The organism is Paractinoplanes pyxinae (assembly GCF_026626335.1).
In the GTDB taxonomy this organism is placed as follows: domain Bacteria; phylum Actinomycetota; class Actinomycetes; order Mycobacteriales; family Micromonosporaceae; genus Actinoplanes; species Actinoplanes pyxinae.
The window spans coordinates 1-81,495 of the sequence record NZ_JAPNTZ010000027.1 but is presented as its reverse complement, the minus strand read 5'-3'; the positions used below and the strand labels follow the sequence as shown (position 1 = coordinate 81,495).

72 protein-coding genes and 1 pseudogene are annotated in these 81,495 nt (G+C 69.9%); 28 read left to right on the top strand and 45 right to left on the bottom strand.

Annotated elements, in window-relative coordinates; all coding sequences use genetic code 11:
• Positions 1–370: DUF1990 family protein (locus OWR29_RS46735; RefSeq protein ID WP_267570166.1), on the top strand; the 370-nt coding region annotated here is incomplete at its 5' end.
• Here the strand turns inward: OWR29_RS46735 and OWR29_RS46730 are convergent.
• The gene (locus OWR29_RS46730; protein ID WP_267570165.1) at positions 350–1,660 is read right to left on the bottom strand and encodes a sensor histidine kinase; all 1,311 of its coding nucleotides are present in this window, start codon (positions 1,658–1,660) and stop codon (positions 350–352) included. The two genes, OWR29_RS46735 and OWR29_RS46730, sit on opposite strands and share 21 nt — an antisense overlap.
• A gap of 65 nt (positions 1,661–1,725) precedes the next feature.
• Between OWR29_RS46730 and OWR29_RS46725 the strand changes: the two genes are divergently transcribed.
• Positions 1,726–2,700, top strand: a complete 975-nt coding sequence (locus OWR29_RS46725) for a toll/interleukin-1 receptor domain-containing protein (protein WP_267570164.1) — start codon at positions 1,726–1,728, stop codon at positions 2,698–2,700.
• Here OWR29_RS46725 and OWR29_RS46720 read toward each other — a convergent pair whose 3' ends face one another.
• Together OWR29_RS46720 and OWR29_RS46715 are read right to left on the bottom strand one after the other, a co-directional pair.
• Positions 2,701–3,000 (bottom strand): hypothetical protein, encoded by a 300-nt coding sequence (locus tag OWR29_RS46720; protein ID WP_267570163.1) that lies wholly within the window; start codon positions 2,998–3,000, stop codon positions 2,701–2,703. It lies immediately after the preceding gene.
• A 2-nt stretch (positions 3,001–3,002) separates the two neighbouring features.
• A complete protein-coding gene (locus tag OWR29_RS46715) occupies positions 3,003–3,179 on the bottom strand; it encodes a hypothetical protein (protein WP_267570162.1) in 177 nt (58 codons plus the stop codon).
• 52 nt (positions 3,180–3,231) lie between these two features.
• On the opposite strand from OWR29_RS46715, the gene OWR29_RS46710 reads away from it, so the two are divergent.
• From OWR29_RS46710 to OWR29_RS46695, 4 genes are all read left to right on the top strand, one after another.
• A complete protein-coding gene (locus OWR29_RS46710; protein ID WP_267570161.1) occupies positions 3,232–4,053 on the top strand; it encodes an enoyl-CoA hydratase/isomerase family protein in 822 nt (273 codons plus the stop codon).
• A gap of 16 nt (positions 4,054–4,069) precedes the next feature.
• A complete protein-coding gene (locus tag OWR29_RS46705) occupies positions 4,070–4,684 on the top strand; it encodes a tyrosine-protein phosphatase (RefSeq protein WP_267570160.1) in 615 nt (204 codons plus the stop codon).
• A 62-nt stretch (positions 4,685–4,746) separates the two neighbouring features.
• On the top strand, positions 4,747–5,328 hold the full coding sequence (locus tag OWR29_RS46700; protein ID WP_267570159.1) for a dihydrofolate reductase family protein: 582 nt from the start codon (positions 4,747–4,749) through the stop codon (positions 5,326–5,328).
• A gap of 43 nt (positions 5,329–5,371) precedes the next feature.
• Positions 5,372–6,205 carry an alpha/beta fold hydrolase gene (locus OWR29_RS46695; RefSeq protein ID WP_267570158.1) on the top strand — a complete coding sequence of 278 codons (834 nt, stop codon included), beginning with the start codon at positions 5,372–5,374 and terminating at the stop codon, positions 6,203–6,205.
• On the opposite strand, the gene OWR29_RS46690 is transcribed toward OWR29_RS46695, so the two are convergent.
• The 7 genes from OWR29_RS46690 to OWR29_RS46660 all read right to left on the bottom strand — a co-directional run bounded on the left by OWR29_RS46690 (position 6,170) and on the right by OWR29_RS46660 (position 13,170).
• The gene (locus OWR29_RS46690) at positions 6,170–6,985 is read right to left on the bottom strand and encodes an alpha/beta fold hydrolase (RefSeq protein ID WP_267570157.1); all 816 of its coding nucleotides are present in this window, start codon (positions 6,983–6,985) and stop codon (positions 6,170–6,172) included. The genes OWR29_RS46695 and OWR29_RS46690 overlap by 36 nt on opposite strands.
• 49 nt (positions 6,986–7,034) lie before the next feature.
• Positions 7,035–8,318, bottom strand: a complete 1,284-nt coding sequence (locus OWR29_RS46685) for an SGNH/GDSL hydrolase family protein (RefSeq protein ID WP_267570156.1) — start codon at positions 8,316–8,318, stop codon at positions 7,035–7,037.
• Complete coding sequence (locus OWR29_RS46680) at positions 8,315–9,817, bottom strand: tripartite tricarboxylate transporter permease (protein WP_267570155.1); 1,503 nt, start codon at positions 9,815–9,817, stop codon at positions 8,315–8,317. Before OWR29_RS46680 ends, OWR29_RS46685 begins: the two co-directional genes overlap by 4 nt.
• Position 9,818: 1 nt before the next feature.
• The gene (locus OWR29_RS46675; RefSeq protein ID WP_267570154.1) at positions 9,819–10,316 is read right to left on the bottom strand and encodes a tripartite tricarboxylate transporter TctB family protein; all 498 of its coding nucleotides are present in this window, start codon (positions 10,314–10,316) and stop codon (positions 9,819–9,821) included.
• On the bottom strand, positions 10,313–11,308 hold the full coding sequence (locus tag OWR29_RS46670) for a Bug family tripartite tricarboxylate transporter substrate binding protein (protein WP_267570153.1): 996 nt from the start codon (positions 11,306–11,308) through the stop codon (positions 10,313–10,315). The genes OWR29_RS46675 and OWR29_RS46670 overlap by 4 nt, the downstream gene beginning before the upstream one ends.
• A 70-nt stretch (positions 11,309–11,378) precedes the next feature.
• Positions 11,379–12,650 (bottom strand): rod shape-determining protein MreC, encoded by a 1,272-nt coding sequence (locus OWR29_RS46665; RefSeq protein WP_267570152.1) that lies wholly within the window; start codon positions 12,648–12,650, stop codon positions 11,379–11,381.
• Positions 12,643–13,170: a SigE family RNA polymerase sigma factor gene (locus tag OWR29_RS46660; protein ID WP_267570151.1), complete on the bottom strand. Its 528-nt coding sequence runs from the start codon at positions 13,168–13,170 to the stop codon at positions 12,643–12,645. The genes OWR29_RS46665 and OWR29_RS46660 overlap by 8 nt, the downstream gene beginning before the upstream one ends.
• 113 nt (positions 13,171–13,283) lie before the next feature.
• Between OWR29_RS46660 and OWR29_RS46655 the strand changes: the two genes are divergently transcribed.
• On the top strand, positions 13,284–16,541 hold the full coding sequence (locus OWR29_RS46655) for an ATP-binding protein (RefSeq protein WP_267570150.1): 3,258 nt from the start codon (positions 13,284–13,286) through the stop codon (positions 16,539–16,541).
• Here OWR29_RS46655 and OWR29_RS46650 read toward each other — a convergent pair.
• From OWR29_RS46650 to OWR29_RS46610, 9 genes and pseudogenes are all read right to left on the bottom strand, one after another.
• A complete protein-coding gene (locus OWR29_RS46650) occupies positions 16,523–17,350 on the bottom strand; it encodes an ABC transporter permease (protein WP_267570149.1) in 828 nt (275 codons plus the stop codon). The two genes, OWR29_RS46655 and OWR29_RS46650, sit on opposite strands and share 19 nt — an antisense overlap.
• Positions 17,347–18,330, bottom strand: coding sequence for an ATP-binding cassette domain-containing protein (locus OWR29_RS46645; protein WP_267570148.1), 984 nt, complete (start codon positions 18,328–18,330; stop codon positions 17,347–17,349). Before OWR29_RS46645 ends, OWR29_RS46650 begins: the two co-directional genes overlap by 4 nt.
• 105 nt (positions 18,331–18,435) lie before the next feature.
• Positions 18,436–19,374, bottom strand: a complete 939-nt coding sequence (locus tag OWR29_RS46640) for a S1 family peptidase (RefSeq protein ID WP_267570147.1) — start codon at positions 19,372–19,374, stop codon at positions 18,436–18,438.
• Between the two features lie 78 nt (positions 19,375–19,452).
• Entirely contained in the window at positions 19,453–20,277 is an 825-nt protein-coding gene (locus tag OWR29_RS46635) for an alpha/beta fold hydrolase (protein WP_267570146.1), read from the bottom strand.
• A gap of 306 nt (positions 20,278–20,583) precedes the next feature.
• A complete protein-coding gene (locus tag OWR29_RS46630; RefSeq protein ID WP_267570145.1) occupies positions 20,584–21,165 on the bottom strand; it encodes a DUF3455 domain-containing protein in 582 nt (193 codons plus the stop codon).
• 186 nt (positions 21,166–21,351) lie between these two features.
• Positions 21,352–21,612, bottom strand: a pseudogene (locus OWR29_RS46625) (DUF4232 domain-containing protein); the annotation flags it as partial.
• 286 nt (positions 21,613–21,898) lie between these two features.
• Positions 21,899–22,072: a CsbD family protein gene (locus OWR29_RS46620; protein ID WP_221374197.1), complete on the bottom strand. Its 174-nt coding sequence runs from the start codon at positions 22,070–22,072 to the stop codon at positions 21,899–21,901.
• 85 nt (positions 22,073–22,157) lie between these two features.
• A complete protein-coding gene (locus OWR29_RS46615; protein ID WP_267570144.1) occupies positions 22,158–22,844 on the bottom strand; it encodes a DUF3159 domain-containing protein in 687 nt (228 codons plus the stop codon).
• Positions 22,845–23,708: 864 nt separating this feature from the next.
• Positions 23,709–25,178: a family 43 glycosylhydrolase gene (locus OWR29_RS46610; protein ID WP_267570143.1), complete on the bottom strand. Its 1,470-nt coding sequence runs from the start codon at positions 25,176–25,178 to the stop codon at positions 23,709–23,711.
• A 299-nt stretch (positions 25,179–25,477) separates the two neighbouring features.
• Here OWR29_RS46610 and OWR29_RS46605 point away from each other — a divergent pair, with 299 nt between their 5' ends.
• Both OWR29_RS46605 and OWR29_RS46600 read left to right on the top strand, forming a co-directional pair.
• Complete coding sequence (locus OWR29_RS46605) at positions 25,478–26,611, top strand: glycoside hydrolase family 12 protein (RefSeq protein ID WP_267570142.1); 1,134 nt, start codon at positions 25,478–25,480, stop codon at positions 26,609–26,611.
• A 71-nt stretch (positions 26,612–26,682) separates the two neighbouring features.
• Entirely contained in the window at positions 26,683–27,261 is a 579-nt protein-coding gene (locus tag OWR29_RS46600; protein WP_267570141.1) for a dihydrofolate reductase family protein, read from the top strand.
• Between the two features lie 39 nt (positions 27,262–27,300).
• Here OWR29_RS46600 and OWR29_RS46595 read toward each other — a convergent pair whose 3' ends face one another.
• Positions 27,301–28,098: an SAM-dependent methyltransferase gene (locus OWR29_RS46595; RefSeq protein WP_267570140.1), complete on the bottom strand. Its 798-nt coding sequence runs from the start codon at positions 28,096–28,098 to the stop codon at positions 27,301–27,303.
• Between the two features lie 740 nt (positions 28,099–28,838).
• Between OWR29_RS46595 and OWR29_RS46590 the strand changes: the two genes are divergently transcribed.
• On the top strand, positions 28,839–29,606 hold the full coding sequence (locus OWR29_RS46590) for a metallophosphoesterase family protein (protein WP_267570139.1): 768 nt from the start codon (positions 28,839–28,841) through the stop codon (positions 29,604–29,606).
• 70 nt (positions 29,607–29,676) lie between these two features.
• Here the strand turns inward: OWR29_RS46590 and OWR29_RS46585 are convergent, their stop codons facing one another.
• The 8 genes from OWR29_RS46585 to OWR29_RS46550 all read right to left on the bottom strand — a co-directional run bounded on the left by OWR29_RS46585 (position 29,677) and on the right by OWR29_RS46550 (position 42,918).
• Positions 29,677–30,933, bottom strand: coding sequence for a diacylglycerol/lipid kinase family protein (locus OWR29_RS46585; RefSeq protein ID WP_267570138.1), 1,257 nt, complete (start codon positions 30,931–30,933; stop codon positions 29,677–29,679).
• Positions 30,934–30,944: 11 nt separating this feature from the next.
• Positions 30,945–33,365 (bottom strand): penicillin-binding protein, encoded by a 2,421-nt coding sequence (locus OWR29_RS46580; RefSeq protein ID WP_267570137.1) that lies wholly within the window; start codon positions 33,363–33,365, stop codon positions 30,945–30,947.
• A gap of 239 nt (positions 33,366–33,604) precedes the next feature.
• Positions 33,605–34,870 (bottom strand): vanadium-dependent haloperoxidase, encoded by a 1,266-nt coding sequence (locus tag OWR29_RS46575; protein WP_267570136.1) that lies wholly within the window; start codon positions 34,868–34,870, stop codon positions 33,605–33,607.
• Between the two features lie 90 nt (positions 34,871–34,960).
• Complete coding sequence (locus tag OWR29_RS46570; RefSeq protein ID WP_267570135.1) at positions 34,961–35,266, bottom strand: STAS domain-containing protein; 306 nt, start codon at positions 35,264–35,266, stop codon at positions 34,961–34,963.
• On the bottom strand, positions 35,263–39,321 hold the full coding sequence (locus tag OWR29_RS46565; RefSeq protein WP_267570134.1) for a SpoIIE family protein phosphatase: 4,059 nt from the start codon (positions 39,319–39,321) through the stop codon (positions 35,263–35,265). The genes OWR29_RS46570 and OWR29_RS46565 overlap by 4 nt, the downstream gene beginning before the upstream one ends.
• Before the next feature lie 154 nt (positions 39,322–39,475).
• Positions 39,476–40,264 (bottom strand): hypothetical protein, encoded by a 789-nt coding sequence (locus OWR29_RS46560; RefSeq protein WP_267570133.1) that lies wholly within the window; start codon positions 40,262–40,264, stop codon positions 39,476–39,478.
• Between the two features lie 363 nt (positions 40,265–40,627).
• Positions 40,628–41,929 carry a radical SAM protein gene (locus OWR29_RS46555; RefSeq protein WP_267570132.1) on the bottom strand — a complete coding sequence of 434 codons (1,302 nt, stop codon included), beginning with the start codon at positions 41,927–41,929 and terminating at the stop codon, positions 40,628–40,630.
• A gap of 62 nt (positions 41,930–41,991) precedes the next feature.
• A complete protein-coding gene (locus OWR29_RS46550) occupies positions 41,992–42,918 on the bottom strand; it encodes an EamA family transporter (protein WP_267570131.1) in 927 nt (308 codons plus the stop codon).
• 69 nt (positions 42,919–42,987) lie between these two features.
• Here OWR29_RS46550 and OWR29_RS46545 point away from each other — a divergent pair, with 69 nt between their 5' ends.
• On the top strand, positions 42,988–43,944 hold the full coding sequence (locus OWR29_RS46545) for a GlxA family transcriptional regulator (RefSeq protein ID WP_267570130.1): 957 nt from the start codon (positions 42,988–42,990) through the stop codon (positions 43,942–43,944).
• Here OWR29_RS46545 and OWR29_RS46540 read toward each other — a convergent pair.
• Both OWR29_RS46540 and OWR29_RS46535 read right to left on the bottom strand, forming a co-directional pair.
• The gene (locus OWR29_RS46540; protein WP_267570129.1) at positions 43,937–44,995 is read right to left on the bottom strand and encodes a hypothetical protein; all 1,059 of its coding nucleotides are present in this window, start codon (positions 44,993–44,995) and stop codon (positions 43,937–43,939) included. The genes OWR29_RS46545 and OWR29_RS46540 overlap by 8 nt on opposite strands.
• Positions 44,992–45,333 carry a PadR family transcriptional regulator gene (locus OWR29_RS46535; RefSeq protein WP_267570128.1) on the bottom strand — a complete coding sequence of 114 codons (342 nt, stop codon included), beginning with the start codon at positions 45,331–45,333 and terminating at the stop codon, positions 44,992–44,994. Before OWR29_RS46535 ends, OWR29_RS46540 begins: the two co-directional genes overlap by 4 nt.
• Before the next feature lie 46 nt (positions 45,334–45,379).
• Here OWR29_RS46535 and OWR29_RS46530 point away from each other — a divergent pair, with 46 nt between their 5' ends.
• Positions 45,380–45,676, top strand: a complete 297-nt coding sequence (locus OWR29_RS46530) for a hypothetical protein (protein ID WP_267570127.1) — start codon at positions 45,380–45,382, stop codon at positions 45,674–45,676.
• Here OWR29_RS46530 and OWR29_RS46525 read toward each other — a convergent pair whose 3' ends face one another.
• Both OWR29_RS46525 and OWR29_RS46520 read right to left on the bottom strand, forming a co-directional pair.
• A complete protein-coding gene (locus OWR29_RS46525; RefSeq protein WP_267570126.1) occupies positions 45,677–46,411 on the bottom strand; it encodes an SDR family oxidoreductase in 735 nt (244 codons plus the stop codon). It abuts the gene before it with no gap.
• Positions 46,408–47,280, bottom strand: a complete 873-nt coding sequence (locus tag OWR29_RS46520; protein ID WP_267570125.1) for a universal stress protein — start codon at positions 47,278–47,280, stop codon at positions 46,408–46,410. The genes OWR29_RS46525 and OWR29_RS46520 overlap by 4 nt, the downstream gene beginning before the upstream one ends.
• A 134-nt stretch (positions 47,281–47,414) precedes the next feature.
• On the opposite strand from OWR29_RS46520, the gene OWR29_RS46515 reads away from it, so the two are divergent.
• The 3 genes from OWR29_RS46515 to OWR29_RS46505 all read left to right on the top strand — a co-directional run bounded on the left by OWR29_RS46515 (position 47,415) and on the right by OWR29_RS46505 (position 50,770).
• Entirely contained in the window at positions 47,415–48,539 is a 1,125-nt protein-coding gene (locus OWR29_RS46515) for a baeRF2 domain-containing protein (RefSeq protein ID WP_267570124.1), read from the top strand.
• 102 nt (positions 48,540–48,641) lie between these two features.
• Positions 48,642–49,472: a serine/threonine-protein kinase gene (locus OWR29_RS46510; protein WP_267570123.1), complete on the top strand. Its 831-nt coding sequence runs from the start codon at positions 48,642–48,644 to the stop codon at positions 49,470–49,472.
• The gene (locus OWR29_RS46505; RefSeq protein WP_267570122.1) at positions 49,469–50,770 is read left to right on the top strand and encodes a VanW family protein; all 1,302 of its coding nucleotides are present in this window, start codon (positions 49,469–49,471) and stop codon (positions 50,768–50,770) included. Before OWR29_RS46510 ends, OWR29_RS46505 begins: the two co-directional genes overlap by 4 nt.
• A 509-nt stretch (positions 50,771–51,279) precedes the next feature.
• Here the strand turns inward: OWR29_RS46505 and paaI are convergent.
• Positions 51,280–51,708 carry a hydroxyphenylacetyl-CoA thioesterase PaaI gene (paaI, locus tag OWR29_RS46500; RefSeq protein WP_267570121.1) on the bottom strand — a complete coding sequence of 143 codons (429 nt, stop codon included), beginning with the start codon at positions 51,706–51,708 and terminating at the stop codon, positions 51,280–51,282.
• Between the two features lie 58 nt (positions 51,709–51,766).
• On the opposite strand from paaI, the gene OWR29_RS46495 reads away from it, so the two are divergent.
• Positions 51,767–53,431 carry a YndJ family transporter gene (locus OWR29_RS46495; RefSeq protein WP_267570120.1) on the top strand — a complete coding sequence of 555 codons (1,665 nt, stop codon included), beginning with the start codon at positions 51,767–51,769 and terminating at the stop codon, positions 53,429–53,431.
• A 236-nt stretch (positions 53,432–53,667) separates the two neighbouring features.
• On the opposite strand, the gene fdhA is transcribed toward OWR29_RS46495, so the two are convergent.
• Together fdhA and OWR29_RS46485 are read right to left on the bottom strand one after the other, a co-directional pair.
• Positions 53,668–54,915 (bottom strand): formaldehyde dehydrogenase, glutathione-independent, encoded by a 1,248-nt coding sequence (gene fdhA, locus OWR29_RS46490; protein WP_267570119.1) that lies wholly within the window; start codon positions 54,913–54,915, stop codon positions 53,668–53,670.
• 170 nt (positions 54,916–55,085) lie between these two features.
• A complete protein-coding gene (locus tag OWR29_RS46485; protein ID WP_267570118.1) occupies positions 55,086–55,277 on the bottom strand; it encodes a Flp family type IVb pilin in 192 nt (63 codons plus the stop codon).
• Between the two features lie 693 nt (positions 55,278–55,970).
• Here OWR29_RS46485 and OWR29_RS46480 point away from each other — a divergent pair.
• Positions 55,971–57,593 (top strand): RecQ family ATP-dependent DNA helicase, encoded by a 1,623-nt coding sequence (locus OWR29_RS46480; protein ID WP_267570117.1) that lies wholly within the window; start codon positions 55,971–55,973, stop codon positions 57,591–57,593.
• Positions 57,594–57,597: 4 nt separating this feature from the next.
• Here OWR29_RS46480 and OWR29_RS46475 read toward each other — a convergent pair whose 3' ends face one another.
• Positions 57,598–58,491 carry a M14 family zinc carboxypeptidase gene (locus OWR29_RS46475; protein WP_267570116.1) on the bottom strand — a complete coding sequence of 298 codons (894 nt, stop codon included), beginning with the start codon at positions 58,489–58,491 and terminating at the stop codon, positions 57,598–57,600.
• Between the two features lie 226 nt (positions 58,492–58,717).
• On the opposite strand from OWR29_RS46475, the gene OWR29_RS46470 reads away from it, so the two are divergent.
• The gene (locus tag OWR29_RS46470) at positions 58,718–59,458 is read left to right on the top strand and encodes an SUKH-4 family immunity protein (protein WP_267570115.1); all 741 of its coding nucleotides are present in this window, start codon (positions 58,718–58,720) and stop codon (positions 59,456–59,458) included.
• A 42-nt stretch (positions 59,459–59,500) separates the two neighbouring features.
• On the opposite strand, the gene OWR29_RS46465 is transcribed toward OWR29_RS46470, so the two are convergent.
• Together OWR29_RS46465 and OWR29_RS46460 are read right to left on the bottom strand one after the other, a co-directional pair.
• Positions 59,501–59,839: a hypothetical protein gene (locus OWR29_RS46465; RefSeq protein WP_267570114.1), complete on the bottom strand. Its 339-nt coding sequence runs from the start codon at positions 59,837–59,839 to the stop codon at positions 59,501–59,503.
• Between the two features lie 83 nt (positions 59,840–59,922).
• A complete protein-coding gene (locus OWR29_RS46460) occupies positions 59,923–60,504 on the bottom strand; it encodes a DinB family protein (RefSeq protein ID WP_267570113.1) in 582 nt (193 codons plus the stop codon).
• A gap of 54 nt (positions 60,505–60,558) precedes the next feature.
• Here OWR29_RS46460 and OWR29_RS46455 point away from each other — a divergent pair, with 54 nt between their 5' ends.
• Positions 60,559–61,083: a hypothetical protein gene (locus OWR29_RS46455; protein ID WP_267570112.1), complete on the top strand. Its 525-nt coding sequence runs from the start codon at positions 60,559–60,561 to the stop codon at positions 61,081–61,083.
• A gap of 429 nt (positions 61,084–61,512) precedes the next feature.
• Here OWR29_RS46455 and OWR29_RS46450 read toward each other — a convergent pair whose 3' ends face one another.
• Positions 61,513–63,189, bottom strand: coding sequence for an alpha-amylase family glycosyl hydrolase (locus OWR29_RS46450; protein ID WP_267570111.1), 1,677 nt, complete (start codon positions 63,187–63,189; stop codon positions 61,513–61,515).
• Positions 63,190–63,354: 165 nt separating this feature from the next.
• A complete protein-coding gene (locus OWR29_RS46445; protein ID WP_267570110.1) occupies positions 63,355–65,472 on the bottom strand; it encodes a transglycosylase domain-containing protein in 2,118 nt (705 codons plus the stop codon).
• 215 nt (positions 65,473–65,687) lie between these two features.
• Here OWR29_RS46445 and OWR29_RS46440 point away from each other — a divergent pair, with 215 nt between their 5' ends.
• From OWR29_RS46440 to OWR29_RS46410, 7 genes are all read left to right on the top strand, one after another.
• On the top strand, positions 65,688–66,488 hold the full coding sequence (locus OWR29_RS46440) for an alpha/beta fold hydrolase (protein WP_267570109.1): 801 nt from the start codon (positions 65,688–65,690) through the stop codon (positions 66,486–66,488).
• 103 nt (positions 66,489–66,591) lie between these two features.
• Positions 66,592–67,416: an AfsR/SARP family transcriptional regulator gene (locus OWR29_RS46435; protein WP_267570108.1), complete on the top strand. Its 825-nt coding sequence runs from the start codon at positions 66,592–66,594 to the stop codon at positions 67,414–67,416.
• 3 nt (positions 67,417–67,419) lie between these two features.
• Positions 67,420–68,166, top strand: coding sequence for an esterase family protein (locus OWR29_RS46430; protein WP_267570107.1), 747 nt, complete (start codon positions 67,420–67,422; stop codon positions 68,164–68,166).
• A 4-nt stretch (positions 68,167–68,170) separates the two neighbouring features.
• The gene (locus OWR29_RS46425; RefSeq protein ID WP_267570106.1) at positions 68,171–68,962 is read left to right on the top strand and encodes a DNA-formamidopyrimidine glycosylase family protein; all 792 of its coding nucleotides are present in this window, start codon (positions 68,171–68,173) and stop codon (positions 68,960–68,962) included.
• The gene (locus OWR29_RS46420) at positions 68,959–69,738 is read left to right on the top strand and encodes an endonuclease/exonuclease/phosphatase family protein (protein ID WP_267570105.1); all 780 of its coding nucleotides are present in this window, start codon (positions 68,959–68,961) and stop codon (positions 69,736–69,738) included. The genes OWR29_RS46425 and OWR29_RS46420 overlap by 4 nt, the downstream gene beginning before the upstream one ends.
• 16 nt (positions 69,739–69,754) lie before the next feature.
• Entirely contained in the window at positions 69,755–70,726 is a 972-nt protein-coding gene (locus OWR29_RS46415) for an aldo/keto reductase (protein WP_267570104.1), read from the top strand.
• Positions 70,727–70,771: 45 nt separating this feature from the next.
• Entirely contained in the window at positions 70,772–71,947 is a 1,176-nt protein-coding gene (locus OWR29_RS46410; RefSeq protein ID WP_267570103.1) for a CobW family GTP-binding protein, read from the top strand.
• Here the strand turns inward: OWR29_RS46410 and OWR29_RS46405 are convergent.
• The 5 genes from OWR29_RS46405 to OWR29_RS46385 are packed head-to-tail and all read right to left on the bottom strand — an operon-like array spanning position 71,932 to position 75,600.
• Entirely contained in the window at positions 71,932–72,219 is a 288-nt protein-coding gene (locus OWR29_RS46405) for an ArsR/SmtB family transcription factor (protein ID WP_267570102.1), read from the bottom strand. The two genes, OWR29_RS46410 and OWR29_RS46405, sit on opposite strands and share 16 nt — an antisense overlap.
• The gene (locus OWR29_RS46400; RefSeq protein ID WP_267570101.1) at positions 72,216–73,037 is read right to left on the bottom strand and encodes a metal ABC transporter permease; all 822 of its coding nucleotides are present in this window, start codon (positions 73,035–73,037) and stop codon (positions 72,216–72,218) included. The genes OWR29_RS46405 and OWR29_RS46400 overlap by 4 nt, the downstream gene beginning before the upstream one ends.
• Entirely contained in the window at positions 73,021–73,893 is an 873-nt protein-coding gene (locus OWR29_RS46395; protein ID WP_267570100.1) for a metal ABC transporter permease, read from the bottom strand. Before OWR29_RS46395 ends, OWR29_RS46400 begins: the two co-directional genes overlap by 17 nt.
• Positions 73,890–74,615 (bottom strand): metal ABC transporter ATP-binding protein, encoded by a 726-nt coding sequence (locus tag OWR29_RS46390; protein ID WP_267570099.1) that lies wholly within the window; start codon positions 74,613–74,615, stop codon positions 73,890–73,892. Before OWR29_RS46390 ends, OWR29_RS46395 begins: the two co-directional genes overlap by 4 nt.
• 1 nt (position 74,616) lies before the next feature.
• Positions 74,617–75,600, bottom strand: coding sequence for a metal ABC transporter substrate-binding protein (locus OWR29_RS46385; RefSeq protein WP_267570098.1), 984 nt, complete (start codon positions 75,598–75,600; stop codon positions 74,617–74,619).
• Between the two features lie 180 nt (positions 75,601–75,780).
• On the opposite strand from OWR29_RS46385, the gene OWR29_RS46380 reads away from it, so the two are divergent.
• Together OWR29_RS46380 and OWR29_RS46375 are read left to right on the top strand one after the other, a co-directional pair.
• Positions 75,781–77,739 (top strand): peroxidase family protein, encoded by a 1,959-nt coding sequence (locus OWR29_RS46380; protein WP_267570097.1) that lies wholly within the window; start codon positions 75,781–75,783, stop codon positions 77,737–77,739.
• Between the two features lie 165 nt (positions 77,740–77,904).
• Entirely contained in the window at positions 77,905–80,856 is a 2,952-nt protein-coding gene (locus tag OWR29_RS46375) for a 3-keto-alpha-glucoside-1,2-lyase-like domain-containing protein (RefSeq protein WP_267570096.1), read from the top strand.
• Positions 80,857–81,495: the final 639 nt, after the last annotated feature.

Sequence of the window (81,495 nt, the reverse complement as noted above, 5' to 3'; positions counted from 1 at the left end):
GGTCGGGGCCGGGGTACTCGACTGGCAGGTCAAGACGCGCAGCGGGTTCGTGATGGAGGCGGTCGGCGGGGACGACTTCCGGGTCACGGCCAAGGTGGGGCCGGTGAAGGTTGTTGAGCCGGTTCGAGTGGTCGAGGTGGTGGACGAGTCAAGGCGGCGGGGGTTCGCGTACGGGACTCTGGTCGGGCATCCGGTCAGTGGGGAGGAAGCCTTCATCGCCCATCGGTCGGCGGATGGGCGGGTGTGGCTGACTATCAGGTCGCTGACCCGGCCGGCCAGGGGTGCCTGGCGTTGGGTGTTTCCGGTGTTGTTGGTGGCTCAGCGGATCTATCGGCGGCGGTATCTGCGGTCATTCGGGGCGGGCCGGTAGCGCGGGCACCGAGGCTGAGATGGCGGTGCCGGCGCCGGGCTCGGACTCGATGTCGAGGTGGCCGGCCAGGCGTTGGACGCGCTGGCGCATGCCGGTGAGGCCGAAGCCGCCGTCGGTGGAGCCGGGGGCGCGCCTGATGTCCGGGTCGAAGCCGATGCCGTCGTCTCGTACGTCCAAAGTCAGTTGGTCTTCCATGTACGAGAGGGTCAGGGCCACGCGGGTGGCCTGGGCGTGTTTGGCCACGTTGGCCAAAGCCTCCTGGGCGGCTCGCAGCAGGGCTACCTCGACGTCGGCGTGCATGGGGCGAGGGTCGCCGGTGACGGTCAGCGTCGCGTCTATGTCGTAGACCTGGGACCAGCGGCGGGCCACGTCGGTGATCGCCTCGGGGAGGTGGGCCTTGGCCAGCGCGTCGGGCTCGACGGCGTGGACCGTGCGGCGGGCCTCGGTCAGGCTGTCGCGGGCCAGGTTGATCGCGTTCGTGACGTGGCGGTGGGTGCTCGGCGGGCCCTCAAGCGTCTGCTGGGCGGCCTGGAGCTGGGTGAGGATGCCGGTGAGGCCCTGAGCCAGGGTGTCGTGGATCTCGCGGGCCATCCGCTGGCGTTCGTCGAGCACGCCGGCCTCCCGCGCCTGCACCAGCAGCTGGGCGTGCAGGCCGGCGTTCTCCTCCAGCGCCGCCTCGACCTTGGCGTTGGCCTCGTGCAGCTCGGCGAGCGCCTGCTTCTGGCGTACGTTGCGCTGGTCGGCCATGTCGATCAGGTACGACGATCCCCAGGCCAGCACCGTGCTGATCAGGCTGATGGCGAGCCAGGCCCACCAGAAGCCGTCTCTGATGGTGGCGATCCCGCCCAGGTAGGACACCGCCGTGATCATCGACGTGGCGGCCGCGCCGGCATAGCGCCAGCGCCCCCGCAGGTAGTGGAAGGCCTGGGGGTAGCCGATGAAGGCGAACAAGCCGTACCAGGGAGCGACCACCACCAGGCCGGCCGCCAGCACCATGAGCACCGCGTAGTACAGGCCCATGAAGGCGGCGTTCCGGTGCAGGGTGTGGAACCACAGCAACCAGACGGCCGCCGCAGCCGACAGTCCCAGGATCACCGCCAGATGCGGCTCGGCATCCCACAACGGCAGCAGCAAGGCCACGAGGGTGCACACCGCCAGCAAGACATACGGCAGAACCCGCAGGGCGGCGGTCTCTTTGCGCTCCCAGCGGTCGAACTCCGCCCGCAACTCAGCCTCGATGCCCACGACCCACTCCAGCGGCACGGCCGCCCACCGGCGACTTCCCGCCATAATGGCACGCCGGCATCGCACGCCGAATCCGATGGGGATCCCGGCCCGTTCCTTATGGTGGGGGCGTGGACGAGCATGTGTTCCTGAGTTATGCGCGTGCTGATCAACGCTATGCGGCCGACCTGGCCGAGCATCTGAACGATCGTGGGCTCAAGGTCTGGTATGACCACGAGATTCCCGCCGGCAGCCGGTGGGATCAATTGCTCGAGAAGAGAATCGTCGAATGCGCCGCGATGCTGGTCGTGGTGACGGAAAAGACGGAGTCCTCGAACTGGGTCGCGCGCGAGCTCACCCTCGCCGAGAGAACGGGCAAGGTCATCGTGCCGTTGCTGCGCTCCGGTCAGATGTGGTGGAGGCTCGACAGCACCCAGTACATCGACGTCAGGGACGGCCATCTTCCCGATGAGGCAGCGGTGCGAAACGCGATAGAAGCCAACCGGTCCGACCGCGACGGCCGCCCGCAGACTCGAGCGCCCTCCACTATGCCGCATCGGTCGCGGAAGCGACGAGGATGGTGGATCGCCGGCCTTGCCACCTGCGTTGTGGCAGCGACCGCGACCGCCGTCGTGCTGCTCAATCCGGATGATCCCGAGGCGTCGCCCGACATCCCGTTTGAACTCGGTGAGCTTCAGGCCCACGGCGATACCTGTGTCGAAGCGCGCTCCTTCGAACGCCGAGCCGAGGGAGCCATTGTTCTGCTTCCCTGCACTCACGCCGCGAACCAGTACGTGAACGCCATCAAGTCCGGCGACTCGGTGTCGTACAAACTGAAGTTCAAGGATGAGGATCGCTGCCTGGTCGCCTTGACCAGCGAACTGGTCGGAACCGAGATCTGCGCGGCGGCCGCGACCTGGCGCTTCAGCAACATCGATCGAGGCGACAGCAAGACCAGCTCGTGGGAGATCAGATACACCGGCGTGAAAGAACAGCAGTGCCTCACGCTGCCGACCGTCGGGCCCGCGCCGCGCGTCCTGACGATGACCGAGTGCGGAAAGATCGCCAACACACAACGATGGTGGATCGACCATCCCGCACGATAGTCAGGGCGGCGGCAGCGGTCGCAGGTCGGCGTCGGGGCGCCACCAGCGGGAGTCGCCGCCGTAGTAGATGTCGGCGGCCCAGAAGTCGGCGTCCTCGTGGTAGACGATGCTCGAACCCACGATCCGGGAGTAGGCGTCGGTGGCCGGCCACTGGCGGTTGACGCAGGCCACCGCCTCGCTGCGGGAGATTTTGTAGCGACCGATCATCACGTCGACAATCTCCTCGCAGAATGCCAAGGCCTCCTGGTCGCCTGCGCAGAGGAAGTCGCCGTGCGAGCGGAACACCTGGTCGCCGGTCATCGTCAGGCCGACTCTCGGTGGTCCCGGAGCAGGAGGCCGGCGCCGCTCGGGCACACTACCCCGTGGCAGGCGCCGCGCCGGACGGTCATGCCGAGCCCGTCCACCGACAGGAACTCGCCGTAGGTCTTCACCAGACCGCGGATCTCGACCGCCTTTCCCACCCCGGGCCCGGCGCTCACCAGTGATTCGTACGGGCGCGAGCCGGCCGGTGCGGAGTTGATGCTGCTTCGTATGACGGCAGCACAACAGTTCAGTTTGATCAAAGTCAATCCTGCGTACTGGCGTGTCACCTTCGCCAACGGGCCGGTGAACCTGATGGACCCGGACACCGTCGACCAGCTCGCCGCGCTCATCGGCGACATCGAGAAAGACCCGGATCTGACGGTCGTGGTGTTCCGCAGCGAAACACCCGGCTATTTCATGGCGCACTGGGACTTCCTCTCCGACGGCGCCCGGGTGGCGGCGATGCGGCCGGGTCCGACCGGCTTGCATCCGTACGTGGACAACTTCATCCGCCTGAGCCGGGTGCCCGTGGCCACGATCGCCGAGATCCGCGGCCGCACCCGGGGCGCCGGCAGCGAGTTCGCCCTGGCCACCGACATCCGGTTCGCATCCGACCGGGCCGTGCTGGGCCAGTTCGAGGTCGGGGTGGGTGCCGTTCCCGGCGGCGGCGCGATGGCCCGGCTGGGCCGCCTGGTCGGGCGCGGACGCGCCCTCGAGATCTTGCTGGGCGGCGACGATCTGGTGGCTGCTCTGGCCGCCGATTACGGGTACGTGAACCGGGTCGTGCCGGATGCCGAGCTCGAGGCATTCACCGACCGGTTCGCCCGGCGGATCGCCGCCTTCGACCGGGTGGCCGTGGCCGGCATCAAGTCGCTGGTCGACGAGGCCACCCTGCCCGCCGACGAGGAGCTGGCAGCGGGCCTCAAGGCGTACTTCTCGACCGCCGGCCGCCCCGAGCACCGCCCGTTCGTGAAGTCCCTGTTCGACCAGGGCCTGCAACAGCCGGACGGCGTGGAGGCCCACCTGGGCGCGGCCGTCGCGAATCGATGAGCGGTAATCTCACGGCGTGCCCCGACTGCGCTGGCCCGACCTGCGGAACGCTCGCGACCTGGGCGGCCTCGCCACCGCCGGCGGCGGCCGGATCCGCGAGCGGGCGCTGATCCGCACCGACAACCACGGCCGGCTCGACGCGGACGGCATCGCCGCCGTCCGGGCCTACGGCGTGAGCCGGGTGGTCGACCTGCGCTGGGAGTGGGAGGCGGCGCGGTACCCGAGCCCGTTGGCCGGCGACGAGCGCTACCGCCTGGTGCCGGCCTGTTTCGACCTGACCGGCGACGAGGACATCCCGGCCGACAGCTACCGGCTCATGCTGGACGCGAGCCGGGAGCGCATGGCCGCCGCCCTCACCGCGATCGCCGAGGCCCCGCCGGGCGGCGTCGTCGTGCACTGTCACGGCGGGCGCGACCGCACCGGCGTGGTCGTGGCCCTGGCGCTGCGCCTGGCGGGCGTACCGGCCGAGGCCGTCGCCGGCGACTACGCGCTCACCGAGGCCAGCCCGGCGGCGACGATGGCCAACACGCTCGCTCACCTCGACGCGAAATACGGCGGCGCCGAGGAGTACCTGATCGGTTCGGGCCTGGCACAGGCCCATCTCACGGCGATCCGCAGCCGGCTCACCTGAGGCTGTCGGGAACGGCCCAGGTCGTTCGTTGGACTGTCAGACAACCGATCAGGGAGGCCATCATGACCGCGACCTACACGTTCGACGTGTTCTGCACGCTCGACGGCTTCGGCTCGTACAACGAGGACGGCGACTGGGGCGGCTTCTGGGGCAAGCAGGGCCCGGAGTTCCTGGAGCGCCGCCTCGCCCAGTACAGCGAGCCTCAGCGCCTGATCCTGGGAGCGAACACGTTCCGGACTTTCCTTCACTTCCTGGGCGGGCTCACCGAGGAATCCCTCGCCGACGACCCCATCAACACCCGGATGAAGTATCTGCCGACGACGGTCGTGTCGAAGACGCTCGAGGACAACGTCGACTGGCCGGACGCCACGATCGCCAGTGGTGACGCCGTCGAGATCGTCGCGCGGCTCAAGAAGGAGTCGGACGTGCCCCTGCGCTCGCACGGCAGCCTCACACTGAACCGGGCCCTGATGGCGGCCGGCCTGGTCGATTTCATTCAGGTGACCGTCTTTCCGGTCATCAGCGGCAAGACCGGCACCGACCCGATCTTCGGGGGCGCCGCCGACTTCGACCTCGACCTGCTCGAGAGCCGCACGCTCGACGGCCGCACCCAGGAACTCGTCTACCGCCCGACTCTCCACTAGATTGACTGGCGTCAATGGATGCTAGCGTGGAGGCGGGTCGGGCATGGATCTGGTGGTGCCGGGTGGACGGGTTCTGAGCTGGGAGGAGTTCGGCGATCCGGCCGGGTTGCCGGTGGTCTTCCTGCACGGCACACCGGGGTCGCGGCTGAGCCGGCCGGACGACAGCGCGCTCGGCGGCATCCGCCTGATCACCATGGACCGGCCCGGCTACGGCCGATCCGATCCGGTGGAACGATCCAGCCTGCTCGGTGTGGCCGACGACGTCGGCGCGCTGACGACCGCGCTGGGCATCGAACGCTTCGGGGTCACCGGGTTCTCCGGCGGGGCGCCGTACGCGCTGGCCTGCGGGGTCCGCCTGGCGTCGCGACTCACCGGCGTGGCCGCGGTCGCGCTGACCGGGCCGTACCGGGAGCTGGGCACAGTCCGCGGCCGGGAGTTGTGGCAGACGTGGAAGATGCGCTACCTGCCCGGCGCCGGCCGCCGCCACGTCACCGAGGCGGCCCAGTGGTACGCCGAGGATCCCCTGCAGCAGCATCGGCGATCACTCGCCGCGGGCACCGACCCGTGGCTGCGGCCCGCCGAGGAGGCCCAGCGCGAGGGCGCCCGGCAGAACGCGGCCGGGCTCATCGGCGACTGGCTCGCCACCGACGTGCACCCGTGGGGCTTCCGGCTGCGGGACGTGCCCGGCCGGGTGCTGATCTGGGCCGGCCGCAAGGATCCGGGCCGGGCGGTGCCGGACGCGCCACTGGTCGCGGCTCAGCTGCCCAACGCCGAGGTACGGATCAGCGAGGACGCGGGCCACACCCCCTCCCCCGCGGACTGGCGGGAGACCTTGGCGTGGTCAGGCGGCGTTCAACGGGACCAGGTCGGCCAGTAGCTCGGGCACGCCCGGCGAAAGGTAGACGTGGCCCATGCCCGGCACGACCTCGAGACGGGCGCCGGGGATGGCAGCGACCAGCGCCTCGGCGTGGGCCAGTGCGTAGATCGGGTCCACGTCGCCGTGGACGACCACCGTCGGGGCGGTGATCTTCGACAGTGGCACGAGCAGATCCGGGGACATCCGCTCGATGAGCCGGCGGTGGTTGGCGGCGGCGGACGGATCGGCGGCCCGGGCCCAGCATCGTTCCAGCATCGCCCGGGTGGCCGGCTCGTCGAACGTACGGACCCCGCCGTTCATAGCCCGGAAGAGGGCCACATCGGATTCGACGCCCGGCGGGCCGCCCTCGTGCTTCAGAGACGACGGCGGCAGCTCGCCCGAGGCCGGGTCGTGGCCCATCGGGCTGGTCGAGAGCAGGGTCAGCGTGCGGACCCGGGACGGCTCGTGCACCCCGAGCCACTGCGCGAGCATCCCGCCCATCGAGCCCCCGACGATGTGGGCCGATTCCACCCCGTACGCGTCGAGCACGGCCACCGCGTCGCCGGCCAGCTCGGTCAGCCCGTACGGATGCCGGTCGTAGTCCACGGAACTGGACCGCCCGGTGTCGCGATGGTCGTAGCGGATCACCTGCGCACCCCGGTCGACCAGGCGCGCCACCAGCGCGTCGGGCATGGTGAGGCCCTGGGCCGAGGAGCCCGCGATCAGCAGCACCGCGGGGGCGGAGGGGTCGCCGGTGCGCTCGGTCCACAGCCGCAGCGGCCCGGAGGGTACGAAGGTCACGCGCAGAAGGTAGCCCGGTCGCGGGGCGGCCGCGACCGGGTTACACCGGTCAGCTGATCGTTATCGCGCCGCTGGACGAGCGAACGCACTGCACCGAACGGGAGGCGGTGACGGCCGCGCCGGCCAGGCACTGGGCCAGCACGCCGTGGCCGGCCGCGTTGGGGTGCCACGACTCCTGGCAGGTCTGGAAGTACGTCACGCACGAGTTGGCGATGCGCTGGATGGCGATCTTGTCGTAGCCGGACAGGTCGGTCAGGAAGGTTCCGGTCGGGCCGTCCTGCAGGCGGATCGGGGTGGCCAGGGCGTTGCCGGGGCTGCCCGTGCGCTCGCAGAGCCGGGCGCCGTCGAAGGCGCGCTGCACGTTCAGATACACCAGATCGTCGTTCGGGAACTCGGATCGCAGCGACGCGTGCACTCCCGAGACGAGCGTGCCGAGCCTGGCCGAGAACAGGTGGCCGGCGGCGAGGCTGGCCCGGTGGATCGGGCAGCCGGCCCGATAGCGTTCGGCCCCGAGCGCCCGGAACTTGTCGCGGTCGTCGGCGCGCCCGTCCTCTTCCCAGAGGCTGCTCTCGAGGTCGGTCGGCAGCGGATTCGTGTAGTCCTGGAAGACCACGCGGTGCACGCCGTCGGCGTCGATCTGGTCGAGCGTTCGCAGAATTTCCCGTACGGCGGAAAGCGTCTCGGTCTGGGCGGCGCTCAGTTGGGCGGCGGTGGCCAGATCGCCGGCGGCGCACGGGGCCTGCGGAACCGGCCCGCCGATGTAGGCCCAGAACTCCCACCACCCCGTCCAGGCGTCGGCCACGAACTGGTTGGCACACTTCACGGCCACATCGCCAAATGTGAACTGGCTGTTGTTGGAGCCCAGCCCGATCAGCACCAGGTCGATGTCGTGCGTGCGGCCCACCGCGCGCAACTGGTCGAGCTGCGAGGCGACCGTGCGGCCCTTCTCGCGGGCGTTCGACGCGTTGACGATGTCCGCCGGCTGCCCGCCCGAGCAGGCCAGATTGAACCTGTCCTGGATGCCGGGCAGGGATGCCCGCAGCAGCGACGCGTTGGCCGAGCGGTGGCAGAAGAAGGCGTTGCTGTTGGCCGCCGACCAGCCCGGGAAGGCCTGGGCCTGCCCGTTCACGTCGGTGACAGGCTGATAGGCGCCGGCGCCCTCGCCGCTGATGAAGCTGTCGCCGAGCGCGACGGCGGCGGTGGGCAGGGCGGCCTGAGCCGGGACGGCGGTGGCGGTGAGGGCGGTCAGGGCGAGAACGACGGGCACGGCGAGTCGACGCCACAGGGACAAGGCGGCCTCCACGGAACGAGGGGGGAACCCCGATCCGATCATCCAGTTCGGACCTCGTCAATGTGTCGGCGATGTTTCTTCACACGTGCGAACAAAGGGGGTGCGACGAGCGCGAGCAGCACGACGGCCCACAGGATCACGGTCAGCGGCGACGAGACCAGCGTCGACCAGTCGCCCTCGGAGAGCGCCAGCGCCCGCCGCAGCTGCTGCTCGGCCAGCGGCGCCAGGATGAGGCCCACGACGGCCGGCGCCACCGGCACCCCGGCTTCTCGCATGAGCAGGCCGACCAACCCGAGCACCGTGAGCACGATCAGGTCGGCGATCGTCCCGCCGGCCGCGAAGGCGCCCAGGCACGCGAAGACCAGAACACCGGCATAGATCCCGTACGCCGGGATGGCCAGCAGCCGCACCCAGACCTTGGCCAGCGGCAGGTTCAGCACGAGCAGCAGCACGTTGCCGATGTAGAGGCTCGCGATCAGCGCCCACACCAGATCGCCGGACTCGCTGAACAGCTGCGGGCCGGGCTGCAACCCGTACGACTGGAACGCGGTCAGGATGACGGCCGCCGTGGCCGAGGTGGGCAGCCCGATCGTCAGCAGCGGCACCAGAACGCCGGCCGCCGCCGCGTTGTTGGCCGCCTCGGGCCCGGCCACGCCCTCGATCGCGCCCCGCCCGAACTGCTCGGGACGCTTGGAGAGCCGCTTCTCGATGCTGTAGCTGAGGAACGTGGGCACGTCGGCGCCACCCGCGGGCAGGCTGCCGATCGGGAACCCGAGAGCGGTGCCGCGCAGCCAGGCCGGCCACGACCGGCGGAAGTCGTCGCGGGAGAGCATCGGCTGGCCCCGCAACGGTTCCACGCGGCTGTCGCCGGTGCCGGCCAGCAGGTGCGCGAACGTCTCGCCCAGCGCGAACAGCGCCACCACCACGATCACCACGTCGATGCCGTCGAACAGCGAGGGCAGGCCGAACGCGAGCCGGGCCTGGCCGGTCTGGGTGTCGATGCCGACCAGGCCGATGGTGGCCCCGATGACCAGGCCGGCCGCGCCCTTGAGCAGGCTCGGGCCGAGCAGGGCGCTGACCGTCACGAAGGCGACCGCCATCAGGGCCACGTATTCCGGTGGTCCGAAGTGGATCGCGATGTCGGCCACCAGCGGCGCGGCGGCCGAAAGCGCGATGGTGCCGATCGTCCCCGCCACGAAACTGCCGATCGCGGCCGTGGCGAGCGCGGCCGCGCCCCGGCCGGCTCGAGCCATTTTGTTGCCTTCGAGCGCGGTGGCCACCGACGCGCTCTCGCCGGGAGTGTTGAGCAGGATCGAGGTCGTCGAACCGCCGTACATGCCGCCGTAGTAGATGCCGGCGAACATGATGAGCGCGGCCGCGGGCTCGAGCCGGAACGTGACGGGCAGCAGCAGTGCCACCGTCAGCGCGGGGCCGATGCCGGGCAGGACGCCGACGGCGGTGCCGATGGTCACCCCGATGAACGCCCACAACAGGTTGCCCGGGGTGAGCGCGTCCGCGAAACCGCTGAGCAGGTCTCCCACGTCAGAACCCCCACGGCCCGGTGGGCAGCGAGAGCCCGATCAGCACGTCGAACACCAGGAACACGACGATCGCCAACGTCCAGCCGTATGCGAGCACGCGGGCCGGATGCGGCGCCCCCAGAAGCAGTGCGGCCCCGACGAACAAGCCGGCGCTACTCACGACGTACCCCATAATCGGCAGCAGCAGGGCGAAGGCGATCAGCACGACCACCAGCGCGGCCAGGCGCCACAGATTCCGTTTCGGACCCTGCGCCGTACGCAGGAAGTGGCGTGACTGAAAGGCCAGAGCGCCACCGATGACCGCCAGCAGGATGCCGAGCAGCGTCGGGGCGGCGGCCGGCCCCAGCGTCTCGTCGGAATCCCGCAGGCGGGCCGCATCGATCAGCACGACGATCCCGGCCAGAACCATCAGGACGCCGAGCGCACCGGCCGCCCGGGCCTCGCGGTGCGCCAGCTCGGGAGTCTCCGGGAGCGGGCGGCCCTCCTCGATGTCGGTCATGCCAGACCCATCTTGACCAGCACGTCCGTCACCGTTCGGCGCTCGCCCGCGATGTACTGCTCGAACTGGTCGCCGGTCATGGTGGCGTCGAGCCAGCCCCGCCGTTGCAGGGTTTCCTTCCAGGCCTCGGTACGGGTCATGCGTACCAGAAGGTCTTCGAGCTGCCGCTCGTCGGCGGCGCTGATGCCGGGCGGCGCGACCACCCCACGCCAGTTCGCAAGCTCCACGTCGACCCCCTGCTCCTTGAGGGTGGGCACGTCGGGCAGGGTGGGCAGCCGCTGCGGGCTCGAGACGGCGACCGGGCGGATGGTGCCCGCCTTGATCTGGCCCTCCAGCTCCGAGACACCGGAGACGCCGGCGGTCGCGCGCCCGGAGAGCAGCGTGGACAGCGCCTCGCCGCCGCCGGAGTGGGCCACGTAATTGACCTCGGCCGGATCCGCGCCGACCGCGTCGGCCACCAGCCCGGCCAGGATCTGCTCGATGCCGCCGGCCGAGCCACCGGCCCAGCTCACCTTGCCGACGTCGTCCTTCATGGCGTTCACCAGGTCGGCCATGTTCTTCACGGGCGAATCGGCCGGCACCACGATCACCTCGTAGTCGGTGAGCAGCCGGGCCAGCGGCGTCGTCCGGTCGAGGGCCACCGGCGAGTCGTTGCTCTCGATCGCGCCCACCATGACCAGGCCCATGACCATGAGCTGGGTCGGGTCGCCCTCGTGGCTGACGAACTGGCTGAGCCCGATCGTGCCACCGGCCCCGGCCACGTTGTAGACCTCGGTGCGGCCGGCCTCGGTGCGCAGGGCCGCCTGCATCTCGCGGGCCGTCTGATCCCAGCCGCCACCCGGGGCAGCCGGGGCCATCAGCCGCAGCTGCCGCCCGTTCAGGAAGCCCGCGTCGTCGTCCCCGCCCCACACCAGCGAGGCGATGAGCAGCAGCGTCGCCACCCCGGCAGCCACGAAGGGCCCCGCGGCGGCCGGTCGCCAGGAGTACCGCATCGGTCCTCACCACGCTTTCGTGACGTTCCGCCCGACACTCCCCATAGATTCAGCTACCTGGATCTTTTAGTCAATCGCCACTTCGCCCGTCGAACGGCGTCATGATCGACACTTCACGCAACCGGGCGAGGTCCGCGGCCGGCGTCAGCTCCACGGAGTCCGCCCCGGTCGCCTTGGTGGCCGCGGCCCGCCCGACGGTGACGGCGCCGAGGTGGTCGTCCCGCTGCGCCGGATCTGAGACGACAACCCGATTGCCTTCGTAGATCTCCATCTTGTCGCCGGCCGGGATGCGCTCCATGACCAGCTTTCCGCCGGCGCCCCGGACGGACCCGGGCACATTGCTGATGTTGGTGTGGGCCGGGATCGTGAAGCCGGCGCTGGTGATCAGGGCGATGGTGGCCTCGCCGCGGCCGACTTCGGACACCCGTCCGACCAGACCGTCGGCCACAACAGCGAGCTGTCCCGGCCGTACCGCTTGGGCTCCCGGGATTGCCACGACAATCTGGTCGCCGCTGCGACGAACCACTTTCCCCCGTACGCCTCGAGCGTCGCCGTCCGCGCCGCCATCGCCGGGCACGGCGAACGCCGTACGCCACCGGGCGAAGAGTTTCGCCGGCCGGACCAGACCGGTGACGGTGGTCGTCTCGGCGGTCGCGCCCGGGGCCGCCTCGACGACGAAACGCCCCTTGGCCCGGTCGGGGTCGCCGCGCATCTCGTCGTCGACAGTGGTCGTCGACACGCGGACGGTCGAGACGCCCGGCATGGCGACGGCGATGGCGTAGGTGTCCCAGAAGCCGTCGCCCGCCCGGCCCGCCGGCCCGGTCAGCCGCGGGCTGACCAGGCTGACCACCCGGGTCGTGACCGGGTCGGGCGCCGGCCGGTCGACCCGCAGCCGCAGGGCGTCGCCGGCGGTCCGGTCGCTCGTGAAGAAGGCCAGCCGCGGCGAGTTCCGCTGGTCGTAGCCCTGCAGAACGACGACCGAGTGCAGCAGCTGATCACGGGCCGCGACCAAGGCTCGGACGGCGGTGTGCGGCCCGGCCGAGTTCCAGACGCCGGTCGCCTCCCGCAGCAGATCGGCATCCACCTCGCCCACGGCGGGCCAGCCCAGGAAAGGGCCGTCCGGCGGTGACGCCGTCAGTTGCGGTGCCGGGCCGAAAGCGACCAGCCGGAGGGTCGTCACGACGAGCGCCAGGCACACTGCGGCCGCCGCCGCTCCCGCGAACCGCCGCCGGGCCCGCAGCCGGCGTGCTCGCCGCAGAACCTGGCCCTCGTAGCCGTCGGTGGGCCGCACCGGCTCGGCCAACTCGGCCAGACTGTCGTGCAACTCGGTGGGACTAGGCATAGCGCACCTCGTTCTCGGCCGCCGCGCCGGGCTCGACCCACTGCCTGCGCAGGGTTTGCAGGCCGCGGGAGGAAAGACTCTTGACCGTGCCCACCGAGCAGCCCAGAACTCTGGCCGCGTCCTGCTCCGACAGGTCCTCGTAGAAGCGGAGCACGACCGCCGCGCGCTGCCGGGCCGGCAACGCGTCCAGCGCCCGGCGCAGCCAGTCGCGCTGGTCCACCGCCGCGTACTCGTCCGGGGCCGGGCCCTCGATCAGCCGGCCCAGGGGCTGCTCCCACCACGAGCGGCGCCGCCGCCAGCTCACGAACGTGTTGATCAAGATCCGGCGCACGTAGTGGTCGACGTTCTCCGAGCGCTGCAGCCGGGGCCAGGCCACCACCGTCTTGGCCAGCGTCGCCTGGACCAGGTCCTCCGCTCGGCCGCGGTCGCCGCAGAGCAGATAGGCCGTGCGCAGCAGCGGGCCGTAGCGGGCCCGCACGAAGGCCGTCACCTCCTCGTCCGCGCTTGATCTCTTTCTCACGGGAAGTACATACGCCCCGGGATCGGACGAAGGTTGCCGCGGCGGGCGAATTTATGCCGATGGCTGAGGGGCCGGTTTGGGTTCGGTGGCGTGGGCGCGGCAGGATCGGGGGTGTGGGCGGGGACGGGGACTCGGCGTCGCGGCTGCGGGTGACGCTGCTGGGGGCCTTCGAGGTGAGCTGCGGCGGGGCCGTGGTCGCCGTTCCTGGTGCGCGCGTAAGGGCGCTGCTGGTGCGGCTCGCGCTGGCGGGTGGGCGGGTGGTCGACTCGGCGAGCCTGGTCGACGCGGTATGGGCCGACGGGCGTCCGGGTGAGCCGGGGAACGCGCTGCAGTCGCTGGTGTCGCGGCTGCGCAAGATGCTCGGGTCGGGCGGCGCGGTGGCGCAGGTCGAGGGCGGCTACCGGCTCGAGGTGGCCGAGAACGACGTCGACTCGCTGCGCTTCGAACGGCTGGCCGCCTGGGGGCGCCACCGGCTGCAGGCGGGCGACCCGGCGACGGCGGCCAAGCTGCTGAGCGAGGCAGTCGGTCTTTGGGCCGAGCCGGTGGCCGTGGCCGCGGTGGCGCCGACCGCCGCGACCAGGCTCCGGAACACCTGGCTGGAGGCGGTGGCCGACCTGGCCGAGGCCGAACTCGCGCTGGGCCGGGCGGCCGACGCGGGGGCCCGGCTCACGGCGTTGCTCGCCGAGGAACCGGTCGACGAGCGGGCCGCGGCCCTGCTGATGGACGCGCTCGCGGCCCAGGGGCGGCAGGCCGAGGCGCTGGGCGTCTACGAGTCGACCCGGGAGGTCCTGGCCGACCGGCTCGGCGTCGACCCCGGGACGGCCTTGAGCGAACGCCATCTGCGCCTCCTGCGCTCCCCCGCCGCGACCGCGCCGACGCCGGCCGCGCCGGGCCGCCCGCCGAGCAATCTGCCCGCGCCGCTCACCAGTTTCGTCGGGCGGGACGACGACCTGGCCCGGATCGACACGCTGCTCGCGGCCGGGCGGCTCGTCACCATCGTCGGGCCGGGCGGAGCCGGTAAGACGCGGCTGTCGATCGAGGCCGGGCGGCGCCGCCGGCACGAGTACCGGGACGGCACCTGGCTGATCGATCTGGCCGCGGTCACCGAGCCCGCCAAGGTCGGCGCGGCCCTGCTCACCGCGGCCGGGCTGCGCGGGTCGGCGCTGTTCGAGCCGTCGGCCCGTCTGCAGGCGTTCGGCGAGGAGCTGGACGTGCTGGTCGAGCAGCTGGGCGGCCGGGAGTGCCTGCTCATCGCGGACAACTGCGAGCATCTGATCGACGCCGTGGCCCATCTGCTCGCCGCGCTGCTGCCGCGGTGCCCGGGGCTGCGCGTGCTGGCCACCAGTCGTGAGCCGCTGGCCGTCGACGGGGAGGCGCTGGTTCCGCTCGGGCCGTTGACTCTGCCTGCGCCCGGCGACGATCTCGCGCAAGTTCGGCGTACGGCGTCAATTCACCTTTTCGTCGAGCGGGCCGCAGCCGTTCGCCCCGGATTCGACGTCGACGAGACCACCCTCGGCGACGTGACCCGGATCGTCCGGGCGCTCGACGGCATGCCGCTGGCCCTGGAGCTGGCCGCGGCCCGCCTGCGTACGCTCTCGCTGGCCGAGCTGACGGCCGGCCTCTCCGACCGGTTCCGCCTGCTCACCACCGGAAGCCGCACGGCCAGCCCACGCCACCGCACGCTGCGCGCGGTCATCGCCTGGAGCTGGGAGCTGCTGAGCGACGACGAACGCACGGTGGCCGAGCGCGTCTCCGTGCTGCCCGGCGGGGTCACCGCGGCGACGGCGGCCGCGGTCTGCGCCGGCACGTCCGTCTCCCCGGCCGAGATTCCGGAACTGCTCGGCGCGCTGGTCGACAAGTCGTTGCTGCAGCTCGCACCGGAGCCCGGCCGCTACCGGATGCTGGAAACCCTTCGCGAGTACGGGATCGAGCGGCTGGCCGAGGCGGGCCGGCTGACCGCCGTACGGGGAATGGCCGCGCACCACCTCGCCGCCCTCACCGCCCGCCTCGAGCCCGAGCTGCGCGACCACCGCCAGATCGACGCCCTGCGCGAATTGAATGCCGAGTACGACAACGTGCTCGCCGCCCTGCGCCACCTGTGCGACATCGGCAACGGCGCCGGCGCGGTCGCCCTGGCCATGAACCTGGCCTGGTACTGGCAGATGTTCGGCCGGCACACCGACGCCACCTACTGGCTCGCCGAAGCCCTGGCCGCGCCCGCGAGCGGTCCCTCGCTGGCCCGCGACTGCGCCGAAGCGGTGCTGCTGCTCAACCGGGTCGGCGCGCGTTCCTCCATGACGCCGGAGGCGGTCGAGAAGAGCGAGGCGGAGCTGCGCGCCCTGGCCGACCGCCTGCTCGCCTACCCCGCGCTGCCCGGCCTGGCCGGCGCGCTGACCGCGCTGGCCCTGTTCTTCCTGCAGGAGGACGAGGCGTCGATGGCCGTCATCAACCGGCTGACCACGGGCGACGACGTCTGGCTGGCCGGGCTGGCCCAGCTTTTCCGGGCCCAGTTCGCCGAGAACGAGGGCGACGTCGAGCAGATGGCCGTCCATCTGACCGCCGCGCTGAAGTGTTTCGTGAGCGTCGGCGACCGCTGGGGGCAGGCGACCTCGCTGCCCATGCGGGCCCTGCTGCGGCAGTACGACGGCGACCCGGAGGGCGCGCTGGCCGACCTCAACCGGGCCCGCTCGCTGGCCCGCCAGTTCGGGTCGCTCAGCATCAACGACGAGCTGTTCATCGACCTGCGCTGGATCGACCTGCAGATGCGCCAGGGCAACGACGAGCAGGCCATCGCCATGCTCGTCTCGCTGCGGGAGAGGGCTCAGCAGGGCGCCGCGCCGGAGATGCTGGTGCTGCTCAACGCGCTGGAGAGCGGCATCTGGGTGCGCCACGGCGACCTGGAGCGGGCCCGCGTGCTCATCGACCTGGCCGAGGCCGAGATGGCGGCCGACCCGCTGTTCGCCGGCGACCACGGCCGGGCCATCGCCGGCAGCGTGCGGGCGTCGCTCAACCTGGCCCTGGGCGACCTGGCCGGCGCGCACCGGGCCCTCGCCGGCGCCTACACGGCCGCCGTGGAGAGCCGGGACAAGCCGATTCTGGCTCTCGTGGCGGTGACCGCGGCCGGCCTCGCCGAGCGCCAGGGCAGCCCGCGGGAGGCGGCCCGGCTGCTCGGCGCCGCAGCCCGGCTGCGCGGCAGCCACGACCACGGCGACCCGCAGGTGCGGGCCCTGAGCACACGGGCCCAGGCGGCCCTGGGCGAGGCGGGCTTCTCCGACGCGTACGGGAAAGGTTTCAACCTGGACGGCCAGACCGCTGCCGTCCAGGTCGATCCGGCCTTCCTGGGCCGCGAGATTCAGGCCCGCCGCGCGTAGGCGCGCAGGGCCAGCGGCACGAAGACCACCAGCAGGCCGGCCATCCAGGCCAGGGTGATCGTCAGGTTGTGCGCCACCGGGCCGCCGACCAGCAGTCCGCGGATCGTCGAGACCAGCGGGGTGATCGGGTTGACGTGGACGAACGCCTGCAGCCAGCCCGGCAGCGTGTTGGTCTGCACGAACACGTTGCTGCCGAACGAGAGCGGGAAGATCAGCAGGAACATCACGCCCTGGACGGCGCCCGGGGTGCGCACGAGCATGCCGACCCACACCGAGATCCAGCAGAAGCACAGCCCGAACCCGATGGACAGCGCGACCGCGGCCACCGCCGGCACGAAGCCGGTCTCGACCCGGAAGCCCATCAGCGTGCCGAAGCCCAGCATGAACACGCACACGGTCAGATAGCGCACGACGTCGGCCGAGACCGCGCCGACCAGCGGCGCCGACCGGGCCACGGGCAGCGAGCGGAAGCGGTCGAACACGCCCTTCTCGATGTCGGCGTTCAGGTTCTGGCCGAGCGCGATGCCGCCCAGCGCCAGCGACTGGGCCAGCAGACCCGGCAGCAGGAACTGCAGGTAGGCGCCGCGGTCACCGGCGCCGATGGCCCCGCCGAACAGATAGGTGAACAGCAGCAGGAAGATGACCGGCTGCACGGTCACGTCGATGAGGGCTTCCGGCGTACGGATGGTCTTGATCAGACTTCGCCGGGCCAGCGCCACACTGTGGCGCACTAACGCAGCTAGCGCGCCGCCGCGTGGACGGTCGATGTCGCCGGTGAAGCCGCGGGTGGGGACGTCGAGGGTGGTCATACGAGCTCGTTCTCCTTCTGGGTCTCGGGGGCGCCTTCGGTGAGGGCGTGGAACACCTCGTCGAGGCTGGGCAGGTGCAGGCCGAAGTCGACGACCTCGACACCGGCGCGGCGCAGGGCCGGCACGGCCTCGTCGAGCGCCAGGTCGCTGGTCACGGGCACGCTGACCGCGCCGGGACGGGCGCCCGCAGCGGTCTCGGCCGAGGCATTGGTGCCGGGGGCGGCCACCGCGTCGAGCACGCGAAGCGTCTCCGGCACCTTGGCCGGGTCGGCCGGGCGCACGCTCAGGGTGAGGCCGCCGACGCGGCGCTTGAGCCCGTCCGGAGTGTCGTGGGCGATCACCTTGCCGTGGTTGATCACCACGATCTCGTCGGCCAGGGCGTCCGCCTCCTCCAGGTACTGCGTGGTCAGCAGGACGCTCGAACCCTGGGTGACCTGGGTGCGCACGACGCCCCACATGTCCTCGCGCTTGGCCGGGTCGAGGCCGGTGGTCGGCTCGTCGAGGAAGATCACCTCGGGGTGGCCGACCAGGCTGGCCGCCAGGTCGAGCCGGCGCCGCATGCCGCCGGAGTAGGTCTTGGCCATCCGGCCCGCCGCCTCGGTGAGGTCGAACCACTCGAGCAGCTCGGCCGCGCGCTTCTTGGCGTCGCGGGTCGTCAGGTCGAGCAGCTGGCCGATCAGCACCAGGTTCTGGGTGCCGGTCAGGTCCTCGTCGACGCTGGCGTACTGGCCGGTGAGGCCGATCCGGCGGCGCACGCGGGCCGGCTCCTTGAGCACGTCGATGCCGGCCACCTCGGCGCTGCCCTCGTCCGGCCGCAGCAGGGTGGCCAGAACTCGTACGGCTGTGGTCTTGCCGGCGCCGTTCGGCCCGAGCACGCCGAGCACGGTGCCACGGCGCATCGCGAGGTCCACCCCGTCGAGTGCCTGTGTCTTGCCGAAGCGCTTGCGGAGTCCCTCCGCACGCACCACGAGGTCACTCATGTCACTTTCCTCCCGTCGCGAGCAGCGCCGTGTGGCGCCGGCTCTCGGGAAGAAGATTCGCGCGGGGGTCTGACATCCCGCGCACATATCGCTGATACGGCGCTGTCAGCGGCGGCGGTGACTGCCCCGGCGCGGTCTCAGCGTCCACACCAACAGCCCCCCGACCAGCAGAACCAGGGGTATCGCGGCGATCCAGAGCAGGGGTGGTGTGGGCTCGGTCACCTGCGCTTGCGGCGCTGCTTTCACCGGCGCTGCCGGCTTGTTGGTCGGCTTCTTCGGGGGCGAAAGGTCTTTTCCGACCACCGAGAGGATCCAGGGCGCGATCGCGTCTACGCGGGTGGAGGTGTCGGCGCCGCTGTGCGGGCAGCGCGGCCCTCGGCTGACCACGGCCACCACCACGGCCGGCTTGCCGTCGGTGAAATAGGGGCCGCCCGAGTCGTGCGGGCAGGCGCTGGTGGTCTTGCGCGGGGCCGTGCCCTCCACGCCCAGCTCGGTCTTCGCGACCGAGGTGACCTCGAACTGCCCGGTCTGCAGGCGGCTGGCCGTCTGCTTGGCGGTGCCGCTGGTCAACCCGAATCCGACCAGCCGCAGCCGTTGGCCGTCCTTCGGTTTCGTACGGTTGAGCTTGAGCGGCGTGATGCCGGTGACCGCCCGGTCGAGCCGGGCCAGCGCCACGTCGGCGTCCCCGTGCTGGCGGACCTCCACGACGTTGGCGGTCATGCCGGCCTTGCCCTTGAGGTCGGCCCGGCCGATCGTGGCGATCGTCTTGTCGGCCACCGTACGAGAGACGCGCTTGTCGTTCTCGTCCTTGAAGCAGTGTCCGGCGGTGAGCACCCAGTGCGGCGAGATCAGCCCGCCCGAACAGGAACTGTTCCGCTTGCCCCCGTCGGCGGTCGGAATGCCGATATCGGTGAGCTTGACCGCGAATTCGTACTTTCCGTCCGGCACCCCGTCACCGTTCGCGATCGCATGGGCCGGAGTGTTCACCGCCCCGGTGGCCAGGATGGCGGCCAGCGCGACGAGGACCCTCGATAGCGTTCCCATGGGGGACGACAATAGAGGCCTAACGCCAATTACGGACTGCGTCCCCGGGAATACAGAAATCCCCGGGGACGCCCCCGTTCAGGACTGCAGCCACTCCAGCAGGTCGGCGTTGATCGTGTCGGCCTGGGTCGTCGGCATGCCGTGCGGGAAACCCTCGTACGACTTGAGCGTGCCGTTCTTGACCAGCTTGACCGAGAGCGGGCCGGCGTCCGCGTAGGGGACGATCTGGTCGTCGGTGCCGTGCATGACCAGGACCGGGACGGTGATCTTCTTCAGGTCCTCGGTGAAGTCGGTCTGCGAGAACGCGACGATGCCGTCGTAGTGGGCCTTGGCCCCGCCCATCATGCCCTGACGCCACCAGTTGGCGATGATCGCCTCGGACGACTCGACACCCTCACGGTTGAAGCCGTAGAACGGGCCGGACGGCAGCGCGCGGTAGAACTCCGAGCGGTTGGCCGCCAGCTGCGCCTGCAGGTCGTCGAAGACGCTCTTGGGCAGGCCGCCCGGGTTGGCCTCGGTCTGCACCATCAGCGGCGGGACGGCGCTGATGAGCACGGCCCGGGCCACCCGCTCCTCGCCGTGCCGGGCGATGTAGTGGGCGACCTCGCCGCCACCGGTCGAGTGCCCGACGTGGATGGCGTCACGCAGGTCGAGGTGCTCGACGACAGCCTTGAGGTCGTCGGCGTAGTGGTCCATGTCGTGGCCGTCACTGACCTGAGTGGACCGGCCGTGCCCCCGCCGGTCGGCCGCGACGACGCGGTAGCCCTTGCTCAGGAAGTAGAGCATCTGGGTGTCCCAGTCGTCGGCGGACAGCGGCCAGCCGTGGCTGAACACGATGGGCTGGCCCGAGCCCCAGTCCTTGTAGAAGATCTCGACGCCGTCGGAAGTGGTTACGTAACCCATGCCGGTCTCCGCTCAGTTTGTGCTGGGAGTGCTCCCACCGGCCAAGCTATGCCCGGCAACGCCCTTTCCGACAGCGATACGTGATGAACGACAACTTTCCAATTGGCTGTTACGGATTACTCGTGCCGACGGTCACGCACGGGCGTGGCCTATTGGGGGATTACAGGGTTGACAGGCCGCCTGACTCCCTAGCCGCAAAAGGCCCGGCGCCTTTCATGGGCGTCGGGCCGCGGAAGGCCCGGCGCTTTGGTGGGCGTCGGGCCGCGGAAGGCCCGGCGCTTTGGTGGGCGCCGGGCCGCGGAAGCGTCAGGCCTTCCAGAAGACGTACACGGCGCCGTACTTGACGGCTTTGGTGGCGCCGTCGGTGCAGGCGCCGGCGGGCGCGGTGCCGCCCGAGGTGAGCAGGCGGCTGATGTGGGTCGCGGTGCCGATGACGCCGCTGCCGGACTTGTCGGTGACCTCGAGCAGCAGCTCCGGGATCGTGCCGGTGCGCGGGCTCTCGCCGATCTTCTTGGCCTTCACGAGCGAGTTGTCGCGGGTCGACTGCCAGCTGGGGCCGGCGAAGTGGTGGATGCGGCCGCCGGTGCCGATCAGCTGGGCCTCGGGGACCGAGGCGCCGGTGAAGACGCCGCCGGTGCAGGTGTAGGTCTGGGTGCCGGAGGCCACGACGTACGCGCCGATCGGCTTGGCGCCCTTCGGGGGCTTGATGGCGGCCGGGATGCCGGGGATGGACACCGCGCGGGCGTCCGGTCCGACGGCGGCCGGCGCGACGACGGCGGCCTGCTCGGCGGCTGAGGCGTTGTAGGTCACGGCGCCGACGGTGGCCACCACGGCCGCCATTCCCACCCCAGCGGCGGCACGGACCCGGGAACGCTTCGTGTTGAGCATCAAAATCTCCTCGTTTGGGGGCGGTGAGCGTCGCCCCGTCGACGGAAGACACGGTTCCCGGACGCGTCCAGATTTACATCAGTGTCGATGTTGCCCGAACGTCCTCGGTGGATGGTCCGAACGGACGACCCTACTGTTAAGTACGCGTTTCCGGCGGCATTTCCGCAGCTTAGAATGCATTCTGCCTCAGCCGGCGCGATTCCCGATCGGGTGTACGCGGCCCGTGCCGACGCCCTTGGCCGAGCAAACCGTCTGCGGGCTCGCCACGAAAATCGACGCCGTTTCGTCCGGCGGATAAACCCGATAGCCGCGCACCTCGACCGGCCTGCATTCACCTTTGTCGAAATTGGCGTAGTACGGCCAGATCAACAACGAGAAGCCGGCCGCACCGGGCTCGAGGGTGACCGTCTTGCGGCCCGACTCCCCCGCCTCCCGGCTGAACGGCGCTTCGGCCCGGTCGAGCCGCCGGCCGACGCGCTGGTGTCCGGCGCAGTCGTAGGGGCGGCGCTTTTTGAAGTGGCCGCCGTGGTGGGCGCCGGCGCCGCACCGGCGTCACTCCCTGAGGATCCGCATCCCGTCAGCAGCAGCCCCGACGCGGCCAGGACGGCAAGTACACGCTTCATGACCCCGGTGTACCGCTCCCGACCGGCCGGCAACCGCGCTCAACGGGTGATTCCCACGACGACGGCCCGCGGCGATGACGCCGCGGGCCGTTGTGTCTGGTGCGGTGGGGTCAGGACTTGAAGGCGTCCTTCACGTTCTCCACAGCCTGCTTGACCTTCGAGCTGCTCTGGTCGGCCTTACCCTCAGCCTCGAGCTTCTCGTCGTCCGTAGCGCGGCCGACGCCCTCCTTGACCTTGCCGCCGACTTCCTCGGCCTTGTTGTCGACCTTGTCATCGAATGCCATGGCAGCCTCCACTTCGTCGTGCCAACGACCATGGAGTACCCCTACTTGCCCGGCGGCAATCATCCGGTTCGTCACACCGGCAGCGTCACTGCCCGTCCGGGGTGAGTTCGGTACGTTGCTCGGCGGCGGCCTGAGCGGGCCGGTCGGCTGTCTGCGGGTGGCGGAGGCCGGGGTGCCCCTCGGGCAGCGTGCGGCGGATGACCCACCAGCTCACAGCCAGGCACGCGGCGACCAAAGGCCAGGTCAGGGCCACACGCGCCACGCCAAGTGCCACCACCTGGCCCGCTGCGTACAAAGGCAGAAAGACCGCCAGCCGTACGACGTACTGCAGCACCCACACCCAGCTGGCCAGCCCGTACGACCGCAGCAGGGCCGGGTCGCGCCGCCACCGCGTCCGCTGCCCCAGCACCCCACCGACGACCAGACCCAGCAGCGGCCACCGGATCACAATGCTGACCGCCCACGCCAGCGCGCTGGCCGCGTTGCTCAGCAGCTGCAGCAGAAAGAAGTCCTCAGCCCGCCCGGTCCGCAACGCGATCAGCGCCGCCACGCACACCCCGAGCAGCCCGATCAGCACCGCCCGCGGCTTCTCCCCCCGCCGCAGCCGCCACACCGACACGGCGACCGCACACACGACCGCCACCCCGGCCCCGGCCCAGATCGACTGCCCGGCCACCAGCCAGCCGACCACGAACCCCACCGCGGGCAGCGTCGCGTCGATCGCGGCCCGCCGCCCGTTCAGCAGTTCCGCCAGCGACTCCGGCTGCGTCATCCCCACCCCGTCCACCCGGCAGCCGGCCCCCACAACGACCCGCCGCTCGACAGTTAGGAAAGCCTAACCGCAGCCGCAGCTCGAACCGCCGCCGCCCGCCCCGCGCGTCCGCACCGACTTCCGGGCGCGATTCCGCCGCCCATCGTGTCGCCACGATCCAGCCAGGTCCGGCGCGAGTCGACACCCTCACTCCAGGCGGATCCTGGCACCGCTGCCATGGCGAGTGACCTCCTGCTCGCCGCCGATCGAGCAGCCAGGGCCAGGCGTCCTCGCGGTTCCGAAGCCAAGCCGCCACCCTCATCCAGGTCGACTATCGCACCGCCCTCGACCAGCGCTGACTTCGCTACCTGCCCGCCGCCCCTAGCCCCAAAGCCGAACATCGCCGGGCCCCAACCAAGCGCGCCGGACCGACACTGACGCCAAGGCACCCCGCCTTTCCCCCTCCCCCACATTCCGGCGGGCATCAGACAACGCCACCAACCCCGGGCGGTCGAAGCCGACCCGAGACCGAGCCACCGCCCATCCCAGCCGGAGTCAGACAACGCCGCCAAACCTGGGCGGTCGCAGCCGACCCCAGGCGAAGCCACCGCCCATCCCAGCCGGCATCAGACAATGCCACCGACCCCGGGCGGTCGCAGCCGACCCGAGACCGAGCCACCACCCATCCCAGCCGGCATCAGACAACACCACCGACCCCGAGCGGTCCTAGCTGACCCGAGGTCAAGCCACCGCTCATCCCGGCCGGCGTGAGACGCCGCCACCAGCCCTGGGGGGTCGCAGCCGACCCGGGACCGAGCCGCTGCTCATCCCGGCCGGCATGAGACGCCGCCACCAACTCCAACGGTCCAAGCTGACCCGACGGCCTTATTCCAGGTGGAACGTGGCGTCGCTGCGGCTCAGGGCGTCGGGGGCTGTTTCGAGGCGGAGCAGGTAGTTGACGTGGCGCAGGTAGCGACCCGGGAAGTTCACCGACTCGAACGAGACCCCGGCGGCGTCGGCCAGGCCGGCCCGGCGCTGGAAGCTCGCGTCGGAGTTGAACAGGGCCGTGCCGTCGGAGCGGTCGACCCACGCCTCGTTGTTGCGGTGGCGCAGGTAGTAGCCGGGGTAGTTGGTCGACTCGAGAGACACCGAACCCCCACCGGCCAGCCCGGGAACAATCCGGAACTGAGAGTCGGCCAGCGCGGTCACGTTCGGGTCGAGGCGGGCGCGGAATTCCCAGTGGCGGATGTAGCGGTCCGGGAAGTTGTGCGACCGCAGCCGTACGGGGTGGGCGCCGTCGGGGATCGGAATGCCGAAGTTCGGGGTGCCGTCGGCGTTCCAATAGAACTTTTGCACCCGGGTGCGGCGGTTCGGGTCGTTGAGCGGGTCGCCGCTGATGTCGCGGTAGTTGCGGTCGTGATAGACGAGCAGGTCGCTCTGGCCGTCCTCGGCGACAGTGAATGAGTTGTGGCCCGGACCGTACTGGCCGGTGGCCGCGTTGCTGACGAAGACCGGATTGGCGCTCTTGGTCCACGACGAGGCGCTGAGCAAGTTGGCGGTGGCCGGCGCGGTGAGCAGCCCCAGGCAGTAGTTGGCGTCGGTGGCGCTGGCCGAATACGTCATGAACACGCGACCGTTGCGCACGATCACGGCCGGCCCTTCATTGACCGCGTACCCCCGGGTCTCCCAGGACAGCGTCGGGACGGCCAAACGAACAGGTGCGCCCGTAATCGTCCAGGGATTGCTCATTCGTGCAAGATAGATGTTCGAGTTTGTCGTTATGCCGGGTTCTTGCTGCGCCCACGCCAAGTAACGGACACCGTTGTGCACGAATGTCGTCTCGTCGAGCGAGAACGTGTCCCAGGCCGTGACGATCCGCCCGCGTTCGGTCCAGGTTCCGGTCAGCGGGTTGGCCGAACTGCTTTCCAGTACGTACATCCGGATGCGGAAGCGATCGTCGGCGCGCCCGGCCGTGAAGTAGACGTACCACTTGCCGTCGATGAAGTGGATCTCCGGCGCCCAGATGTTGGCGCTCATCTCGCCGCTCGCGTGCTTGCGCCAGATGACCGTTTCGCTCGCACCGGACAACCCCTGCACGGTTGTCGCCCGCCGCAGCACGATGCGGTCATATTCGGGCACCGTCGCGGTCATGTAGTAGTAGCCGTCGGTGTGCTTCCAGATGTGCGCGTCCGCCCGCTGGTTGGCGATCGGATTGCTGTACGAGACGGGCGGTGCCGCCACGGCCAGTGCCGGCGCCAGCAGGATCACCACAACTGCCACGAGCAGAAGCTTCAGCGCCCGCCCAGGCGACCGGCGAAGGCGGATCCCGAAGCGGTGCAGGTGATCGAAGTTCACAGCAAAGTCACTCCATCCACGAGGAGCACCGGGTCACCGTAGTGTTAACGATAACAACGATGATCGTCAAGATGTTCGAGTCCATGCGATGCAGGTTCGCGAAACTTCACGGAGACCCGCGCACGATTACGCGGCAGTAGCAACACGCCGACTCGGTTGTCGGCGATGCCTCGCCGCCGGGCCGGTTGCCGCCATCCGCGCCGAGTTCTAGCATCGCGGCACACACACATTGACGCTTGTCGACGCTTGATGCCACCGTCGAAGCGCTTCGACTGAGCGTCCGGAACAGAGGGGACACCATGCGCAGACGAGTTCTTGCGCTGTCCACGGTCGCGGCGGTCGTCGCGGGAGGGGCGGCCGTCCTCACCGCCCTGCCTGCGTCGGCGGCGGCCGGATGCCGCGTGGCCTACGCGGTCAGCAGCACGTGGCCGGGCGGCTTCGGCGCCAACGTCACCATCACCAACCTCGGGGATCCGCTCTCCTCGTGGACGCTGGTGTGGTCGTACGCCAACGGACAGACAGTCACCCAGGCCTGGAACGCCACCGTCAGCCAGAGCGGGTCGGCCGTCACCGCCCGCAACGCCGGCTACAACGGCTCGGTGAGCACCAACGGGACCGTCTCGTTCGGCTTCAACGGCTCGGCGACCGGCGCCAACAGCGTCCCGACGGCGTTCACGCTCAACGGCACCGCCTGCACCGGCTCCACCACCAACCCGCCGACCACGCCCCCGACCACCCCGCCCACCACACCGCCGACGACCAACCCGCCGAACCCGGGCACCGGCGTGCCGTCCGACGCGGCCTGGGTCGACTCCGGCCAGTGGGCGTCGTGGACGAACAACGGCTACACGCTTTACAACAACATCTGGGGCGGCGGCGCCGGCTCGCAGACGATCTGGGCCCGCAGCGGCACGAACTGGGGCGTGGTGGCCAACCACCCGCGCACCAGCGGCGTGAAGTCGTACCCGAACACCGGCAAGACGCTCAACCGCACGCTCAGCTCACTGTCGTCGGTGACCAGCTCGTTCAACGTCTCGGTGCCGGCCGACGGCGACTATGCGACCACCTACGACATCTGGGCCAACAATCACGCGTACGAGGTGATGATCTGGACCAATCAGCATGGCGCAGTGGGTCCGATCGCCGAGAGCTACGACGCGAACGGCGCCGTGCCGAACGTACGCAATTTGTCGGTGGGCGGGCACACGTGGAACGTCTACCGCGGTTCGAACGGCGCAAACGCGGTCTTCTCGTTCATCCGGACGAACACCAGCTCGGGCACGATCGACCTGCTCGCCATCATGAACTGGCTGCGCACCAACAACTGGTGGGGCAACGTCACCGTCGGTGAGCTGCAGTTCGGCTTCGAGATCACCGGCACGGCGGGTCAGTCGAACTTCACTACGAACAGTTTCTCGTTGAATTACAGCTGACCCATGTCGAGACGGCGGTGGCCGCTCCGACCAAGGGGAGTCACCGCCGGATCGACCAGAGGAGCACTATCATGGGCAGGGTGTGCACGGGCGCGACGATGTCACTCGACGGCTTCATCGCCGGGCCGGGCGACACCGGCTTCGACCTGCTTTTCCAGTGGTACGGGGAGGGCGTACCGGGAAAGCAGAAGACCACCTCGGACGTGAGCGCCGACCATCTGCGGCGCCTGCAGGAACGTACCGGCGCGCTGGTAGTCGGCCGTCACCTGTACGACCTGACCAACGCCTGGGGCGGCCGCCACCCGATGGATGTGACGACGGTCGTCCTGACCCATAACCCGCCCAAGGACCGTCCGCAGGCCGACGAGAACTTCATCTTCATCACCGACGGCATCAAGGAAGCGATCGCCACCGCGCAGAAGATCGCGGGCCCACGCGACGTCGGCGTGAACGGCGGCCAAATGGCTCGCCAGGCTCTGGAGGCCGGACTGCTCGACGAGTTCCACGTCGACCTGGTGCCCGTCCTGCTCGGCGCCGGCACCCCGTTCGTCGGCCAGTTCGACGGCGCGCCGCTGGCGCTGGAGGGCCCGGTCGACGTGGTCAACGGGGTAGGCGTCACCCACCTGCGCTACCTGATCCGCAAGCCCTGACCGACGCCGCTGGTCAAGCTTTGCGGGCGACGCCGCCGGTCAGGCCTTACGGGCGACGCCGCCGAAGTGGGGCACGGGCTCGGCGTCCTCGGTGGGGTGCCACTGCGAACACGTGACCACGCCGGGCGGGATCAGTTCGAGCTCGCCGAACAGGGCGCGTACCTGGTCGGCGCTCCGCAGCACCATCTTGGCCGACGGGCCTTCGTTCCACAGGCGCAGGGCCGATTCCATCGTCTCGCCGTTGATCTCGTTGGTGGGATGCGAGATGGCGACGTAGCTGCCCGGCGGCAACTCGGCGGCCAGGCGGGCGACCAGTTCGGCCGCTTGGCCGTCGTCCGGGATGAAGTTGAGGATCCCGAGCAGGGTGAGCGCTATCGGCTGATCGAAGTCGAGCGTTCGGCGAGCACCCTCAATGATCTGAGCAGGGTCGCGCAGGTCGGCTTCAAGATAATCGGTGCTGCCGTCCGGGTGGCTGGCCAACAACGCGCGGGCGTGGGCGTGTACGAGCGGGTCGTTGTCGACGTAGACAATCCGGCTGCTCGGCGCGACGCTTTGCGCCACCTCGTGCGTGTTGTCAGCTGTGGGGATCCCGGTGCCGACATCAAGGAACTGCCGAACCCCCGCCTCACCGGCCAGGTATAGCACGACCCGCCCAAGATAGGCCCGGTCGGCCCGAGCCGACGCCACCATCTCAGGCACCATGGCCAAAATCTGGTCCGCCACCACCCGATCAGCAGCGAAGTTGTCTTTGCCACCCAGCCAGTAGTTCCAAAGCCGGGCCGAATGCGGGACGCCGGTGTCAAGCTCGTCCATCGCACTGCCCTCCGATGTGGACATACCGCGCAGCTTAGCGGGATCAGCCTGTCCCCCGCGATCCCCGCCGACCGCTCGCCAAGCGCGCAACAAACCGACACTTCCGCATCCCGCCACCGCCCAAACGCGCAACAGCGCGCAACAAACGAACACATCCGTCCTGCGACATCCAGTCAACCGTGCACTGAGCACGCTTCGAACTGACACATCCGTTGCTTGCCATCGGCCAAGCGAGCAACAGCGCGCAATAGACGAACACAACCGCCCTGTGACACATACGGCCAACCGCTGACGAGGAGCGCATCAAGCAGGGGTCGACCGGATCGGCATCCGCCCCACAACTCGACTCGCGTGGTCGGCGGCCAGCATGAGCGGGCCATCTGCCTCCTGACTCGACCAACCGCACAACAGCGTGCAACAAACGAGCACAACCGGCCTGCGACATCCGACCGAGCGCGTACTGGCGCGCATCAAGTAGACACTTCGACGCGCTGCCGGCGCCGGTTCCTTGGGCTTCGGGGACGACGTACAGCTTCTGCCGTCTCCGGTCAAACGTGCAACAGCGTGCAACAAACGAACACAACCGGCCTGCGACATGGAGCCAAACCGCGCGTTGGGCACGCACCAGGCATGCACATCCGCCTCTCGACACCGGCCAAGCGAGCAACAGCCTGCAATGAATGGACACAACCGGTCGGTTGCACTCGGCCGGCTGGCTGATCGGTGTGCGTCGGGTGGCCGTGGGGAAGATCTAAGCTCGGTGCATGCGCCTGGCCCACGTCACCGACCTGCACTTCGGGGCCGAGGAGCCCGAGGTGGTGGCGGGGTTGCGGGCGGATCTGGCCGCTCAGCGGGCCGACCGGCTGTTGGTGAGCGGCGATCTGACCATGCGTGCGCGGGACGAGCAGTTCCGGGCGGCGGTCGACCTGCTGAACGCGACGGGCACTCCATGGACGTGCGTGCCGGGCAACCACGACCTGCCGCTCGATCGGCCGGCCCGGGCGTTCGGGCCGCTCGACGCTTACCGGCGGCTGGTCGACAGTGATCCGGAGCCGCTGGTCCGGGACGGTGGGCTGCTCCTGCTGGGGCTGAGCTCGGCCCGGCCGTACCTGTGGAAGGGCGGCCGGATCGATGGTGAACAGCTGGCCCGCATCGGAGAGGCCATGGCTGAACAGGCCGACCTCAAGGTCTTGATGCTGCACCATCCGGTGTTCCGGTCGGCGCAGCGGCCTAACGAGGCTCTGGTGCACGGCGCCGGGCCGGCGCTGCGCGCCTCGGCCGAGGCGGGGGTCGACGTCATCGTGTGCGGGCACGACCACGTGGCGGCGCAGGCCCGGCTGGGCAGGATGGTCGGGCTCATGAGCGGGACGGCCTGCTCCTGGCGCGTACGCGCGGGCGAGAGCCAGTCCTACACAGTGCTCGACCACGACGGCGACCGCCTGCGCCTGACCGTACGCGCCTGGCACGACGGCGCGTTCCGCGAGACGCACACCACCGACTGGTACCGCACCCCAGACGGCTGGCACACCTGAAGCCCGGCCCCCATCACCGAGCAGCACCCGCGGCTCAGACAGGTGGCATGCGTGACGCGGGGCCGGCGGGTCAGACGGCTGGGACGCCGGACGCCACCCTGATCAGGGCGTTCAGGTCGCGGCGAGTGAGGGCGACCGGCCGCCGCCCCGGCCCCGACGTTCGGGGTACCCGTACGCGCAAGGCCCCGGGCAGCGACCGGAAGACCAGCGGCGGCGTCAGCAGCAGGGCCTCGCCGTCGAGGCCGGCCGGCACCTCGGCTGTGGAACGCACCTCGAACTTCTTGGCTACGAACTCACCGACCGGGCGGGCGCCTCGGGCGGCCACGATGCCCAACCGACCCGTGTCGAGGCGAGGGCGGCCGCCGGCCCTTCCTACCCGGGACAGGTCGTACGGGTTGTTCGAGACGAGCACCAGGGTGACGGCGCTGATGGGTGGGCCCTCGGGGCTGTCGAACTCCAGGTTCGAGGGGGTTGCGGTCGGCCCTAGCAGGTCGGGTAGCAGGCGGCCCCACGCTCGGATCTTGGCCTTGCGGTAGCCCTTCGAGCGCACCACCTCGGCGTAGACGCCCAGCGAGGCGTTGTTGACGAAGATCCGGCCGTTGACCGTGCCCAGGTCGACCCGGCGTTCCACGCCGTCGGTGAAGGCGTCCAAGGCGCCGGCCACGTCGGTGCGGTCGAGGCCCAGGTCGAGCGCGAAGTGGTTGCGGGTGCCGGCCGGCACGCACACGTACGCGATGCCGTGGCGCACGGCGGTGGCGGCGATCAGTGCCTGCGAGCCGTCGCCGCCGGCCATGCCCAGCACGTCCGCGCCCTGCTCCACGGCCTCCTCGGCCAGGGCGGCCAGGTCGTCGCCGGGGCCCAGCGTGACCACCTTGATGCCGCGGGCGGCGGCCGCGTCGGCCAGGCCGGCTCGGGCGGCGGCGCCGTCGCCCGAGCGCGGGTTGATCAGCAGCACGCCGTGCCTGGCCGCGGGGACCGGTTGGGCGGGGTGGCCGCCGGTGATCATCGCCGCGCTGTGCGGGCCCAGGGCGTAGCGGCCGGCCAGCGCGAACACGACGAGCATGGCCGCCTGGGTCAGGAACAGCGACAGGCCCAGGGTGACCATCATCAGGGCGCCGAGCACGGCGACCAGCACGGCCGCCCAGCGCAGCACGCCGCGGCGGGTCACCGCGTACCAGGTCGCCGCCGTGACCACCACGACGGCGAACACGAACGACAGGAACGTGCCGAAGTGGCGGACCGTCGTCTCGAGCGTGGCCGCCACGGCCAGCAGCGGCGCGACCAGTGCGATCACCGCGGCGGTGCGCCGGCCACCGCCGGGCGTCACCGCCGGGCTGGTCACCGTCGTGGCGGCGGGACGATGATCGGCGGCGTGCCCGGGCCGGGAGTGGGCGGCGGCTCGGCGCCCTTGCCGTTGCTGATCTCGATCACCACGACGCCGTTCTTGACCGTACGGCCGCTCGGGCTGGTGCCGGCCGCGGTGCCCGCGGGGCACTTCGACTCGACCTCGCCGTTGGAGAGCACCGCGTCGAAGCCGGCGTTCTCGATGCGGTCGCGGGCCCGGCCCAGCGACAGGCACTCGACGTCGGGGATGCGCCGCTGGTCGCCGTACACGATCTTGCGGCTCTCGGGCCGCTTGAACTGGACCCGCGGCTTGCCGTCCATGTAGTCGCCCAGCGTGCGGTACACGGCCGGGTTGACCTGGTCGTGGTCCATCCGGTCCTTGTGGGCCTGGTAGTCTGGGTTGACCAGGTAGCCCGCCACGACCAGCGACGTCGTGCCGGCGATGAGCGAGGCCGTGCGGTCGCGGTCGGTGGTGCCGGTCTTGCCGAACACCGGGTGCCCGACCACGCCGCGGGTGGCCCGGGCCGTCGCGCCCTCGCAACTGCCGAGCCGGGCGCGGTCACCGACCGGGCAGCGCGCCGCGTCGAGGGCGGCCCGGGCGACGTCGACCGAGGTGGCCTGGACGCAGTGGGGCTTGCCGATGTCGAGCTTCTGGTTGTCGCGCGTGGTGATCTGCTCGATCGGGGTCGGCTCGCAGTACTTGCCGTCGGCGGCCAGGGTCGCGTACGCGTTGGCCATGTCGAGCGGCGTGGTCGCCGAGACGCCGAGCGTGAACGCGCCCCACTGGTGCGAGTAGCCGTCCGAGGCCAGCTTCGCGTCCTCGGGGTCGCGGAACTTGATGCCGAAGCGCTTGGCCACGTTGACCACGTTCTCGGCGCCCACCCTTTCCTCCAGGGGGACGAAGAACGTGTTGATCGAGCGGCCGAACCCGCTCCACATGTTGTAGACGCCTTCGCCGCCGCCACCCGAGTTCTGCGGGCACCAGAAGTGCGTGCCCGGGCAGGCCGAGTCGCTGCTGCGTTCGACGATGTATTTCGACTTGTAGAACTTCTCGGCCTTGATCGTGTAGTGGAGCGGGTAGCCCTTCTCGAGCGCGGCGATCAGCGTGAAGATCTTCATGACCGAGCCGGCCTGGTAGCCGTTGACGCCGCCGTCGCCGGTGATCAGCGGGTTCACCGTGTTGGGGGCCGAGCCCTTGATGCCCGCCCGCCGCTTCTTGGGGTCGCTCGAGAGCGGGTTCTTCGAGTCGTCCAGGCTGTACTTGCGGTTGGTGACGAGCAACTTCACCTTGCCCGTACGCGGTTCGACCGCAGCCAGCAGCAGGGCGTTCTTGTTCTTCTCTTTGATCAGGTCGCCCACCCGCGCCTTGGCCTCTTTGGTGGCCTTGAGGTCGATCGTGGTGGTGATGCGGTAGCCGCCGCTCTTGAGCCGCCGCTCGCGCTCGAACACAGTGGCGCCGAACTCGGGCCGGTTCATCCACCAGCGGTAGAAGTAGTCGCAGAAGAAGCCCCAGCTGTTGTATGCCACGGAGACGCAGCCGTTGCCGACCTGGGCCACCTTGCGGGGGATCGACTCTTTCTTGGCCGCCTCGCCCTGGGCCGCGGTGATGGCGCCCATCTCGACCATGCCGGGGATGACGTAGTTGTTGCGGCGCTGGCGGATCTCGTCGTAGCCCTGCTTGGTGGTGGGGTCGTAGAACGAGGGCGCCCGCACCACGGCGGCCAGCAGCGCGGCCTGGCCGATGGTGAGGTTCTTGGGGTTCTTGTTGAAGTAGACCTTGCTGGCGGCGAAGATGCCGTACGTCTGCTTGCCGAACGGCGCCATGTTCAGGTAGCGCTCGAGAATCTGATCCTTGGTCAGCTCCTGCTCGACCCGCATGGCGTACTTGATCTCGGTGACCTTGCGGACGTTGGTGTCCTCGGTCGCCTTGACCACCTCGGACGGGCTGGTCGCCGAGTAGGCCAGCGACATGCGCACCCACTGCATGGTGATCGTCGAGGCGCCCTGTTTCGACTCGGACTTGCCGCTGTTGTTGACCACCGCGCGGGCGACGCCCTTGAGGTCGACGCCGTTGTGGTTGTAGAACTCGCGGTCCTCGGCGGCGACCATGGCGTTGCGGATGTGCGGCGACATCTGCTTCAGCGGCACGTCGCTGCGGAACTCGTCGTAGAACTGGGCCAGGATCGTCTTGTTGTCCGACGCGTAGGCCCGGGTGATCTGCGGCGAGGCGAAGTCCTTGAGCTCGCTGGGCAGGCTGGCGAAGGCCTGGTTGCCGGCCTTGGCCGTCAGGCCGGACATGGCCGCGACCGGGAACGCCGCGGCTGCGACGACCACGCCGGCGACCAGCCCACAGAGCAGGAGCGCGAACACGTTGAAGAACAAGTTGTGATCACGCCTGCGCCACCACGAACTCACCGAACCACCACCAGCGCCTCGTCGGGAGCGAGTCCCGTCTATTTCACCTTGCTTTGTCAAGACGCGGGCCCGGCAATTCCCCTCCAGACCGGCATTTCCCCCACAATCTTCGGCCAAAAGATCGAATTTCGAAAGCCGATGTACGCCTTTCAACGCGCAGACACCGAGGGACGTCACCGTCTGAAGGGGTGATGCCGGGCCCGCCGACCGGTCAAAGGGAAGCCGGGCCCGGCGATCGGCTAGCGGCGCGGCTGGAAGTAGTGCCGGGCCACCCAGTCGGCCAGGTCGATCCCCAGGGTGCGGGCCGCCGTGTCCGCCGTACGGAAGTGAATGCCGAGCCAGATGCGGGCGTCCACCACGTCGGCGCGCAGCGAGGCGCCGCCCCGGTAGTGCCGCACCTCCCCCGGCACCGCCGTGGAGGTGAGCGTGAGGTCGAGCCGCGGCCCGACGACGTGCTCGAGGGCGCGGGTCGAGGCCGCGATCACCGTGTTGTAGCCGCTGACGTAGTCCGGGTAGTTCGGCGTCACGATCAGCGGCGTCCAGGCCGGGTCGGCCGTGGTCGCCGGGTTGCCGTCGGTCCCGGCCAGCTGGATCGCCGTGATCGGCCGCCAGTAGGCCCGGACGAGCTTCGACCGCCAGGTCAGGATGGCCACGTCGGCGGTGGTCATGGCGGTCGCGGCGAACATCCGGGCCGAGTCGGCGATGCCGAGCCCGCGCTTGGCCGCCTGGTCGCGCAGGGCCGCGTTGACCTGCACGAACACGTTGCCCGAGAAGAATCTGGCCGTGGCCGTCTGGACCGCGGTCCGCGCGGTCGAGGTCGCCGAGCCCATCGCCTTGACCTCGGCGAAGTCGCGGGTGTAGCGACGCGACGTGAGGGCGGGCGGGGCCGGCGGCTCGAACTGGGCCGCACTGCGGGCCAGAAGCGGCTTGACCCGGCCCAGCCAGGGCACGGCCATGGGCAGGTTGGCCGGCGGCGTGGGCCGCCACACCCCGGGCGCCTGGGCCCGGGTGAACTGGACCGGCGCGTTGCGGCCGTCGTGGGCCCGCTCGGCGATCAGGTCGCGGGCGACGCGTTCGCCGTACGCGATCCCGGCCCGCTTGGCCGCCCCGTCGGGCACCTTGGCCAGCGAGGCGGCCAGCGCCTGGTCGAGCGCTCCCTGGGCGTACGGGGAATAGGTCTCGAGGATTTTGTGACCCGCCGCCGCGGCCGCCGCAGTGGCGGAAGCGCCGCGCGGAGCGTGACCGTGCCGCCGGTACGGCTCGTAGCGCGGGCGCAGGCCGACCACCGCGTCGTAGATCGCGGCGTGGACGAACCCGAGGTACATGACGTTCTCGGGCACCACCTTGGCCGTGTCGCCGGTGAGGGTGCTGACGGCGACCGCGTTCCAGTCGGCCACGACGGACGCCGTTTCGACCGGCGCCGCCGCCTCCGCCACCCCGGCGAACACCGGGACCAGCGCGACCGCGGTCGCTGTGGCGCCCACCCGGCGCCTGACAGTGCTCATGATGGACCTCCTCCGATACGTGGACCCGGCCGACGCTTCTCCCCGCATGGGCGCTTCGCGTCGGCCGGACGGCCGGAGAAAGTGTGAGATCTAGGACTCGGGCGCCACCGTGGTGATGTCGTCCAGGCCGGCCACGGTCAGGACCGGCATCAACAGCGTGTTCGAGAGCAGCCGCAGCCGCTCGACGTGCGGGAAGAGGGCGGCCAGGCCGGCACTGTCGATGTACTCCACCCGGGTGAGGTCGACCACGAACGGGTTACCCGGTGACTCGTCGCCGGCGCCGGTGAGCGCGGTCGCGAAGGCGGCGGCGTTGCTCATGTCGATCTCGCCGGTGGCGGTGAGCACGACGGCGCCGTCCGGGCGCCGGCCCGTGCTGCAGGTCAGCGGTGTGCTCATCGGGGGATCCTCGCTTGCAGGCCGACGATGGTGCCGGCGGCGCCGGTCGTCACGGTCACTTCGCTCATCAGCGCCCGCATGAGGGCGAAGCCGCGCCCACGGTGGGGGTTGGCCGCGGGCTGCGGGATCTTCCACAGGCCGCTGTCGGTGATGGTCAGGTGCAGGTCGTCCGCCGTGACCGCGGCCCGCAGGCTGATCCGGCCGCCGGGCAGGTGGCGGTGGCCGTGCTCGATCGCGTTGGCGCACGCCTCCCCCACCGCGACCAGCACGTTCTGCGCGGTCAGGGTGTCGACGCCGCAGCGGGCGAGCCAGGTGCGCAGCATCGAGCGCAGCGGGGCCAGCCGGGTCGCCTCGGCCGGGAACTCGAACTCGAGCGGGCCGGGGTGCCGGTAGAGCAGCATGGCCACATCGTCGTCGTAGCCGGCGGCCGGCGCCATGCTGTCCATGACGTCCGTGGCCAGATCCTCCAGGGCGGCCGAGCGGCCCTGCTGGACGGCCGCCGCGACCCGCTCGATGCCGGCCGTCAGCGGCTGCCGGCGGCGCTCGACCAGGCCGTCGGTGTAGAGCAGCAGCGTGGCCCGCACCGGCACCGTGTAGCGGGCCTCGGGCCGGTCGCCGGCCGAGCGCACCCCGAGCGGGCGGGAGCGGCCCTGGTCGAGCAGGTCGGTGGCGCCGTCGGGGTGGGTGACCACGGCCGGCGGGTGGCCGGCGCTGGCGTACGTCAGGTCGCCCGATCCCGGGTCGAGCACGCCGCAGAAGACGGTCGCGCACATCGCGCCCGGCAGCTGCTGGGCGAACCGGTCGAGGGCGGTCAGCGTCTGCGCCGGATCGGTGTTCTGCAGCAGCAGGGCCCGGCAGGCGCTGCGCAGCTGGCCCATGACCGTGGCCGCCTGCAACCCGTGCCCGACGCAGTCGCCGACCACGATGCCGATCCGGCCGTCGGCCAGCGCGACGGTGTCGTACCAGTCGCCGCCCACCTTCAGCGGCCGCGTCGCGGGCGAGTAGCGCACGGCGAACCCGGCCGGCAGCTGGGCCGGGCCGAGGATGGCCCGCTGCAGGGCCAGCGCCGTCTCGCGCTGCTGGTCGATCTGGTGGATCCGGTGCAGGCCCTGGCCGAGGTGCCCGGCCAGCAGGGCCAGCAGGGTCCTGTCCTGTTCGGTGAACGGGCGCCGCTCGGCCAGCTCGAGCATCAGCACCATCGTGCCGTCCGGGTGCTCCAGCGCGATGCCGGCCGTTCCGGGCTGCTCGGCGACCGGGGTGAGCAGCGGCTGGTCGCGCAGTGCGGTCAACGCCGTACGGCGTTCGGGGGTCAGCCCCTCCCAGCGCGCACGGTCGTCGGTGGTGACCAGCGTGGGCGTGCCCGAGGCGTCGAAGACCACCGCGTACACCTGCTTGGCCTGCCACAGCTCGCCCAGCGCGGGCAGCACGCCCAGCAGCGCGCCGGACACGCTCTCGGCCTGCGAGAGGCGCACGCTGAGGGCGGCCAGGGCGCTGTCGCGCTGCACGGCGTAGTGCTCGTCGGTGACGTCGCGGAACGTGCCCACGATGACCTTGCGGCCGGTCTCGGGGTCGGCCACCTGGTTGAACGCCGCCGCCACCCACAGCCGGTGCCCGTCGCGGTGCTGCACCGGGATCGTGTACGCGCCCCGGGTGCGGCCCACCAGCATGGCCAGGGCCTGGGCGACCTGCTCGTACGCCTCGGGGTCGGCGTCGCGCTCGGGCCACCACGGGTGCACCGGCTCGTACGGCAGCCCCTCGGGCCCGAAGCCCAGGACGTCGGTGAACGTCGAGTTGATCTCGATGACGGCGCCGTCCTCGTCGCACACGAAGAAGGCTTCCTGCAGCGAGTCGATCAGAGCCGTCCGCCAGCGCGCGTGGTGGTTGCGCAGCCGGGCCAGCTCGACGTTCGCGCGTACGCGGGCCAGCAGTTCGGCCGACGAGAACGGCTTGACCAGATAGTCGTCGGCGCCCGCCTCCAGGCCCTCGATCGACGCCTCCTGCCCGGCGCGCGCCGACAGCAGCAGGACAGGCGTGCCCGCCGTACGCGGGTCGGCCCGCAACGCCGCCACCAGCTCGAGCCCGTCCAGGCGGGGCATCATGACGTCGCTAACGATCAGGTCGGGGTTGCGCACCCGGGCCGCCTCGAGCGCGGCCTGCCCGTCGCCGACCGCCTGCACGCGGTGCCCGGCCGAGCGCAGCAGCCGGGCCAGGTAGTCGCGCATGTCGGCGTTGTCGTCGGCCACCAGCACCGACGCGGGCGACTTGGACAGCGGCGCGGCCTCGGTGGACAGCTCGGGGGCGCCCGGCAGCCAGCGCATCGCCTCCTGCACGTACGGGTCGGCGCCCGAAGACACCGCGGCGGCGTTGCTCTCGGTGGTCACCGCGCCGGGCGGCAGGTGACCGGCGCCCAGTGGCAGCCGGATGCTGAAGGTGGTGCCCTCGCCGTACGTGCTCTCGGCCGTGATCGTCCCGCCGTGCAGCTCCACCAGCTCTTTGACCAGCGCGAGCCCGATGCCGCTGCCCTCGTTGGACCGCGAGCGGGCGTTCTCGATCCGGTGGAAGCGCTCGAACAGCCGCGGCATCTCGTCGGCCGGCACGCCGACCCCGGTGTCGGTCACCGTCACCACGGCGGCGCCGGCTTCCTCGCGTACGCCGATCCGGACCCCGCCGGTGAAGGTGAACTTGAGGGCGTTGCTGAGCAGGTTGAGCACGATCTTCTCGTACATGCCGCGGTCGAGGTACACCGGCTCGGCCAGCGGCGGAGTGTCCACTTCGAACGTCAGGCCGGTGCGCTCGACCGCCGAGCGGAACACGCTGGCCAGCTCGGCGGTGGCGTTGGCCAGGTCGACCGGCTCGAACCGGGCCTGCATGCGGCCGGCCTCGAGGCGGGAGAAGTCGAGCAGCGCGTTGACCAGCTTGCCCAGCCGCAGCCCGTTGCGGTGGATGACGTCGAGCTCGGCCCGCACGCCCTCGTCGGTGAGGTCGGCGCGGGTCAGCAGCTCTTCCAGCGGGCCCATGATCAGCGTCAGCGGGGTGCGGAACTCGTGGCTGATGTTCGAGAAGAACGCCGTCTTGGCCCGGTCGAGCTCGGCCAGTTCCTCGGCCCGGCGCTGCTGGGCCTGGTAGCTGCGGGCGCTCGCGATGCCGGCGGCCACGTGCCCGGCGGTCAGCTCGACGAAGCCGCGGTAGCCGTCGTCGAGGGCGCGGTAGCGGTTGAGGGCGGCCACCATGAAGCCGTACGGGCTGTCGCCCTGCTGCAGCAGCGGCACGAGCAGGGCCTCGGTGGGCGGCTCGTCCCAGTCGCCGTGGGGCAGGTCGCCCTCGAGCGGCACCACCACCGACTCGCCCCGGGCCACGGCGTCGGTCGGCCAGGTCTCCGGGCGCGCGACGGGGTGGTCGGCCGCTATGCCGGTGGCCTCGGCCAGCCGTACGCCGTCGTTCTCGAACAGATAGGTCAGGGTGAAGGGCAGATCGTGCAGGTTGCGGCCCAGCTGGGCGCCGGTGAAGGCGAGCGTCTGCTGCTCGGTGCGCACCACGCTCGGGTCCGAACCCAGATCACGCAGCGTGGCCATCCGCCGCTGGCCGATCACGCGTTCGGTGTCCTCGCTGACCACGCAGAGCATGCCGACCAGCGCGCCCTCGTCGTCACGGAGCGGGCTGTACGAGAAGGTGTGATACGTCTCCTCGCGGTAGCCCGAGCGTTCCAGGAACAGCAGCAGACCCGCGTCCCAGGTGGCCTGGCCGGTGGAGAGCACCGCCTCGATGCGCGGGCCGATGTCGCCCCAGATCTCGGCCCAGACCTCGCTGGCCGGGCGGCCCAGCGCCCACGGATATTTGCGGCCCAGGGTGTCGCGGCGATAGGCGGCATTGCAGAAGAACGTGAGCTGCGGGCCCCACGCCATCCACATCGGGAAACGGGAGGAAAGCAGAATGCTGACCGCCGTGCGAAGGCTCTGCGGCCACTGTTCCGGAGGGCCCAGCTGCGTGGTGTCCCAGTCCACCGTCGTGAGGTCACGCCCGACGTCGCCGCCACCGGCGAACACGTCCTGAGTCATCGCGCGAGCTTCTCCCGTTCCCTCTGCCCCTCGGCGCGCAGCCATCGTAGGATACGCAATCCGACGCCCCCGGACGTCCTCCGGGCGGGTGGCTTATACCCACGCGCGTGGATGCTATCCCCGGGACGGAAAAGCAGAACGAGTGCCGGGCCGGTCAGTTGAAAGGCGGCCGGCTCACGCCGAAACGGGTGTGGATCCGCGACGATCCGCGCTCGGTGCGCAGAACCACGAAGGTGATCGTCGTCAGAACGGCGAAGACCCCGGCCATGCCCCAGAAGAACTGGTGGGTCCAGTCGAGATAGGCGAAGATCCCGCAGAAACCGGCCGCCAGCGCGCCCACTCCGGCGATCATCTGCAGCTCGCGGGCCAGGTCGATGAACATGCGGTGGGCGTCGCGGGCCTCGCCGAAATGCGACGGCGGCGTCCATTTCTTGGTGATCCAGAGACCGACAGCCAGACCGGACCAGAGCATGGCCAGCCACAGATTCCACGCGCGCGCATTGCCCAGGAAGTAGGCCGGCGGTATCTCCAGTCCCCCGATGGCGAACGGCAGGAAACAGTCCATGAATGACGGCGCCCAGCGGATCAGCACGCTCAACGTCAGATACCAGTAGAAGACGCACACGAAGACCAGCAACAAGGCAATGCTCTGCAAGGCGACGAGCAGACTCGGTTTGTCGAACGTGTTCTCGGCCAGCAGCGCGAGGGCCACACCCTGAATGATGCTGACAATGGTGATGAAACCGTTCGGCGACACCTCGAGCGAGCGCCGGACGAGCACGTCGTGGGTCAGCGCCTCGATCGCCTCGCCGCGCACGACGGCCGGCGGGGCGGGATCGCCGGGAATCGCGTAGGAATGCCGGGGCGTCGACGGCGCGTAACTGGTGGTGGTCGATCGGCGACGCCGCCGCGTACGGATGGGGTCAGATAATTCCGCTGCCACGACTGGAGTCTGCAACGGCTGTCAACACCTTCTTTCCCGTACGGAATTCTCGGGTTGACAATGGCGCGGGCCCCACATTTCAGCAGCTCAGCCTCGTACTGAACAGATCACTCGGAACGATCTCGGAATTGACTGCCCTGACCAGTCAGGCCCACGCGGAATCGGACCAAAAAGTGCCGTAAGGCCGCCCCCGCTCACCATTGCGTGGCCCCGCCACTACGTCGCGTCTGCTCACCCACAGCGACGATCAAGAGGCCAACACACCGAGTACAAGCCTTGGTGTCTACGACTCACGGCACAAAGGGACAAAACACGACGCCGCCCGGGAAAGCCCGGGCGGCATCGGTCAGGCGGAAGGTGACGTCAGGAGCGGACGGTCACGTCGGCGACCTCGTCGTTCGCGGGCAGCGAGTCCATGAACGAGGACACCGAGAACACGGCCCGGCCGGCCCCCGCCGGACCGTAACCGGGCGGGCTGCTCAGGCCGTTGGCCTCCATGACCGCGCGGTACGTCTCGAGCAGGCGCACGTGGTACTCGAGCGGCGCGCCCTCCGGGTTGGTCTTGCCCAGCGGGGTCGTCGGCTCGGGGCACCACGTGGTGAACCGCGGGGTGATGCCGCGCGACATGAAGTACTGCAGGCCCTCGGCGGTGGAGTCGATCGCCTCGTTCACGGTGGTGAAGCCGTGCGGGGCGGCCATCTCGACGCCGGCCACGAAGTTCGGGATCACGTTGCGGGGCCCGAAGATCTCGGCCGAGTCGAGGATGCGGCGGTGCCACTCCTCGCGGCCCACGTAGCGCTCCTTACCCGGGCAGTACAGCTCGAACAGCTTCTTGTCCCACACCTCGTAGTTGGGGTGGTAGATCTGGATGCCGTAGTCCTTGAACCGCTGCACGTCGGCCTTGGGCAGGGCCTGGGCCACCACCTTGCCGATCCATCGGCCCGGGAAGTGCTGCTCGATGGCCTGGGCGTACTGGCCGTAGAAGTCGGCCTCGGTCTTGCCCTGCAGCTGCGAGGTGATGCTGCCGCCGGTCAGCGTGTAGGCCTGCGACGTCTTCGCGGTGTCGTGCTTGTCGATGATCGCGAGCGCCTCGAGGATCTCGTCGATCGGCTTGACCCCGGTGTAGGGCCGCCCGGCCGCCTTGTGCTGACGCCAGTTGTGGTTGATGTCGCAGTACTGGCACTCCTCTTTCGCGCCGAAGTACTGGCAGACCCGGAAGGCGGTCAGATAGATCAGGTAGCCCCACTGGATGGTCGGGGCCACCTCCATCACCGACTTGCCGTTGGCGAGCGTGTGGCGGTAGTAGTCGGGCATCGGGGGCACACCGACGTCCGCGATCGGCTTGCCGTCGAGGTAGAGGTGCAACCGGCCGTCGTCGCCGGTCTTGACCCGATAGGGCGAGCTCGGGTTGGTGCGGACCGAGACGACCGTACGGCGGAAATCGTAGGGACCGCCGGTGAGCACGATCTCTTCCGGCGGGCGGCGCAGCGCGGCCGTGCCCAGCTCGGGCAGGGTGCGGTGGTCGAACGAGAAGATGAAGTACGACTTGGGTTTGACGTCGCCGTTCTCGTTGTCGGTCAGCGCCGAGTCGTCGAACGCCAGCCCGCCTCGGAGCAGGTCCTCCTTGACCACAGCCTCCCGCGGGACGTGCGGAAAGCGTGCCATCAAGTCTTCGACTACGTCGGTGCGTGACCGCATGGGCCCCTCCTGATCAACAAGCGTGCCCCTCATCCTCTCTCACACTGCCGCCGAATCCCCACCGCCCGCAAACGGATGCGCGGTGGGTCACTCACGGCCCGGGGCTGGGGCGGCGGTGCGAGCACGATCAGCGCCACCCCGGCCGCGATCACACCGGTGGCCAGCAGCGTACGGAGAGTGAGCGGTTCGCTCAGGATCCACCAGCCCAGGAGCACCGCGACGACCGGGTTGACGAAGGCGTACGTGCCGACGATCCGCGGCGCGGCGTGATCGAGCAGCCAGGTGTACGCGGTGTAGGCGACCAGGCTGCCGAAGACGATCAGATAACCCACGGCCAGGGCCGACCGCCCGCTGAGACCGATCCGCGACCATTCGCCGGTAAGACCGGACAGCACGACCAGGATGGCGCCCGCGCACAGCATCTCGATCGCGCTCGCCATGAGCGCCGACTGCGGCCGGGGCGCATGACCGGCGTACACCGTGCCCAGCCCCCAGCACAGCGCCCCGCCCAAGGCGACCGCGATCGCCACCGCGTCCCCGCCGCCGGACGGCCGGGCCAGCACGACCACCCCGGTGAAGCCCGCGAGCAGCCCCAGCGCCACCGGCCAGGTGATCTTCTCGTGGTCGGCCACCCGGCGGCCCAGCACGATCCAGAGCGGGATGGTGGCCAGGAACAGCGCGGTGATGCCGGACGACAAATACTGCTCGGCCCAGGCGGCGCCGCCCGTGCCCGCGGCCGGCAGCAGCAGACCCTGAATGGCGCCGGCGCGCCACTGCGGGCGGTCGGGGTTCGGCATCCGGCGCCAGCGGCAGTACGCGTACAGGAGCGCACCGGCCACCAGGAAGCGGGTGGCGTTCATGGTCAGCGGGGGCAGCGTCTCCAGGCCCACCTTCTGCGCCAGATAGGTGGAGCCCCAGACGACGTACACGATGAGCAGCGGTCCGAGGAAGGTCATACTCCTCGGCTACCCGCTCAGATTTGGCAGACTTGCCATGAGAGCGGCATTCTGTGCCATCCTGAGGGCATGACGGTCGACGTCGCCGTGGTGGTGGCCGAGCCGGTACCCGCCTTCGAGCTGGGCATCGCCAGCGAGATCTTCGGGATCCCGCGCGCCGACCCGTCGCTGCCCCGCTACTCGTACGCGGTCTGTTCCGAGTCGCCCGGGCCGCTGCTCACCTCGAGCGGCTTCCGCGTCACCCCGACCGACGGCCTCGACCGGCTGGAACGGGCCGACCTGATCATCGTGACCGGCGCCTCCCCGCCCGTGCCGCCTCCTTCGACGGAATTGACAACAGCGCTGCGCGGGGCAGCCGAGCGTGGCGCCACGGTGGCCGCCCTGTGTACCGGCGCCTTCACGCTGGCCGCGGCCGGACTGCTGGACGGGCGCACGGCGACCACCCATTGGGCGTACGCGGACGATCTGTCCCGCCGATTTCCGCAGGTCGCCGTCGACATGGACCGGATCTACGCGGTCGACGGCGCCGTCGCCACCAGTGCCGGAGCGTCGGCCGCGATCGACCTCTGCCTGCACCTGATCCGCCAGGAGCACGGCGCCGACGTGGCCAACCGCGTCGCCCGCGAGCTGGTGGTGCCCGCGCACCGCAGCGGCGGCCAGGCGCAGTTCTCGCGACGCCCGGTCACCCCGCCCCAGGCCGGAACCGGCTTGTCGGAACTGCTCGACTGGGCGGCCGACCACCTCGACGACGACCTGTCGGTGGAGGCGCTGGCGCTGCGGGCCTCGATGTCGACGCGCACCTTCATCCGGCACTTCACCGCGGCCACCGGCGCCACCCCGGCCGCCTGGGTGCGCGAGCAACGGGTCCGGCACGCCGAGCGCCTGCTCGAACGGGCCGACTCGACCATCGCGTCGGTGGCCCGCCGCAGCGGTTTCGGCAGCGTCGACACGTTGCGGCGGCAGTTCCGGCGCGTACGCGGTGTCGGCCCCGAGACCTACCGGACAGCATTCCGCCAGGTCAGCTGACCACCGGCTCGGCATCCGGGGCTGCCTTGCCGGCCACCAGGGCGGTCACCAGCGAGACGCCGAAGAGCACGAAGCCCAGCAGCCCGCACCCGAACCCGTACGTGACGGAAAGGGCCCAGAACGGCGAGCCGGGCGCCCCGCCGACCACCTGCTGACCGACCATGGCGACCAGCGCGACCAAGGCCTGCGGCAGCAGGAAGACCAGACCCAACCAGGCCGGCTCACGGGCCAGCGAGCGGACGCCGGCGCCCTGGAACTCGGTGCGGCGGCTCACCCAGCCGGTGACCAGCCAGCCCAGCAGCGCGCCGGCCAGCAGCCCGAACACGCCCGCGGCCAGCACATAGCCCGGCGTGAGCCGGTCGACCTCGGCCGTCACAGAGAACGAGCCCGCCGGGGTGTCCACGACGTCCGTCTCGGTCTGGATCTCGAGCGCGAGGCCGTCCCGGGTGGCGGTGAAGAGGCGGCCGCTGTCGTCGATCTCGCCGGTGGCGATCCAGGTCGCGCCCGTGACCTCGGCCCGGCCGACGTCCCAGCCCGCCTCGACCAGGCGGCCCTGCGCCTCGACGGTCCACTGCCGGTAGTCGCCGGGCAGGAAGCGGCTCTCCGGCCCGAGGATGACGTCGGTGAACTGGAAGTCCTCGTCGTGACCGGTCAGGAACACCTCGGCCGTCGATGGCTCACGCAGGTCGTAGAACAACTCGTCGCTGTACTTCTCGGCGGTGGTGGGCACGCCCGGGAACACGGTGCCGGCGATCTCGTCGAGGCGTTCACCGGACGGCAGGGCGGGCACCGCCTCCCAGGCCAACCGCGTGGTCACGGCCGCTCCGACGACGCCGGTGACCAGCGCGATCATGGTCGCCAGCACCACCACGGCAGTACTGGCCGGTCGGCCCAGACGCGCGCGGAGCCCGTGCCGCAGCAGGTTCAGGCCCTCGCGTACGGAGGGACGGGCGCGACCCACCTCGAGCAGGGTGTCCGCCAGTTCGCCGCGGCGCCGGCCGGGCGGATAGGCGCGTAGCAGCAGCCGATAGCCCGCACCGAGCCGGCTCACGCGGTCGCCTCGCCCAGGTGGCGGCGGGCAGCGAGCTGGCGGGAAGCCGTGCTCGCGTTGCGCTCGAGCCGAGTTGTCTCTTCCTGCAGCGCGGCCACCCCGCCCCTGGTCAGGCGGTAGTAGCGGCGGGGGCGGCCGTCGACCGTCTCGTCGTGGTCGATCGCGACCAGCCCCTCGGCGTGCAGCCGGTCGAGAGCGGCGTAGAGCGTGCCGGCTTGGAGCGTGACCTGGCCGTCGGACAGACTGGCGGCCTGCTGGATGATGCCGTACCCGTGCCGGGCCTGATCGACCAGAGCGGTCAGAATCCAGAAGGTGGGTTCCCGCATTGCCTTCGCCATGCGGGCAATATAAAGATTATCTGAGTATGAGGTCAAGGTGGCGAACATGGAAGCGACGAGGCCGCTGCGCTGGTACAGCGGGATCGCCGTGGTGGTCTTCGGCATCGTCCCCGTGGTGATGCTGATCCTGCTGGTCACGGGCGGGCACACGCCGGGCTCGGTGGGCCTGCTGCTGATCGGCGGCATCCCGCTGGTCATCGGGGCCGGGGTGCTGGCGCTGCGCGGCATGCGGGACGACGATCCCGAAGCTGCCTCCCGCCACCTGCACCTGAGCCTGGCCCTGGTGGCGGGGGCCGACCTGCTCATGCTGGGCGGGAACGCGCTCATCCGGATGGGCAGCTGATCAGTTGCTCAGCCACTGGCGGTAGGTAGTTTCGGCGAGCACGGCGTTGTCCCGGGCGATCAGCGCAGCCCCTTTGACGTGCGAGTACAGGCCGGCCGCGGGGTCGACCACGACCGGCCGCTCGTCGCCGCGAGCGGCCAGGGTGATGCGTCCCAGCTGGTCGAGCGGGAACACCTCGGGTCCGGCGATTTCGAGGACGCCGTCCAGGGACCCGGTGGTCGCGACGCCGGCCACGATGCGGGCGACGTCGTCGGCCGCGATCGGCTGCAGCAGCGTGCTGGGCAGCCGGACGCTGCTGTCGTCCGAGGTCCACGACATGACCCGGTCGATGAACTCGAAGAACTGCGTCGACCGGACGATCGACCACGGGATGTCGCCCGCCCGCAGCACCTCCTCCTGCACCACCTTGCCGCGGTAGTAGGGCACGTCGGGCACCTGGTCCGCGCCGACGATGGACAGGATGACGATGTGGCCGACCTCGGCGTCCTCGGCCGCCTGGAGCAGGTTCTCCATGGTCTCGCGGAAGAACACCGGCGACGTGTGGTCGAACCGGTCCGGGCGGGTCAGATTCACCACCACGTCGGCCCCCTTGATCGCCTCGGGCAGACCCTGGCCCGTACGTAGGTCGACCCCCGTCGACAGCGAGTGCGCCACCGCGTCGTGGCCCCGTCCCCTCAGCAGGGCGACGACCCGCGAGCCGATCAGCCCCGTCCCGCCCAGTACCGCGATCCTCATGACATCTCCCCTCGTACGACGGCCACCGGGCCGGCCGCGTTGTAGAGCAGCGACTGGCTGACCGAACCGAGCATCAGCCCCTTGAACGCGCCCAGCCCACGGGCGCCGACCACGACCAGCTGGGCCTCGCGCGACAGGTCGGCCAGCACCTGGCGCGGGTGCCCGCGCAGCGCGGCCGGGGCCACCTCGACGTCCGGGAACTTGCCCCGCCACCCGCTCAGCTGCTCGCTCAAGGTGCGCTGGGCCTCCCCGGCCAGAGCCTCGGACGCCGTCGACGCCGAGTGCCACTGGTGCGCCCCGGCCGCCTCCACCTCGTTCCAGACGATCACCGGCATCAGCGGCGCACCGCGGCGCGAGGCCTCGTCGAAGGCGAAGCCCACCGCGAGCTCGGACGACTCCGAGCCGTCGACCCCGACCACGACCGGCCCCGGCGGCGGCTCGTCGCCGCGGATCACCACCACCGGACAGTCGGCGTGGGCGGCCGCGTGCACGGCGACCGAGCCGATGACCAGGCCGCTGATGCTGCCCAGCCCCCGGTCGCCCAGCACCAGCAACGCGGCCCCGCGGGACGCCTCGATCAGCACCGGCGCGGCCGGCCCGTCGATCAGCGCCTTCGTGACGTGCACCCCGGGCTGGGCGGCCTCCGCCGTCCGTACGGCCTCGGCCAGCATGTCCACCGCGAAGTTCTCCAGCCCGGTGTCCGGCATGTCGGCCGACACCGGTCCCGTGTTCACGTGCAGCATCGGCCAGAAGAAGGCGTGCACGATGTGCAGCGGCATGCTGCGGCGGGCCGCCTCCCCCGCGGCCGCGCGCACAGCGGTCAAGGCTTGTTCGGATCCGTCGACCCCCACGATCACGCGTGCCCTCATCGGCCGGCCTCCTTTCGGTCTGTTCCTCTTTCGGTCGTTCCTCATAGACCCGAGGGCGGCGCGAAATGTGACAGTCACCGCGTCGGTCGTCTCGTCCCGGGTGAAACTCGCGCACCGAGGGGTAGACCGGATTCATGAACCTGACATTCTTGCGCCCGTTGTACGACCGGCCCGGCTCCTGGGTGTCGGTCTATCTGGACACCACGCGTTCCGAACAGAACGCCGAGCACGAGATCGACCTGCGTCTGCGTGCGATGCGGGAGACGCTGACCGAGCGCGGCGCCGACCCGGCCGCGATCGACGCCGTCGAGGACGTCGTGCGCGAGCGTCCCTTCGTGGCCGGCCGGCACGGCATCGCCGTCTTCGCGAACGGCGCCGAGGTCGCCCTGGCCGAGACGCTGCCGGCGGCGCCGATCTCCGAGAACGCGTACGTCGAACCCCTGCCGCACGCCATGCCGCTGCTCGCCCAGCGCGGCGAGGAGGTGCCGTACGTCCGGGTGCTGGCCGACCGCACCGGCGGCGACATCGACGCGCTCAGCACCGGCGGCGCGCCCCGGCACGAGGCGGTCCAGGGCGGCGAGACGTTCCCGATCCACAAGGCTCGCGGGGGCGGCTGGTCGACGCTGCGCTTCCAGCACTCGGTCGAAGAGACGTGGAAGCGCAACGCGGGCGACGTGGCGGCGGCCGCGGCCGACCTCGCGGAATCGGTCGGCGCCGAGGTCATCGTGGTCGGCGGGGACGTGCACGCCGTACAGGACCTGATCGCCAAGCTGCCCAAGCGCTGGCACGACCGGGTGGTGCGCACCGAGGCCGGCTCGCGCGGCGCCGGGGCCGACGAGAGCGCGCTGGACGACGTGACGCTGCAGGCGGTGGCCGAGACGGCCGACCGGCACGTGCGCGACGTCATCGACCGGTTCCGGGCCCAGCAGGGCGACGGGTCCGCGGCCACCGGACTGACCGATGTGGTGGCCGCGCTGCAGCGCGGTCAGGTCGACGCCGTCCTGCTGATCAACGACATGTCGTCGACGGACAAGCTGTGGATCGACCCCGACGACCCGACGGCGGTCTCGGTCGACGACCACGTGCTGCGCGAGGCCGGGGTGAAAGAGCCGGTCAAGGTGCGGGCGGATGCCGCCCTGGTGCGGGCCGCCGCGGGCACCGGAGCGCAGCTCTACCTGGTCTCGCCCGAACAGGTCGAGCTCGAGCACGGCATCGGCGCGGTGATGCGCTATTCCTCTGTTTCCGGCATCTCCGGCTAGCCGGCACTGCGGTTGGGCGCTCGCTCCTTTCCGGCTAGCTGGTACTCGAGTTGGGTGCTCGCCGTGACGACGTGAGCGGCCGCGATCGACAGAGTCAATGGCATGAGGACACTCGTCGCGGGCCGCTACCGGCTCCGCTCGCTGCTCGGGCGCGGCGGCATGGGGTCGGTCTGGCTGGCCGAGGACGAACTGCTCGGCCGGCTGGTCGCTCTGAAGCACGTCGAGCGGGGTGGACAAGCCCGGGCGCTGGCCGAGGCCCGGGCCGCGGCGAGTGTCGAACACCCTGGTGTCGTACGGGTCCTCGACCTGGTCCGGGACGGCGGTGAGCCGTGGATCGTGCTCGAGGCGCTGACCGGCCGCACGCTGGCCGACGTGCTCGCCACCGACGGGCCGCTGCCGGTGGCCGAGGTGCGCCGGATCGGGCTGCGCCTGCTCGACGCGCTGGAGGCGGTGCACCGGGCCGGGGTCGTGCACCGCGATCTGAAGCCGGGCAACGTTCAGCTCACCCATGACGGCCGGGTCGTGCTCATCGACTTCGGCATCGCCTACTGCCCGGCGTACGACGAAGGACCGCCCGACGACGGCTTCGCGGGCAGCCCGGCCTACGTCTCCCCGGAGCAGCTGCACGGCGCGCGGCCCGAACCGGCGAGCGATCTGTTCACGCTGGGCGCCACGCTTTACGCCGCCGTCGAGGGCCGCTCGCCGTTCGACCGGGGCGACCTGTTCGCGACGATGCTGGCCGTGACCGAGGCCGATCCGGCGCCGTTCCGGCTCGCGGGCCCGCTGCGCCCGGTCATCGAAGGCCTGCTGACGGCCTGCCCCGACCGCCGGTTCTCGGTCGCCCAGGCCCGGGAGGCGCTGGTCACACCGACTGTGACGTCAGTAAAACGACCGATGTCGCCGGCCCCTCCGGCAAGCATGATCAAAGCATGACGACGTACGGGAACGAGCGCTGGACCGCCTCGGCGGCGATCCCGCAGCCACCGGCGCCGCGGCGGTCCCGCCGGTGGATCCTCTGGCTGAGCGTCGCCCTGGTCGTGGTCATCGTGGGGGCGGGCCTGCTGCTGGTGCGGCCGTCGGCGGTGGTGCCGGCGAGCACGTACGTCGCCGGGGTGGCCGTCGGCGGGATGGACGAGAACGCCTTGCGAGGTGCGATCGACGGTCCCGTACGGCAGAAGGTCGAACAGCCGGTGGCGATCGCGGCCGGCTCGGAGAGGTTCACCGTGCGCCCGGCCGAGCTGGGCATCCGCCTCGACGTCGACGCCACCGAACGCAGCGTCGACACCACCCGCTTCCGGCTGCCCGGCACCGGCCGGCGCGACCTGCCGCCGGTGCTGACCGTGGACGAAGCGAGCGCGCAGGACAAACTCGACGAGGCGTTGAAGCAGCTCAACCAGCCGGCCCGCAACGCGTCGGTGAAGCTGGCGTCACCGCAGACCGTGCTCGACGGGAAGGGCGATCTCGCGTACACGGCCTCGGACCGGGGTGTGACCCTCGACAAGGGCGCACCCGGCCGCGGCGTGCAGACCACCGACGCCGTACGGCTGCTGACCGAAACCGTCCGCAGCGGCGGAACCACGTTGTCGCTGCCGGTGCGCGAGCTGCCCCCGGGCAACGACACCCCGAAGCTGGCCGGCGTCGACCAGCTGATCGGCACGTTCACGACATACCACCCGTGCTGCGCCCCAAGAGTCACGAACATCCACCGCATAGCCGAACTGATCGACGGCACCGTGGTCCCCGCCGGCGACACGTTCTCCCTGAACGACGCCGCCGGCGAACGCACCAGGGCGCGCGGTTTCGTCCCCGCCCCCGCCATCGTCGACGGCGAGCTGGAGGACCAACTGGGCGGCGGCGTCTCCCAGTTCTCGACAACGCTGTTCAACGCGGCCTGGTTCGCCGGCCTCGACATCCGCAAACACCAGCCGCACTCGCTCTACATCAGCCGCTATCCCCCCGGCCGCGAGGCAACCCTGGACTGGCGCGCCATCGACCAGGTCATCCACAACGACACCGAGGCCCCCTTCGTCATCCGCGTCAGAACCACCGACACCTCGGTCACCGTCGGCATCTACGGCCACACCGGCAACCGCGAGGTCGAGTCGGTGACCGGCCCCCGACGCCCCCGAGACAACGGCGGCTTCCGCGTCACAGTCACCCGAACCATCAAGCAGGACGGCCAAACCCGAGGAACCGACGACCTGAACTGGACCTACCAGGGCCTCGACTGACCCTCCGCCGCCGGCGGCTTGCACATCCCAGCGGCGCACTTCACTGGCGCGCTGCGTCAACTGGTGGCTTCACCGACCGACAGCTCCACGCAGCCCGACGACGCAATACGTCAGCTCGCAGCTCGCTGAACGAACAGCTGCAGGCCCCGCTTGACAAGGCAACACGTCAACTCACCGGCTCACCCAACGAACGGCTACGGGCACAGGCCAACGACGCAACGCGTCAACTCACGGCCTCGCCGAACGAACAGCCACAGGAACAGCCCGACGACGCAATACGTCAACTCACGGTCTCACCGAACGAACAACTCCGGACGCAGCTTGACGGCTTGATGCGTCAGCAGACGGCCTTGCCGAACGAACAACTGCAGGCCCAGCTCGACGGGGCAACGCATCAGCAGAGGGCCTGAGCGAACCGACCAGCTGCAGGCCCGGCTCGAAGACGCAACGCATCAGCAGACGGCCTAGCCGGACGAACAGCTGCAGGCCCAGCTCAACGGCGCAACGCGTCAGCTGATGGGTTTGCCCAGGGAGCGGCTGCGGCCGCGAAATTCGGCCACCACAACGTCGTCGGCGGCGCGGGTGACGGTCACGTCATAGAGACCGGAGCGGCCGCGGCGAGCCCGCTCGACGGCGTGGGCGCGTAGCAAATCGCCGGCGCGGCCCGACTCGAGGAACGTGATGTCGAAGCCGGCAGCCACCGTGATCTCGCCGTACGTGTTGCAGGCGACGGCGAACGCACTGTCAGCCAGCGAGGCCAACAACCCGCCGTGGCAAAGGCCGTAGCCGTTCACCATGTCGTCGCGCACGCGCATGCTCAGCACCGCCCGCCCCGGCGCGACTTCTTCCAGTTCAATTCCAAGCCCAGCGCTGGCCGCATCCCGCCCGAGCATGATCTCGGCGCTGCGCCGCGCCACCTTCTCCGCTTCGTCTGCCATCGCCCTCAACCTAACACCATGCTAACTTGAACGCGTTCAAGAACATGGGGAGACGCACATGGACAGGTTGACCGGCCCCGGATGGACAGCCCTGCACATCGTGGTCGCTTTATGCGTGCTGCTGTTCGTCCCGCTCGGCCTCGGCGCACTAACCCGCCGACGACGCCCCATCTCGCGCACCTTCGACCAACAAACGAGCACAAACGGCCAGCACCAACTGACCGCTTCGCTCAACGACGAACAGCCACCGAGCGCGAACAGCCACCAACCGACCGCCGCGCTCAATGGTGGACAACGAGTGAGCACAAACGGCCACCAGAAACTGCTCGCTTCGGTCAACAATGAACGGCTGATCGTGCGGTGGTGGCCGGCTGTCGCCGTGCCGGCTGTGGTTGCGCTCGTATTGCCGCGTGGAGTGGTTGCTGGGGTGCTCTGTTTGCCGTACCTGCTCGCTTGCCTGACTGTGCCGGTGGTGTTGCGCCGGGAGCGGCTGGTGGCTTTCGCGGCGGCCTGCTTACCGGTGGCGGCGGTCGGGTTGGTGGCTGAGCGGGGTGGGATCGCGCTGTTCGGGTTTCCGGCCGGGGTGCTCGGGCTGACGGCGGCGCACTTTCACGTGGCTGGGTTCGGTGCGTTGCTGTTGCTGGCGTTGGCTGAGGCCCGGTTCCGTTTGGTAGCGCCGGTCGGCGTGGCGGTGGTGGGCGCCGGGTTCCTCATCGGCGGAACGGCCGGCGACGTGGTCGAGTTGGTCGGGGCCGGCGTGCTGACGGCCGGCCTCTGGCTGGCGCTCGCCGTCCGGGCAAGAGATGCGACGCGCGCCGAGTACGCCACTCATGCAAGTCAGTCCGCCGGCACAGGGAACGCCGCCGACACAGAACGCGGAACGCAGGCAGAACTCCCGGCCCGCGCAGAGCACCCGGCTGGCGCAAGACAAGGGGCTCGCGCAGAAGGCCCGGCTCGCACAGGACATCTGGCTCACGCAGACGAGTCGGCTCGCACGGGACAGCCGAGTCACGTAGAAGAGCCGGCTCACGCAGAACACGGGGCTCGCGGAGAACGCTTGGGTCGCGCGGGAAGCGGCGCTTGGTGGTTGTTTGGGATCAGCCTGGTGACGATGTCGTTGGCGTTGCTTTACGCGGCTGGGCAGGTCGTCGACATTCCGCACCTTGGGTTGACGTGGATGGTGCTCACTCATGGCGTGCTCAATGCGGGCGCCGTGTTGGTTGCGCTGGTTGTGGCTTGGGCCGGCGGGGAGCAGCCGTGGTCTGAGCACACCTGGTCGCATCGGATTGGGGCGGGACGGGGTCGCTTTGAGGCGGCGTCGGTGGCGTTGCTCAGCTGGGACATGCATCGGCGGTCGGGGGCGTGGGTTGATCCGGGCACTCCGCCGGCTACGCCGGGGTTGCGCATGCTGTCGTCGCTCGGGGTTGGGCGGCTGCGGGTGGCCGAGCCTTGTGAGGTCCGGGAAGTTGTCCGGCAATCCGACCGTACGGTGATGCACTACGTTGCCCTGCCCGGTCACACCTTCAATGGGGATGAGCGGTTCAGCGTGCTGCTCGCGCCGGGCGGCGAAGTGCGCTTCGAGATCACCGTGCGCTCGCAGCCGTCGCTGCTGATTGCTCGCCTGGCGGGTCCGCTCGTCCCGGTCGCGCAGTGGGTGTTCATCGCCCGCTGCGCTGCCGCCCTCCGCACGGCCGAACTGGCCGCGGCCCCGGCGCGCACCTGACGGGAACGGGAAAAGCTCCGCCCAGGTTGAGCGAACCACGGCCCAGGCCACCACCCAATTCCACGGCAGCGTTCCGACGCCGCGGCCCTGAGGGGTGTCGTTGGACGAGGCACGTCACAAATCACGGCACGGGGCAAACCGGGTGGGCAACTGACGGGCCGCGGTTCCGGCCCATCGATGACGGGACGGAACCGCGGGCGGGAAAGCGAAGACCTCAACCGGCGCGGCTGCGGAGCTCAGCCCTTGCGGTTGCTGATCATGTTGTGGGGGTCCAGCACGTACTTCTTGGCGGCGCCCTGGTCGAAGTCCCGGTAGCCCTGGGGAGCCTCGTCGAGGGGGATGGCCTGGGCGTTGACGTTCTTCGCGATCTGGACCTTGTCGTGGAGGATGGCCATCATCAGGTTGCGGTTGTACTTCATGACGGGGCACTGGCCGGTGACGAAGCTGTGGGACTTGGCCCAGCCCAGACCCAAGCGCAGTGACAGGGAACCCACCTTGGCTGCCTCGTCGACGCCGCCGGGGTCTCCAGTCACGTACAGGCCGGGAATGCCGATCGCGCCGCCGGCGCGCGTCAGCTGCATCAGGGAGTTGAGCACGGTCGCCGGCTGTTCCACCTCGGAGTCGGCGCCGTGGCCTCTGGCCTCGAAGCCGACCGCGTCGACGGCGGAATCGACCAGCGGCTCGCCGATCGCGGAGGCGTCGTGGCCGAGAATCTGGGAGATCTGCTCGACCGGGTCGCCCTGGGCCACGTTCACCGTCTCGCAGCCGAAACTGCGGGCCTGGGCCAGCCTTTCCTCGTTCAGGTCGCCCACGATGACGACCGAGGCGCCGAGCAGCCAGGCCGACGTGGCCGCCGCCAGGCCGACCGGTCCGGCGCCAGCGATGTAGACCGTCGAACCGCTCGTCACGCCCGCGGACACGCAGCCGTGGTAGCCGGTGGGGAAGATGTCGGCCAGCATGGCCAGGTCGAGCGCCTTCTCGATGGCCTGGTCGCGGTCGGGGAAACGCAGCAGGTTCCAGTCGGCGTACGGCACCAGCACGTACTCGGCCTGCCCGCCGACCCAGCCGCCCATGTCGACGTAGCCGTAGGCCGAACCGGGGCGGTCGGGGTTGACGTTCAGGCAGATGCCGGTCTTGCCCTCTTTGCAGTTGCGGCAGCGGCCGCAGGCGATGTTGAACGGCACCGAGCACACGTCGCCGACCTTGATGAACTCGACGCCCGGCCCGACGTCGACCACCTCGCCGGTGATCTCGTGACCGAGCACGAGCCCGTGCGGTGCGGTGGTGCGGCCGCGCACCATGTGCTGGTCGCTGCCGCAGATGTTGGTGGCGACCGTCTTGAGGATCGCGCCGTGCGGCACCTTGCGGCCGATGTTCAGTTTGTTGACGCCGGGCCCGTCCTTCAGCTCGTACGTCGGGTAGTCGATGTCGTGCACCTCGACCTTGCCGGGGCCCTCGTAGACCACCGCGCGATTGGCTGGCATCGTTGCCTCCCATCGTCGGACCGGCGGCGGGGGAAATGTCACGCCGCCATGAACGCCATGTTTCACGGACGGCAGTGGAAACAGAACCCCGAGTAGTAGCGAAAGCCGTCGATTGCGACATCCGCCCCATTCAACGCCGGGCCGGCCCGCGAACGGGCCGGCCACCCGAGTCAGACCGGCATCTTGATCTTGCCAGCGACGGCCCCGAACAGATCGCTGATCTGCTGGCCGAACGTGGTGGCGCCGACGATGATCACGACCGCCACGAGCGAGACGAGCAGGCCGTACTCGACCGCGGTCGCCCCTTCGTCGTCCGTCGCCGGCAGGCGGGACTGCAGCAGAGCTGCCAAGTACTGGAACATAGCCATCTCCCCCGATTCTCCGGCTTGTCGGCAGCCGGCTCCGATTCCCTCATCGGTTCGCCCGGTGGCGCCCGGAGTGACCTACGGGTGCAGCTTCGTTGCGACACTTCCGCACCGGACGCGGAACCGGCGGCCGCGGAAGCGGCGGGCGCGGCGTGTACGGACGCGGAAGCGGCGGGCGCGGGGGGGGTACGAACGCGGAAGCGGCGGACGCAGGGTTAGAAGCAGCCGGCGCAGGCGCGGAAACGGCCGGCGTGGAAGCGGCGGACGCGGCGGGCGCGGGGCAGGAACGGCGGGCGCGGGAGCAGGAACGGCGGGCGCGGGAGCAAAAGCGGCGGGCGCAAGCGCGGAAGCGGCGGGCACTGACGCGGAAGCGGCGGGCGCAGGGGGCGCAATGGCGGCGCTCTGAAGGACAAGGGCGACGACACCGGCCGCGCACACCGCGATCAAAAGCCAGACGATCCAGGCTCGCGCGTCGAAGGCCACCGCCGGGCCCGGAGTCAGCACCACCCGAAGCAGGCTCGGCGCGGCGGCGCTCGTAAGCCAGCAGGAAGACCAGAGCCACCACCGCCGGCGCGGCACAACCGAGGACGGCCGGCGAGAGCAGCGGCGGGAGTTAGAAATAGCGCCATGGTGACGAGGTGCACGCGGCGGTCAACCGACTCTCATTCGCAGGGCTGCCACACTTACCGGGTGTCTGACGTCAACGCCATCGCCGAGTCGGTGCTCGGGTTCGCTCTGCGGCCCGCTCAGCAAGAGACGGCCTCCGCGGCTGCCGCCGGGCGGGACACGTTGGCCGTGCTGCCGACGGGCAGCGGCAAGAGCGCGATCTATCAGGTGGCCGGGCTGGCCCGCGGCGGGCTGACGGTCGTCGTGTCGCCGCTGCTTGCCCTGCAACGCGACCAGTTGCGCTCGCTGACCGGGCGGAACGTGGCCGCCCGCATGGTTAACTCCGGATTGCGGCACTCCGAGCGACTTGAGGCGCTGAACGCCGTACGGGAAGGGTCGGCCGATTTTGTGCTTCTGGGGCCCGAGCAGTTGGGCAACGAGGAGACGATCGGCGCCATCTCGGACAGCCGCCGCCCGGTGACGTTGATCGCCATCGACGAGGCGCATCTGATCAGCCAGTGGGGGCACGACTTCCGGCCCGACTATCTGCGTCTGGCCGACATCGCCGACACGCTCGGGCGGCCGCCGCTGCTGGCGCTGACCGCGACCGCCGCCCCGCCCGTGCAGGCCGACATCACCCGGCGGCTGCGCATGACCGACCCGAAGGTGATCGTGGCCGGCTTCGATCGTCCCAATCTGAGCTTGGCCGTACGGTTGACCCGTCAGGATCTGCCCGAGGCGCAAGCCATCGAGGACCGTACGGTCGAAGTGATGCTCGCCCACGAGACGCCGGCGCTCGTCTACGCCCTGACCCACACGCACTGCGAAGAACTGGCCGAGCGTCTGCGCCTGGACGCGTACAAGACCGCCGCCTACCACGCCGGGGTGCCGGCCGCCGAACGCGCGCGCATCCAGGACGCCTTCTTCGCCGGCGAGCTCGACATCGTGGTGGCGACCAGCGCGTTCGGCATGGGGATCGACAAACCCGACATCCGTACGGTGGTGCATGCGGGCGTCCCGGGCAGTCTCGACGAGTACTACCAGGAGGTCGGGCGGGCCGGGCGCGACGGGAACGCGGCCGCTGTGGTCCTCGTCCACGACAGCCGTGCCGTCCGGATCCCGCGTCTGCTGGCCGCCCGGGCCCGCGTGCCGGCCGAGACCGTCACCGCCGTCGTCCACCAGCTCGAAGCCGCCCACGGCCAGGTGGCGCTGGCCGATGTGGCCACCGCGGCCGGCGTCAGCCACACCGCCACCCAACGCGTCGCCACCGAGCTCATCGAGCAGGGCTTCCTGACGTCGTCCGGCCGCGACGAGGTCACGGTCGCCACCCCCGTGCCGGCCTCCGCCCGCGACGCCGTGCTGGCCTCGGGCGACCGCCGGCAGACCATCCTGGCCAGCCAGATCGACACGGCCCGCCACTACGCCGAGACCACCCAGTGCCGCCGGGCCGAGCTGCTCGCCTACTTCGGCGAGCACTACCCGGCCCCGTGCGGCAACTGCGACAACGACGCCGCCGCTCCCCCACCGGCCGCCGCCACGTGGTCACCGACCACCGGCGACGGCACCCGCGTGACCCACAAGTACTGGGGTTCCGGCCTGCTGCTGTCCCGCGACGACCACGAGCTGTCCGTGCTGTTCGACTCCGTCGGCTACCGTCACCTGACTCCCGCGGTGCTGACCAACGGCCTGCTCACCATCGACGCCTGACCGTCTACGCGGCGTCCGCGCGGAACAGGGACGACACCGCGCCGGGCAGCGACGGCCCGCGCTCCGGGATCGAGTCGGCCCGATCCGGGTTCGCTCGCCACAGGGAACCGTCGGCCGCGCCCTGAGCGGTGGCCAGCATAGAGGTGAAGGCTGTCCGGATCTGCAGCTCGACCTGGTCCTCCGGCAGATCCGAGAGCTCGACCAACAGCGAGGCAGAACCCAGAATTCCGTACGCGTTACGAGCGATCCCCTCGTAGTCGCCACCCGGATACCGGCTCACGTTGGCCCCGGCCGCCGTCGTCGCGTCGTAGTTCCGTACGGCTAATTTCCGGCCCGCAGTGACCGCAGCTTCCCCGGCCAGCGGGCTGGTCGGCCACAGGATCGAGGCGGTCGTCTCCCGCCCGTCCGGCTGCAGGTAACGCCCCTGCATGTGATAGTCGACGACCACCCGCGGATGTGTGGCGTGCCAGTGCCGCAGCACCGCCCGCGACTCCGGCACCGGGTTGTCCTCGATCGGCGTCAACGGGTTGTGGAACCGGTTGATGTCGTAGCCGACGCCCGGCTGCGTGTACTCCCCCGACGCGCTGGGGTCGTGGTTGTACCGCTGGTTGCGCACCGCCCCGTCCGGGTTGGCCTGGACCACGAAGTCGATGGTCAGCCGGCTGCGAAGCCACCGATGCCACTGCGAATCGGGTACGCCCAACGCCCACAACGCCCGAACCGCGGCCGGCGTCCCCAACGGCTCGTCCCCGTGCTGCTGAGTCACGTACAGCAGCCGGGTCGGCCCGTGCCCGACGGTGGCCAGCCGCAGCGGCCGCCCTTCGTTGCTGCGCCCGATGATTCCCAGCCGCACGCGCCCGTCGCTGGCTTTCGCAATCTTCTTCAGTGCCGCGCCCACCTGGGTCGGACTGAGCCTGTCTTGCTTTGTGGCCGCAACCGCCGGACCAGGCACAGCGATGAGGGCGGCGGCCAGGAGTACAACGATCTTGCCTCGCACAGGACAACTCCCTAGATCGAGGTACGTCGATCCCCTCACCCTAGGAGCTCACCGCCGCTCCCGCAGCCTGGCCGCCGTGACCCGAGCGTCGATTACCTCCCAGGTAAGCGTCAGCAATACTGCGGCGATGGACGCCTTCCTCGACAGTCAACGGCTTGGCGCCCTAGAAGCTGGAATGACAGCCGAAGGGAAACCGGTGGGCGAGCTTCACGACGCGGTGCTGTCGGCGATTCAGGCGCCGATCGACTCTCTGATCGACCCTGGAGTACAAGTTCGTCCAGGTGTCGCCGTGGATCGATGGGACGTGCCGGACCGGGACCGTGCGATCTTGAAGGCGTTTGGGCTTCCGCGTGGGCCCCTGCTCGCGCCCGCACCCCAGGACGCCGAAGAGCCACTGCTGACACCGAACATCGCCGGAGAGCCCGAGGGACTTCTCGCGAACGCGGACGACCGGCTGTACCTGTTGGGTGTCTACGGCTCCGACTTCGACGCCGCCCTCACCATCCGGCCGGGCGTGGTTGCGGGCAGCGGGCGTGTCCTCGGCATCCGAGGACGACCGCTGACCGTCGCGGATATCCATCCTCAGTTGCAGCCGTACCACCCGGATCTCTACCACCCGGCCGTCTGTTACTTCAACGCCTCCTTGACGGCCTTCGTCGAGATCGCTTGGCGCTGGTTCACCGCGGTCACGATAATCCGCGCTCACCCGGAGCCTTCCCCGAATGATGGAGTGGAGCAGGCCGAGCGTTACCACGCCGAGTTGGACAGGTGTCGTTCGACGTTCCTGGCCGGCATGACAAAGATCGACCCGACCTTGACCGACAACGAGCCGAACTCCATGTGGGTCGAGACATTCCTCGACGACTGAGCCGGCGATCCACCGGCCGGTGCAGCGGGGCATCGGTTCGCTCTAGGTCCAAGTGCTGCCGTTGCCGATGATCAGCGTTGCGAGCGATACAACAACCGATCCGACAAGGGTGACTACGGCCATCGGAAGCCGGGCGTCTCGCCGACGCGAGACCGCCAAGAACAAGGTCACCACCACGGCCACCGGCACGACATAGAGCTCGACCAAGCCGTAGAGCGCCGCATAAGCGCGGTCGGCGCCGTCCGCGCCGAGGACTCCCCACATCATCGCCAGCAGGATCACGACATGCGGGACAGCGGCCGCCGCAGCGCCACGCCACGCTCGATCCTCGGTAGCGCTCTGCTCGGCCGGCGGCGTGTACCAGTCCTGCCAGTCGGACACTGCTACCTCCTCGCCGGCGATGCCTCCCGGTACTTTCGGCAGGCCGGCGCCCTACATGAGGCGATGCAGCCCACAGTCCGCTGTCAGCGCGGGTGGTGGTCGGACCAGGAGAAGGCCGGGCCGGGCGGGTCCTCCCCGACGCGGCCGTCGATGGCCTCACGCAGAATGTCGGCGTGGCCGGTGTGCCGGGCGTACTCCTCGATCATGTCGACCAGCAGGCGCCGCACGGTCGCCTCGGAACCGCCACCAGACCGGTAGGTCCCCTGCGGCCCGCCCCAGTCAAGCGCCTCCCGCACCGCCGATCGCGACCGTTCGACGGCGTCGCGCCACAATTGGTAAAGCGTCTCGGACGAGTCGGCATCGGCTGACTCGAACACCCACTGGCTTCGTCCGGCCGCGTCCACTTCCGACCACGGGCGCGGCAGCTCACAACCGGCCAGGTCCCGGGTGAAGTTGATGTCCTCCATGTAGGCCAGGTGCTTCAAGAGCCGGCCCAATGTCAGACCAGAGGTGTCGAGCCGCTTGGCCAGCTGTTCTCCGTCCAGGCCACTGCACTTCCACTCGAAGGTGGCCCGCTGCCGTTCCAGGGATCCCACGAGCGTCGAGGACTCGTCGCCGACCGCCGGGGGCTCCGGATAGCCCTGCACTTCGCCGGTAGGTTCCATGCGCCCAGGCTAGGCGGCGCTGCCGAGGTCCGCCTGCGCCTGTAGTTTCAGCCCATGGTGTGGACTCGGGGGCTCGCGCTGGCCGGGATCGTCTGGTGTGCCGGGCTGTTGGTGGCCACGACGCTGCCCGGCGGCCTTCGGTGGCCCCTGGCTGTTGTCGCGCTGTCGACGGCACTGCCGGTGGTTCCGGGTTTCGTCGCCGTCCTGCTGGCCGGCATACGCCGGACCACCGGCTTGCAGGCCGAGACCCGCGCTGGTCAGGCCAAGGCATTGTGGCGCCTGGTACGCGACACGCTGCCCGGTTGGCTGCTTGTCGCAAGCGGGCTGCTGTTCGCCGGCTTCTGGGTGGTCGCCGTCCTCACTTTGACCGGTTCACCGGGTGTGGCGGAAGAACAGGCCGGAACGTACGTACTCAACAACAACGGCGAGACGACGGTCATCAGCGAGGCCGAGTACCTGAGCCGACGAGCACGGGAGTCGCGCCTAGTAGCCGCAGTGGCAGGCTGCTTCAGCGTGGCCGTAGCCGTCATCTCCACCGCCCTGCTACGCCGAAAAGCCGACAAGGCCGTACATCCCTAGAAAGACGCGCGACAAGCGGCGGGCATGATCAGTACGTGGGCCTCGCGACTGTTTGACGGCGCGGCACATTAAAAGGAGCGACCCTGACCGGGAGCCCCGATCCGCGCAGCGGTCGGGTCAGCAGTAAGAAGCAGTAAGAAGAAGCCCCACACGCGCAACCGGCACGGTACGAACGCGAAACCCACCACCCAGGCCCGCCCGAGTAACCAAGCACCCAGCGAAACCCCACAGCGCGGCAGCCAGACCCGAACCCGCACGGGTCTACGACCACAATAGGCAATCAGAGAAGCGCCGACCACAACCAAAGCCGCGCAGCCAATCCCCCGGCAAGGCCGGGGACGAGGGCGATCACGCAAAGCATAGAGACGGTTTACAGCTTGCGTGATCGCCCTCGTCCCCGGCCGTCAACCGCAAGAAATCCGCCGGTTTTTACCCGTAAACAACGAACCCACCCGCCGGCACGGTCACCTCAACCGCCTTCCCATTGCGCGCCTCAACAGGCACCTCCAAACCTTCGGACGCCGGATCCGTGCTGAACAAACACGTCAGTTTCGACCCCGCCTCATGCAGATCAAAGTCGACAGTAACCCAGGCCGTACGCGCGGATTCGGGATCGGTATTGATAGCAGCCAACACCTCGGTCTCCGCGAACAACCGGGACCACGCCACCACCGACCTCATGGACCCGTCGAACAACTGCGGGAACCCGAAGTGCACCCCATCCCCCGAGATCTGCCGCAGATACTGCCTTCCTCGGCGAAGAGCCGGCATTCTCCGGCGCAACGAGAGAATCCTCGACACCTGCCGGTAGGTCGGGTTGCTCGTGTCGAAGCAGTGCACCCCCCGGCTCCGGAACGCCCCGAACGCCCCGCCGAACATCGCCTCCCGCAGGTAGCGATCGTTCGCCCCGTGCCCGTCGAGCCCTTGCTCGCTGCCGTAATACAAACACGGAATACCGAGCGTAGTCGCGTTCAACGCGATCGCCGCCACCCCCAGCTTCTTCCCCAGGTCGTCCGCCGCGAACCGTGCTTTGTCGCGACCCTTGCGCACCTGGTCGTGGTCGTCGAACGCCGTCACCACGCGGTTGCGGAACCAGGTGTGCGAGTCCTTGCCCACCTGCAGCGAGTCCCGGAACAACCCGAAGTACTCCTGTGGATCCCGGAAGCCTTTGACCAGCCATTCCATCTGATCCTGGACGTCGGCTATGCCCAGCGCCGCGTCCATTCCGACTTCTTCCAGGGTCCGGTACGCGAATTCCCGGGACCCGGTGATCTCGGCGATCAGGTAGAAGTTCTCTTTGCCGATCGACTGCGCGAACTCGTGAATCGCCGACGTGAAGTACCTCGCCGCCCCCGGGTCCATGTGTTTCACCGTGTCGACCCGGAACCCGTCCAGGTCCGCGTACGCGATCCAATACTTGTAGACGGAGGTCAGTGCTCGCAACGCCCCCGACGGCCGATACCCATCGGTCGGCCCCCCGCCGAGCGTGATGTCCTTCAGCCCTTCGAAGTCGCCCTCACGGTATTCCGGGTCCCGGTCCCAATCCCGGATGGGCCCTTTCGCCGTGAAGCTGCCCGCCCGCTGCAGTTCCGCCGGCCAGACTGCCGCGTCCTGCGACACACCCGCGTCCACCGGACCGAACGGCAACGTTGGCCTTCCCTCGGCGTCGCGGAAGCCGGCCACCGTGTGCGTCCGACCGTCCCAGTGCACGTCTTGTTCCTCGTACGCGAAAACGTCGCCGGCATGGTTGAGCACCACGTCGAGGATGACGCGAATGCCGGCCGCATGAGCCTCAGCGACCAGCTGCTTCAGATCCTCGGCGCTCCCGAAGTGCGGGTCGATCTCGAGGAAGTCCTGCGTCGCGTAGCCGTGATAGGTATCCGTATTCGGACGCTGTTTGAGGATCGGGCTGATCCACACCGCCGTGACGCCCAGCCCGCTGAGGTATCCGAGCTTCCCGCGCAGCCCGTTCAGCGTTCCGCCGACCCATTCGGCGCCGGCGTCCTGCCATTCCTGCCGGCTTTCCTCCGTACGCCAGGCATTGCCTTTGTCCGCGTCGGTGAGCAGCGGTGTGGCGTCGTTGCCGTCGGCGAACCGGTCGAGCATCAGGAAGTAGAGGACCTCGTCCTCCCAGGCCGGCGGCGACGGGTGGAAGACCCGGCCGCCGGTCAGCCGCTCGAAGTCGATGTCGGAGGCTCGTCGGAAGCTCATGGAGCCCAATACAAATGCACCCGGCGACCGAAGTCACCGGGTGCATCCGAGATCCGACCTTTACTCCCCGGGCTTCTTGAACTCCTGGTACTCCGCGCCCTCCATGTAGTCGGCGAGGGTGCGGTACACGACCGGGTTGACGATGTTGTGGCGCATCCGGTCGGTGTGGTTGGCCCAGTCCGGGTTGACCATGTAGCCGGCCACGACCAGGCTGCGCGAGCCCACCACCAGCGAGGCCGTCTTGTCGGCGTCGGTCGTTCCCGTCTTGCCGAACACCGGGTGGTCGATCGTGCGGTGCGCGTTGGGCTCGGTGGCGCCGGCGCAGTTGCCCAGCTGGGCGCGGTCGCCGACCGGGCAGCGGGCCGCGTCGAGCGCCTTGCGGGCCACGTCGGGGTCGGTGACCTGGGTGCACGTGGGCTGGCCGGCCTTCACCTTCGACCCGTCGGCCGCGGTGATCTGCTTGATCGGGGTCGGCGTGCAGTACTTGCCGTCGCCGGCCAGGGTGGCGTACGCGTTGGCGATGTCCAGCGGCGTCGAGGTGGTCACGCCCAGCGTGAACGCGCCGAAGTTGTGCGCCGCCTCGGGGGTGTTGACCAGGTCGGCCTCGCTCTTGGAGCGGAACTGCATGCCGAACCGCTTGGCCACGTCGACGACCTTTTCCGCGCCCACCTGTTCCTGCAGCGGCACGAAGTACGTGTTGACCGACTTGCCGAAGCCGGTCCACATGTTGAACGTGCCCTTCTCGTTGGGCGAGGCGTTGCTGGGGCAGTAGAACGTGGTGCCGGGGCAGGCGGCGGGCGCGTTCCGCGCGATCGGGTAGCTCGACTTGTAGGTCGAGCCCGACGTGATCTGGTGGTCGAGCTCGTAGCCGTTCTCGAGCGCGGCCACCATGGTGAACATCTTGAACACCGAGCCGGCCTGGTAGCCGTTGATGTCGCCGCCGCCGGTGATGATCGGGTTGGTGGTGTTCGGGTACGTCGCCCGAGCCCCGGCCTTGCGCGCCTGCGGGTTCGAGCTCTTCGGGTTCGTCCCGTCGTCGAGCTTGAACTTGCGGTTGGCCGCCAGCGACTTGACGTGCCCGGTGCCGGGCTCGATCCCGGCGACCAGCACCGCGTTCTTGTCGTCGTCGTCGATCTTGCGGCTGATCTCTTTGCGGGCCGCGTTCTGGGCCTTGATGTCGAGCGACGTGACGATCGTGTAGCCACCGGTCTTGAGCTGACGCTCCCGCTCGTACGCGTTGGCGCCGAACGCCTTCTGATCCAGCCACCAGCGGTAGAAGTAGTCGCAGAAGAAGCCGTAGTTGTTGACCTTCACCGAGGTGCAGCCGTTGCCGGGCCGGTTGGCCGTGCGCTTGAGCTTGGTCTTCTTGGCCGCGTCGCCCTCGGCCTTGGTGATCTGCTTGAGGGCCACCATGTTGTCGATGATGTAGTTGCGGCGGTCGAGCGCCTGCGGGTAGCCCGTCTTGGTGGTCGGGTCGAACGACGTGGGCGCCTTGACCAGGCCGGCCAGCAGCGCGGCCTCGGCGATGGTCAGGTTCTTGGGCGACTTGTTGAAGTAGACCTGGCTGCCGGCGTAGACGCCGTAGGCGCCGTTGCCGAACGGCGCGAGGTTCAGGTAGCGCCGCAGAATCTCTTTCTTGTCGAGGTCCTTCTCGATCTGCAGCGCGTACTTGATCTCGGCGACCTTGCGCTCGGGGCTGTCCTTCGTCGCGTCGATCGCCTCCTGCGGCGTCTTCGCGCCGTACGCCTGGGCCATGCGCACGTACTGCATGGTCAGCGTCGAGGCGCCCTGCTGGGAGCCGCCCTGGCTGTTGTTGACGAACGCGCGGGCGATGCCCTTCACGTCGACGCCGTTGTGCTCGTAGAACTTGTGGTCCTCGGCGGCCACGATGGCGTTCTGCATGTTGGGCGAGATCTGACCGAGCGGCACGTCGCTGCGGAACTCGTCGTAGAGGACGGCGATCTGCGTCTTGCCGTCGCTCGCGAACACCCGCGTCACCTGCGGGGCGGACTGCTGCTCGATCGTGCTCGGCATCGCCGCGAAGCCCTCGGCGCCGGCCTTGGCCACAAGCCCGCCCAGCGCGACGGCTGGGAAGGACGCGGCCGACACCACCACGGCGGTCAGCAGACCGCAGGTGAGCAGCAGCACGGCCTTGCTGAAGAACGATCGATCCCTCATCCGGTCACCCACAGTCACGGATCCCCAGACACCTTTCCTTGAAAAGTGAAGCGCCACGGCACAGTACGCCACCCGCGCACGCACCCGGCCGGGCGCGTGGCTCCGATACCCGCGACCGGCGCTCGCACACCCGGACAACCTCTCAAGAGTGCCTGGCAATCAGCTGCGAAGCCCAATCCAGAGATCGTTCACAGCAGGCTCCTAGCTTCACCGGTATGGCAACTCTGACAAGCACGGACGGCACACAGATCTTCTACAAGGACTGGGGCTCGGGGCAGCCGATCGTCTTCAGCCACGGGTGGCCGCTGTCGGCCGACGACTGGGACAACCAGATGCTGTTCTTCCTGGCCCAGGGCTTCCGGGTGATCGCCCACGACCGCCGCGGGCACGGCCGCTCGGAGCAGGTGAGCGACGGGCATGACATGGATCACTACGCCGACGACCTGGCGGCGCTGGTCGAGCACCTCGATCTGCGTGACGCGGTTCACGTCGGCCATTCCGCGGGCGGGGGCGAGGTGGCCCGCTACGTCGGCCGGCACGGCGAGAGCCGGGTGGCCAAGGTCGTGCTGATCAGCGCGGTCACGCCGTCTGTGCCGCTGCCGCCGGAGGCGTTCGCCGGGCTGCAGGGCGGTCTGGCCGCCAACCGCACCGAGTTCTACCGCGGGCTGCCCTCGGGCCCGTTCTACGGCTACAACCAGCCCGGGGCCGAGCCCTCCGAGGCGGTCATCCAGAACTGGTGGCGCCAGGCCATGGCGGGCGGGGCCAAGGCCCAGTACGACTGCGTCGACGCCTTCGCCCGCGAGGACTACACCGAAGACCTCAAGAAGATCACCGTCCCGGTGCTGGTCATGCACGGTGATGCCGACCAGATCGTCCCGTACGACGGCACCGCGCCCAAGGCGGCCGAGCTCGTGCAGAACGGCACCCTCAAGACGTACGCCGGTTTCCCGCACGGCATGCCGACCACCCAGGCCGACACCATCAACGCCGACCTGCTGGCCTTCATCAAAGCCTGACCACGCCAAGCGGCGCGCGTCACACCGGCCGAACGTCACGCGGCCGCGCACCGGCCGGTCTGGCCTCGTAGGGGCACAAGATCGGAGGGCCGGCGTGACGGTCGTGCAGTTCAGGATCCTGGGTCCGGTGCAGATCCGCTCCGGGCCGGCGGAGCTCGACCTCGGCGGCCGCCAGCAGCGGCTCGTGCTGGCGCTGCTGCTGGCCCGCGCGGGCTCGACGGTGAGCCTGAGCGAGCTGGTCGACGCGATCTGGGCCGACGATCCGCCGGCCAGCGCGGTCAACATCGTGCACCGCAGCATCGGGGCGCTGCGCCGGCTGGTCGAACCCCATCTGCCCGTACGCGCGACCGGCCGCTACCTCGTGCGGCAGGCCGCCGGCTACCAGTTGCGGGTCGGCGCCGACTCCCTCGATCTGCTGCGGTTCCGCTCACTCGTGACCCGGGCCGGCCAGACGGGCGACCCGGCCCGCGCGGTGCGCCTGTTCGTCGACGCGCTCGGGCTGTGGCAGGGCCGGTGCGCCACCGGGCTCGAGCCGGTCGCGGGCAGCCAGCCGGCCTTCGTGGCGCTCGAGTCGGAACGCTCCCACGCCGCCCGGGACGCGGCCGACCGGGCGTTGCCGGCCGGCCTGGCCCGGACGGTCATCCCGGCCCTGCGGCACGCGGCGAGCCTGGATCCGCTGGACGAGGCGCTGCAGGCCCGCCTGCTGCTGGCTCTGGCCGCCGACGGACGCCAGGCCGAGGCGTTCGACCTGTTCCGGGCCGTGCGCCGCCGCCTCGACGACGAGCTCGGCATCGTCCCCGGCCCGGAGCTGCTGGACGCCCACGACCGGCTGCTGCACCAGCGCATCCCGGCGGCCGGTCTCGTGTTCCCGCCGGCCCTCGGCCGGCGCCGTCGCCGGGCGTCCCGGCCCCGGAACCGCATAAACTGAGCCATGCGGCACTACTCCGTACAGCTGGAAGCTTCCAACGGCGCGAGCGGGACGGTGGCCGTCTACGGTCACTACGGGAAGCCGCTTGTCGTGTTCCCCACCGAGGGCGGCAACGCTTGGGAGTGGGCCGACAACGGCATGGTCGGCACGGTCGAGCCGCTGATCGAGGCGGGCCGGCTGAAGCTGTACTGCGTCGACTCGTTCGACGACGGCACGTGGTCGGCGCACCACCTGCCGCTCGAGGAGCGGGCCCGGATGCACGCCGGTTATGAGACCTGGATCCTCGAGAGCGTCGTGCCCCACGTGCTCCAAGACAGCGGGGACGACGCTGAGCTCGGGGCGATCGGGTGCTCTCTGGGGGCGTACCACGCTCTGAATTTCGCTTTTCGACGGGCCGACCTGTTCCCGCTGGCGCTGTGCTTCTCGGGCAACTACGACCCCGCCACCTGGAACGGCTGGGGCGAGCGCGGCGACGCCGTCTATTTCAACAACCCGGCCGAGTACGTGGCCAACCTGCACGGCGACCACCTGGACTGGCTGCGCGAACGGCTGACGATCCTGCTGGTCTGCGGTCAGGGCCAGTGGGAGGACACGACCGGCGCGCTCGCCTCGTCGCCCAAGATGGCCGCGCTGCTGGCCGAGAAGGGCATCCGGCACGAGTTCGACTTCTGGGGCGCCGACACCCCGCACGACTGGCCCTCGTGGCGCTCACAACTCGCCAAGCACATCGGCCACTACCTGCCATCATGAAGCGATGGCCGAGGGCGATTCGATCCGGCGGCTGGCTGCCCGGTTGAGCTCTTCGGTCGCCGGCCGTGAGGTGGCGGCGGCCCAGTTCCGCCGCGGTGGCGAGGTTCCCCCGCGCTTCGAGGGCGACAAGCTGCTCGAGGTCGCCGCGGTGGGCAAGCACCTGCTGATGCGTTTCGGCAGCGCCCGTACGGTCCACAGCCACCTGCGGATGCAGGGCTCGTGGCGGATCCACCGGCCCGGCTGGCGCCCCGGCCCTGCCGCGGACCGGGTCGGCGCCTGGTTCGACTTCGGCCCGCCCGGTGTGCTGGCCGCCCACGCCATGCCGGTGCTGCAGGTCGTACCCACCGCCCGCGAAGACCTCGCAGTGGGTCACCTCGGCCCCGACATCCTCACCGACGACTGGCCGACCGCAGCGCCCGCCGTCGCCGCGATCCCCGGCCGTCGCATCCGCGAGGCCCTGCTCGACCAGCGCAACGTGGCCGGCATCGGCAACCTGTGGACCGTGGAGGGCCTGTTCGTCGCGGGCGTCTGGCCGCACACCCCGGCCGCCCGCGTCGACGTCCCCCAGGTGCTCGACGTGATCGCCCGCATGATGCGCCTGGGCCTGCGCAACGGCACGCAGGCCACCACCGGCGACCTGCGCAAGGGCCGGACCCATTGGGTGTACGGGCGGTACCGGCGCCCGTGCCGCCGGTGCTCCACCCCGATCGCCTTCAGCCCGGCCGGCCCCACCCCGTACGACCGCGAAACCTGGTGGTGCCCGCACTGCCAGCCCGCACCCGGAGAGGCGTCGTGAACCTGCGCGTGCTGACCTGGAACGTGTGGTGGCGCTTCGGCCCGGACTGGCGCGACCGGCAGCCACGCCTGCTGCATTATTTGCGCGAGGCCGAAGCCGACGTCGTCGCGCTGCAGGAGTGCTGGGGCGGCGACGGCACCAGCCAGGCCCATGAGTTCGCGGCCGCCCTGGGCCGGCACGCCGCTTTCGTGGCGCCCGGCCTGCCTCCGGCTCCCCCGGATTCCCCGTACGAGGTGGGCCTCGGCCTGATCAGCCGGTGGCCGCTGCGGGTGAGCGCCGAGCCGCTGCCCTCGCTCAACCGCGACCCGGTGCCGGTGTCGGCTGTCGCCGAGATCGAGCACCCGGCCGGGACGCTGCACGTGATCGCCGCCTGCCTCGAGTGGGAACCGGCGTACGCGAAGGACCGCATCGCCCAGGGCCGGGCGGTCACCGACCTGGCGACGGACTACCTCCGCGACGGGCCGCTGCCGGTGATCCTGTGCGGGGATCTGAACGCCGCGCCCGACAGCCCGGTGCTCGCCCCCGTGCACGCGGCGATGGTCGACACCTGGACGGCCGGCGGGGGCGACCCGGCCACGACGACGTTGCGCTCCGACCACCCGCAGGCGCCGCTCGAAGCGGTTGAGCTCCTGGATCAGCGGATCGACCACATCTTCGTACGGGCGGGAAACCCGGACCAGACGATCAGGGTGACCGGCGTCCAGGCGCTGGGTGATCCGATCGACGGCCTGTACCCGTCCGATCATTACGGCGTGCTCTGCGATCTGGATTGGTGAGGCATACGTTGGGGGCATGGAATACACACGTCTGGGCAGCTCGGGCCTGAAGGTCAGCCGGATCGCGCTGGGGTGCATGAGCTTCGGCCTGTCCGACCGCGGCACCAACCAGTGGACGCTCGGCGACGAGGCCGCCGAACCCCTGTTCCGGCAGGCCGTCGAGCTCGGCATCACGTTCTGGGACACCGCGAACATGTACAGCGCCGGCAGTTCGGAAGAGATCGTCGGGCGGGCGCTGCGCAAGTACACCGACCGCGACTCGATCGTGCTGGCCACCAAGGTGTTCTTCCCCGTGCACGACGGGCCGGGCGGCTCGGGCCTGTCCCGCAAGGCGATCCTCGAGAACATCGACGCGTCGCTGGCCCGGCTCGGCACCGACTACGTCGACCTCTACCAGATCCACCGCTTCGACCCCGAGACGCCGGTCGAGGAGACGATGGAGGCGCTGCACGACGTCATCCGGGCCGGCAAGGCGCGCTACATCGGCGCCTCGTCCATGTGGGCCTGGCAGTTCGCGAAGATGCAGCACGCGGCCGACCTCGGCGGCTGGACCCGGTTCGTCTCGATGCAGAACCAGTACAGCCTGCTGCAGCGCGAGGAGGAGCGCGAGATGTTCGGCCTGCTGGCCGATCAGGGCGTGGGCTCGATTCCGTGGAGCCCGCTGGCCAAGGGCCGGCTGGCCCGGCCGTGGGACGAGCGGTCGAGCCAGCGGGCCCAGGTCGACCCGCTGCACGCCCGCTACCAGGGCGACGAGAACAAGCCGATCGTCGACGCCGTCCGCCGGGTCGCCGAGGCCCGCGGCGTGCCGATGGCGCAGGTCGCGCTGGCCTGGGTCATGCACAACCCGGTGGTCGACGCCCCGATCGTCGGCCCGACCAAGGCCCACCACCTGAGCGACGCCGTGGCCGCTCTCGACCTCGAGCTGACCGTCGACGAGATCACCACTCTCGAGGAGCCCTACACGCCGCGTCTTCCCTCCGGTTACTGAGCCGCGTCGCTTGCAAATGAAAACCGTTTCCAACAAGATGGGGGCATGACTTCCCGCTCCCGCGTGACCGTGCTGGCCGGGTTCGCCCCGGCCGCCACGGACGCCGTCGCCCGCAGCCTGCTCGTCGCCGACCCGTCGCTCACGCTCGTCGGTCACGACCTTTCCGCCGTACGGGACGGAGTGGTCACGCGGACCGTCCGGACCGCAGCCGGTGTGATCGAGCGTGGGCGTACCGAGCTGGTTCACGGCTGCGTCTCGTGCACCCTGCGCGAGGACGTGCTGCCCACCCTGGAACGGCTGAGCCGGGAACGGCCGGGCAGCGACATCGTGCTGTGCCTGCCGCCCGCGATCGAACCGGCCGCTGTCGCTGCGCTGCCGGCCGAGCTGACCTTTGACTCCTTCGTCACCGTGGTCGAGGCGGCAGGCCTGCTCGACGACCTGACGAGCAGCGACGACCTGCGCGACCGGGATCTGCACGCCGCCGCCAACGACCGGCGCGGGGTGGCCGAGGTGGTCGCCCGCCAGATCGAGTACGCCGACACGATCGTGGTGTGGGGCAGCCCGGCCCTCGGCCCGTACGACCGTGACCAGGCCGCCGCGCTGCTGCACCGGCTGACCCCGTGGGCCGTGCAGGTGCGCGTGGGCGACGGTCCGACGGTCGACTGCACCGGCCTGGCCGCGCGGCTGCTGCGCACCGGCCGCCACGACCCGGCCGTGCCCGCCATGCTGGGCCGGGCGCTCGAGGGCTACCCGATCGGGATCCACGACCGGGCCGGCGACCACGGCGTCAACGCCATGCTGTTCCAGAGCCGCCGCCCGTTCCATCCCCAGCGCCTGCACGACGCACTCGAGGATCTGGCCGCCACCTCGCTGCGGGGCCGCGGCCAGCTGTGGATCGCCACCCAGCCCGACACGGCGATCGCCTGGGAGTCGGCCGGCGGCAACCTGATGCTGGGCAACCTCGGTCTCTGGCTGGCCGCCCTGCCGGCCGACCGCTGGGACGAGGCCACTCCGATGCGCCGCCTGTCGGCCGACGCCGCCTGGGATCCCTACTACGGCGACCGCGGCACGGCTCTCTCGTTCGTGGGGCTCGGCCTCGACACGGACGCCCTCACCGCCACGCTGAAAGGCTGCCTGCTGGCCGACGCCGAACTTGCCGAGGGCGCCGACGCCTGGAGCAAGCTGCCCGACCCGTTCGCCGAGCACTACTCGTGGGCATAACGCAGAACCTCGTCGAGCAGGCGGGCGGTGGCCTCGCCGCGCAGTGAATAGAGCATGCGGCGGCCGTCCCGGCGGCGGCTGATCAGGCCCGCGTCGATCAGGTGCCGCAGGTGGTGCGAGACGGCCGTCGGGTGCGCGGGGATGGCCGCCGCCAGCGCCGACGGGGTGGTTTCGCCCGTACGCAGAAGGACCAGGATCTGCAGGCGGTGCTCGTAGGCCATGCCGCGCAACGCGGTGACCGCCCGGTCGAGTGCGGGCGGGTCGACGGTCACGCGGCGGCCAGCCGGGCCGGGAGCAACCGGATGCGCGCCGCCAGCCACGAGCAAGCCAGCAACGCCGTGGCCACCAGCGAGATGGAAGCCCCGGCGGCCACGTTCCAGCGGCTCGACACCCACAGACCGGCCAGCCCGCTGCCCACGGCCAACGCCACCGACAGCGCGGTCATGGGCCAGAGCCGATCGGTCCACAGTCGAGCTGCGGCGGCCGGAGCGACGATCAGCGACACGGCCAGGATCGTGCCGACGGCCGGAACCATAGTCACCACAACGACTTCCAGGGTCAGCAACAGCACGATGTCCCAGCGCGCGACGGGCACTCCGGCCGCCTCGGCCCCGGCCCGGTCGAAGGCGATCAGCTGCAGCGGGCGGGCGCCGGCCAGCAGGACGAGCGCCACGACGACAAGAGCGACGGCGGTGGTGACCAGATCCTGCGGGCCCACCGTGAGGATCGAGCCGACCAGGAACGACGACAGGTCCCGGCTGAACCCGCTCTGCGTGGCGACCAGCGTGGCCCCGAGCGCGAACCCGGCCGACAGCAACACTCCCGTGGCGGCCGACGCGTCCTGTCCCCGGCGACGGGTCAGAGCGGCGACCCCGAGTGCCACGATGCCGCCGGCGACGACCCCACCCAGCAGAATGTTCACGCCGATGATGGAGGCGGCCACCACGCCCGGAAACGTCGCGTGGGTCAGCGCCATCGTGAAGAACGACAGCCGCCGCAGCACCACCTGCACGCCGACCAGCCCGGCCAGCGCACCCGCCAGGACCACTTCGGCGGTGGCCCGATGCAGGGCGTCATCCCACCAGTTCATGAGCGGAGTTCCTTTCCGGTACGACCGGATCGCGACGCCGCCGGCGCAGCAGGCGCACCGGGACCAGCAGCAGATAGGCGGCGACGAGCAGCAAGACCACGGACGACGCGGACGTCAGCGCCACGCCGTACTGGATCGAGGCCGTCCAGCTCGCCCACAGCCCGCCGTAGCCCGCCCCGGCGATCAGCACCGTGCCCACGACAGCCATTCCAACCAACTGGTTGGTAAGCATCCGGGCCGCGGCCGCCGGGACGATCAGCAGCGCGACCACCAGGATCGTGCCCACCGCGCGAACAGCGGCCACCACGACCAAAGCCACGATGAGGTTCAGCCACAGATCGAGCCAAACGACTCGGTAACCAGCGGCCGCCGCGCCCGCCGGGTCGAAGGTGCGGAACACCATGGCGCGGGCGCCGACGGCCAGCGCGACCAGCACCACCACGGCCAGCACCGCGGTCTCAGCGATCTGCCGCGGCGTGACCGTCAGCAGGCGCCCGAACAGGAACGAAGTCAGATCCGAGGTGTACGAGGACCGGCGCGACACCAGAACGACGCCGATCGAAAACATCGCGGTCAGCAGCACTGCCGTAGCCGCGTCATCCGACACCCGACCGCCGGCGGTCAGCAACGTCAACGCCACCGCCGTGACGATCGCGGCCACCAGCGCACCGGCGAACAGCTGGCCGGCCATGAAGCCGATGACCACGCCGGGAAAGACGGTGTGCGTGAGCGCATCGGATGTGAAGGACAGCCGCCGGGCGAACACGAAGACGCTGACCGGGCCGCAAATCACGGCCAGAAGCAGGATCTCGGTCAGGGCGCGGGCCATGAACGGGACGGTGAAGGGCTCGATCACGGCGCGACCAGCACGAGACCACCGCCGTACGCGGAACGCAATTTCCCGGCCGTGAGTGTCTCGCCTGGCGTGCCCACCGCCCACTGCCGCCCGTTGACCAGACACACGAGATCGGCCAGTTCGCGGGCGACCGTAAGGTCGTGCGTGCTCAGCACGAGCGCCGTGCCGGCCGCGGAAAGCTCGCGCAGCACCCGGACGATGGCCTCCTGGCTCACCGCGTCGACCCCGTTGAACGGCTCGTCGAGCAGCAGCAGCCGTGGCTCGGCGGCGATGGCCCGGGCCAGCAGCACGCGCTGCCGCTGACCGCCCGACAAAGTGCCGAACCGGTGACCCGCGCGGTCAGCCAGCCCGACCAGCTCCAGTGCCTCGGCCACCGCTCGCCGGTCGGCCGGACGGGCGGGCCGCCACCACCCGATGCGGCGGTAGCGGCCCATCATCACCACCTGCCGGACGCTGACCGGGAAGTCGGCGTCGAGCGTGTCGATCTGCGGCACGTACCCGGCCCGCCCGCGCGCCGCCGCCGGGCTCTCCCCCAGCACCGTCGCCTCGCCTGCGAGCACCGGCACGAGCCCCAGCACCGACTTGATGAGCGTGGACTTGCCGGCGCCGTTGGGGCCGACCAGGATCAGACGCTGCCCGGCCCGCAGCTCCAGGTCGACGTGGGTGAGCACCGGCGTGCGGTCGTAGCCGACGCTCACCCCGGCATAGCGCAGCGCGGCCAACTCAGCCGCCCAGCGCCGACACGATGACTTCGGTGTTGTGCCGCTCGGCCCCGAGGTAGGTGCCCTCCGGCGTGCCGGGCGCGCCCAGGCTGTCGCCGAACAGCGCGTCCTCGCCACCGACCACCTTCACCCCGGCCTGTTTCGCGATCGCCTCCGCGCTCTTGGGCGGCAGCGAGCTCTCGGTGAAGATGGCCTTGGCCCCGGTCGACTTGATCTTCGCGACGAGGTCGCTCAGCTGCTTGGCCGACAGCTCGGCCGACGTGTCGAGGCTGGGGATCACCGAACCGACGAACTCGAGCTTGTACCGGTCGACGTAGTAGCCGAACGCGTCGTGATTGGTGACCAATTTGCGATCCGCGGCGGGCAGCTTGGCGAACGCGGCCTCGTTGTCCGCGTCGAGCTTGTCCAATTCGGTGGCGTACGTCGTGAGGTTCTTGGCGAATGCGTCGGCGCGCGCGGGGTCGGCGGCGGCGAGTCCCTTTTCGATGTTCGTCACCATGATCTTGGCGTTTTTCGGGTCGTGCCAGATGTGCGGATCGTGCTCGTGCTCCTCCTCCGCGTGCTCCTCTTCGGCTGCGTGCTCTTCCTCGTGTTCGTGGCCGCCCTCGTGCAGCGTCACGCCCTGGCTGGAATCGACCACGGCGCCCTTGAAACCGGACGCCTCGATCGTCCGGTCGAGCCATTCCTCGAGCCCGACGCCGTTCTTCACCACCACCTTGGCCTGGCCGATGGCCTGGATGTCGGCCGGCGTGGGCTCGAAATCGTGCGGGTCGACGTTCGGCTTGATCATCTGGGTGACGGCCACGTCGGAACCGCCGACGTTGCGGACGAAGTCGGCCACCTCGGGGGTCGTGGCGACCACGGCCAGGGGCTGCGGGCCCTCGTTCGCGGCGGCGGCGTCACTGCCGGAATCGCCGGAGCCGCATGCGGCCAGCACGGTGGCGGTCGTGGCGAGAGCCGCGATCAGAAAAATGCGGTGCTTCATCAATTCTGCTCCCATCACTGATGAGGCAGAACGATAATCGTTTTCAAATTAAATCGTCTAATGGCGAGATGACGATAAGTGCATCGGATCCGTCAGTGTCGGTTTTCTGCCTGACCCGGGCGCAGCGGATCCCTAACGTGACCGCAGCCTTTTGTCATCTCGTCACAGGGGGAAGTGACCATGCCGCGTCTGGGACACGGACAGTCGATCACGCAGAACGACATCGAGGCCGCCGAACGGGGTCTTGCCCAAGCCGCCACCAGGAGCACCGCGGCATTCTCATTGGTCCGGCAGGTCGAAGGACACAGCTTCGATTTCCTGTTCCCTGGCCTGCAGGACGACGAGGCCAACCTGCTGCCACAGACCGCCAACACCCCGGCCCAACTGAAGGACCTCGGCAACGCCATGGTCGACCGCGACGTGGAGGGCGAGGACAGCAACATCCCGGCCGCCTACACGTACTTCGGCCAGTTCGTCGACCACGACATCACGCTCGAGATCCAGCAGGGCTTCGGCTCGGCCACCATGGCCCAGCTGCTCGACCCGGCCATGACCCCGCTGAACGTGGCGGCCATCCGCAACGCGCTGCTCAACCAGCGCACGCCCGTGCTCGACCTGGACAGCGTCTACGGCCTGCCGGCGCCGCGCGACCCCGCCGACGGCAACAAGATGCTGGTCGGCAAGGTCACGCCGACGAACCGGACCAACCCGCCGTTCAAGCGGCCGGACAGCAAGGCCGGCGACGACTTCCACGACCTTCCGCGCGAGCCGGCCAACCCGGGCAACATCGAGCACGACCGGGCGGCCGTGATCGGCGATCCGCGCAACGACGAGAACACCATCATCGGCCAGCTGCACACCGCCTTCCTGCGGGCGCACAACGCCCTGGTCGACCAGGGCCTGTCGTTCACCGACGCCCGCCGCGTGCTGCGCCAGCACTACCAGTACGTCGTCATCAAGGACTTCCTCAAGAAGGTGGCCGACCCGGCCGTCGTCGAGGACATCATCGCCAACGGCAACCGGTGGTTCGACCCGCTGAGCGAGCCGTCGTTCATGCCGCTCGAGTTCTCGGTCGCCGGTTACCGCTTCGGCCACTCGATGGTGCGCTTCGCCTACAACTTCAACGACAACTTCAACCTGCACGGCGGCGTTCCGGCCACGCTCGACTTCCTGTTCACCTTCACCGCGCTCAGCGACAACCTCGGCGGCGCCGCCAACGCCACCCTCCCGGAGAACTGGATCATCCAGTGGGAGGAGCTGATCGGCGACGCCGACGGCATCAGCCTGGCCCGCCGGCTCGACCCCAGCCTGGCCGCCTTCAAGAACGACGAGTTCCAGGCGCTGTTCCAGCTGCAGGACCTGACGGGCCAGCCCGAGCAACCCGATCTGGCCGCCCGGCTCGCCGTGCGCAACCTGCTGCGCGGCTACCGGCTGCGGCTGCCCACCGGCCAGGCGATCGCCGAGCACATCGGCGCCCAGGTGCTGACCAAGGACGAGATTCTCGCGGCCGGCGGCGAGGACCAGCGCCTGGCGCTCGAGGCGGGCGGGTTCCAATTCCGTACGCCGCTCTGGTACTACGTCCTGGCCGAGGCCAAGGTGCTGGGCCACGGCAACCACCTCGGCCCCGTCGGCAGCACGCTGATCGCCGAGGTGCTGATCGGTTTGGTGCGCCGCAGCCCCGACTCGATCCTGGCCCAGCCCGGCTGGACCCCGTCGCTGCCGGCGGCCAAGCCGGGTCAGTTCGAGCTGGCCGACATCCTGCGCCTGGCCGGGGTGCTGGCGGGCGCGGTGCCCCCGGCGACCCACACGGTGGTGGCGGGCGACACCCTGTTCGGCATCGCCGAGGCCAAGCTGGGCGACGGCAACCGGTGGCCGCAGATCTACGCGCTGAACCAGGCCCTGATCCGCGACCCCGACCGCATCTTCGCCGGCCAGGTCTTCGTGCTGCCGCCGCGCGAGCCGGTGGGCGACATCCCGCGCCTGTACATCGTCCAAAATGGTGACACGCTGAGCGGCATCGCCGCCGACAAGCTGGACGACGGCAACCGGTGGCCCGAGATCTTCGCCCTCAACCGGGCCATCCTGACCAACCCCGACCGCATCATCGGAGGCCAGGTGCTGATCCTGCCCGCGAGCTGACGCTCCTCCTCCGTCCGGCGGACCAGGTCGCCACCCGGCCTGGTCCGTCGGCTTTTGCCCAGACGTACAAAAGTTGGGATTGATACATAGAAAGATATGGACGCCCCGGCAGAAGTGCCCCAGGATGTTCACAACGTTGAACAGAACCGGTAACCGGGGAGTGCGATGAGACGTCTCTTGCTGGCCGCCCTGCTCATATCCGCCGTCGCCGCGGCGCCGGCGCCCGCCTTCGCCGCCGATCCGCCGCAGGAACCCGGCGTGACGCTGCGCACCTACGACATCGGGCAGCCGATGAGCCGGGTCTGCGAGCTCAAGCCCGGCCAGACGCCCAATGTGGACAAGCTGATGCCCACCGTCGACTGGTCGACCACCGAGCAGTTCGGGCTGAACGACAACTTCGTCACCCACGCGATCGCCAACCTCACCGCGCCGGCCGCCGGCACCTACACGTTCCGGCTCGTCAGCGACGACGGCTCGAAGCTGTACCTCGACGACGAACTGATCGCCGACCACGACGGGCTGCACGACGTCGAACCGCCCAAGGACGGCACGGTCGAGCTCACCGAGGGCGTGCACCGCCTGCGCGTCGAGCACTTCGACAAGGACGGCGGCCAGCGGCTGACCCTCTCGTGGCGGCCGCCGGGCGCGGGCGACTTCACGGTGGTGCCGACCAGCGCTCTGAGCACCGACGCCGGCGTGGTGCGGGTGACGGCCCCCGGCACCAAGGAGTGCGTCGCGGGCACGGACACCCCCGGCGACGGGCTGCCGCTGACCGCCGTGAACCCCGGCTACGACCTGACGAACCTGCGCCCGCCCGGCTTCGAGCCGCAGGTCACCGGGATCGCCTGGCGGCCCGACGGCAAAATGGTGATCAGCACGTGGGGCGGCTCCGACCAGGTGACCGGCGAGGTCTACCTGGTCTCCGGCACGTCCGGCACGACCGGGCCGGACAAGGTGACGTACAAGAAAATCGCCGGCAACCTCAAAGAGCCGATGGGCATCGCGGTGGTCGACGGCCTGGTCTACGTCTCACAGAAACATGAGCTGACCGAGCTGCGCGACACCGACCGCGACGACGTGCTCGACACCCGCCGTACGGTGGCCACCTGGCCGTTCGGCGGCAACTTCCACGAGTTCGCGTTCGGGCTGCTCTACAAGGGTGGCAACTTCTACCTCAACCTGTCGGTGTCGATCAACCTGGGCGGCGCGACGACCGACCCGCAGCCGGTCGGCGGCCGTGGCACCAGCATCGTGGTCAACCGCAAGAGCGGCAAGGTGACCACGGTCGCGGGCGGCCTGCGCACCCCCAACGGGCTCGGCTGGGGTGACAACGGCGACCTCTACGTCACCGACAACCAGGGTGGCTGGCTCCCCTCCTCCAAGCTGCTGAAGATCGAGGAAGGCGCTTTCTACAACCACTTCACCAACCCCGACGGCAAATTCGACGACCAGCCGGTCACCCGGCCCGTGCTGTGGCTGCCGCAGAACCAGATCGCCAACTCCCCCAGCACGCCGGTGCTGCTCAAATCCGGGCCGTACAAGGGCCAGCTGGTCATCGGCGACGTCACCTACGGCGGCTTGCAGCGGGCGGCGCTGGAAACAGTGCACGGCCAGGAACAGGGCGCGGTATTCCGCCACACACAAGGCCTCGAAGCCGGCATCAACCGGGTGGCGCTCGGCCCGGACGGCGCGATCTACGTGGGTGGCCTCGGCGCCGACGGCAACTGGGGCCAGGACGGCAAGCTGCGCTTCGGCCTGCAGAAGCTGACCCCGAACGGCAAGAACGTCTTCGACATGAAGACCATAAAAGCCACCCAGACCGGCTTCAAAATCAAGTACACGAAGCCGCTCTCCCCCGAGACAATTGCGAAACTGCCTTCCGCGTACGCGGTGGAGCAGTGGCGATACGTGCCGACCGCACAATACGGCGGCCCCGAAGTGGATAAAGAGGCCCTGCCGGTAACCACGGCCAAGGTGTCGGGCGACAAAAAGACGGTGACGCTCACCGTCGAAGGCCTGCGCCGAGACCGGGTGGTGCACCTGAGGTCGCCGAGGCCGTTCAGCGCCAAGGACGGCGAGACCCTGTGGAGCACCGAAGCCTGGTACACCATGAACGAGAAGCCGGGGCCGCAGGAGCAAGAAGTGTTCTACGAGGCCGAGGAAGGAAACCGAGAGGGCGGCGCGACGCTGGCGACCGACCACCGGGGCTACTCCGGTATCGGATTCGTGGCCGGCTTCGGAGCACTGAACGCCTCGACGACCAAGCACGTCACGGTCGACAAAGCCGGCGACTACCAGGTCGGACTGAGGTATTCGAACGGGCCGAACCCGTTCAGCGGCACCAAAACAGTGAGCGTCTACGTCAACGGCAAGAAGATCAAGCAGGTGTCGCTGCCGTCGACGGTCACCTGGGAAGAATGGGCGACGGTCAACGAGACACTGAAGCTCAAGAAGGGCGTCAACGCGATCCAATACCGGGTCGACGCCACCGACACCGGACACATCAACCTCGAACTGATCAGCGTGCGCAAGCCGGCCAAGAGGATCACCCTGTTCGAAGGCAAAGGCCTGGACAACTGGATCCACACCGACGGCAGACGAGCGCAATGGCCGGCAGTCGAAGGAAACGCGGTCGAGGTCTGTTGCGGTGACTTGCGCACAAAGGAAGCCTTCGGCGACTACAAGCTGCACGTAGAGTTCAAGGTGCCGCAGCTGCCGCCGGACGTCACGGGGCAGAACCGAGGAAACAGCGGCGTGTACCAGCAGGAGAGGTACGAAATCCAAATCCTCGACTCGTACGGCGACACAACCCTCGACAACAACGAGGCCGGCGCGATCTACACAGTCAAGGCCCCGGACGTGAACGTGGCTACGGCGCCGGAGACGTGGCAGACCTACGACATCACGTTCAAGGCTGCCCGGTACGACGAGGCGGGCGCCAAGACGGCCAACGCTCGCGTTTCCCTGGTGTGGAACGGGCGGACGGTTCACTCCGATGTTGAGATCCCTCAGGGGACTGGAGGGAACATTCCGGAAGGGCCGTCCACTGGGGCAATCCGGCTGCAGGATCACGGGAACAAGGTGCAGTACCGGAACGTGTGGATTGAGCCTGCGTAGGTCTTAGGTTCCCCGGGGGCGCCTCAAGGTGCCGCCGGGGATTCTCTGGCTTTCTTGCGCTGGGACGGTTGGGGCGGAGGGTGAGCAATCACTGCTTGTAAACCGTCTCTATGCCGTGATTGCTCACCCTCCGCCCCAACCTTGCATGGCGATTCTCTTGCTCTGGCGTTGTGGTTGGGGCTTCTCTGGGTGCAATTTCGGGTCGTAGACCCGTGCGGGTGAGGGGTCTGGCTTCCGCGTTCGGGGGTTCGGCTGGGTGGTGGATTACTCGGGCGGGCCTTGGTGGTGGGTTCCGCGTTCGCACCGTGCCGGTTGCGCGTGTGGGGGTCAAGGCTTAAGGCGGGATGCTTTCGGTCTGGGATGGCTGGACTGGGCGGGCATCGGGCCTTCCTGACTGCCGCCAGCTGACATGGCTCGAGGACGCGACAACCCCAGCGGTTGTCTGATAGTTACGTCGACGCATCTTGACTGACACTCGCGACTATCAGCCGACCGTGAGCGACGTCGCCTCGAGACTGCCGGCGAAGGGCTGACCCATGCGCGTCATCGATGGGCCGCGCCTGATGGGCTTTCCGCTCAGTGCGGGGCCCAGCTTGGCTGTTCTCCCCGGGGCGGCTGTCGTAGCTCATCGTGAGATGG

Coding starts and splice junctions, on each gene's coding strand:
- OWR29_RS46510 (WP_267570123.1), top strand. CDS start 48,642: ATGAGGACACTCGTCGCGGGCCGCTACCGGCTCCGCTCGCTGCTCGGG.
- OWR29_RS46665 (WP_267570152.1), bottom strand. CDS start 12,650: ATGCCTAGTCCCACCGAGTTGCACGACAGTCTGGCCGAGTTGGCCGAG.
- OWR29_RS46515 (WP_267570124.1), top strand. CDS start 47,415: ATGAACCTGACATTCTTGCGCCCGTTGTACGACCGGCCCGGCTCCTGG.
- OWR29_RS46645 (WP_267570148.1), bottom strand. CDS start 18,330: ATGAGTGACCTCGTGGTGCGTGCGGAGGGACTCCGCAAGCGCTTCGGC.
- OWR29_RS46495 (WP_267570120.1), top strand. CDS start 51,767: ATGGACAGGTTGACCGGCCCCGGATGGACAGCCCTGCACATCGTGGTC.
- OWR29_RS46440 (WP_267570109.1), top strand. CDS start 65,688: ATGGCAACTCTGACAAGCACGGACGGCACACAGATCTTCTACAAGGAC.
- OWR29_RS46545 (WP_267570130.1), top strand. CDS start 42,988: ATGACGGTCGACGTCGCCGTGGTGGTGGCCGAGCCGGTACCCGCCTTC.
- paaI (WP_267570121.1), bottom strand. CDS start 51,708: ATGGCAGACGAAGCGGAGAAGGTGGCGCGGCGCAGCGCCGAGATCATG.
- OWR29_RS46400 (WP_267570101.1), bottom strand. CDS start 73,037: ATGAACTGGTGGGATGACGCCCTGCATCGGGCCACCGCCGAAGTGGTC.
- OWR29_RS46600 (WP_267570141.1), top strand. CDS start 26,683: ATGGGCAGGGTGTGCACGGGCGCGACGATGTCACTCGACGGCTTCATC.
- OWR29_RS46485 (WP_267570118.1), bottom strand. CDS start 55,277: ATGTTCCAGTACTTGGCAGCTCTGCTGCAGTCCCGCCTGCCGGCGACG.
- OWR29_RS46685 (WP_267570156.1), bottom strand. CDS start 8,318: ATGATCGGATCGGGGTTCCCCCCTCGTTCCGTGGAGGCCGCCTTGTCC.
- OWR29_RS46635 (WP_267570146.1), bottom strand. CDS start 20,277: ATGGGTTACGTAACCACTTCCGACGGCGTCGAGATCTTCTACAAGGAC.
- OWR29_RS46550 (WP_267570131.1), bottom strand. CDS start 42,918: ATGACCTTCCTCGGACCGCTGCTCATCGTGTACGTCGTCTGGGGCTCC.
- OWR29_RS46525 (WP_267570126.1), bottom strand. CDS start 46,411: ATGAGGATCGCGGTACTGGGCGGGACGGGGCTGATCGGCTCGCGGGTC.
- OWR29_RS46595 (WP_267570140.1), bottom strand. CDS start 28,098: ATGTCCACATCGGAGGGCAGTGCGATGGACGAGCTTGACACCGGCGTC.
- OWR29_RS46375 (WP_267570096.1), top strand. CDS start 77,905: ATGAGACGTCTCTTGCTGGCCGCCCTGCTCATATCCGCCGTCGCCGCG.
- OWR29_RS46700 (WP_267570159.1), top strand. CDS start 4,747: ATGACCGCGACCTACACGTTCGACGTGTTCTGCACGCTCGACGGCTTC.
- OWR29_RS46695 (WP_267570158.1), top strand. CDS start 5,372: ATGGATCTGGTGGTGCCGGGTGGACGGGTTCTGAGCTGGGAGGAGTTC.
- OWR29_RS46565 (WP_267570134.1), bottom strand. CDS start 39,321: ATGACTCAGGACGTGTTCGCCGGTGGCGGCGACGTCGGGCGTGACCTC.
- OWR29_RS46570 (WP_267570135.1), bottom strand. CDS start 35,266: ATGAGCACACCGCTGACCTGCAGCACGGGCCGGCGCCCGGACGGCGCC.
- OWR29_RS46730 (WP_267570165.1), bottom strand. CDS start 1,660: ATGGCGGGAAGTCGCCGGTGGGCGGCCGTGCCGCTGGAGTGGGTCGTG.
- OWR29_RS46605 (WP_267570142.1), top strand. CDS start 25,478: ATGCGCAGACGAGTTCTTGCGCTGTCCACGGTCGCGGCGGTCGTCGCG.
- OWR29_RS46385 (WP_267570098.1), bottom strand. CDS start 75,600: ATGAAGCACCGCATTTTTCTGATCGCGGCTCTCGCCACGACCGCCACC.
- OWR29_RS46675 (WP_267570154.1), bottom strand. CDS start 10,316: ATGACCGACATCGAGGAGGGCCGCCCGCTCCCGGAGACTCCCGAGCTG.
- OWR29_RS46670 (WP_267570153.1), bottom strand. CDS start 11,308: ATGCGGTACTCCTGGCGACCGGCCGCCGCGGGGCCCTTCGTGGCTGCC.
- OWR29_RS46455 (WP_267570112.1), top strand. CDS start 60,559: ATGGTGTGGACTCGGGGGCTCGCGCTGGCCGGGATCGTCTGGTGTGCC.
- OWR29_RS46430 (WP_267570107.1), top strand. CDS start 67,420: ATGCGGCACTACTCCGTACAGCTGGAAGCTTCCAACGGCGCGAGCGGG.
- OWR29_RS46445 (WP_267570110.1), bottom strand. CDS start 65,472: ATGAGGGATCGATCGTTCTTCAGCAAGGCCGTGCTGCTGCTCACCTGC.
- fdhA (WP_267570119.1), bottom strand. CDS start 54,915: ATGCCAGCCAATCGCGCGGTGGTCTACGAGGGCCCCGGCAAGGTCGAG.
- OWR29_RS46640 (WP_267570147.1), bottom strand. CDS start 19,374: ATGGGAACGCTATCGAGGGTCCTCGTCGCGCTGGCCGCCATCCTGGCC.
- OWR29_RS46720 (WP_267570163.1), bottom strand. CDS start 3,000: ATGACCGGCGACCAGGTGTTCCGCTCGCACGGCGACTTCCTCTGCGCA.
- OWR29_RS46470 (WP_267570115.1), top strand. CDS start 58,718: ATGGACGCCTTCCTCGACAGTCAACGGCTTGGCGCCCTAGAAGCTGGA.
- OWR29_RS46575 (WP_267570136.1), bottom strand. CDS start 34,870: ATGAGCACTGTCAGGCGCCGGGTGGGCGCCACAGCGACCGCGGTCGCG.
- OWR29_RS46410 (WP_267570103.1), top strand. CDS start 70,772: ATGACTTCCCGCTCCCGCGTGACCGTGCTGGCCGGGTTCGCCCCGGCC.
- OWR29_RS46620 (WP_221374197.1), bottom strand. CDS start 22,072: ATGGCATTCGATGACAAGGTCGACAACAAGGCCGAGGAAGTCGGCGGC.
- OWR29_RS46535 (WP_267570128.1), bottom strand. CDS start 45,333: ATGGCGAAGGCAATGCGGGAACCCACCTTCTGGATTCTGACCGCTCTG.
- OWR29_RS46615 (WP_267570144.1), bottom strand. CDS start 22,844: ATGACGCAGCCGGAGTCGCTGGCGGAACTGCTGAACGGGCGGCGGGCC.
- OWR29_RS46710 (WP_267570161.1), top strand. CDS start 3,232: ATGACGGCAGCACAACAGTTCAGTTTGATCAAAGTCAATCCTGCGTAC.
- OWR29_RS46520 (WP_267570125.1), bottom strand. CDS start 47,280: ATGAGGGCACGCGTGATCGTGGGGGTCGACGGATCCGAACAAGCCTTG.
- OWR29_RS46555 (WP_267570132.1), bottom strand. CDS start 41,929: ATGGCACGCTTTCCGCACGTCCCGCGGGAGGCTGTGGTCAAGGAGGAC.
- OWR29_RS46630 (WP_267570145.1), bottom strand. CDS start 21,165: ATGCTCAACACGAAGCGTTCCCGGGTCCGTGCCGCCGCTGGGGTGGGA.
- OWR29_RS46505 (WP_267570122.1), top strand. CDS start 49,469: ATGACGACGTACGGGAACGAGCGCTGGACCGCCTCGGCGGCGATCCCG.
- OWR29_RS46425 (WP_267570106.1), top strand. CDS start 68,171: ATGGCCGAGGGCGATTCGATCCGGCGGCTGGCTGCCCGGTTGAGCTCT.
- OWR29_RS46415 (WP_267570104.1), top strand. CDS start 69,755: ATGGAATACACACGTCTGGGCAGCTCGGGCCTGAAGGTCAGCCGGATC.
- OWR29_RS46530 (WP_267570127.1), top strand. CDS start 45,380: ATGGAAGCGACGAGGCCGCTGCGCTGGTACAGCGGGATCGCCGTGGTG.
- OWR29_RS46650 (WP_267570149.1), bottom strand. CDS start 17,350: ATGACCACCCTCGACGTCCCCACCCGCGGCTTCACCGGCGACATCGAC.
- OWR29_RS46380 (WP_267570097.1), top strand. CDS start 75,781: ATGCCGCGTCTGGGACACGGACAGTCGATCACGCAGAACGACATCGAG.
- OWR29_RS46590 (WP_267570139.1), top strand. CDS start 28,839: ATGCGCCTGGCCCACGTCACCGACCTGCACTTCGGGGCCGAGGAGCCC.
- OWR29_RS46450 (WP_267570111.1), bottom strand. CDS start 63,189: ATGCTCGACCGGTTCGCCGACGGCAACGACGCCACACCGCTGCTCACC.
- OWR29_RS46460 (WP_267570113.1), bottom strand. CDS start 60,504: ATGGAACCTACCGGCGAAGTGCAGGGCTATCCGGAGCCCCCGGCGGTC.